At 45.3% G+C, this 84,005-nt stretch carries 68 protein-coding genes and 1 pseudogene; 51 read left to right on the top strand and 18 right to left on the bottom strand.

The annotated features are described in order from the left end of the window. Positions 1–269 (bottom strand): annotated as a pseudogene (locus PY091_RS17865) (HTH domain-containing protein); the annotation flags it as partial. Positions 270–456: 187 nt separating this feature from the next. Between PY091_RS17865 and PY091_RS17860 the strand changes: the two are divergent. The 11 genes from PY091_RS17860 to PY091_RS17810 all read left to right on the top strand — a co-directional run bounded on the left by PY091_RS17860 (position 457) and on the right by PY091_RS17810 (position 12,007). Beyond that, positions 457–1,788: a TolC family protein gene (locus PY091_RS17860; RefSeq protein WP_275650853.1), complete on the top strand. Its 1,332-nt coding sequence runs from the start codon at positions 457–459 to the stop codon at positions 1,786–1,788. A 4-nt stretch (positions 1,789–1,792) separates the two neighbouring features. Continuing rightward, entirely contained in the window at positions 1,793–3,025 is a 1,233-nt protein-coding gene (locus PY091_RS17855) for an efflux RND transporter periplasmic adaptor subunit (protein ID WP_275650852.1), read from the top strand. Between the two features lie 6 nt (positions 3,026–3,031). After that, positions 3,032–3,778, top strand: a complete 747-nt coding sequence (locus tag PY091_RS17850) for an ABC transporter ATP-binding protein (protein ID WP_275650851.1) — start codon at positions 3,032–3,034, stop codon at positions 3,776–3,778. Further along, a complete protein-coding gene (locus PY091_RS17845; protein ID WP_275650850.1) occupies positions 3,775–5,001 on the top strand; it encodes an ABC transporter permease in 1,227 nt (408 codons plus the stop codon). Before PY091_RS17850 ends, PY091_RS17845 begins: the two co-directional genes overlap by 4 nt. A 12-nt stretch (positions 5,002–5,013) precedes the next feature. Then, positions 5,014–6,045: a sensor histidine kinase gene (locus tag PY091_RS17840; RefSeq protein WP_275650849.1), complete on the top strand. Its 1,032-nt coding sequence runs from the start codon at positions 5,014–5,016 to the stop codon at positions 6,043–6,045. Positions 6,046–6,048: 3 nt separating this feature from the next. Further along, positions 6,049–6,780, top strand: a complete 732-nt coding sequence (locus PY091_RS17835) for a LytR/AlgR family response regulator transcription factor (RefSeq protein WP_275650848.1) — start codon at positions 6,049–6,051, stop codon at positions 6,778–6,780. A gap of 181 nt (positions 6,781–6,961) precedes the next feature. After that, on the top strand, positions 6,962–8,017 hold the full coding sequence (locus PY091_RS17830; protein ID WP_275650847.1) for a sensor histidine kinase: 1,056 nt from the start codon (positions 6,962–6,964) through the stop codon (positions 8,015–8,017). Continuing rightward, complete coding sequence (locus PY091_RS17825; RefSeq protein WP_275650846.1) at positions 8,014–8,697, top strand: LytR/AlgR family response regulator transcription factor; 684 nt, start codon at positions 8,014–8,016, stop codon at positions 8,695–8,697. Before PY091_RS17830 ends, PY091_RS17825 begins: the two co-directional genes overlap by 4 nt. Before the next feature lie 103 nt (positions 8,698–8,800). Continuing rightward, entirely contained in the window at positions 8,801–9,583 is a 783-nt protein-coding gene (locus PY091_RS17820) for a dioxygenase family protein (RefSeq protein WP_275650845.1), read from the top strand. A 19-nt stretch (positions 9,584–9,602) separates the two neighbouring features. Next, entirely contained in the window at positions 9,603–10,307 is a 705-nt protein-coding gene (locus PY091_RS17815) for a pirin family protein (RefSeq protein ID WP_275650844.1), read from the top strand. A gap of 614 nt (positions 10,308–10,921) precedes the next feature. After that, complete coding sequence (locus PY091_RS17810) at positions 10,922–12,007, top strand: Fic family protein (RefSeq protein WP_275650843.1); 1,086 nt, start codon at positions 10,922–10,924, stop codon at positions 12,005–12,007. A 215-nt stretch (positions 12,008–12,222) separates the two neighbouring features. Here the strand turns inward: PY091_RS17810 and PY091_RS17805 are convergent, their stop codons facing one another. After that, the gene (locus PY091_RS17805; RefSeq protein ID WP_127138109.1) at positions 12,223–12,981 is read right to left on the bottom strand and encodes a LytR/AlgR family response regulator transcription factor; all 759 of its coding nucleotides are present in this window, start codon (positions 12,979–12,981) and stop codon (positions 12,223–12,225) included. 7 nt (positions 12,982–12,988) lie between these two features. Further along, positions 12,989–14,785 carry a tetratricopeptide repeat-containing sensor histidine kinase gene (locus tag PY091_RS17800; RefSeq protein ID WP_275650842.1) on the bottom strand — a complete coding sequence of 599 codons (1,797 nt, stop codon included), beginning with the start codon at positions 14,783–14,785 and terminating at the stop codon, positions 12,989–12,991. Between the two features lie 188 nt (positions 14,786–14,973). Here PY091_RS17800 and PY091_RS17795 point away from each other — a divergent pair, with 188 nt between their 5' ends. From PY091_RS17795 to PY091_RS17770, 6 genes are all read left to right on the top strand, one after another. Beyond that, positions 14,974–15,513: a hypothetical protein gene (locus PY091_RS17795; RefSeq protein WP_275650841.1), complete on the top strand. Its 540-nt coding sequence runs from the start codon at positions 14,974–14,976 to the stop codon at positions 15,511–15,513. Next, entirely contained in the window at positions 15,510–16,556 is a 1,047-nt protein-coding gene (locus PY091_RS17790) for a hypothetical protein (protein WP_275650840.1), read from the top strand. The genes PY091_RS17795 and PY091_RS17790 overlap by 4 nt, the downstream gene beginning before the upstream one ends. Before the next feature lie 3 nt (positions 16,557–16,559). After that, the gene (locus PY091_RS17785; RefSeq protein WP_275650839.1) at positions 16,560–17,591 is read left to right on the top strand and encodes a hypothetical protein; all 1,032 of its coding nucleotides are present in this window, start codon (positions 16,560–16,562) and stop codon (positions 17,589–17,591) included. A 16-nt stretch (positions 17,592–17,607) separates the two neighbouring features. Then, the gene (locus tag PY091_RS17780) at positions 17,608–18,768 is read left to right on the top strand and encodes a hypothetical protein (protein WP_275650838.1); all 1,161 of its coding nucleotides are present in this window, start codon (positions 17,608–17,610) and stop codon (positions 18,766–18,768) included. Between the two features lie 3 nt (positions 18,769–18,771). Continuing rightward, complete coding sequence (locus PY091_RS17775) at positions 18,772–20,019, top strand: hypothetical protein (RefSeq protein ID WP_275650837.1); 1,248 nt, start codon at positions 18,772–18,774, stop codon at positions 20,017–20,019. A gap of 158 nt (positions 20,020–20,177) precedes the next feature. Further along, positions 20,178–21,300 (top strand): IS3 family transposase gene (locus tag PY091_RS17770; protein ID WP_275650836.1). Its coding sequence is split into 2 segments (ribosomal slippage): positions 20,178–20,431 and positions 20,430–21,300, totalling 1,125 coding nucleotides; the frame shifts between segments, so codons are not numbered across the junction. Between the two features lie 177 nt (positions 21,301–21,477). On the opposite strand, the gene PY091_RS17765 is transcribed toward PY091_RS17770, so the two are convergent. The 3 genes from PY091_RS17765 to PY091_RS17755 are packed head-to-tail and all read right to left on the bottom strand — an operon-like array spanning position 21,478 to position 24,411. Further along, complete coding sequence (locus PY091_RS17765; RefSeq protein ID WP_275650835.1) at positions 21,478–22,569, bottom strand: formylglycine-generating enzyme family protein; 1,092 nt, start codon at positions 22,567–22,569, stop codon at positions 21,478–21,480. 46 nt (positions 22,570–22,615) lie between these two features. Continuing rightward, positions 22,616–24,238 (bottom strand): sulfatase family protein, encoded by a 1,623-nt coding sequence (locus PY091_RS17760; protein ID WP_275650834.1) that lies wholly within the window; start codon positions 24,236–24,238, stop codon positions 22,616–22,618. Further along, complete coding sequence (locus PY091_RS17755; RefSeq protein WP_275650833.1) at positions 24,235–24,411, bottom strand: hypothetical protein; 177 nt, start codon at positions 24,409–24,411, stop codon at positions 24,235–24,237. Before PY091_RS17755 ends, PY091_RS17760 begins: the two co-directional genes overlap by 4 nt. Before the next feature lie 783 nt (positions 24,412–25,194). Here PY091_RS17755 and mobB point away from each other — a divergent pair. Both mobB and PY091_RS17745 read left to right on the top strand, forming a co-directional pair. Further along, positions 25,195–26,214, top strand: coding sequence for a MobB family relaxase (mobB, locus tag PY091_RS17750; RefSeq protein ID WP_275650832.1), 1,020 nt, complete (start codon positions 25,195–25,197; stop codon positions 26,212–26,214). Positions 26,215–26,223: 9 nt separating this feature from the next. Beyond that, complete coding sequence (locus PY091_RS17745) at positions 26,224–27,813, top strand: type IV secretory system conjugative DNA transfer family protein (RefSeq protein WP_275650831.1); 1,590 nt, start codon at positions 26,224–26,226, stop codon at positions 27,811–27,813. Between the two features lie 120 nt (positions 27,814–27,933). On the opposite strand, the gene PY091_RS17740 is transcribed toward PY091_RS17745, so the two are convergent. The 4 genes from PY091_RS17740 to PY091_RS17725 all read right to left on the bottom strand — a co-directional run bounded on the left by PY091_RS17740 (position 27,934) and on the right by PY091_RS17725 (position 31,810). Further along, positions 27,934–28,359, bottom strand: coding sequence for a DoxX family membrane protein (locus tag PY091_RS17740; RefSeq protein WP_275650830.1), 426 nt, complete (start codon positions 28,357–28,359; stop codon positions 27,934–27,936). Positions 28,360–28,554: 195 nt separating this feature from the next. Beyond that, positions 28,555–29,208 carry a hypothetical protein gene (locus PY091_RS17735; RefSeq protein ID WP_275650829.1) on the bottom strand — a complete coding sequence of 218 codons (654 nt, stop codon included), beginning with the start codon at positions 29,206–29,208 and terminating at the stop codon, positions 28,555–28,557. A 116-nt stretch (positions 29,209–29,324) separates the two neighbouring features. Then, positions 29,325–30,392 (bottom strand): ribosome small subunit-dependent GTPase A, encoded by a 1,068-nt coding sequence (rsgA, locus tag PY091_RS17730; RefSeq protein ID WP_275650828.1) that lies wholly within the window; start codon positions 30,390–30,392, stop codon positions 29,325–29,327. A gap of 1,169 nt (positions 30,393–31,561) precedes the next feature. Next, on the bottom strand, positions 31,562–31,810 hold the full coding sequence (locus tag PY091_RS17725) for a hypothetical protein (RefSeq protein ID WP_275650827.1): 249 nt from the start codon (positions 31,808–31,810) through the stop codon (positions 31,562–31,564). A gap of 36 nt (positions 31,811–31,846) precedes the next feature. Here PY091_RS17725 and PY091_RS17720 point away from each other — a divergent pair, with 36 nt between their 5' ends. From PY091_RS17720 to PY091_RS17710, 3 genes are all read left to right on the top strand, one after another. Beyond that, a complete protein-coding gene (locus PY091_RS17720) occupies positions 31,847–34,876 on the top strand; it encodes a SusC/RagA family TonB-linked outer membrane protein (RefSeq protein ID WP_275650826.1) in 3,030 nt (1,009 codons plus the stop codon). A 17-nt stretch (positions 34,877–34,893) separates the two neighbouring features. Next, the gene (locus PY091_RS17715; RefSeq protein ID WP_275650825.1) at positions 34,894–36,300 is read left to right on the top strand and encodes a RagB/SusD family nutrient uptake outer membrane protein; all 1,407 of its coding nucleotides are present in this window, start codon (positions 34,894–34,896) and stop codon (positions 36,298–36,300) included. Positions 36,301–36,378: 78 nt separating this feature from the next. Then, positions 36,379–38,670 carry a zinc-dependent metalloprotease gene (locus PY091_RS17710; RefSeq protein WP_275650824.1) on the top strand — a complete coding sequence of 764 codons (2,292 nt, stop codon included), beginning with the start codon at positions 36,379–36,381 and terminating at the stop codon, positions 38,668–38,670. Between the two features lie 133 nt (positions 38,671–38,803). On the opposite strand, the gene PY091_RS17705 is transcribed toward PY091_RS17710, so the two are convergent. The 4 genes from PY091_RS17705 to PY091_RS17690 all read right to left on the bottom strand — a co-directional run bounded on the left by PY091_RS17705 (position 38,804) and on the right by PY091_RS17690 (position 40,979). Next, complete coding sequence (locus tag PY091_RS17705; protein WP_275650823.1) at positions 38,804–39,040, bottom strand: DUF6520 family protein; 237 nt, start codon at positions 39,038–39,040, stop codon at positions 38,804–38,806. 60 nt (positions 39,041–39,100) lie between these two features. Next, positions 39,101–39,553, bottom strand: coding sequence for a MauE/DoxX family redox-associated membrane protein (locus tag PY091_RS17700; RefSeq protein ID WP_275650822.1), 453 nt, complete (start codon positions 39,551–39,553; stop codon positions 39,101–39,103). A gap of 96 nt (positions 39,554–39,649) precedes the next feature. After that, positions 39,650–40,576 carry a helix-turn-helix domain-containing protein gene (locus PY091_RS17695; protein WP_275650821.1) on the bottom strand — a complete coding sequence of 309 codons (927 nt, stop codon included), beginning with the start codon at positions 40,574–40,576 and terminating at the stop codon, positions 39,650–39,652. 13 nt (positions 40,577–40,589) lie between these two features. After that, positions 40,590–40,979 (bottom strand): DUF7793 family protein, encoded by a 390-nt coding sequence (locus PY091_RS17690; protein ID WP_275650820.1) that lies wholly within the window; start codon positions 40,977–40,979, stop codon positions 40,590–40,592. A 199-nt stretch (positions 40,980–41,178) separates the two neighbouring features. On the opposite strand from PY091_RS17690, the gene PY091_RS17685 reads away from it, so the two are divergent. The 5 genes from PY091_RS17685 to PY091_RS17665 all read left to right on the top strand — a co-directional run bounded on the left by PY091_RS17685 (position 41,179) and on the right by PY091_RS17665 (position 47,569). After that, a complete protein-coding gene (locus PY091_RS17685) occupies positions 41,179–43,584 on the top strand; it encodes an aminotransferase class I/II-fold pyridoxal phosphate-dependent enzyme (protein WP_275650819.1) in 2,406 nt (801 codons plus the stop codon). Positions 43,585–43,596: 12 nt separating this feature from the next. Next, the gene (locus PY091_RS17680) at positions 43,597–44,436 is read left to right on the top strand and encodes an RteC domain-containing protein (RefSeq protein ID WP_275650818.1); all 840 of its coding nucleotides are present in this window, start codon (positions 43,597–43,599) and stop codon (positions 44,434–44,436) included. A 284-nt stretch (positions 44,437–44,720) separates the two neighbouring features. Next, positions 44,721–44,999 (top strand): helix-turn-helix domain-containing protein, encoded by a 279-nt coding sequence (locus tag PY091_RS17675; protein ID WP_275650817.1) that lies wholly within the window; start codon positions 44,721–44,723, stop codon positions 44,997–44,999. Between the two features lie 101 nt (positions 45,000–45,100). Then, positions 45,101–45,859 (top strand): ATPase, encoded by a 759-nt coding sequence (locus tag PY091_RS17670; RefSeq protein ID WP_275650816.1) that lies wholly within the window; start codon positions 45,101–45,103, stop codon positions 45,857–45,859. A 159-nt stretch (positions 45,860–46,018) separates the two neighbouring features. Further along, positions 46,019–47,569: a sensor histidine kinase gene (locus PY091_RS17665; protein WP_275650815.1), complete on the top strand. Its 1,551-nt coding sequence runs from the start codon at positions 46,019–46,021 to the stop codon at positions 47,567–47,569. A gap of 65 nt (positions 47,570–47,634) precedes the next feature. Here PY091_RS17665 and PY091_RS17660 read toward each other — a convergent pair whose 3' ends face one another. Further along, positions 47,635–48,054: a response regulator gene (locus PY091_RS17660; protein WP_275650814.1), complete on the bottom strand. Its 420-nt coding sequence runs from the start codon at positions 48,052–48,054 to the stop codon at positions 47,635–47,637. Between the two features lie 467 nt (positions 48,055–48,521). Here PY091_RS17660 and PY091_RS17655 point away from each other — a divergent pair, with 467 nt between their 5' ends. The 15 genes from PY091_RS17655 to PY091_RS17585 all read left to right on the top strand — a co-directional run bounded on the left by PY091_RS17655 (position 48,522) and on the right by PY091_RS17585 (position 67,242). Continuing rightward, positions 48,522–48,809 carry a hypothetical protein gene (locus PY091_RS17655; RefSeq protein ID WP_275650813.1) on the top strand — a complete coding sequence of 96 codons (288 nt, stop codon included), beginning with the start codon at positions 48,522–48,524 and terminating at the stop codon, positions 48,807–48,809. Next, a complete protein-coding gene (locus PY091_RS17650; protein WP_275650812.1) occupies positions 48,809–49,087 on the top strand; it encodes a hypothetical protein in 279 nt (92 codons plus the stop codon). Before PY091_RS17655 ends, PY091_RS17650 begins: the two co-directional genes overlap by 1 nt. Continuing rightward, positions 49,080–51,491 carry a TraG family conjugative transposon ATPase gene (locus PY091_RS17645; protein ID WP_275650811.1) on the top strand — a complete coding sequence of 804 codons (2,412 nt, stop codon included), beginning with the start codon at positions 49,080–49,082 and terminating at the stop codon, positions 51,489–51,491. Before PY091_RS17650 ends, PY091_RS17645 begins: the two co-directional genes overlap by 8 nt. After that, positions 51,488–52,093 (top strand): conjugal transfer protein, encoded by a 606-nt coding sequence (locus PY091_RS17640; RefSeq protein ID WP_275650810.1) that lies wholly within the window; start codon positions 51,488–51,490, stop codon positions 52,091–52,093. The genes PY091_RS17645 and PY091_RS17640 overlap by 4 nt, the downstream gene beginning before the upstream one ends. Beyond that, the gene (locus tag PY091_RS17635) at positions 52,093–52,932 is read left to right on the top strand and encodes a hypothetical protein (RefSeq protein ID WP_275650809.1); all 840 of its coding nucleotides are present in this window, start codon (positions 52,093–52,095) and stop codon (positions 52,930–52,932) included. The genes PY091_RS17640 and PY091_RS17635 overlap by 1 nt, the downstream gene beginning before the upstream one ends. Positions 52,933–52,943: 11 nt before the next feature. Then, positions 52,944–53,570 carry a conjugal transfer protein TraK gene (locus tag PY091_RS17630; RefSeq protein WP_275650808.1) on the top strand — a complete coding sequence of 209 codons (627 nt, stop codon included), beginning with the start codon at positions 52,944–52,946 and terminating at the stop codon, positions 53,568–53,570. Beyond that, on the top strand, positions 53,551–54,462 hold the full coding sequence (gene traM / locus PY091_RS17625; protein ID WP_275650807.1) for a conjugative transposon protein TraM: 912 nt from the start codon (positions 53,551–53,553) through the stop codon (positions 54,460–54,462). Before PY091_RS17630 ends, traM begins: the two co-directional genes overlap by 20 nt. Further along, the gene (locus tag PY091_RS17620; protein ID WP_275650806.1) at positions 54,459–55,250 is read left to right on the top strand and encodes a DUF4138 domain-containing protein; all 792 of its coding nucleotides are present in this window, start codon (positions 54,459–54,461) and stop codon (positions 55,248–55,250) included. Before traM ends, PY091_RS17620 begins: the two co-directional genes overlap by 4 nt. 205 nt (positions 55,251–55,455) lie before the next feature. After that, the gene (locus tag PY091_RS17615) at positions 55,456–56,442 is read left to right on the top strand and encodes a FecR family protein (protein ID WP_275650805.1); all 987 of its coding nucleotides are present in this window, start codon (positions 55,456–55,458) and stop codon (positions 56,440–56,442) included. Next, positions 56,432–57,019 (top strand): RNA polymerase sigma-70 factor, encoded by a 588-nt coding sequence (locus tag PY091_RS17610; RefSeq protein WP_275650804.1) that lies wholly within the window; start codon positions 56,432–56,434, stop codon positions 57,017–57,019. Before PY091_RS17615 ends, PY091_RS17610 begins: the two co-directional genes overlap by 11 nt. A 98-nt stretch (positions 57,020–57,117) precedes the next feature. Then, positions 57,118–60,486 (top strand): SusC/RagA family TonB-linked outer membrane protein, encoded by a 3,369-nt coding sequence (locus tag PY091_RS17605; RefSeq protein WP_275650803.1) that lies wholly within the window; start codon positions 57,118–57,120, stop codon positions 60,484–60,486. A gap of 7 nt (positions 60,487–60,493) precedes the next feature. Then, on the top strand, positions 60,494–62,170 hold the full coding sequence (locus tag PY091_RS17600) for a RagB/SusD family nutrient uptake outer membrane protein (RefSeq protein WP_417957484.1): 1,677 nt from the start codon (positions 60,494–60,496) through the stop codon (positions 62,168–62,170). Between the two features lie 58 nt (positions 62,171–62,228). Continuing rightward, positions 62,229–63,464: a YdcF family protein gene (locus PY091_RS17595; RefSeq protein ID WP_275650802.1), complete on the top strand. Its 1,236-nt coding sequence runs from the start codon at positions 62,229–62,231 to the stop codon at positions 63,462–63,464. 5 nt (positions 63,465–63,469) lie between these two features. Continuing rightward, positions 63,470–65,557: a glycoside hydrolase domain-containing protein gene (locus tag PY091_RS17590; protein WP_275650801.1), complete on the top strand. Its 2,088-nt coding sequence runs from the start codon at positions 63,470–63,472 to the stop codon at positions 65,555–65,557. Between the two features lie 128 nt (positions 65,558–65,685). Then, positions 65,686–67,242, top strand: coding sequence for a purple acid phosphatase family protein (locus PY091_RS17585; RefSeq protein ID WP_275650800.1), 1,557 nt, complete (start codon positions 65,686–65,688; stop codon positions 67,240–67,242). Positions 67,243–67,366: 124 nt separating this feature from the next. Here PY091_RS17585 and PY091_RS17580 read toward each other — a convergent pair whose 3' ends face one another. Together PY091_RS17580 and PY091_RS17575 are read right to left on the bottom strand one after the other, a co-directional pair. Beyond that, positions 67,367–67,963, bottom strand: a complete 597-nt coding sequence (locus PY091_RS17580) for a hypothetical protein (RefSeq protein ID WP_275650799.1) — start codon at positions 67,961–67,963, stop codon at positions 67,367–67,369. A gap of 292 nt (positions 67,964–68,255) precedes the next feature. Beyond that, a complete protein-coding gene (locus tag PY091_RS17575) occupies positions 68,256–68,507 on the bottom strand; it encodes a hypothetical protein (RefSeq protein WP_275650798.1) in 252 nt (83 codons plus the stop codon). Positions 68,508–68,848: 341 nt separating this feature from the next. Between PY091_RS17575 and PY091_RS17570 the strand changes: the two genes are divergently transcribed. From PY091_RS17570 to PY091_RS17530, 9 genes are all read left to right on the top strand, one after another. Continuing rightward, positions 68,849–69,403 (top strand): RNA polymerase sigma factor, encoded by a 555-nt coding sequence (locus PY091_RS17570; RefSeq protein ID WP_275650797.1) that lies wholly within the window; start codon positions 68,849–68,851, stop codon positions 69,401–69,403. Positions 69,404–69,562: 159 nt separating this feature from the next. Then, positions 69,563–70,741 (top strand): FecR family protein, encoded by a 1,179-nt coding sequence (locus tag PY091_RS17565; RefSeq protein ID WP_275650796.1) that lies wholly within the window; start codon positions 69,563–69,565, stop codon positions 70,739–70,741. Positions 70,742–70,804: 63 nt separating this feature from the next. Next, the gene (locus PY091_RS17560) at positions 70,805–74,332 is read left to right on the top strand and encodes a TonB-dependent receptor (RefSeq protein ID WP_275650795.1); all 3,528 of its coding nucleotides are present in this window, start codon (positions 70,805–70,807) and stop codon (positions 74,330–74,332) included. An 18-nt stretch (positions 74,333–74,350) separates the two neighbouring features. After that, on the top strand, positions 74,351–75,730 hold the full coding sequence (locus PY091_RS17555; RefSeq protein ID WP_275650794.1) for a RagB/SusD family nutrient uptake outer membrane protein: 1,380 nt from the start codon (positions 74,351–74,353) through the stop codon (positions 75,728–75,730). A 205-nt stretch (positions 75,731–75,935) separates the two neighbouring features. After that, positions 75,936–76,823 carry a PIG-L deacetylase family protein gene (locus tag PY091_RS17550; RefSeq protein ID WP_275650793.1) on the top strand — a complete coding sequence of 296 codons (888 nt, stop codon included), beginning with the start codon at positions 75,936–75,938 and terminating at the stop codon, positions 76,821–76,823. A gap of 55 nt (positions 76,824–76,878) precedes the next feature. Further along, entirely contained in the window at positions 76,879–78,132 is a 1,254-nt protein-coding gene (locus PY091_RS17545; RefSeq protein ID WP_275650792.1) for an MFS transporter, read from the top strand. Further along, positions 78,132–78,977: an ROK family protein gene (locus PY091_RS17540; RefSeq protein ID WP_275650791.1), complete on the top strand. Its 846-nt coding sequence runs from the start codon at positions 78,132–78,134 to the stop codon at positions 78,975–78,977. The genes PY091_RS17545 and PY091_RS17540 overlap by 1 nt, the downstream gene beginning before the upstream one ends. 22 nt (positions 78,978–78,999) lie before the next feature. Further along, positions 79,000–81,654 (top strand): exo-rhamnogalacturonan lyase family protein, encoded by a 2,655-nt coding sequence (locus tag PY091_RS17535; RefSeq protein ID WP_275650790.1) that lies wholly within the window; start codon positions 79,000–79,002, stop codon positions 81,652–81,654. Between the two features lie 80 nt (positions 81,655–81,734). After that, the gene (locus PY091_RS17530) at positions 81,735–83,171 is read left to right on the top strand and encodes an SLC13 family permease (RefSeq protein ID WP_275650789.1); all 1,437 of its coding nucleotides are present in this window, start codon (positions 81,735–81,737) and stop codon (positions 83,169–83,171) included. A gap of 56 nt (positions 83,172–83,227) precedes the next feature. On the opposite strand, the gene PY091_RS17525 is transcribed toward PY091_RS17530, so the two are convergent. Then, positions 83,228–83,881 carry a gluconate 2-dehydrogenase subunit 3 family protein gene (locus tag PY091_RS17525; protein WP_275649902.1) on the bottom strand — a complete coding sequence of 218 codons (654 nt, stop codon included), beginning with the start codon at positions 83,879–83,881 and terminating at the stop codon, positions 83,228–83,230. Positions 83,882–84,005: the final 124 nt, after the last annotated feature.

Genomic DNA, 84,005 nt, shown 5'->3' with positions numbered 1-84,005 from the left:
TTGTCAAAATAGGGAAAGTACTGCCTTAAGGTCAGCAACCGTTGGCTCTTGCGCTTTTGCCCGTCCTTAAAAAGGTTGTGGAGTTCCTCCAAGGTCATCTTCTCCACCTCGTAGGCCGTAAAACGGTAGCGCTTGAAGAATTCGATGTACTTCCTGATTGTGACACGGGATATGCCCAATTGCTGGCTTATCCTCCGTTTGCTAGTGCCGGAGGTGTACAGTTTGTAAATCAGTTTTGTTTTTCGCATGTCTATCTGCTTGTTCGCCATGGTGCTTTTTAACAAAAAAAGCACTTAGACTTTTTACAGATAGATCTAATCTAAAGGTGGTCCACTTTGGCCCGGCGCGGGTGGGTCACTTTCGTCCGGCCAGCTATGGTCACTTTAACCCGGCGAGGGTGGTACACTATGTCCGGCGTTTCCACTTTATTCGAATTTTGTTAGAAAATGTATAACAATGAAGATTCAGGCAATAGCGGCTATTTTCTTTTTGAGCTTTCAAATAAATGCTCCGGAAATGGATTCTTCGGCCACCAAAAAAGTGTGGTCGTTGCAAGATTGTATTTCCTATGCACTGGAGAACAGTATAGAGGTAAAACAAGTTGCTTTGGAAAAGGATGGGGCCGAAGTAAACCTCATGCAATCCAAATATGCAAAACTGCCTAACTTGGGCAGTAGCGCATCACAAAACTTTTCTTGGGGGTCTTCGATAGATCCCATTACCAGTGATTTTGTTTCCCAGGAAATCAAATCCACCAATTTGGGATTGAGTACCTCTGTCACTTTGTATAATGGCAGTCAGCTAAATAATGCGGTGAGGCAAAACAGATTGATGGTGGAACAGAACGAACTGTATGTAGAGGAGGCAAAGAACAATATCACCCTAAGTATTCTGGAGGCTTACCTACAGATTCTTTACAATAAAGAAAGTATGGAGGTGGCTCGGAACAATTTAACTGCATCTGAAAAAGAAGTGGAACGGGCGAAGGCTCGTTTAGAGGCTGGAAACATTGCAATGATCGATTATACCGATGCACTCTCCCAAGCGGCTACCAATAAAACAAATTTGATCAGTGCAAAGAACAGTTATGCACAACAGGTCATTGTACTAAAGCAGCTATTGGAGCTGGACCCTATGAAGGAATTGGAAATTGAGCCCTTGGAAAACCCCTTATTGGATGGCCTGTCAGTACCCAATAAATTTACAGTGTATCAAAACGCAATAGGAAGAATGCCTGAAATAAAGGCTTCTGAACTGGGCACTTCCATAAACGAAAAAGACCTGGATATTGCCAAAGGCGGATTTTTGCCCACATTGTCCCTGACAGGGAGTGTTGGGTCGGGTTATACAAGTACCAACGATCTTACTTTTACTGATCAATTGGATGTGAACTTTAACCAACGGGTCGGCTTGTCATTATCAGTACCAATCTTTTCAAGGTATCAGAAAAAAGCACAGGTGGCCAATGCCAAAATAGGAATAGAACAATCCAAACTCCAACTGCAAAGTGCAAAGAAAGAACTGTATCAAAAAATAGAGACCGCATGGCAAAATGCCCAATCGGCCCAAGAACAGATCCAAGCCTCCAAAGCAGCCAGTGATGCGGCAGAGGAATCCTTCAAATTGGCACAAAGGCAATATGAACTCAATGCATTGAGTACAACAGATCTCGTCATTAGCCAAAATACGTACACCAACGCACAATTAAATTATTTACAAGCAAAATACTTGGGCATACTGTACAACGAGCTCCTTGAATTTTATCAGGGAAATGAAATTAAACTTTAATAAAATGAAAAACAGGAAAATAAAAACCTTGGTCATTGTCGCTGGAATTATTTTGATTGCAGTTGTCGGATATAGCATGTTCTCCGGTAAATCACAGTCTGAGGTACAGGCCAAAACACTAAAAGTTATCAAAGGAGAAGTAACTACCATGGTCACCGCCACGGGAACCGTAGAACCATTGAATGAAGTGGAAGTGGGTACCCAAGTGTCCGGTGAAGTAGAAAAGATTTATGTGGATTTCAACAGCGAAGTGAATAAAGGACAATTGTTGGCCGAATTGGATAAGACCAACTTAAAAGCCGCATTGCTTCAAGCAAGGGCTACCTATAACAATGCCGTAAACGAAAGGGATTATTATCAAAAAATCTATAATCGTCAAAAAGTACTTTATGAAAACAAGGTCATCAGTCAAGCAGATTATGACGAAGCGCTTTATAATTTGAAAAAATCCAAAAGTACGGTGGTACAATCCAGCTCCAACTTAACCGAAGCCAAGACCAATTTGGGGTATGCGGATATTTATTCCCCGATAGATGGGGTAGTGTTATCTCGTGAAATTGACGAAGGGCAAACTGTTGCCGCAAGTTTTGAGACACCAACTTTGTTTACCATTGCCAAGGATTTGAAAAAAATGCAGGTCGAAGCAGACGTAGATGAAGCCGATATCGGTGGTGTAGTGGAAGGTCAACGCGTTGTATTTACCGTGGATGCCTACCAAGGAGAAACCTTTACAGGTACTGTAATCCAAGTCCGTTTGGACCCGACGGTGGAATCAAATGTGGTAACATATACAGTAGTAATTGAAGCCGCGAACCCAGAACTGAAATTGAAACCTGGACTTACTGCTACGATTTCCATTTATACCTTAGAGTTGAAGGATATCCTTACCATAGAGGCAAAGGCTGTAAACTTTCAACCTAACATGGATTTGCTGATGCAATATTTTGATCAACAGGGGATTGCTATGGCACCACCTTCAGATAGGCCAACCCCTCCCAGTGAAGATGTAAACATTGTTTGGACCAAATCTTCTAATGGAATTAAACCCCAAGAGGTAAAACTAGGGGCTAGTGATGGCGTTAACTTACAAGTCTTGGAAGGCTTGTCCGAAGGAGATGAATTGGTGTACAGTCTTAAAGCAGTAAGTAATGGTGAAACAGATGATACGGCTAGTTCTGGAAGCCCATTTATGCCAAAACCACCAGGAAGAGACAACGATAAGAAAGAAGACAATTAGAAAAAGATGGCAAAGACAATCATTAAAATAGATGATTTGAAACGGGAATTCCGAATGGGGGATGAGATTGTACATGCCCTTAATGGGGTGTCTTTGGATATTCATGAAGGAGAATTTGTGACCATAATGGGTTCCAGTGGTTCCGGTAAGAGTACCATGCTCAATATTTTGGGATGCTTGGATAGTCCTACTTCAGGGTCTTATGAGATTGATGGTGTTCCTGTCAATAGTCTGGACCGAAATGAACTGGCCACCATTCGAAATGAGAAAATCGGCTTTATTTTTCAATCCTATAATTTGTTGCCAAGAACAACAGCGATAGAAAATGTAGAGCTTCCTTTGATTTATAACAGTAAAATTTCATCCGAAGAAAGACATCGAAGAGCCGTGGAGGCCTTGGAAATGGTTGGTTTGGGAGAGCGTTTGGATCACACTCCCGCACAGCTTTCCGGTGGACAACAGCAAAGAGTGGCCATAGCACGTTCCTTGGTTAACGACCCCGTGATTATCTTGGCGGATGAGGCAACAGGAAACTTGGATACCAGAACATCCTATGAGATTATGTCTCTTTTTCAAGAATTGAACAAAAGAGGAAAGACGATAGCCTTCGTGACCCACGAACCAGATATTGCCGAATTCAGTGGTAGAACCGTGATTTTGAAGGATGGTCACATCATCAAGGATGAAATGAATACCAACATCAACGATGCAGCAAGAGAATTGGCTGCATTACCAAAAGAAGCCCACGAATGAAAACAAGGATTTTAAATCTAATCAAAATCGCGTTGAAGGCCATTGTCCTGAATAAAATGCGAACCCTGCTCACCATGTTGGGTATTATCATCGGTGTGGCATCAGTAATCGCCATGTTGGCCATTGGGGAGGGATCTAAACAGAGCATTCGAGATGAAATTTCGAGTATGGGATCTAACATGATCAATATTAGGCCAGGTGCCGATATGCGTGGCGGGGTACGAATGAATCCCAGTGAAATGCAATCTTTGAAATTAAAAGATTATGAAGCTTTAAAGAAGGAAGCGTCTCTTTTGGCCTACGTAACCCCTCAAGTGAGCGGTAGTGGCCAATCCATCAACGGGGCCAACAACTGGCCAACTTCCATTTATGGGGTGAACCCTGAATATTTGGATATCAAAATTTGGGATTTGCAAGATGGGAGTATGTTCACCAATGCTGAGGTACGTTCCGCTGCAAAAGTGGCTGTGATTGGGCAGACCGTGGCAGAAAACCTATTTACAGATGGAGAAGATCCCGTAGGTAAAATGATACGATTCAACAGCATTCCATTCAAAATTATTGGGGTGCTTTCTGAAAAGGGGGAGAGTAATTTTGGTCAAGATCAAGACGATGTGATTTTGGCACCCTACACCACGGTTCAAAAACGTATTTTGGCCATTGACTACATTCAATCCATTGTAGCCTCAGCCATAAGTGAGGAAGATGCTCAAGGAGCGGTTGACGAAATATCTGCTATATTGCGGGAACAACACGATATATCTGGTAACCAAGAGGATGATTTCAATGTTTTTTCCATGGATGAATTAATAACCACATTTAGTTCCACCAGTGAAATGCTTACCGTATTATTGGTGGCCATTGCCAGTATATCCTTATTGATCGGTGGGATAGGAATTATGAACATTATGTATGTTTCAGTAAAAGAACGTACCCGCGAAATTGGACTCCGTATGTCTGTAGGAGCCAAGGGAGCCGATATATTGTTGCAGTTTTTGATTGAGGCGATTTTAATAAGTGTTTCAGGGGGAATTATAGGAGTAATATTAGGCTTTAGCGCCACCTTATTTATTAAGGGATTCTTGGGCTGGCCAACTATAATAACTTCCTATTCGGTAATTGTATCCTTTGCGGTTTGTGCCGTAACTGGTATTTTTTTTGGATGGTATCCTGCCCGAAAAGCCTCGGCTTTGGACCCGATAACAGCATTGAGATACGAATAAAACTTGCTTGGTATGGGAGTATTGAATAACATATGGCGTAAAATTTTCATCCATCTAATGGTATGGGTGGTCTTGTTCAGTTTCCCATATCTCTTGAGCTACGATACAGATCAGGCCTTTAAACATGTGGTGGCCTTTTCTTGGATACCATTGTTTTTATACATGGTGACCTTTTATTTGAACTATGTTTTTTTTGCAGATAAACTTTTCTTTCAAAAAAGAATAATTGTATTTATCGTCATAAATATACTCTTGGTAATCGTTATGATTGGGTTTCGTGAATGGTTTACCGAACTTTTTTTTCCGAGACCGCAAATGGATGATGGGAACGGTCCTCCGCGAACCATGGTTTATTATGTACAGACGCTGTCATTTTTTGTTCCAATTGTATGGGCCGTATCCCTGAGGACCATGGAACGTTTGAATAAATCGGAGGCCGAGAAAAAAGAGGCGGCCCACCAACAGCTCAAATCCGATCTACAGCATTTGCACTACCAATTGCAGCCCCATTTTTTCTTTAATTCCTTGAATAATATATATGCTCTGGTGGACATTTCACCTGAGGAGGCGAAATCAACTATCCACAGCTTGAGCAAGCTTATGCGCTATCTTTTGTACGATACAAGAACCGAAGAGGTTCCGTTGAAGATGGAATTGGACTTTATGGAAAAGTATATTGAATTGAGTAAACTCAGACTTACGGAGAAGACCAAGGTAACTTATAACTTTCCTAAATTGGATGATAGTATAAAAGTTCCCCCTTTGCTATTTATATCCTTGATCGAAAACGCATTTAAACATGGTGTTTCGGCTCAGGAAGAAAGTTGTATCGCTTTTGATATGGCAATAGAAAGAAATAAAATTGTTTTTAAGGGTTGGAATACCGATTTTCCCAAAACACACACAGATCATAGTGGGTCTGGAATCGGATTACGTAACTTAAAGGAGCGCTTGGAACTCTTATATCCAAACGAACACAGTTTTAATCAGGAAATCAGCTCTGGATATTTTCATGTTAAGGTTGAAATCCCTTTAAAAGGATAATTCATGGAAAAAAGAAAATTAACCTGTATCGCCGTGGATGATGAGCCAATGGCGCTTAGATTAATAAAAGGTTATATCGCTAAAACCCCATTTCTCGAACTACAAAATTCTTTTTCCAATGCTGTGGAAGCATTGGAGTTTTTCAATAGCAATCCTGTAGATCTACTATTCCTTGACATACAAATGCCGGATCTAAGTGGAATGGAACTATCCAAAATTGTCAAGGGAAAAACAAATGTCATTTTTACAACGGCCTTTGACAGGTATGCACTTGAAGGTTTCAAAGTGGATGCAGTGGATTATTTACTTAAACCGTTCAATTATGGTGAATTCCTAGTAGGGGCACAAAAAGCCTATGATCGCATACAACCTTCCAGCATAGAACCCCAAAAGATTCCAGCAAACTCGGATAAAGATTTTCTCTTTGTCAAATCCGGATATAAACATTTAAAGTTGCAGTTGGATAAGATCCTCTATTTTGAAGGTCTGAAGGATTATGTGAAAATCGTTGTCAAGGATAATCCAGGTCCAATTTTAAGTTTAATGACGTTAAAGTCTTTGGAAGCTGATTTGCCTTCCGATAGGTTCATGAGGGTTAATCGCTCATTTATTGTGGCCTTGCCGTTTATAGAAGAAGTGGAGCGTGGACTTATTTTAATCAACAACACACAGATTACGGTTTCAGAACAACACAAGGACAAATTTTTGGCCTATCTGGATGATAACTCGATTTGAGGTCGTTGCAATGGTAGAACAAAAGGCTTATCCATATTGACAATAGGTTATGGCTTCGTTTTAAACATTGTTGCCGGTATTTTACCGAAAATTTGGATTCAGTTCACCTCGGGAATACCTTGTTTGACCTCAAAAATTTAAGTAGATGGTCCATATCAAGTAGGTTTGATACATTTAGTTTATGGCTACTTTTTTTAAAAACAGAATTCTTCTAACAAATTTGGTGATCGGGGTTGCTCTGTTGAGTATTCCTGTTTTGACCTCACCCGACTTCGGAAGTAATGTTTCTCTATTGAAAATTAATCCCTTCAAGCGTAACTTGACGGGATATCTATTGCTGTTGAGCTTCTTTTATGCAAACTATTATTATTTCATTCCCAAATTCTACAATCAAAAAAAAATGTGGTTATATGGCGTGGTAACCTTATTTTGTTTGGTCATCATTGCCAATCTTCCATCCTTGATTTTTGATGGGAATCCTTCAAGTCAGGATTATCCAGGAAGACCCATACTTCCAGATGATATGCCAAATGGTGTAAAACAACCTCCTTTCGATTTATTTGATTTTAGGGATACTTTCATTTTCCAATTTTTGATGGTACTGGCTTTATCACTTCTATTAAGATTGGATAATCAACTAAAGCATATTAAAAGTGAAAAGTTACGCAGCGAGGTTTCTTACCTAAAAGCCCAAATAAATCCTCACTTTCTTTTTAATACCTTAAACAGTATTTATGCACTAACTTTAACAAAATCCGATAAGGCACCCAAGGCATTGCTCAAGCTTTCCGATATGATGCGTTACGTGGTAACCGAGAGTGATACCCAAACCGTTCCCTTAGAAAAGGAAATTGCCTATATAACCGATTATATTGATCTTCAAAAACTTCGTATGGGAGACGAAGTGGATTTCATATATGAAGTCAACGGAAATCCAGAAGGAAAACAAATTGCCCCCATTATTCTTATTAATTATGTGGAAAATGCTTTTAAATATGGCGTGAATCCCGATGAGTCATCCCAAATCCATATATTGATTGCTATTGATGATAAAGGGGTCATGTTGGATGTCAAGAACAAAATAACCGTAGAGAAAAGTGTATTGGTCGATAGTACGGAGGAGGGTGCCAAGAATGCGGGGAAAAGATTGGAATACCGTTACCATGGTAAACATTCTTTGAATGTCAACCAGTCTTCGGAAACATATCACGTTAAATTGTATATACAGCTTGTATGATAAGGGCCATAGCATTGGATGATGAAAAACTTGCCTTGGAAGTAATTCGAGCGTACAGCGACCAAATCGAATACCTGGATTTAATACAAACTTTCACAGAACAAGCGAAAGCGGTCAAGTACCTAAATAAGTTTGAAGTTGATTTATTGTTCCTTGATATTCAAATGCCAAACTTGGATGGCATAAGCCTGTATAAATCATTAAAACAAAATCCAAAGGTCATATTTACCACGGCTTTCAGTCAATATGCAGTGGAAGGATTCAATGTGCAAGCATCGGACTACCTGCTTAAACCAATTTCCTTTGAGCGTTTTATGACCGCCGTGGAGAAAGCTAAAAAAGAGCTTGAACTTCAAAGTGACAGTATAAAAGAAAATACACATATAACTGTTCGTGCTGATTTTAAACTATATCAAATTCCCCTCGATGATATTCTCTTTATTGAAGCTTTGGATGACTATATTCAATTGCATTTGGAAAGTGGTAACAGGATTACGGCGCGCTCCACAATGAAGGGGATTTTGAAAAAACTTCCCGACTCCAGATTTAAAAGGGCCCACCGATCCTATATTGTTCCCATTGAAAAAGTAAAGGCCATATATAAAAATACTGCCAAAATAGGTGAGCATACCATTCCTTTGGGTAATGCATATAAGGAGGGTGTTTTAAAAAGTCTTTAACATTTCAGGCAAGTTTACCTCAAAAATTTCTGTATTCGCCTCAAATATTGGCAGATGCTTTCTTCTCCTTATAGTTTTAGGCAATAATTAAAAAAAAGATACCATGGAACGTAAGGAATTTATAAAGGGATTGGGGTTGGCCGGACTTTCTATAACAGGTCTAACCTTTATCGGAGCTTGCTCAAAAGATGAAACTATTGCCATAGATGATCTGGAAAATACCGACGCCGATTCAAGTACCAATACAGATACTACTACCGATACCACCACGGATACCAATACTTCAGGTGATTGCGAAATTACACCAAGTGAAACAGAGGGGCCATTTCCAACAAAGGATCCGGCAGAGTATGTTCGTGTAGATATTGTAGGTGATCGTACCGGAATTCCTTTGGATTTGGATATCAAAATCAGGAATGTCAATGATGAGTGTAATGCATTGGAAGGGGCGATTGTTGATATTTGGCATTGCGACAAGGATGGAAACTATTCGGAATACGGCGGTTCCGGAATGCAACAGACGAACTATACCAGTAATCATTTTTTGAGAGGAAGGCAAACATCCGACACCGATGGTTTGGTTGAATTTGCAACAATATTTCCCGGTTGGTACAGTGGTCGGTCAACACACATCCATGTGCACATTTATAATGAATCGGGCGAATCGCTTTTGGTAACGCAAATTGCATTTCCAGAAGGAGAGAACAGTGCCGTTGTGCGGGTGAATGCCGCAAACGACGAAGGATATACCAAAGGAATGTCTGGGTATACCTACCATGCGCAGGACAATGTGTTTGGTGATGGAGTAGAAGAAGAACTGGCGAGTGTCTCAGGAAGCAATACTGAAGGCTATGTTCTTACCCATGATATTTATGTGAGTGCTTAATTGAAAAGATATTGAAGTGATGATAGCCCAAAAAACCGCTAGAATTTTTAAATCGCAAAGGAGAAACCGTCAACAGGTTGAAGGATATCAATGTCTTACGACACTAATTAATGATGATTTCAATGGAAAAAAGCAGAATCCATTTGAAATATTTACCTCATTAAATGATGAAACCCTGGCCCCAAACAATAGCAAGTTCTATTATATGGAGGAAGGTGGACACATCATACTAATGCCTTTGGTCGGAATGGTGGAGGTTGAGGTTTCCGTTGATGGAAAAAGAAAAATTTTGATACCTGAAGAGCTACAGGTTCTGAATATGGAAAAAGGACAGTCGCTTCATATTTCAAATCCCTACGATAAGGAATATGTCAATTATCTTCAAATTCATCTAACAAAGAATCAATTTCAGGGAAAGAAGACTTTTGAGGGTTACGGGGCCAATAGTTTACATAGATTGCTAAAAACAGGTACATCCATTTTAAACTTTGGAGTTTTTGAAGGTAGAAATGAATCCCAATACAAATTGGAAAACCCCAATAATGGAATATTTGCCTTTGTTATAAACGGGGTTTTTGAAATTGAGGACCGATTATTGGAAAGCCGGGATGGTTTAGCACTATGGGACACCGATACTGTTGAAATGGAAGCTCTTTCAGAAAACGCGATAATCCTTTTAATGGAGACACCATTACTGGATGATTTGGAAACCAAGAACCTTTAATAAGGTTAATTTGAACCTACTTTTAAATAGAATCAAATTGTTGGTATGGGTTGTTTGACTAAGCTCAATTTTTTATTTCTGAGTTTTAAAGTATTACGGTTTTACAAAGCAAAAACCTTATAATCGAATCGATTGCTTTCAGATTGTTATATTTACTATGTGAAAGTCCAAAAATCACACGAGGATGTCCTATTGGGTGTCCTTTTTTGGATGGTCAAGAAAAAACTCTGGAAACATAAGGGGTTTTAAAGGATTGGTTAAAACTGCCACCCCGACAAAAAACGGTTCATTTGCCTTTAAATGAAACCATAAATATCTGAAAACCAGAAAATTAATATTTTCTGGTTTTTTTGTGCCCAAATTTAACCAAGGATAAAGGTGTACATAGGGGTCCAGTTTTTATCTAATATCTCCAAACCTCCCGTCAATGTTAGTATTCAGGGTTTAGGTTCAAAATGATGAAGAAATATATTTTTTGAATGATAGGGAAGTCGAATTTTGGGAGGTGATTTGAATTTCAAACACGGGTAAAAATTACCTCAATAGTTTGAACGAGTGTAAAAAATGTTTATTTTTGCCCTTGTAATTGATTCAAGAGTAAATTTTACCTGTATATGGTTTCTTTCGATAAAACAAAACCGTTCAACAATTTGCCTCCACTTCCACCTCAAGAAGATTTGGAAACTAAAGTCATACTTTCTAAGACCATAACTGCAAGTAGGGCCTTGGCACAATTGAATGGAGCCATTAGGAATTTGCCAAACCCAAGCTTGTTTTTGGATAGCTTGCATCTTCAAGAAGCCAAAGCAAGTTCTGAAATTGAAAATATCATCACAACAAATGACGATTTGTATAAGGCGGTTGTTGCAGATAAAAAATTTGACAATGCGGCGACAAAAGAGGTCATTAAATATAAAGAAGCTATATGGCTTGGCCTGAAAAGGCTTGAGGATAAACCCTTTATTACGACTAACTTATGTATTGAAATTGTTCAATGTATCAAACAAAATACTTCTGGAATACGAACTTCAATAGGTACGACCCTATCAAATACAAAAGGGGATATTATCTATACACCACCTACTGGCGAGGATATCATACGTGGAAAAATGGCCGATCTAGAAAAGTTTATCAATCAATATGATATGATGGATCCATTGATTAAAATGGCCATATCCCATTATCAATTCGAAGCAATTCATCCATTTTCGGATGGCAATGGGAGAACGGGTAGGATTTTATTGTTACTGCAATTAAAATTGGAGCAACTTTTAGATATACCAGTATTGTTCTTAAGTAACTACATTATCAAGCACAAGGAATTGTACTATCAGCATTTGCGAAATGTAACGGAAAAAAATAATTGGACAGACTATATCTTATATATGCTTGATATGATCGAGCAAACATCTATTCTAGGACTCAGTCGCTTGGAATCCATTGTTGCCCTGATGGAAACCACTGGACTTAAAATAAAGGAACAATTACCCAAAGTCTATTCAAAGGATTTAGTCGAAGTCTTGTTCAAGTTACCTTATACCAAGCGCCAAAACCTTATTGATATAGGTTTGGGCACTCCTAAAACAGTTGGAAACTATTTGATGGAATTGGAAGAGCAAGGTTTTCTGAAATCTATAAAAGTTGGAAAGGAAAAATTGTATTTGAACCATGAATTGATGAAAGTCTTGGAACAAGGATAATTTTATTAAGAATACGATTCGATCTTAAAATGAGGATTTAGAATCACTAGGTTCAAATCGGGTCAGAGATTTGAACCCTTTTTATTTACTTTAAATGAATTTGGATAATGGCATGTTGGTAATTTACCAATGCTATATTTTTTTCGTTTTGGGTGTATACTATGCCCGATTTTTGCAGTAGGGGTAAGGATTTGGGTAGAATGTAAAAAAGAAAATCAGGATTCAAGGCCAGGATTAAGTTTTTTCATAAGCTCTTCTTTACGTCTAACGGCAACCTCAATTTTGGAGCCATCGGTCAATATAATATGACCTCCTTTCCCTTTGATATAGTGCTCTACTAATGATAGATTGACAAGATGGGACTTGTGCACTCTAAAAAAAGTATTGCTTTCCAGAATACCTTCAAAATACTTCAAGGTTTTGGAGGCCGTAATCTTTTTATTGGAAAGTGTGTGGATGTGTGTGTAATTGACATCCGATTGAAATCTAATAATGTCGTTTGTATCTACCATGGCAAATCCGTCCAAGGTAGGAATTGCAATTCTTTTTGATGATTCGTTTCCTTCTTTAAAATTATGGAATAGAATATCAATCTTTTTGGAAGTTTCTTTTAGGTTTCTTTGTTCCCTTAACTTTTGTAACGCACTGGCCAAATCAATTTTGTCAATTGGTTTTAAGAGATAATCCAACGCTGAGAACTTAAATGCCTTTAGGGCGTAATTGTCAAAAGAGGTGGTAAATATCACTTCAAAATCGAAAGTGTCCAGTTGAGATAGCAGGTCAAAACCTGTATTGTTCCCAAGTTGCACATCCAAAAAAACAATATCGGGGGATGAATCAGTGATTTTACGTTGGGCCTCATCAATGGTTTTGCAGCGGGCCATAACTTCAATATCATACCCTTCGTCCTGTAATAATCCGTCCAAACGGTTGATACAGTGTTGCTCATCATCGACGATAATAGCCTTTAACATAGTGTTTTTAAAATTGAAGTTCCAAAGGAAGCCTTATCTCTACACGAAGCCCTTCCGTTTTGTCCAACAAATTAATAGATCCATTGGTATTCTTTAAATGGTTGATGATATCTATTCGATTGCTGGTAATTTTTACACCAAACGAACCTTTCCTTTTGGCCTTTGTATTGGTTGCTGATCTTCCGACTCCATTGTCCTCCACAATGTACTCCAACATGTTATCATCTTTTTTTATCAAGAGGTCGATTTGTCCATCTCCTTGTTTTGGGGCAATCCCGTGCCAAATACTGTTTTCTATAAATGGTTGCAATAAGAGCGGGGGTACCAGTGTGTTTTCCGGTTCAACGCTTTCATCAATCGATATGCGGTAGTTGAGCTTATTCTCCAATCGGAGGGCCTCTATCTGCATGTACAGTTCCATCAACTCCAGATCTTCCTCCAAGGTAATCCATTTTTTTTCGGAGTTTTCAAGGATCGATCGTGTGAGTTTGGAGAACTTGACCAAATAATCATCGGCCTGTTGAATATCCTTCTTTGAGATAAAATCGCTAATGGAATTGAGTGAATTAAAAATAAAATGGGGGTTCATTTGGGAGCGCAGGGCTTTGAGCTCGGTCTCTGCCACCTTTGCGTTGAATTCGGCCACTTTTCTTTTTTCCAGTGCATCCCGTCTGCGCTTGTACAAAAAATATCCTAAAATAGAGATCAATGCCAAGAGTATCGCCCCCAACAAATACCCATTTTTCACTAATTCCTGTCTCTTTATTTCCTCTAGGGCGACCGCTTGTTGGCGCTCCATTTGAAACTGCATTTCCTTTCGGGTCAATTCAGACCTCTTTTCCTCATTCAAAACACTGTCCCTGAGTTGCACATGTTCTTTGTAGGCGTCAAGGGCTTCGGCCATATTTCCGTTGTTCTCGAATACCTGGCTCAACACTTCCCACGAATCGGATTCCCATTCCACAGCACCAATCTCCTTCGAAAGCGAAAGGGCTTGGCGGGCATTTGTTTCTGCCATTCCATAATTGTTGAGCAATACATTGATTTTACCAATACTGTTCAATGCGGAGGCCTCAATATACTTGTTCCCAATCTGTTGAGCGAGGTCTGCTGCTTCTTGATAGTGTGCAAGCGCTTTTTCGTTCTGTCCCAGCTTTTTGTAGGCCAAGGCCAAGTTATTGGTAATCGCTGCTATAAACAGATTGTTCTCTTCCAGTTTGGCCAATGCAAGGGCCTTCTCCAAATAGGCAACACCTTCTTCAAAATTTTCGGTGTCGTTATACACAATGGCAATATTCGAAAGTGCTTTGATTTCATCTGGTCTGTTGTTCAGTGATTGTGCCGTTGATAAATAGGCGCGATAATTTGTCAAGGCTTTGTCATATTCCTTTAAATCAGCGTGGATATTACCAATATTGCCCAATAGACTTGACTCTAGTTGTTTGTTGACCATCTTTTGGCTCAAAACCAAGGCTTTTTGATACGCATCCAATGCATTGAGATTGTCTCCCAAAACATAATAGAGGTTTCCTTTTTGACGGTGGGCCAGAGCTTCGCCCTTGATCCAATTTGTTTTTTCTGAAATAGCAATAGCTTCCTTAACATAAGGAAACGCCTCATTGGGACTGGAATAGGTCATCTCCCCAGCTATTTCAATAAGCAGTCCGGCTCTTATGGTATCTTGTAAAGTATGCCCCTCCAATTCATTTCTCAAGGAGTCAAGCTGTACCCCTTGTGAATTTCCGCATAAGGGTAAAAATATAATGAGAAGGGAAAAACAGGTTTTTTTGATCGGTCGCAGCATGTTCTGAGGTTAGTGAACCCCAAATTTAAGCCATTTGAACCATTAATAGGTTGTTCTGCCATGGTTTACGGATAGAGAAAGATTAGCTACGGTAATGTTGAATAAACATACGTATAATAATTGGCCATGGCACAGGGATAAAGGAATTCATAGTTTAGAGATTGCTATATGGCATAACCATTAACTATATGAAATACACCACCATGCTTTTTCTGTCCTGTTCGATGTTATTTTTCTTTGTTGGTTGTGGCCCCGATGATGGTAACGAACCTGAAAACGGAACATTAAACGAAGTACAGGGAACCATACAATTGTCCGGAGAGGAAACTTCGGAGCTGGGTACTTCATTAACCGTTGGTAATATTGAAGTAGCCAATGTTGCCCTTTCGGGGACAGATAAATCGGTAATTCTGCTATCTGAGAACATTACTGTTGTTGATAATGAATTCATTTATGAAAACGACCAAAATGGATTTGTAATCGTGGCAGCCGATTTTTCCACCGGTGGCTCGCCCGATATTGATAAGACCATATCCATGACCATAGTAAGGAATGGACAGGAGTTCCGCCATGCCTGTTCCTCACCCTACCAAAACTTTTTTACTGCATGCGGCGACGGGTTCGGTGTAAATTTTGAAACCAAACAGGTCATCTTTGAAAACACAACGGTAATCAATACCGATGATGACACCATTTTGACCATGGACGGAACCATAAATTGGGAATGAACATAAAAGAAACAGTGTTAATGGTAAGATTTGGGTTTAGCGTTTTTCTTATGGTAGCAGCAGTGTTCCATAGTTTTGCACAGACAACTGGTACGGATGGACTGGTTACCTATAAGTCACCCTCGGAGAATTATGTTTCAATAAATATTCAGGCGTACAAAGGATTGCACAGGTTTGGTGTTGTGGATTCTTATGACAATCAAAATGGCAGTACAAATGCCAATCCCAGATCCAATGCTGTAAGGCCTGTTCGTGGTGGTGGTCGAAACCCAGAACAGCTTAAAAAGAGTAAAATGGTAAATACAGGGAGAATCAATTTCTCCTTGTTGGTAAGCTTAAAATATCTCAAGCCATTTATGGGAGACTTGGAAAAAGACCGATTGATCATTTTAAGCAATAATCTTACAGAAAAACAATCGAATTCCGCCTACCTCCAGCGATTTTTGCTCAATCAGGTTGCTCCGAATTTGTGTTTGGACGAGGCATGCAAGAATGTCAATCGAGGTAAGAATGAGTTTGAAAGACAGCGGAATTATAAAACCTTTGTAAATACTTGTTTAAATCCGCTTTTGGTATGGAGTCAAGATGTTTTTAAAAATGATGAGCTGAGTGCTTATCATGTTTCTACCCTAAGTATTGGAGGAAATTATGATTTTGATAAAAAAGGCTATTGGGTGCATCATTATTTGAGCCTCAATGATATTTTCCCATTTAAACAGGGTGGGCGGAAGAGAGTGATCTTCGAACCTGTGAAGCCCTATGAAAATCAGCTTCTGAACAAATTGGCCCGAGGAAAAAGCATCAATTTCTTCTTACCGATGGATGAGCAAACTGCTGAGCGCTTTAAAAAAGAGGGCATCAACCGCCTATATCTGGTAAAAAAGATAAAATTACAACATTCGGATAAGGAGATGGATTCTCCCACAGATCCTATTGATTTTAACTATTCCCACGAAAGTAGTGACATGGAAATTTATACGGACGAAGCTCTTGTAAATCATTTTAGGACCCTATCCCTAACTAATCTCTTTTTTAAAAATTAATGCATGAAACAGGTTTTTTTTATAATAACGGTGTTGGTATTCCAAATTATGGGATGGGGACAGTCACAGGAAAAGGTATTTAATCCTCCCACCACTGATTTTATTTCACTTTCCTTGCAAACTCATAAAGGGAAGCTCCGTTTTGGGGTGCAGGACGAATATTTTCTAAAATCAGATGGGACCTATGTGAGTTCAAGGGATGAGGAGTACTTTGAAAAGGACAAACAATTCAGCCATAACAATGCGAGTAGGCACGCTTTTGTGGAGCTTTTGAAAATCAGGTTCAAAGAGGATATGTTCGATGTGATGGACAAGGATTTTTTTACGGAACGAACACAAAACATGTACGAAAAAGACCTTAAATCCCATACGGCCCAACAACATGTGCTGGCCCTTGCCAACGCCTTGTGCAACAAACAGCAGTCCATACGGTTTTTCTGCAACCCAAAAGAAGAAGATTGTGCTTCGGGATTCCAGCAGGATGGGTATTATAACGAACCGCGTAATATTAGGTCGTGGGGAGGAAGAGGAGCTTCAGAGTTCCAAAAATTAAGGGCATACACCAATTTTGTAAAGGAGAAGTTTCCGTTGGTGGGGAAGTGGGCAAAAACGCTTTATTCAGACAATGTCTTGGAGGGATATTATGTTACACGGACCAATTTGGGCACCTACGATTTTAAGAACGGAGGCTATTGGTTGAACACCTATCAGTTTTACAATCAAGGCTTTTTATTAAAGTGGTACGGACTCCAACCCGCCAATTCATCAGAAAGAAAGTTGATGCACCCCAACGGTTCGTCGATACTGTTCAAAATGTTGCCCGAAGAGGCTGAAACCTTCTCTGAAAAGAGCCAACAGATCTTTTTGGTATTTGATGTGTCTGGTTACCTCAATGGCTTGGAAAATTATAGGGCAGATCAACTCAAGACCACTTTTAGCCTCAACAGTCCTGTTATCGAAATCTATTCAGATGACGGACTTACAAAAAAGGTGGGTGCAATCAATATCAATACCATGGTATCCAAGACCAGATAATCCAAAAGTTATGAAAATGAAACCTGTAAAAACCAATGTCATTTTGATCGTGACTGTGTTAGGCTTGTTTATGCCTATTTCTGTCCAGGGTCAGTTTTTTAAAAAATTAAAAAAGAACGTAGAAAACAAGATTGTAAAAAAAGCTAGTGAGAAAACAGACGAGTTTTTGAATGGCAACGGTGAGAAAACGTCAGTTCCCGATGCAAAACCTGGGCCTGCATCGGATAATACAATCTCACAGAGTGAAACAGCGGATAAAAAAGACCCCGTTGCTGTAAACGATCACAATGTGCTAACGTTCAAGGCAACCTCCAAAGATTTCAGGGATGTCGTTATACAAGCGCACAAGGGACTTCCCAGATACGGAGATGTTTATTTTTTAAGAGGAACCACGGCACCGACGATGAACAAAGCATATAAGGCACTTTTAGAGTTGAAATTTCTGGAAAGTACCTTTAAGGATTTGGACCAATCAAAGTTGACCAAACATCAGAACATAGCAGGGGACCTTGCAAAAAAGAATTCTGAATTTGCCCAAAATCACTTGTTGATTCTAGCTAGGGAAACCCTATCCGATGAAAAACTTCAAGATTATTTTTGTGATTCCGAAGCCAAATCCCCCTGCAATTTTTATAATCCTGCTGGGGATAGGGCACATGTTTCCTCTTGGGGAGGTAATCGTAACAATGAGTTTGCCCAGAACCGCAGTTATACAAACTTTATCAAGAACCATTATGGTACTCTTCAGGCATGGAGCAATTCATTTTATGAAGATGGGACCCAAATTGCCTATTTCGTAGCTAGGGGAGCAGTGGCTGAAAAATATGATTTCAAAAACAAAGGCTATTGGATCAGAAGTATATTCTCCATTGGTGGGGACTTTATATTGCACAACTCTAATTTTTTGGCCTATTCAGAAAATGAAAAAACTTTGAAAAACTATTCAAAAAAGGTTTTTCTTCCTGTTGGACCCACTGCAGCCAAAACATTTAATTTAATTGAACGCTCCCCAGTGTTTGTGGTGTTTAAGGTCAAAGTAACCCCTAAGATCACGAGTCCGAACCGCATTTCATGGGAATTTGAACTGGAAGACACTAAGATGGAGTTTTACAAGGATGGCCTGTTAAGTCAAAAAATGGGTGAATCGGATATCAGGACTATTAAATTTAAGGATTGAGAGATGAAATGTAATTGTTCCAAAAAGGTTTTATGGCTGATAATGGGTGTTGTGATGATGGCCATGCCACAGCCTGTGAATGGTCAGTTTTTTAAAAAACTGAAAAAACAGGCAGAGGAAAAAATCATAAAAAAAGCGGATAAAAAAGTAGATGATATTCTTAATGGGAATAAGGATGCCGAACAAGGGCCAAGCACCCAAACAGGTGGTACAACCCAAACCGAGAAAAAAGCCATTAACCAAAATACAGGACAACAAAACGCCAATATATCATTTGATGATTCCAAGTATTTAGTCTACAAATCACCTAACCCGGCATTTAAAGACATTGTGATACAAAAGTTCAAAGAACTTCCAAGATTTGGTGCCATTGATGCTTATATGATGCGGGATAATCCAAAAAAAGTAGATCTTTCCAAGGAAGCTGCCGAGAAAAGAAATTTGACCGGTTTGGGATATACTGGGTTTGCACACTTGGTACGGATAAATATGCTTAAAGAGCATTTTAAGGTAATGGATAGGGACGCTCTTACACAACAGACCAAAGGCAAGGTCATTGAAAAGGAGGCCAAATCCAGTTTGGCGCAAAAAGTATTGAAGGAATTTGCTTTTGATTTGGGAACTGACGCACTAAAAAAAGAATATTTCATGAATGATTGGAGCGGAACAGGTAAAAGTGCAGTGGTAAGGGAATGGGGAGGACACCAAGCAGATGATTTTACGGAAAATGAACGGTATGTGAACTTTGTGGAAAAGTATCTGGATGTTATTTTAAAATGGGCCGAAGTCTTTTTTGCCGATGGTTCTGAAGATTTCCAACTGGTGTATGCCATAGAGTTTCAAGGCCAGTATGACTTTGTTAAGGAAGGTTTTTGGGTGCGGTTGCCTATAAAAAGACCACCCCTTGGGTTTGTCTCATCGATTGAGTACTTTAATGAATTCGCTCCCCAAACACCATACGGGAATGCGTTTTTCAATAAAACGGAACAAGTGGATTATATCAATGGCGATGTACTTTTTAAAATAAGCCCTGATAAGGCCGAAGCTTTGATTAATGATAAGAGTGTACTGCTACAACTTACAATGAAGGTTAGGTCTGTTTTTAAAGATTTTGATACGGGTAACCCTTTTGTTTATGGGGCCAACTATACCTATCATTTTCTAGATCCAATCTTGGAATTGTATTCGGATGCTCAATTGACTAGAAAAATAGGAGAAATCAATTTGGGAAACTTGGTATATAAAGACTAGTCTAGTCCAGCAAGTTTGAGATTTTGGAGATGTGCACAAAAATTAAAAGTTATTTGTACGTCATTGTTTTCATAATTGACCTCCTCCCTCTAAACCGGACAATTTAAAACTAGAGTTTCCGGGCGAATAAATGTTTAACTTTAAACAAGTATTTGCTTATGAGACGATCAAAGTATTCAGAATCGCAGATCGTATTTGCGATCAAACAGGTGGAGACGGGGACCCGTATCCAAGAGGTATGTCGCAAGATGGGCATCAGTGAGGCCACATTTTACAATTGGAAGAAGAAATATGGTGGGCTGGGTGTTTCCGAACTCCGGAGGCTGAAGAACCTGGAGGAGGAGAACGCACAGTTGAAGAAACTGGTCGCCGACCTGAGTCTGGACAAACAGATCCTGCAGGACGTGCTGAAAAAAAGTTCTGAGGCCGTCCCGAAAGCGCGGGATGGTCGATAATATAAGGATGGAGTACAATATTTCCATCCAGCGTTGCTGCAAGCTCGTATTGCTGCACAAGAGTGTTTTCTATTACAGGGCCAAGGGCCGTAGCGATGAACTGTTGCGCATGAGAATGAACGAGATTGCCGCTGTCAGGGTACGCTACGGGTTCTGGCGTATCCATATTCTTTTGAGACGGGAGGGTTTCATGGACAACCACAAACGCATGTACAGGGTCTATTGTGAGGAAGGGCTGAACCTGAGGAGCAAGCGGCCCAAACGGAACCGTTCCGCCGCACACAGACAACCCGCAGAGGGGAACGCCTCCAGTTTGAACGAATGTTGGAGCATGGATTTTGTCTCGGACCAGTTGTACAACGGGAGCCGTTTCAGGGCTTTGACTGTAGTGGATAACTATAGTCGCAGGTGTTTGGCCATCCATGCAGGAAAGTCTCTCAAAGGAAGTGATGTCGTACAGGTAATGGAAGCCATTACTTTTGGGAACGAAGTGCTGCCAACCCGTGTCAAAGTGGATAATGGAAGTGAGTTCATCAGCAAGGTATTGGACAAATGGGCCTATGAAAACAAGGTCGAACTGGACTTCTCGAGGCCAGGAAAGCCCACCGATAACCCGTTCATCGAGAGCTTCAACGGTTCGTTCAGGGACGAGTGCCTGAACGCCAATTGGTTCTTCTCTTTGGAGGATGCCCAGGAAAAGTTCGATATTTGGAAAGAGGACTATAACAACTATAGACCGCACAGCTCGTTGGGAGACATGTCTCCCAACGAGTACATTGAAATGAATGAAAACGGCCCGGATTCTCTAGTTATCACCGGTACCTAATTTTGGGAGGAGGTCATAATGATAATTTTATGAATTTAGCGATGTCCTAAAAGGGGGAAGGCTACACAAGGGTTAAGGATACAGACCATAGCAAAGTGAAAAAGTAACGAGAGAAATCCAAACTGGTATCCCAGGTATTCTAGTGGTACATGGAATGATAATAGAGAACCAACTGAATTATGGCCTCAAAACAGTCCTAAAACCTAAATGCTCCTGACCAGAATCGGGACTTGTTGCCATACGAGCTGAAATCCGATAACTCGCACAATAGGAGGCACTGCACAAAAAGGAGCCTCCTTTGATTACTTTTTCCTCAGCATAGGGGTTGTTGGGATTAAAGGCACTTTCTGCTCCCGGTGGATTTAAGGAAACTTCGTTTCCTGATGCAAGTTGTCGATAATAATTGGTATTGTACCAATCACTTGTCCATTCCCAGACATTCCCTGCCATGTCATAGAGTCCAAAATCATTTTTTGGATAGCTCATGACCGGAGCCCTTCGTTCATATCCATCCATTTTGGTGTTTTCTGCCGGGAACTCCCCTTCCCAAGAGTTGGCATGGTTCTTTAGTTCCGTAATATCATCCCCCCAAAAGAATTTAGCACCCGATTTGCCGGACCTAGCGGCATATTCCCATTCAGCTTCAGTGGGTAGACTACGTCCTGCCCAATCACAATAGGCAATTGCGTCCTCGAAAGCTATATGGACAACAGGATGGTTTTCTTTGCCCTTTATATTGGTGCCTGGTCCATTGGGATGTTTCCAATCCGCACCGATCTTCCATTCCCACCATTGGGAATAATCAAATAGGTTGGGAACACTTGTTTTAGTTTTTTTGAATACCAACGATCCTGGTTTTAGGATAGAATCGTGGGGTTTAGGAGTTCCTTGTGGCAACTGTTTCTTCATTTCCTCCCAATCGATTTCCCGTTCTGCCACCGTTACATAACCGGTCTCCTCCACAAATTTACCGAATTGGGCATTGGTCACCTCATGCACATCCATAAAGAAGCCATCCACCTTAACGGGATGAGGTGGTTTTTCATGAGCCATGGCCATATTATCATTAGGTACAGCTCCTTGTACAAATTCCCCTCCAGGAATCCATACCATATCATACGGTGCCTCAAAAGGGGCTTTTTGACTTATTGGTGTCAATCTCGTCTGTTCCGATTCTCTGTTGTCCTTCCTTGTATTGGATCTGCAACCTAGCATCACCATCACTAATGCAGTGCAATAGATGTATATTGGTTTTAATGTAAAATCCATATCAATGTCAATTGTCCTTCTTTAGTTATCTTTCTTGCTGCAGCTACTACATTTCCTTTGTTGATGGTTTCCAGTATTCAATCAATGGGTTGTTCCTTACTTTTTCGTTATACTCATGGATGAATTTTTGGTTTAGGGAATCATTGTCCTTGTAGTTGGCCCTCAGTACTTCCAAATCATCGTGCAGTTTTGCTTGGATATCGGCATATTCGGGCTTATCATAAATATTGTGCATTTCATTTGGATCGTCCCGTAGATCGTATAGTTCCCATTTATCAAGGTCATAATAGAAATGGATGAGCTTGTATCGGTCCGTGGTAATGCCGTAATGTCTCCTTACATCGTGTTCGGAGGGATGTTCGTAATAATGGTAATAATGGGAGTTTCTCCAATCTTTCGGCGTCCGGCCCTCCAAAAGGGGAACCAAGCTTTTACCTTGCATATCATTGGGGATATCGCTCTGGGCAATATCGAGGAACGTTTCTGCAAAATCGAGATTGGAGACCAGGTCGGTATTGATTGAACCAGGTTTTACCTTGCCCGGCCATTTGACCAATAGTGGGGTCCTCAAGGACTCTTTGTACATCCATCGCTTATCGAACCAACCATGTTCCCCCAGGTAGAATCCTTGATCGGAGGTATAGATCACTATGGTGTTCTTGTCCAGTCCGGCCTCCTGTAGGAAATCCAAAACTTTACCCACTCCTTTGTCCACACCAGCAACACTGGCCAAATAATCCCTCATGTAGCGTTGGTATTTGTATCGGGTGAGGTCATCTCCTGTCGGTTTTTCCTTATTGAACTTTTCGTTTATTGGGCGATATATGGAGTCCCACATCCGTTGTTGTCGATCGGTAAACCCATTCTGTGGTCTATCTGTGACCTTAAGGTCTTGGGCCATTCTCATGGCATCGGAAATGGACATATAGTTCATGCCCGCGATTTCGCGCCCACCTGAATAATCGTCGAAAAGTGATTCTGGCTCGGGAATCTCCAGGTTCTCGTACATACCCAGTTCATTTGGACCGGGCTGCCAAGGTCTATGGGGGGATTTATGGCCCAAGAACAGCATAAAGGGTTGCACTTTGGATCGTACGGAACCCATCCATTGAATCGCTTTATCGGTAATGATGTCCGTGGTATAACCTTCCATTCGGTACTCGCCTTCTTCATTTATAAAAGTCGGATTGTAATAGGAACCTTGACCCGGCAGGATATCTATATAATCAAAACCTTTTGTAGGCTTATCACCCAAATGCAGTTTCCCCAATACTCCTGTCCTGTATCCTGCTTGTTGCAGCAATTCGCCGAAGGTCTGTTGGTCAAAATTGAATTTGGAACCTATGGTATTATCTATAAAACCATTTAAGTGGCTGTACTTGCCCGTTAGTATGGCCGCCCTTGATGGCCCACATATGGAATTGGTCACCAGACAACGCTCGAAGAGCATTCCGTCCTTGGCTATCCTGTCGATGTTGGGGGTCGGTGCAACTTCTGCCAACCTCCCACCGTAAGCACTGATGGCCTGGTAGGCATGGTCATCACTGATGATAAAAACAATGTTGGGCCTTTGGGTCTCTTGATCGGTAATTCCTTCTGTTGCTTCGTTACTACGTTTACAAGAGATCAATGCGCAGCACAGTAGAAGGTTAAAAAAAAGCTTATTCATTTTTTTTCTGAATCTATATGTTGTTTCGGATGGTCTGTGTCCGATCCGATGGGGTTCACTTGAATGGTCTTCCCTTTTTTTAGGGTAACAGTTCCTCCCGTATCGACCTGCTTAGCCTCGGGAACCTTTATGGTCGCATCCACACTGCATCCAATCGCAGCATGGAAGGCCATGTCATAACCGGTCTGATCACCATGGGTGACTTTAACGGGTCATTCAAAAATACGATATCCAATGGGATCCCTTCCGTATTGGCCGATAGGAAAAACTATTTTTGTTCTTGGTCAGCTTTCCCTTCCTCCAAATGGATCTAGCCAGTTCTTTTTCCGAGCTTCACTTTGGTCACCTTTCCCAAACAATCGATCCATGCGCTTTTAAGTTTTTCGAAGGGTTTTGGAGTGGTAAACCTATCCAGTGAATAGGGGTGGTAAGTCCCGAATGTTCCTTCGACCGGATTTTAGCTTTTGGGATCAAAAGCATGCCCGACGCAAAGTCTAAGGAACTTATCAGGTCATTGATAACGATTCCGTTGTGTTGTGCCCTAGGATGTTTACCGCTAAAGGGTTATGAATCTAATCTAATACGAACCAATCATTATGATGTTTTTTTTAGGTGCAATGCACTATAATTCATATCTTTAAGTTCTTGAACATTGTCAAGAAAAGTACGGTAAGATTTGATTTGACTTTCCTTAATGCCGTGCTATCCGATTTGATTTTTTGACGAAATACGACATTCTTTGAATGTCTGTGGTTCGATTCCTTTTTGTTCTTGATCGACGAAAGGAAAGAGCAATTGATGGTCTGCCCCTGCAGTACAACCGATAAGGATTGCCCTGCATGAACCGGGTTTTCCCGGTGTATTGGGTTGCCAAGAATCATGTCATCTATGTGTTAAGCGCTAAAATGCGCGTGGGCCCTTTAACCAAGCCGACCCGAACTTTAAAACCTTTGGCCATGTACATCTCCATTACCCCTCAAAAGTTAGGAAGCACTTATAAGGGCAGTGCCCGTGACTTTGTCAATTATCTGGAAAAGGAAAATGAAGGCAGTGCAACACAGGAACAGGAGCTGTTTTTTAGCCAAACAGAAAATGATATCGATGCACAACGGGTCATTACCGAGATCGATGCCAATACTTCCAAACTCTCCAAACGGGACCCCAAGTTCTATTCCATCGTGGTCAGTCCCTCCCAAGCAGAGCTCAAACATATTGGGAACGACCCGGAAAAAATGAAGAGGTATGTACGCGAACTGATGAAAACCTATGCAGCTTCTTTCTATCGAGATAAAGAAATCACGGTAAGGGATGTACTATATTTTGCTAAACTGGAAAGGGAACGAACCTATTCGGATAAGGATAGTGCGGTAAAGGAAAACCAACCCTTTGCCAGTAGGATTTTGGAACTGCAACATCGGATAAGGGCGGTCCGGCAAGGAAGGTCAGAAGGGAATATCGGAAAGCTTAAAGAAAGGATAGATGCTTTGGAAAGGGAGGCCCCCCACAAACAGAACGGCAAACGTATCGTTCCCGGAATGAAAAAGGACGGCCACCAGAACCATATACATATCATTGTGAGTCGCAAGGACGTGACCAACTCCCATAGTCTGTCCCCAGGTTCCAAGTTCCGCACTTCGGAAACCATCCTCAATGGTGAAAGGGTGAAGCAGGGTTTTGACAGGGACAAATTCTATAGGGCCGCGGAAAAGACCTTCGATGGGCAGTTCGGCTACCGCAGGAACTTTGTGGAGACCTATCACGCCCGCAACCTGTTGGACAAGAACCCCAAGCTATTCTTTGCAACACTGTTGGGGTTGCCCGCCAACGAAAAACAAGCTGCCAAACAACTCTTGTTCAGGGCGGGAGTGAAGGTGCCGAGCATCCCTACCAACAAGGCACAATTGGCCTATAAAGCTATGATGAAGCTGAAAAAGGGCATTGGAAAAGCAATGGAATCAAGTACTATCGGAATATAAGCGAAGGATATGGAACAATTCGGTTGGATGGAGATCGTGGTTGGCCTGTTGTTATGGTCAGTGATGTCTTTTATAGTGAACAGGTATCATAGACATGGGCTTATGATCGGGGTAATGGGCATTGTCATATGGGCTGCGATTACGGTATGGACAGGGCAATGGAATGATCTTTTGCCGACATCTTTGCACTATTGGTTGCCCATGGTCTTTGTACATGCGATAATCTATGGACTAGTGGATTTTTATAAAGAGGACCGGAAACCCTCCAAGGTCTTCGAAGTTACCATGAAAGTCCGGGGAAGGCCATTGGTATTGGGGAACATTCGAAGGGGAGTCTCCGTGATGGCCTCTGCCGGAAGCGGAAAGACCGAAAGTATCATCTATAATTTCCTGAAGCATTTTGAAAAGGAGCGTTTCACCGGTGTCATACATGATTACAAGGATTTTGAAATTACGGAAATGGCCTATCCCTTATGGAAAGATAAAAGCGTACCCTTTAAGATCGTGTCCTTCGGCCCGATACACAATCGGGTAAATCCCATAGCACCGCGCTATTTGCCTGATGAGGAAAGTGTACATGAGATATCAAGGGTACTATTGGAGAACCTCATGGAACAACGGGACTCTGATCAAAACAGTACTTCACGGTTCTTCAAGGATGCCGCCGAGGGCCTGATCAGTGGATTGATATGGAGATTGAAAAAGGATTACCCTGATTACTGTACCCTACCGCACTTGATGGCGCTTTACCAGCAATTGACCACCAAGAGCCTGGTCAAGTTCTTGCGGGGAAATGTGACCTCCCGTGCCATGGCCGATGCCTTCATAAGTGGGATGGGTTCGGATCGACAGACGGCCGGGGTACTCAGTACCTTGGCCAACGGTTTTAAAAAGATCAGTACCCGGAAGATATTCATGGTCCTTTCCAGAGATGAGATTCCTTTGGATCTCAATAATGAAAACAAACCATCCGTCATTGCCTTGGTGAACAACCCCCAAAAGGATGCTTCGTTGTCTCCCGTGATTGCCACCATCATTCATACGATTTCCAAACAGATGAGCCAACGCAACAGGAAACCCTCTTTCATGCTGTTGGAGGAGGCCTCTACCTTGCGCCTGTTGAACATGCACCGGATACCGGCAACACTCAGAAGTTATGATATCGTTAGTGTATATGTGCTTCAGGACAAGATACAGAATGATATGATGTACGGGGAAAAGGCCAGTAGGGCTATACTTTCCAATCTATCCTATCAGTTTTTCGGAAAGGTGAACGACCCCGATACCGCTAAATACTATGAACGATTTTTTGAGTTGGTCAAGATCCCTACACGCAGTGTGAGCAAGAGTTCCGGACTCAATATGGAGCGAAGGATCACGGAAGGGGAGAAGGAGGTGTCCAAGCGCAGGGCCGAGGTGTTCTTTCGGTTGAAGCAGGGGGAGTTTGTGGTGTTCGCGGATGGTAAGGACCGTAAGGTACGCTTTGCGAGACCCGATATCCCGAAAGGGTTGCCCGGGGCGTTGCAGATTTCAGAATCGGAGTTGGAGCAGCATTACTTGAAAATACACCATGATATTGGGAGCATTTTTAGGACATAGTCCATTATAAATGTGGGCTTTTCCTTGAATTTTAACCAACCTGTACCAGGTGTTGGGAGATTGACCCGAATAGAAACCGATTCTAAAGGACTCCATGATATGGTTTTGTCTTGAAAATTTTTATTGAACCGGTTTTAGAAAAATTGTCCTATAATTTTTAAAGTGCCATAAGAGCAACAGTAAGTTGCCCAAGACCATAGCGGAAGTGATCATGGGTGTTCCTCTCATATTCAAGGAAACGGATATCAAAAAGATATTTATGACAATAGGCATCATGAGTAAACTTGAGAGGACCACAAATCGATTGAAGAAAATCAGAACTCCTAATAAGATTTGAAAGTATCCGATGAAATTCCAATAAAAGCCTGTGGAATACATAGCTTCAAAATAAAATCCGACAGGGTTCTCGATGGGAAGATTGGTGAATTTAATACCTGGTAATTTTCTTGCGCCGGATGCTATGAAGGCCAATCCCATTCCTATACGTGCACACCAGTACAATAGTGTCAGAAGTCTATAATTTTTAAGTTTTTCAATTTTTTCCATACTTCCCATTTGTTCTACGACGAATGGGGCCATCGTTCGTTACTGCCTATTTTTATACAACATATAAGTTTTTAGCGGGAAATTTGTTGACGACCAATCAAATACCATCAATGTAGATGGAGCAGTATAAGATTGTGGGAACATGGAATCCAAACAGGTATCCAAGCTGTGGTATTTGATTCAGTTGATTATTGGTTATCGTGTTTTTTCAATCAGGACCATATCTTTGGGTATTTCAAATTCATTATCCCCTACTTTTAGTCTTTCAACGGTAACTGCTTCTTGAACGATTTTCATTCCCCCGCTCAAGGACACATATCGTAAAATAACAGCTTTTGTAAGCTCCATGATCTTGTTCATATTGTCCTGTCTGTAGTCTTTATAATTATTTGGGTCCTGTTTCAAATCCGGTGCGAAATAACAAAGTAATACCGAACCATTTATTTTATCGGTAACTGTCAATTTATCGCATACATAACCTAAGATGGTGTCCGATTCACTTTCTATCTCATATTCAAAATCAAAGTCATTGAATTTTCGATAGTCTATAAAATAAAGGGTGTCGGATGCCAATCTCTCCTTATAATAACAGATGGGACTTGAAGAGTTGTATAGTTCATATGGTTTAAAATTACCGTTCGTGATTTTTTTGTAGGACCCTCCTTTGGTGATGACATTGGTGGTGTCACCCATAAATGCCAAGAAATTTTGAAGATCGAATGAGTTCCTTACATCCGTTTTTTCAATGGAGTTCCGGTAGGTTATCCTCCCCTCAAATTCTTGCGAGAAGATGTGATTGGTAAGAAGGAATAAAATTGGGATTAAGGTCTTTTTCATCATGGGAGCCATAAGGTCGGTAGTGGATTTTGGAGACTGTTCTTTCTTTTCCCAAGATACTTAAAATGAATTGAAATAGCGGCTTGGATTGATACCCAAACCGCTTTATATTATTCTCTCTTTTGGGTTTAGTATTTATCCGAGTTTTTCAAGTTTTTAAATTGCTTGACCATTTTCCCGAAATCTTTGTCCTTTTTGCGTTTTTCCGCCACAGTTGATTCAAAATGTTCTTTTTCTCGTTTCATTTTTATATAATTTTCATAGAACAGTTTATCCATCTTTTTATGTTGAACGGCAGCGATAACGGCACAATCTACTTCGATTGTATGGGTACAATCCTTAAATCTACAGTTTTTGGCCAGCTCAATTAATTTTTCAAATGTTTTGTCCAAGCCGCCAACGGAATCCGCGATACCGACTTCTCGTGTTCCTGGATTGTCAATGATGATACCTCCATTTTCAAGAACTATCAATTCTCGGTGGCTCGTAACGTGCCTTCCTTTATTTGTGCTTGCACTGATCGTATTTGTTTTCATAAGCTGTTTGCCGGAAAGATTGTTTAGAAGGCTTGATTTTCCTACTCCAGACGAACCAAGTAAACAGTACGTTTTTCCCATAACTATATATTCGTTTAGTCCTTCGATCCCTTTTTTGGATTTATTGCTTATGGAGATTATGGGTACTTGCTTTACTCTTTTTTGAATTTCCTTCATCAATGCGGTCAATGCGGTATCATTTATCAAATCTATCTTATTTAGAACGATGATCGGTTTTACATGGGAGGCATTGCAAATGGTTAGATATCTTTCCAATCGATTGATATTAAAGTTATTGTCGACCGCTTGCACGATAAAAGCAAAGTCAATGTTTGTTGCTATAATCTGTTTCTCTCCTTGTTTGCCGACTGCCTGTCTTGCAATGATGGTTTTTCTGGGAACAATGGAATGTATGAGAACTTTATTCTCATCATACTCGGAAATGGCGACCCAATCCCCAACTGCGGGAAAATCTTCACGTGTACGTGCAGTATATCTCAAGTTTCCTGTAATCTCTGCATCAAATTCCCCTTTTTCAGTTTTAACAATATATCTTTCCTTGTGCTCTGAAATGACTCTTCCAATTTCAAAGTTCGATAGGTCATGTTGAATTCTGAGTTTGTCTATTTTGTCGTTATATCCGAAACGTTCTAATTTCATATTCTAGGTGTATTAAGCGATTGGAGACATTACTGTATTGATAATTGAATTAAATACAACAGCCTTCACAATCGTTGTGTTTATGTATAAATTGTAAATAAGTAGAGGTGCTTCAGGTTATTATCTGAAGTAAAGGATGGCGATAGTCATAGAAAACGGACTATCTATTTAACAATATCCGAATATGATATTACAGATGTAGTGGACATCAAATTGATTAGGCTACAAAATTAAAAATTTATCATTTAAGCCATATATAAATGAGTGTGTTTTGATTTAAAAACAATTGGATCATTTACTTGTAGTTTTCGGAATGGATATTTAAAATTGATCGGCTATACTTAAGTTTTTTATGCTGGTACCAAATAAACAATTGTAAGTCTATTTATAAGTATAAATAATGGTAATTTAAAAAGAGATAATTTTTAGAACTCAATTTGAATTCTTCCAATCTTCAACTTCCACTAAGAACTTGGAAAGTGTGGTATTACGTGACTCACATATCTTGTATAAAGTAGGAAGCGATATTTGGTAATCATAACCTTCTTCGAAAGCTTTAATAATATCCCGCATTGTTCTTTCCTCAAAAGTATGATGAGCTGCAAAACCACGTATCGAAAGCCCTGAAGATTTCCAAAGGGTATAAATATATCCGTATATGGCTTTGTTATAATCCAATTTAATCAAAAAAATGAAATGCCCTGTAAAAACATGCGGAGAGTGTTCCGCATTTGAATAATTTTATTATATTTGATGTTGAATACATAATTTTGCGATTCTTCGTATAGAACATATTTGAAGCTGTCGCTTAGAGTCTCACGTTAGAAAACTGGTAATTTTTGCAACGAGATGATAAGCAGATTGGCTCACGACCCGGGCGTGAGCTCTCTTATCGTTGCATGGTATACCAGTACCTCTGACGTGGTAAGTTGAGTTTTTCACGCCCAACTTGTTTCTTGGCGTTTGGTTTTCTTTTTGGTTCTCTTTTCGATGTGTCGCTGACCTTTTGGTTATGGGAAACATTTGGCAACTTTTTTATGTTGGGTTCACACCTTGTTTTTGTCCTGTTTTTGGGACATCGCACTCGGTGTTCGATATCCTATTTCGTAAGAAGCCCAAGAACCCCATTTAATCTCAATGACTATAGTTGTGGGATATCCGTTTTATAATTAGCTCTGGATTTTCTTTTTCAATTTGTCCCATAACTGACCAATACACTTTGGGGTATCCGGCCCTACTACATTTTCATAGTCTTTTCTTTTTTGGAATCCTATTTCCAAGTGCTTTGGCTGCTTGGACAGGATTTCCTTTGTCCGAACCTTAATGCCCTTATAAGTTACGGTTTTATGGTGACTTGTGGGTAGTGCAAATAAAAAACCTCCAGACAGGGTAGTAGTTGGCTGGAGGGGTGAATTCAATTAATACATGCTGTTTAATCAAACTATCTCAAAATTATGAAGAAATTATCATTTTTTGTACGCAGGATATGTGTGTTCCTGCTGTTTTATTTATTGTTGTCCCCTTTGTTTTCCAGACCTGTGATGGCCCTATCATCGTCGGTTGCTTTCCAGGAGGTGGTCTCGGGAATGGTGACCGATGTTGATGGCGAGCCCCTTGCTGGGGTGACTGTTGTGGTGGACGGGTCCGATCTTGGGACCGTTAGCGGTCTGGACGGTGCCTTTTCCGTTATGGCAGGTCCCGATGATCTGTTGGTGTTTTCCATGTTAGGGTTTCAAACCGTTTCCATCCCGGTCAATGGGAGGGATGCAGTGGATGTCGTCCTTGAGGAAGAGCTGACCCAGTTGGGGGAAGTGGTACTCAATGCCGGCTATTATACCGTTTCTGAAAAGGAGCGTACCGGAAATATCGCCACCGTCAAGGCAGAGGTTATCGACAAGCAACCCGTTGATAATCCCTTGGCCGCTATGCAGGGACAGATGTCCGGGGTGAACATTGTACAAAATACCGGTGTGCCCGGTGGAGGTTTCGAAATCGAGGTTCGAGGTCGGAACTTTATCAATGGGGGCACGGACCCCCTATACATTGTGGACGGCGTTCCATTTGGTTCCCAATCCTTGGGATCCAATGATGTGTCCAGGGATATCGTGAATGCCGATATTAGTCCATTGAACGCCATCAATCCCAATGATATCGAGAGTATCGAAGTACTGAAGGATGCCGATGCCACAGCAATTTATGGTTCCCGTGGGGCCAATGGGGTGGTGTTGATCACCACGAAGCGGGGGAAGTCTGGTAAGACCCGTTTCGATGCCCGATTTAGCAGTTCACTGGGTAGGATCACCCATTTTTTGGACCTGATGGATACTGGGCAGTACTTGGAGGTTCGCCGGGAAGGTATTGTCAATGATGGATTTGGTGACTTTCTTGAAAACCCCGGTTTTGCTAGCTTTTGGCCAGATGTTGCCCTATGGGGAGATGACCGTTATACGGATTGGCAGAAGGTGTTGATCGGGGGCACGGCCTATCGGAACAATGCCCAGCTTTCCGTTTCCGGGGGGAGTGAAGGCACACAGTTTTTGGTCAGTGGTGGTTTCCAGGACCAGACCACGGTCTTTCCCGGGGATGCCAAATATCAAAAGGCCAGTGTTCGCAGCAATGTCAACCACCGATCGGGTAACGATCGGTTTCAGATCAACCTTTCCACCAGTTATACCCACGAGGACAATCTGTTGCCAAGGTCAGATCTTACGTTTAAGGCATATACCTTAGAGCCCAATGCCCCGGAACTCTATGATGAGAACGGAAACTTGAATTGGGAGGACAATACTTGGGACAATCCATTGGCCACCCTGGAACAAAAGTACCAGTCGCGATCGAGGACCTTATTGGCCAATGCACTTTTATCCTATTCGATTTTCAAAGATCTGGAAGTGAGGGCCAGTATGGGGTATACGGACTATCGGATGGATTCAGATAAGATCTTGCCAAGTTCCTCCAGAAATCCAAGCTTGAACCTTACCCCACAGAGTTATTCGAACCTGACCACCAATGCTTCGCGAAGGAGCTCTTGGATCGTAGAGCCCCAAGTGCAATGGAAGCACCATTGGGACGGGTTTGGGTTGGATGTGCTCTTGGGTTCGACCTTCCAACAACAGACCACTTCGCAATTGGTTATGCGCGGACGTGGTTTTCCCAATAATAAGTTGATCTATAATATGGCCGCCGCGGAAGAGGTGGAGGCCTTGAACAGTTTGGATACGGACTATAGGTACAATGCAGTGTTCGGAAGGGTCAACCTCAATATATTGGACAGGTATATCCTGAACCTCACCGGACGGAGGGACGGCTCCTCAAGGTTCGGGCCGGGCCGTCAGTTCGGAAACTTCGGTGCGGTGGGCCTGGCCTGGATATTTTCGAAAGAGGGATTGTTTTCCGAAAGTTCCTTGTTGAGCTTTGGAAAGCTCCGCGGCAGCTATGGTACCACAGGGAGCGATAATATCGGGGATTACCGGTATTTGGATACCTATACCGTTACAGGTGAAGACTATGATGGGGTCACCGTCCTGAGCCCAACGGGAATCTTCAACCCACTGTTCGGTTGGGAAGCGAACAATAAGTTGGAGACAGGTCTTGAACTGGGCTTTTTCAGGGACCGGTTATTTATCAACGCCTCTTGGTACAGGAACCGTTCCTCCAACCAACTTGTCGGAATACCCTTGGCCGCCACAACGGGTTTCCCGGAGCTCACGGGGAACTTTGATGCTACTGTGGAGAATTCGGGGGTGGAGTTGGATATGCGTGCCGTGCTTTTGCGAACAGATCGTTTTCAGTGGTCCACAACCTTCAATCTTTCGGTGCCCAAGAGCAAATTGGTCCGTTTCGATGGGCTGGAGAACTCCATCTTTTCCGATCGCTATGTGGTCGGCAAACCCTTGTCCATCACAAAGCTCTATAATTCCTTGGGAGTGGACCCCGAAACAGGGCAGTATGAGTTCGAGGACTATAACGGGGACGGGCAGATCACCTTTACCGAGGACCGTCAATGGATAGAGGACCTTGCCCCTGAGTATTATGGGGGGCTGGGCAATTCCATCCGTTGGGGCAACTTGACCTTTGACCTTTTGCTGCAGTTCAAAAAACAGTTGGGCTACAATACCATAAGGTACAAAGCCGTGCCAGGGTACCGGGGGAATTCCAGTGTCAAACTGTATGACAGATGGCGGGAACCGGGCGATATGGAATCGGTACAGGTCGCAGCCAGCGGTTTTGTCATTGGCGCCGGCCAAGGTGATATCCAGCGAAGGAGCAGTGCCGCAGTATCGGATGCCTCATTTGTCCGTGTGAGAAACATTACCCTGAACTATAGCGTACCAGGCTTGGATGGACTGGATGTCGATGTCTACCTACAGGGGCAGAACCTGCTGACCTTTACCCATTATGATGGTCCCGATCCCGAGCAGACCATCAATAACCAATTGCCACCGCTCAGACAATTCACCTTGGGGCTTAAAATAGGATTTTAACCAATAAAGAAAACAGTATGAAACGAATAAAGAAGTTTGAAAACATTAGATGGGAATTTTTAGGCTATAGGTTGGTGGTTATGGTCTTTATATTGGCCTTGGCCAATTGTACGGATTTTGTGGAGGTGGACCCACCAAAGAACATTATGGTCTCACAGACGGTGTTCGAGGATGCCTCTACGGTGGAATCGGCCATGGCCGACCTGTATTTTTCGATGCGGGAATCGGGCATGGTGTCCGGGAACTATGGCTTTACCACCCGTATGGGCATCTATAGTGATGAACTGGACTATTATGGATTCGATGTCCAATTGGTGGAACTGTACCAAAACCAAGTACTGCCGGCCAATACAGAGGTGCAGACATGGTGGAGCGAGGCCTATACCGTCATTTACGGTGCCAATGCCATTATCGAAGGGGTGGAATCAAGTTCTGTCTTGGAGGAGGCGGACCGGAACCGGTTCAAGGGACAGGCATTGTTCGTCCGAGGCCTGATGCACTATGACCTGGTGTCCGTATTCGGAGATGTGCCCTATGTCACCACGACCGATTATAGGGTCAATAGTGCTGTGTCAAGGCTACCTGAGGTTCAGGTCCTGGAGCGGATTGAAAGCGATCTGCTAATGGCAGTTGAACTAATGGGAAACTCGGACATTGACAATATGGAGCGGACGGTACCGGACCATTTTGTGGCAAAGGCCCTTTTGGCCCGGTTGTACGGCTATATGGGAAAGTGGGACAAGGCCGAGGACATGGCCACTGACCTGATGTCTGTCTTTGACCTGGAAGAGGAATTGGGGAATGTGTTCTTGAAGGGTTCTGGGGAGACGATATGGCAATTGAGCCATGGGGAACTTCCAGGCAATACCCAAGAGGCGGTCCAATTGATCATTCCGTTAATTCCCGGTCAGTCCTTCGCCATGACCGATGGGCTGTTGGCCGCTTTTGAGGATGGGGACTTGCGGCGAACGGAATGGGTCGATAGCATATCGGATGCAGAAAACACCCTTACCCTTTATTATCCCTATAAATACAAGGCAAGGTTCAATGCCACGGAATCCCTTGAGTATTCCATTCAGTTTCGGTTGGCAGAACAATTCCTGATAAGGTCCGAGGCCCGTGCGCATCAAGGAAATCTGGTCGGTGCCTTGGCTGATCTCAATGAAGTGCGCAATAGGGCCGGGCTTGTCGATGTGGTGGTACATACAGAAGGTGAATTGCTGGAGGCCATCCTTGGGGAACGGAGGATAGAACTGTTCACCGAACAGGGGCACCGTTGGTTCGACCTCAAACGTACCGGAAGAGCGGCTGTGGCACTTGGGGCCCTAAAGCCCAGTTGGGAGGACACGGATTTGCTGCTACCGGTCCCTGAGGGCGAACTGCAGGCCAACCCCAATCTGTTGCCCCAAAACCAAGGATATTAATGGACAAGTGGTTTCCTGTACTGGTTTTCTTGCAATACGCAGGAGGCGGGTACGGGGCCGCTCACAAAAACTAAAAAAATGAAATACTTCTTTTGGATATGGGTGATGTGCACCTTGCCTTATTGCGGTGTTTGCCAAAGCAATGACGGTCGGTCAGGTATTGGGAAAGGGGATACAACCGCCCCTTTTTTAAATGCGGACATGGAGGAGGATAGGCTATATATAGAACTTCCCGAATCAAGTTTGGGAAAGCCCATATTGTTGACCAGGATAGGACGTTTGACCCGATATGAAACCAAACAGGTGGTGTTCCGGAAGTCCGGTGGGCTGATGTATCTAGAGGAGCCCAGGATTTGGTCGGAGACCGGTATATGGCTTCCGGTACAGGATGATCCCAAGTTGGAAAGGAACGTATTGGGGGTCTTTCCCATTGTAGAGGCCGATGTCAATGGATATCGTTTCGATATTACCGATATGTTGTTCGATAGATCTCTGGGATGGGAGGTCTTAAACGATGAACCGCCTGTACCCAGTTTGGCCAAAGTAATCGGGACGAAACAGTTGGGCGACGAAGTGATGGTCAAGATACAGATGGGAAGGCAAATGGACAGGGCCAAGATCTTACAGCCCGTACATTATAGTTTTATGAAACTGACAAAGCCTATGGAACCCAGAAGGTTCGATTATCGAATGAGTTATTGGATCGAGAGCAGGAGTCCCGGACGCAACCATACCAAAGATGAAGTGGGGAGCATTGCCCGGAGACGATTGGAAAAAAAATACAAGGACCGGAAAATGAGTGTACCCATCAGACCGATTACCCTTACGCTTTCCCCGGACATTCCAAAGAAATGGAGGCCCTATGTCAAGGCGGGTATAGAGGAATGGCTGCCGGCCTTTGAGTCGGCCGGGTTCAAGGATGCGATTGTGGTCAAAGAGGTCGATAGCTTGGATAGCTGGTCGAAATACAGTCTGGGGAATTCCATGGTCCGGTGGATGGGCAATGGGAATATCCGACGGTTCGGTGAAAAGCCGAGTGGCTCGACGGTGAACTACGTGGTGGACCAGAGGTCGGGTGAGATCATCAAATCGGATGTGCTGTTGCGGACTTCCTATGAACATTTGATGGATGAATATTTTGTCCGATGTGCGGCTTTGGACGAGAGAGCTAGGTCCTATCCCTTTACCGATGAGCTATTGGGGGAGCTGTTACAATCCTTGGTGGCCCATGAGACTGGTCATTCCCTGGGTATCACGGACAATAACTTCGGGGAGTACAGATATCCAGTGGAGCGTATGGGCGATGCAAATTGGCTCGAATCCATGGGGCACACCCCGAGTATCATGAACTATGCCCGGCACAACAATCTAGCACAACCGGAGGACAGGGTGCCCCCTTCACTATTAATACAGAAGACAGGACCGACAGATGCCTATTATATCCGATGGGCGTATCAGGAGTTCGCGGCGGATATGCCTTCCGAGGAACGTGCCGATAGTCTGGAGGCGATTATCCGTTTGCAGGATACGGTCCCATGGTACCGATTTACCTACAATCGGTGGGATTATATGGGGCCAGTGTCGACGGATGAGGTGGTCGAGTCCGATAACCCGATCCAAGGAGCGCGTTTGGCCCTAAGGAATTTGGAGCAGGCCATTGCGTTGTTGCCCATGATCAATCGGGGTAAAAAGGATAACGTACTTATGGAACGGCTTCATCGGAAAGGTATAAAACTATGGTACCATATCATGAAGAACGTGAATTCTTTGATCGGGGGCTATGAGATTTTTTATAAGGCCATGGACCAGCCCGGTAAGATGTACGAGCCCATACCTTTAGCGATTCAACAGGAGGCCATGGAATTCTTGTTGGACCAAATTTTTGATCCCCCAGCGTGGTTGGCCCATCCATCCTTCCTTACCAACTCCAAGCTAACGGTCTATCCCGATCATCTGCTGCTCAATCAGGAGTCCCTGATCAAAGAGATGTTTGGTCCCAGATTCCTGAAACGTTTGCAATATATGGGGACACTCCAAGGGTTCGAGGGGGTGATGAAGAACTATTTTGGACAATTTCAGGCCGAACTTTTTACTGAGTTGAACGATGAAGTGGCTGTTGGGCCGAGGAAGCAGGGATTGCAATCCACCTATATCGATTGGTTGATCGGTGCCATTGAGAGGGAACCATCGGATATAAGCAATAGCTCGAGGTCGTTTGTCCATACCGATTACACCAAAGGTATCATGGTGGGACAGTTGATGGAGTTGAAAAACCAATTGGGAGAAAAGTTGTCGAAGGATAAGGATTTAAGGGATAAGGGGCATTGGAAACGGTGTTTGTCCAAATTGGACAGGGCATTTGGTCCATAAAATATTTAGGTGCCCGGATGCTGTCGGGCATCCTATTGTAAGGTACTTCGAAGCTTGTTTTCGTTGTTTATTTGAGTTAGTAATAAAGGTGTCCCTCGGGACACCTTTATGTTTTGCAATGTTCGATCGGGTATTATTCCCAATCACGTATTTGGTTCTCAAGAGCCATGGTCCTATACACTGGATTGGATTCCTTAAAGCAATAGCCTTGTCCAGTATCGGGACAGTCCGTCTGCACTGGGAGCGGTCCGGATGGTGTACTGATGTACCCTGTGACAGGTAGGTTATTTTCCTCAGTGGCAAATGCCAAGCCTACTGCCATCACTATGGCAAAGGCAGGTAGAACGATTTTTAAAACAGTTGTTTTCATGATATTACAAATTATGTGTGATGCCTACTCTTTTCTACAGCTTTTCGGCTTCCCCTGGCACTACGTAGTATTTTGATTTTGTGGTTTGTCCTTGTTCCCTTTTCTGCTGAGCCGGATGGCCGTGAGGGCCAGAAGCATGAACGCCCCGTTGAACAGGATGTGGTCGCGCCATGAGAGGGCGGACAATACGCCCCCACAGGAGCAGGGCACATGTTCGTTGAACCGGAGTACAGCCATGATGTACATTGTGAAGAGTCCCAATAGTATGAAGCTGGCATACATGCCCAAGGCTCGGTATTTACCGATAAGGAGCAAGCCAACAATCACGAGTTCGGCAAATGGGACAAGCCACTTCAGCGAAGATGCTAGTGGTGAGATATAGGGCATTTGTTCCAAGCGCATTTGAAAAATATCCAGATGCATCAATTTACCGGTTGCCGTATAGATGAACAGCATGCCCAATAATAGCTTGATGGCTGATATGATATAGTTATTAAAGTTTTTACTTGACATATCTTTTGGATTGATATGACAAAGTTCAGGGGTTGAATTTATTTCTTAGGGATGAACTGTTGCTTGATAGGGATTTAAGGAATTGGGGCAATGGTTTTATTTCCTTAGGCTACTTGGTGGTTGTCCGTATTTTTCCTTGAAGGCCCTGGAAAAATGGGGTATACTCTTAAATCCAGTCATATGGGCAATGGTCTTGAGGGAAAGACTGGTGTGCATGGTCAGGGTCTTGGCCTTGCGAAGGCGTTCTTGTGTCAGAAACTTGAAAATAGTGGTGCCGTACAATTGCTTGAAACCATATTTGAGTTTGAACTCATTGGTGCCCATTTGTAGTGCGAGTTCCCTTAGTCTAGGAAGATCCCTGTCCAAGTTGTTGATGATCATATCGTGGACATCCCTGATCATGCGGATGTCCTTTTGGCTGAGGCGCACCTTGGGGGACTCGGTACCCTTACTCACCTTAAGGGCGTGTTTCCATAGGCCCTTTCCAAAAGGCTCCCCTTTGGAGAATAGCACTGTGTCCATCAATATTTTTTTGGTGGACCCTTGAAGGGTCCGAAATGTAGTGAGGTTAAATTCCTTACGGACGATCAGGCCATCGCCAGTGGTCAGTTCCAAAGGCACCACTGCGTCCGATTGCTCCTTTTTGAGCAATCGTCTCCATTGCTTGGCCCATAACTTACGGGAGCTTTTGGACAGCAGCTCGGTAATAGGCTTCCCGATCAGGTCCTTGGGCAATCTCGATAATAGCGAACAGGTCTTTTGATTGGCCATTTCTATAGTGCCGTCAGCGTCGAGCAGGAGCGATAGTTGCACCAAGTATTGCGGGGTATCCCCCGACTGGGCAAAACCCTGATGGACAAAGGAGGCCCTGATTTCCTCGTTGACCATGTTGAGCATGACGATCAGTGAGGCCACATTGTCGTTCTTAGCGCTAGGCTCGAGACTAAAGAAAAAGTTGCCGCGTGCCATTTCCAACAACATCTGTTGTATACGCTTTACGTTGTAATCATCATTGTTTGGCATGTTCGTTTATTGGTTATGGGTCAGGTGATTCGATGGATTCCCGTAAAAAGGATATCGCCTCGTCCTTGTCCGTAAAGGAAGCTGTAGGAAAGGACAGTAGATGGGTGCCCAAGTAAAACGAGCTAATCACATCGGTAACGGGCGGGTCGATAAAAAAGGCGAGGGCCTTGACCAAAAGGGAACCTTCCACGGCCAAGTAATCCCTTGCGGGCTTGGTGACCATTCGAACCTCCCTTATGTCACAGAGTACCGGCATGGTTAGGCCTTCTTGAACCATCATCCGGTCCCTTACGATAATCTGTGCCGCCTCAAGATCGATCAAATGGTCTCTTTTATAGATGATATGTATCAGCTCATCGGTCAACAGGTACAGTGCGTAGCTGTTCTCATGGGATTTGTTCATAATGTAAAAACTGGTAATCCATATGAATTTACAAAAATATTGGTTGTAGTATGTTGTAAATGATTCAAACAGCCTGTAATCAGTGGTTGTTGATTATCTGAAAGGGAATAAAGCTTATCTAAAAAGGAGTGATTATATAGTTGATGATTCAAAATCCTACAAATGCCATTACTTTTTATGACAAATAATATCAAACCAAATGGCAAAAATCAAACACCACAATTTTTTGAACACCGTACACGAGGTATTTACGGATGCTAAAGCGGCAGGGGTACTGCACCTATATGCTGGGGGGGAATCATTTTCAGGAAGGACCATAACGGTTGATGGGAGGGAACTGTACCATTTTGGTACCACCGGCTATTTGGGACTTGAACAGGACAACCGTTTAAAAAAGGCAGCCATGGAAGCCATTCAAAAGTACGGCACCCAGTTTCCATTGTCCAAGTCCTATATCTCCAACCCCCTGTACGAGGAATTGGAAGAACATATTCAGAAAATGTATGACAATCCTATTGTGATTACCAAGAACAGTACACTTGGACACATAGGGGTCATCCCAAGTGCCGTAAATGATGATGACGTGATCGTTCTGGACCATCAGGTCCATTGGAGCGTTCAAAATGCGGCCAAAATGCTTAAGACCCGGAGCGTTCCCATCGAGATGATCAGGCACAACAACTTGGACATGCTAGAGGAAAAGATCAAAAAATATCGCGATTCGAAGCGGTATATCTGGTATATGGCCGATGGTATTTATTCAATGTACGGGGACTATGCCCCCATACAAAATCTAATGGACCTTGGAAAGCAGTATCCGCAATTACGGCTATATTTTGACGATGTGCATGGAATGAGCTGGACGGGAAAACATGGTACGGGATATGTATTGGACCAATTGGGGGAATTACTGGAAAACGTACTCTTGTTCGGGACCTTGAGCAAGACCTTTGGTGCAAGTGGGGCCGTTTTGGCCTGCTCTAATCCAGGTCTTTATGAAAAGATCAAGACCTTTGGGGGGCCACTTACATTTTCTGCCCAACTCGAACCGGCCTCCGTAGCAGCGGCAATGGCCTCGGCGAAGATCCACCTGTCACCGGAAATCTACGATCTGCAATCGGACTTGGGCGAGCGGATTAACTATTTTAATTCATGTCTGGGTCAGACCACTCTTCCCTTGATCGATAAAAATGCTTCTCCAGTGTTCTATATCGGTACGGGCATGCCCAAAACAGGGTACAATTTTGTCAACCGCTTGATGCGGGAAGGCTATTATGTCAACTTGGGCATATTCCCCGCAGTACCGGTAAAAAATACCGGGGTGCGCATCACGATATCCAGACACAACCAAAAGCCGGAGATCAAAGGTTTGGTCGAGGCCATGGCACATCATTTCCCCAAGGCCCTCGAGGAGACCCGGACCAATAAGGAAAGGGTATTTCACGCCTTTAAGCTTGACTATAGATTAAACGATGGAGAAAGTAGATCCAGTAAACTCAATATTTCCATCGAGGATTCCATCGATCAAGTGGACCAGAAGGAATGGGACTGTTATATGGGAGGTCAGGGGGTCTACGATTGGAAGGGCCTCAAATTACTTGAAACGGTGTTCAAAGGCCAAAAAGGGCAGGAACATAACTGGTCATTTCGCTATGTTATCATAAGAGACAAGCAAGGAGCTCCAATTTTAATGACCTTTCTGAACTTGGCCTTATGGAAGGACGATATGTTGGCAGATGCCCAAGTGTCCGCTAATATCGAAGAGGAAAGGAAGATCGATCCCTATCATTTGTGTTCTAAAGTATTGTCCATGGGGTGTCTGTTCACCGAAGGGGACCATTGCTATTGGGATGGGGACCATATCTTGGCACAAGAATCCTTGGACTGCCTTTTGGAGCTGATGGAAGGGATGGAGCATCCATTGGGGAGCAAAATGACGGTCCTCCGTGATTTTCCAAAGGATACTCCATGGAACACTACACTCTACGGCCATGGGTTTTTAAGGGTCCGTATGCCAAATTCCTGTACCGTGAACCTGGAAGGGGTGCCCTCAATGACGGATTATATAGGTCAGCTATCCTCGAGAAACAGACGACATTATCGGAAGGATATCCAATTGTTTTTAAACAGGTCCTTTTGCAAGGTGCTTTCCCAAGTGGATGGTGTCCTGTTGTCACAATTTAAGGTTCTCCTCGGAGCGGTGCAGTCCAGGAACATGGGGCTCAATACCTTTTCTTTTCCTGAATCCCTATTCGATTGTATGAACGAAAGCCCGTTATGGGAATTTATCGTTCTGACACCAGAAGTAGATTCGGAAAAGGTTCTTGGTGTAATGTTCTGCTATACCAATCTGGATCAAGTCTATGTCCCTGCCTTTGTGGGCATGGACTATGAAAACTTAGAGGACTATGCGACCTATCGGCAATTGTTGTACCGAACCATTGAACGTGCTATCGAAAGGGGTATCCCCAAGATAGACTTTGGAATGACCGCAACCTTTGAGAAGAGAAAGCTTGGCGCCCTTGTCCATAAAAAATATGCTTATCTACAGACAGGTGATAATTATATCTTGGAATTGTTAGGTGTCATGGAAGGTCAGCATTAAAGGATCTATGGTATGAAGTACCAAAAGCTGCTATCGGAGTTTGAAGGCCAGTTGGATGCCCTGGAAGGTGGGAACGGTGATGTACTGTTCAAGGCCGAGAAGGGTATCGTGCTTGTGGAAAAATGTATTCGAAGACTCCAAAAACAGGTTGCGGAAAAGGATTTTGAGACGCAGGCGGACGAGATCTATTTTTTCAAGCATGTAAAGCCCCAGATATTCAGTAAGCTCATTTATTATGTCAGGCTCTTCAATATCGAAAGCAAACGTCCCCGTGGCAACCACACCGCACAGATTAAATACCTACAGCACCAGATCGATAGGTTCCAGGCCTTTTTCAATGACAACCTGGAGTTTTATAACTATTACAGACGGGGTGCCATGTCGTTGGACGAACAGTATTTCGTCCGAGGCAATCGGGACCTGCGATTGCCCTTGGAATCCTTTTACTTTTTGATCGATGATCGCTTCTCCACATGTCAGGATGGTACCGTTGCCACCATCATGGCCTACGATATGCTCATTGTCTACCTCAGAAAAGAGGTGGACGACCTACATAATTCCATTGAACCCCAAAAGAATACACCTATGGAAAAACCCTCAAAATTATTTTGGACCGGCAGCAAGACCGATCTTGTGGAACTCTTGTATGCCCTTCACGCCAGCAATTCCGTCAACAGTGGCACGATCGATATCAAGGAGATGGCCTCGCACTTTGAGCATTTTTACAATGTGGACCTGGGCAACTACTATCATACCTTTATCGATATCCGTTCCCGAAAGACCAGTAAGACCAGATTTTTGGACAAGCTCATAGCTATGCTCCATCAGCGGATGGATACCTTGGATGAATGAGGACTGGGACATTTCCCTACTTGTTACCAAGACCGGAATTCTGTTTTCCCGGGTTTTTGGGCCCATCATGTGAAGGTGTTCCGGCTTTTTGGGGTCTGCCCTTGTGCCAAATGGCCTCAAATCGAATCAAAGGTGATGTGAAAAAAATCGTTCCCAAGTAGGTACATACTTGGGATGTTTATCCAAAATGCTTTCTAAGATTTGCATTGAAAGTCAAATCAAGGGAAGGGCCATCCAATTGGATCAAGCCATGGCGGTGGCCCTTTTTAAAAAAACCAGAACCTATGGGAGCGACCATTATTACCACAGAGGACCTTATCGATTTCAAACTGGAACTATTGGAGGACATCAAAGCATTGTTGCAGGATGGGCATGGTCATTTTGCCAAAAGATGGCTCAAATCCAATGAGGTCATGGAACTGTTGCGCATTTCCCCGGGAACCCTTCAAAACCTTCGCATTAACGGGACCTTGCCCTATACCAGGATAGGGGGAGTGCTCTACTATGACCATAGTGAGATCATGGAGGTTTTGGAGCGCAATAAAGTGAATCCCAGGTTTTAGTTCTCGAAGGGGATGTCATTAGAAAGATTCATCAAAACGACCTTGAAAAATAGTAATTCGGGAACTTCCAATAGATCATTAAGGGCATATCGGTAAGCATCATGAAATTGAATCATCCACATATCATCACCGAAGGTGCGCGCACCTATCACATTGGGAAACTGGAAGGTACTAAGGTCACCTATGATTTCGAAAGGATACTGGAGTATCTTCAGGTCAAGGGCAAAATGATGTTCGGGGAGCGGTTCAATATCCATGAAGAAGATATGGATACCCTGCTGGTTTTATGCGCTTACCTTACCAGGGATTACGATCGCTGTAAAAAGTATGGCATCGAACCCCTCCGTGGGTTGTTGTTGACCGGACCTGTAGGCTGTGGAAAGATCGGTTTGATTCGGCTTTTAAGGTTTTTGGTTCCCTGTCAGCGTCCCTATATCGTCATTCCCACCCGCAATGTGGTATTTGGTTTCAACCATTTGGGGCATAAGACTATCGAGGATTTTGGCAATGGGCAGTTTTTCTGTTTTGACGATCTTGGCGCGGAACCCAACGGATGGCATAATGGAAAGGAGTGCAATGTATTGGGCAAGGTCTTGTTGTCCCGCTATGCTTTATTTGTCAAACATCATGTGCGAACCCATTGTACCACCGATCTCAATGTCGGTGAACTGGAAGAGCGTTACGGCAAGCGGGTCCTGGGCCGAATGCGACGAATGTTCAATTTGGTGGCCTTTGACAAAAAGAACAGGGCTGAAAGCCGCTTTTACCGTAATCTCCAGGGCAAGATGGGAATGGGCCACCGTGGCTCGGAACGTCAAGTTATCGGTCGACCTAACCATACATCCGTTGGGATCCTTTGATGGTCCTGCCCATCGGATGGAATTCCGGATCCAAAAAGTTCTTATGGGGTGCTAAGGTATCATTGGGCGGATTGTTTTTTGTTCACCGTTTCCCTTGATTTGTTCATCACATCCAATTTGAAAGGATTGGACTTGCGCTTTTTTTATAAAAGGTTTACATTGAAAAAAGGAATCGGCGTGGAACCGGTTCCCAAAGCATTATTTTTAACAGCCTACCCTTTAATTAATATTATGGAGAATCTGGATTTCAGGTTTTTGACAACATTGGTATTTACGGCGATTTTTGGAGTTTTTGGGGTGTATCACCTCTTCTCGTACCTCATTTTGAGACATAAGATCTTGCTCCATTACTGTATCTTGATATTTGGGCTGACCATGCATTGGAGCCTATCGTTTTTTATCGACGGTTCCTTTGGGGAATCCTTGGCCCTGTTTGCCGATAAGGCCTCGTTGACCACCGCAATGATCACCACCTATGGATTGTTGATTTTCACGAAGGACTATCTCAATATTGAAGGGAGCAGGTATCCCAGATTGTCCAAGGGGTACCGTTTTTTGATAATTGCCACGGTCGGTCTTCCATTGTTACATCTGGCCAATAATTTGCTTACGGGCTCGGATGTGTTCAATGATATGGTTGTGATGATCGCTGCGATCATTGCCATGGCGGCTATTTTTCTCAACATCTTTTCCGGTTTTTGGCTTTTTACAGCTCAAAGGTTCAATAGGTACTATCTTTATTCCTATGCCCCAATTTTACTGGCGGCCCTATTTTATATTGGTACGTGGTTTTTGATGAGGTTCTATACGTTCAATGCGATTCCGGTAGTGTTGACCACTTCGGTCTTGATCACTTTTCAATTGATCCTTTTCTCTCTTCTTCTCGGATTTAAGTACAAATTGATCGAAGATGAGAACATGAGGATCCAAATTGAGGCGAACCGGAATCTTATATCGGAGGTGGACCGGCAAACCAAAGAACTGCAAATCACGAACAGCGCACTGGAAATGCAAAATGAGGAGCTGGCAAGGGTGAACGAGCTCAAGAATAAATTGTTCTCCCTTTTATCCCATGATGTACGTGCCCCCCTCAACAATCTAAGTGTGATCATTTCAATGATAGAGGAACATCTGGAGGATGATGAACTGAAGGGGATATTGGAAAAGCTGAATATTGAAATTTCGGATAAAATAGATATGGTGAACGGACTGTTGCAATGGTCCTACAGTCAGCTTGAAGGGATTAGGCTGGAGACAAGACGATGTGATATCCAAGAGATGTTCGCGACCCTCAGCAATGAATTTGAAAGAATTGCAGAGAACAAAAATATTGCCATTGTCCATGAAGTATCGGCCCCTGAAATCCTTACGGACGATAATATTTTAAAGGTCGTTTTAAGAAATCTGATATCCAATGCGCTAAAGTTCAGTCATAAGGACCAAAAAATAGTCCTATGGTCACGCCAAGGGGAAGGATATATTGAAATTGGGGTCGAGGACTTTGGAACGGGCATGGACGCTTCCTGGTTCAACAAATTGGCCCAAGGGGACAAACCCCAATCGACAAGGGGCACATCGGGTGAAAAAGGTACCGGTTTTGGTCTGTTGATCGCCAAGGATTTTGTGGAGATTTTGGGAGGCGAACTCATCTGTGAAAGTCAAAAGAACGAGGGCACCAACTTTATGGTACGTTTTTCATCCGAACATTAGACTGCCGGTACCCCGTCCAAAGTTTTTCGCTCTATGGATAGGGGTATATCGTGAATATTGGGGACCTATACTGTTGTGGCACCATCGTTCGGGAACAATGCCGTATCCATTTCAAGATAGTTTTGGATATCTTCCTTTCTCAATGGCTTCTTCACGAACCCACGTACATATTCAGTATATTTTTTTGCCGTTTCCAGGTCATCCTCCCTGTCGGACGAGGTGACGATTACCACATCTATCTGCGAGGGAAGCCTTTCAAGTTGCATGAACTCCAAAAACTCAAATCCGGTCATCTCGGGCATATTGATGTCCAAAAAAACGATCAGCCTCTCTGAATGATCTTCTCGAAATCTTAGGCCATCCAAGGCCAATTCTGGATTTGTGAAACTTCTGATCTTGTCCTCAAGTCCCAATTTCCTAAACTGAATTGCATTTATGGTATTGATCAGTTCCTCATCATCTACCAAATATATTTCCTTGTACATGTGGCTATTTTTAAATCTTATGAAAATGTATAGGCTTTGGCATATTCATTAAAAAAAATGTTGTCACGAATTAAATTCTGTATGTGAAAAAATGAGTTTAGGCCATATGTCCGTGCTTTTCCACACAACTTTCCAGATCAAGGGGTACTGCTTCTTTGAGGTGGCCGAGGACCCACAGCGTTTACATCTGATGTTTTCACCTAATTGGTATCCCCAAAATATATGGTCCATAACGGGCCGATCACGTGCTATTTGACGTTTTGGGCCTATTTTCTGATTTGGACATTTGGGGATATCAACGATCATCGTGGCCTCTTTCCTATATTTTGATAGTGGATGAATGCAAATGAAGCTATTTGGTAACAAAATTAATGTTGTTCGCAAAACACTGAAAGACAGATTTTTGAGGTGTTATTTCAAGTACTTTTCACCTATCGATAATTGTCAAATAATTAAACGTTCACGATATGCGAAAATCATTCTTCCTTACCTTGTTACTACTCTTTACCTCCAGTGCCCTATTGGCCCAGATCGGGGGTATCGAGGATTCCGTCAATGACATCTCGGATACCATTCGGGCCATATTCCCCATTATCCTCGGGGTCATTTTTTTAGTGGGATTCCTGTTTAATGCAGGTCACTTCTTTGGAGAGAATTCCGATCTGAAAAAAGGGATCACCCGAGTACTTGTATTCGTACTGATCGCAGGGGCCGTAGTGGGTATATTTACCTATCTCATAGGAATCGTGGTGTGATGAAAAAGTTTGAAGTCTATGGGAACATAAGAAAGCAGGCGATGATCATGGGCCTTTCCATTTCCCTGTTCGGCCTTATGATGGTATCGGTCATCGGTTCGCTCCTGGTCATCATTTTTTCTTTCAGTTTTGGTGTCATCGTAGGCCTGTTGTTGTTCAATGTCCTGTTGTACGGGGCATTGCTACGATGGGTCGGGCATCCGTATCATATCGGCACGGGCCAAAATTTCCCTTCCGTGATCAGCAATAAATCCATTAGCCCCTTGCACGATGTCTAAGATCGATCTCAGTACCAACCATCCCATACTTGATATCCAGAACCATGTGGTCTTTGGCAACAATGGCAATGTGGTCCTTTACTATCGGTTGGAACTGCCGGAAGTATATTCCTTATCGGAAACCGATTTTGAGGAATTGCACGCTATGTGGTTCCAGGCCTTTAAATCCCTGCCCGTGGGGACGGTCGTCCATAAACAGGACGTATATCAAAAGAAAGGCTATGATGCAGCTGGGCTTCCCACGGATACTTTTTTGTCCAAGGCGACCCACGATCATTTCAAGGGGCGGGAATATCTGCTGCATCAAGGGTACCTGTGCTTTGTACTTCCATTGGACAATGAGCTGAACGCTGCCAAGTATGTCAATCCCTTTCGAAAACTGGAAAAAGGGCTGCACCGCAAGTTGGACAGGCAAGTTGCGGAGTTCATGACCGCAGTCGACGATGTGGTATCCTATATCAACAATTACAAAGGCTTGGTAGCGGTCCCCATGGGATCAGATGAGATCCTGGCACATACCCGGGCGTACTTCAACGGCTTCAATCCTGATTTTGATACGGATATCCTGTTCGGGAACCATCCCATTGAGATAGGTGACCATTATTTCGACCTGATGGCCATCAACAGTGAAGGGTGTTTTGGTGAAAGCGTGCAGAGCAGTATTCCCAATGGGAAGTTCAGTTCGGAGGGCTTCAGTTTTCATATGGGGTTTTTGGATGGTCTGGGACTGGAACTGGGTGAGAACCATATCGTCAACCAGATACTGTATATGGACGATACCCAAAAGTGGCGCAAGGTATTGGACAAGAAGATCGAGGGACTTGCAAAGAGTTCCAATTTTGGATCACAAAACCAAGTGGTCCTTGAAAAGGTCCGTCATATCCTGGACAAGATCAATGCGGACGATACTTCGCGAATCGTTCGAGGTCATGTGAACATCATCTATTGGCACCAGGAACTGGGGGCGTTGAAGGGAATCGCCTCCAAGATCAAAGCGCCGTTGAAAGGGTTGGACATACGGCCTTACCATCCCAATGGCGGGGAGCGTACACACTATTTTTTGAATTCCTATCCCTGTCATGCCCCCAACTTTTCCAATGGGGATCTTTTTGTGATGGACCTTAAAGCGGCCCTTTGTCTTTATATCAACAATACCAACTATCGCTCGGACCATAGCGGTATCCTCTTCAATGACAGGCAGTACAATGTTCCCGTGCTCAAGGATGTCTGGGATGAGGGGAAAACGCGTATCAAGGCCCGTAATTTTGCCATATTCGCACCCACCGGGGAAGGTAAGTCCTTCTTGGGCAATAACATTCTGCGTCAATTCTTCGAAGCCGGTGTTCGGTTGGTCATTATAGATTTGGGAGGGTCCTATGCCAAGTTCGCCAAGCTATACCCGGATGACCACGTGGTACTGCGCTATGAGCAGGGAAGGAATTTGGGGATCAATCCGTTTTACATGGTCGACGAAGCTGACTTGACCCCGGAGCGCTTAGAGGACCTGGCCCTATTTCTCTTGGAGCTCCTGGCAGAGGAACAGGTGGCCAAATCCAGGCATGTGGCCCTGAAAAAAGTATTGCTGCACTACTATGACCGGGTCAGGGAAGGGCATTCCCTCGCTTCACTCTACAGTTTTGTGGACCGCCACAAGGACACCTTGATTAGGGATATCCGCGTACAGGAATCCGATTTTAATGTCTATGGTTTTTTACACATCCTTTCCGAATATGTGGATGGGGGGATGTACAGTACCCTGTTCCATGCCGAGGAGGACCAGACCTATAAAATAGAGGATAAGCGTTTGATCGTTTTTGAACTGGACGAGGTCAGGGACAATAAGGAGATCCTATCCGTGATGCTCAAATTGATCAAGTCCGCCATCCAACGGACCATTTGGCAGAACCGGTCCGAACGGGGCATGGTGCTCTTCGATGAATTCGCCAAGCAATTGAAGTTCCCCAAGGTCCTTGAGAGTGTGGAATTCTACTACCAGGCCATAAGAAAACAGAACGGGGCCGTTGGTATCGTATTGCAATCCATCAATCAATTACCTGAAAATCCGGCGGCGGCGAGCATACTGGAAAACACCCAGGTCATCTACAGCCTTAGAAATGAAAAGGGGTATGCGGATCTGCGGCGCAGGCTGAACCTCTCCGATCATGACATCGTCCAACTGAGGTCCATACGCAACCAACTCACCGGGAAGAGAAGGTATACCGAGATCTTTATCAAGATCGGGAATGAAAGCAATGTCTTCCGACTGGAAGTGCCCCCTGAGGCCCATGCCGCTTATCTCACCGATGGGGCGGAACATGCCCTGATCATGGAACACTATCGGCAGTGCGGCAATATGGAACGGGCCATTAAGGAATTTATAAATCAACAAAAGAGAACCATATGAAAATAGATGTAAGACATGCCCTATGGAAGAGGGTCGGCACAGGGATATCGATCCTTTTATTGATGCTTTGTCCCTCTGGCAGGCTTGTGGCCCAGGGGATGCCGGTTTATGACAATACCAACTTTATCAGTATGACCAAATCTTTATTGGAATCCGCCAAGCAGACCTCTGAACTGTTGAGGACCGTGGAATTTTTGAAGGAACAGAAGGACAATATTGTCAAGGTGAACAATGCCATCAAACAATTGAAGGCCATCCAGGAAATGGTCAGGAACAATGAGGCACTGTTCCGTAAAGTGCAACAAAATCTGCGTGCTATCCTGAACTCCCCATATATCAAAACGGATGAGGTGGAACAGGTGTCGCGTTCCTTTGAGCAGATCATGGATATGGCCATTGATGACCTGGACTTTGTCAATCAGATCTTGTCCGATGATCTATTGAAGATGACGGATGCCGAGCGTACGGCCATATTGATGGAGAAAAAGGTCCGGTCGCAGGAAATGGTGGCCGAGCTGGAGACCAAGCTAAGACGCTACGGAGAGATCATCTCATTTCGTCGGATGCAGGCTATGATCAATGATAGAGAAACGGGATACTGATGGGAGGGTTCTTTTTGGGCATAGGATTGGAATATGTGGATGCGGTCTTCCAGACCATCAAGGACAGTGATTTTTCCCAGTACGCCCTAGTGGGGATGAAGGCTTTGGCCGTCCTGTTCTTTTTGATTAACATATTGAAAAAGTACAGTGAGGGCATGGCCAGTACCGATGGGCATACCTGGGGATTGACCCCAACGGAATTGGCCAAGAATTTTTTGGTGGTGCTCCTGGTCATTTTTTCAACCGAAGTACTGGGGGTGTTCGATGGGATATTGGTCGCCATAGAGACCCGGTACCGTGATACCGCTCCGGCCCTCCTGCCGTTGCAGTTGCAGGAGGTAGATCTGGAGCGGGACGTGGGGGCCCTGGATGCCGCCAAAAAAGCCATGGCACTGTTGTATGAGGCCCTGGTAACACCACTATATGGCCTGAAGGTCCTGGCCTTTGTGGTCGGGGTGGTACTATGGCTACTGGACCTGTTCATTTATCCGCTCTTTTTATCGGAACGGTATTTTCTGTTGGGGATCTTACAGGCCTTTTTTCCCCTGGTGATCAGTATGGCCGTCTTTGAGAAGTTCCGTCCCCTGGCCTATAACTATTTCAAACTCTATGCAGGGGTCTATATGATAGTACCGGCCTTCTTTTTGGTCAATGTGTTCGTGAACCATCTCTACACGGAGATCAGTACCAACTTCTGGGGCAACCTCTTTGGTTTTGACTGGGGCAGTGAATTCTTTGCTTCCATCATTGAACTTGGTACCATTGGTTTTATCGTCCTGCTCAAATTTAAACTGTACCGGAAAGCGACCAGTTTTACACTGCGCCTGTTCACCGGATAATCATTACGATCATGAAGACACCATTTAAAAATATAGTACATGTGCTGCGGTGGAACCGATGGGTAGTACTCTCGGTGGTCATCGTCTCCGGATTGGTCAGTTTATTGTCCGTTTTGGTCGTGGCCGGTATATACCGCGAAAGCTTGGACCATGCCTTTATGGTCAGCGGGGAAGGGGAGGTGTTTCCCTTGGAAAGGGGAGATCAACGACAAAACCTGGAAGTGGAGGCCTTGGCGCATTTGGAACGCTTCCATAACTGGTTCTATGGGATGGATGCCGGTAGTTATGAAAAGCATATGGAGAGGGCGCTTTGGCTTGGGGATGCCTCGGTGGCCGAGGTATATCGGCAAAGGAGGGCGGATGGATTCTATAATCGGTTGCTACAGTATTCCCTGGTACAAAGGGTAGTGGCCATAGATTCCAAGATGGTGATGGGGGAGGACTATCTGGAATTCCGGACCCGAACGCAACTTCAGATCCTTAGGGGGTCGGTTACCGATACCTATGAACTGGTCACTTCTGGCCATTTGATCCTAGTGGAACGGAATTTTCCGCATAATCCACATGGATTGTTGATCATTGATTTTTTTGAAAATTCACTTCGAAACATTGAAATACATGAAAGCACGGAAAAATAAAATTGTCTTTGTCCTGGTGATGGCCTGCGTGGTCATTTTCCTTGTCCTTTATGGTATCATGACCTTTGGCAGGGAAAAGGAACCTGATTTGGTCCCGGCGGACATACCCCTGCCCGATCTCGGGGAGGACCAGCCCGAGTTCGATTCCAAGTTGGGGGCACTCGAGGCGGTCAAGGAAGAGCGGGAGACCAAGGTGCCGTCCTTGTACCCCGACCATATGGTGGACGATAAGGGGTATTTCAACCCGGATTATATGGAATATGAGAAGCAAAGGATCATTGACAGTATCTATCGGTCCAGTACTGGGCATGCCACCGGATCTCCCACGGCGAACCGGAAGGAACCCTCCGGGCCGGAGGAATCTCGCCCCGTTGGACATGATACCATTGAGGTCCGGGTATCCGATGCCGTAACGACCCAAGAATTGGTCCTAGCGCATCAACTGTTCTTTGCCTCGAACCCCAAAGCCGACGTGAAACCGGTCGGTTTGGCCCATGTGGACGGAAACCAGATCGTTAGGGAAGGCCATCGTTTGGTCCTTCGATTGGACAGCGACCTGTCACTGGAAGGCCATTTTCTCCCCCGGGGATCCCGCATCTATGGTTTTGTTCGTATAGGAACGAACCGGGTGATGTTGGACATTGTCAAGATCGGGGAACATCAGGTCAGCTTAAAGGCTTTTGACCTTCAGGATGGGGAGGAAGGTATCTATGTGGAAAATAGACTGCGGGGAGAGGTGCTCGAAAGTGGGGTGGATGCCTCCCTTGGAGACCTCAATATTGCCGGGGTCCCCCAGTTCCGGGGCATCAAACGCATTTTTCAAGGTCGGAATCGAGCCATCAAGGTGGCCGTTCAACATCAGTATCAGATCAAATTAGTACAAAAGCCATGAAAATTTTGAACATCTTTTTTATAGTATGGACGGGTTTGGGCTTACAGTTGATGTCCGGGCAACATAGCTTGGATACCATTTATGTCAACGAGCACCAGACCGTGGCCCTTTTTTTTCCCAGTCCCATCCACCGGGCGGTAACCGGTGATGAACGTTTTGTTTTTTCCTATGACCGGGAATCGGCAGGTCATCTTGGTTTGTTGCAAGGTGTTGCCGGAACGGAGAGCAATCTTTTGGTGGTCACCGGCGATGGGAAGGTGTATGCCTATATCCTGGCCTATGGAAGGTCGCTCCCACGGTTGAATATCTTCATCGACCAAGGGACAAGTATAGGTCAAGAGCGCCCGGAGGTATCAAAGGATGGCAAGGATCCCCTGAAGGTGGGACCCGGACCGGACGATGGGCGGTGTAAATTTCTTTTGGATAACGGAACAGGTAATTTGGGAACGGTACGAAGCAGTGGGATCAGGCTTCGATTGGAGAAAGTGGTCTACGATCGGGACAGGGTGTACTTGCGTGTCGGGATAAGGAACCGTTCCGAGATTGATTTTGAAATGGACCGTTTGGATTTCTTTTATGTCAATGGAAACAAGAGGCGCAGAACCTCTTATCAGGAAGTTCGATTGCTTCCTTTATCATCATGTACCGGGTCCACCTTGATCAAAGGCGGTAAGCAGGTCCGATGGGATTTTGTATTGCCCAAGTTTGTTTTGGGGAAGGGGGAGTCCCTTAAGTTGATCCTGGAGGAGCACCATGGGAACAGACGTCTGGTTCTCATGACCCGCTGATCCCATGCTTTTTCCACTGGGCAAAACTGGAGCTGCGTAAAAGGTGTTTGTGGCATTGACCGCTTATGGGGTGCTGCTGCCCAATTGAATTTGATGGCCGGAGCCGGGTATTAACCTTTAGTTAATTTACTCTTTTCGTTTTGATGACATACCGATCTAGGGGTAATTCTACCTTTCGACCCTCCTATTGGTAAAAGACCTAAGAATGGAAGTATCCAAGGAGGATGTCAAATGTGTTCGAAAACTTTCAGGGGAACTCGGTACAGATCAGGACCGGTCCATGTTCGAAGTGAACCTGTTGCTCGATGACAGTTTACGGGAACGCTATCAAGAATATAAACGGATATGGGAGTGCTATCCAAGGCCGTCACTTGCCCTGCGAAAGGAACACTTTGCAAAGCGGGTCCTGGAGGGAATCTCGCACACGCCCAAACCAAAGATCATTTTCCATGGCAACAAGATCAAAACACTGGTGGCGGCCGTGGCCGCCGTATTGATCGGTTTTGGTGTGTTCTTGTTCACACGGGACAATGCCTCCAGGTACACCAACCATATTACGGCCAAGGAAGGGGAACGCAGGCAGCTTGTGCTTCCCGATGGTTCACAGATCACGGTGAACGCGAATTCCGAGCTTAGGTACCCTGAAGTTTTTACCGATGATGCCCGCGAGGTATGGATGACAGGCGAGGTGTATTTCCAGGTCGTCAAGGACACAGAACGGCCCTTTGTGGTCCATACGGAAGGATTGGAGGTTCAAGTGCTGGGGACCAAGTTCAACGTGAACACCAAGGGAACATCAAAGACCGTGTCCCTGGAAAGCGGCAAGGTCGCAGTGACCCTTGAGGATTCCGGCGACCGGATTCAATTACGTCCCCATGAAGAACTTTCACTGAACGTGAAGAACGGGGAAGTGGTCAAACGGAACTTTGATGTCTCTAAGACCACGGCCTGGAAGGATAATATCCTATTGCTGCACGACCTTACCCTGGAACGGGCACTGACACCCATCAATGAATTTTACGGTGCCGAATTTATCGTTTCGGACAGTGCTCTCGCCCATAAAAGGATCAATGCCGCCTTTGAAGATCAAGATTTGGACCAGTTCATAAGAACGTTGGAGTTCATAGCCGATGTGAAGATCGTAAAAATAGCACCCAAGAGTTTCTCCATAGCCCCAAGCGATGAAAAGTAAACCTACATACCAAGCATTGAACCATAAAACTGACCTGGAACTGTTCCAGTTGATCAAAGAGAGGGACAAAGGGGCGTTGGAGACGGTATTCAACCGCTATTATGAGAGTCTATGCCGTTTTGGTACCACCTATGAAAACGACATGGACGTGATCGAGGAAAAGGTCTCGGATGTGTTCATCCATTTGTGGAATGCCCACGAGCGCCTCGATCAGATCAAAAAGCCAAAGCCGTACCTCTTTGTAGTAGTCAAACATAAACTTATGGAACCCGTGTCGTACCAAAAGCTGAAACATACATTGGATCGGGGATTGGAGGACGAAAGATCCAGTAGTCCATGTATCGAACAAGAGATCATAGAGCAGGAACAACGGGAAATGTATGTCCGGAGGATCCAGGAAGTCCTGGACAAGATCCCTAAAAAGTCCCGACAGATTTTTGAGATGAGCCGACTGGACGAACTCAAGTACAAGGAGATCTCCGAGATACTCGGGGTATCCATCAAGACCGTGGAGAACCATATGGCCATCGCACTTAAGACCATCAGGAACATGGTGGTGAAGAACAAACAATTTTAACCCCGCAAACAACGCGTATGACAAAACTGAATGACTAGACCTTGATCCAAAAACTAAAAAAGATTAATGAGAACCAATATTAAACTACTCTTTCAAAAATGAAAAAAATAAACCTTTTAGCATTGCTATTGTGTTTGCCATTGTTAGGTAGGGCGGCCGTTGTCCCTATTTCGACCAACAATGAGATCAATACACAGAATTATGAGATCATCAACCTTAACCTGAAAAGTGTCGCCTTGGAAAAGGTATTCGACCTTATCGAAAAACAGACAGGTAAAAAATTCATTTATGCCGCAGATACCAGGAACCTGCAACAACGTGTCAGTATAGATGCCAATAAGATGGACCTGGAATCCGTATTGGAAGACCTTAAGAACAAGGCCAATGTGGATTTCAAAGTGACCGATCAAGGTGTTCTGGTGAAATTTATCCAAGAACAGCGCAGTATCTCGGGAAAGGTGATCGATGAGGCCGGAGTACCCATTCCCGGTGCCAACGTTTTTGTGGACGGTACGGATTATGGCACGGTATCGGACTTCGATGGGAACTTTAACCTGGATGTCCCTTCCAATTTTAAGGTGCTGTCGGTGACCTACATCGGTTATCAAAGACAGGATGTCAATATCGAACAGCTCAATACCCTTACCATTACCTTGATCGAAAGTGCTTCCCAATTGGACGAAATAGTCGTGGTGGGATATGGTACGGAGGCCAGGAGAAATATTACCGGTGCCATCGCTTCGGTCTCGCCGGAGGAAATTGTGACCCAACCAAAGGCCAACGTTGTCGAAATGTTGGACGGACGCCTTCCCGGTGTCCAGGTCATGAGTGATAACTCACCGGGGGGCGGGACTTCCATTCGGGTAAGGGGTTTCAGTACCATCAACAGCAACGATCCATTGGTGATCATCGATGGTATTCCCGCTTCCAATGGACTCAATGGGATCAACCCTTCCGATATCGAGACCATCCAAGTTCTCAAAGATGCCGCCTCGGCCTCCATTTATGGTTCTAGGGCCGCCAACGGGGTGGTGATCATCACCACTAAAAAAGGATCGGATACCAGTGGGAAATACGTTGTATCCTTTGATGGTTATGCCGGTCTGCAATCATCCTTCAACTTACCAAGGATGTTGAACGCCCAACAATATGGAGATCTGTTATGGCAGGCGACCCTTAATGATGGCGGGACCCCTTCCAACGATATATACGGCAACGACCCGAACCAAGCGGTCGTCCCACAATGGCTGGATGCCGAACAGACCATTCCAAGTGCCGATGTGGATTGGGTGAACGAGATCATGCAGACCGCACAGATTCAATCGTACAATATCTCCCTGGCCAAAGGGGACGCCAAGAGCCAGAACCTGTTCTCCTTGGGGTACTATAATCAAGAGGGCCTGATCAAGTACACTGGATTTGAAAGATACTCCGCACGATTCAATTCCTCCTATAATATCGGTGACTTCCTTACCGTGGGTGAAAACTTCACCGCGAACTATAAAGAGCAGGTATCCGTAGGGACCAACTCGGCCCTGGGAAGTATTATCCTTACGGCCATGCAGTTCCCGTCCATTGTACCGGTGAAGGACATCAACGGGGAATATGCCGGAAACCCGATCAATGACAGTAACAACCCCATGGGCCAACTGTACAGGAACAAGGACAACAAACAAAAAAGGGTACAGGCATTGGGCAATGTATATGCCAATCTTTATATCAACGACTTTACCTTCAAGACTTCTTTCGGCCTGGATTACCAGAACTATAACATTAGAAGTTTCTCCCCGACCTATGACGAGATATTGTCGACCAACAATACCAACTCATTGTCCACATCGAACAACTTCAATTATCAGTTCTCCTTTACCAATACCTTGAACTACAAGAAACAATTGGGCAAGCATTATGTGGATGCATTGATCGGTCAAGAGGCCATCGAATACAATTACGAGGGATTCAGTGCTTCTGTGAGCGAGTTCCTTTACGAGGATGAGAACTTCAGGTACCTGAGCTTTGGTACGGAAAATATGTTGAACTCCGGAAGCGCCAATGGATGGTCCCTGAATTCCTATTTCGGAAGGGTGAACTACAACTATGATGAGAAATACCTCTTCACGGCCACCGTTAGACGTGATGGAAGTTCCAGGTTCAACGAAGATAACCGTTGGGGAACCTTCCCTGCCTTCTCCCTGGGATGGAGATTGGACCGTGAGGACTTCTTCAACCCCGACGGGGCCATTTCTTCCTTGATGGTACGTGGTAGCTGGGGGCAGACAGGAAACCAGGAAATATCCAATTATGCCACCGTGGACAGTTACCGGAACAACAACGCCAATTCCAATTACGCCTTGGATGGTGCACAGGAATCGGTTTATATCGGATTGACACAATCCCGAATCCCCAACGGCGATTTGAAATGGGAGACGACCACCCAGACCTCTTTGGGGGTTGACCTGGGCCTTTTGGAAGATCGTTTGAACATCACCGCGGATTACTACGTGAAGAACACGGACGATATCTTGGTCTACAATACCGTTCCATTGACCTATGGGGGTACCAATGATGGTCAGTGGGTCAATGATGGTAAAATGAAGAACACCGGTTTTGAGCTGGACATCAACTATAGCGATATGGTCGGGGAACTGGGCTATAGTATCGGATTGAACCTCACTGGATCCAAGAATGAGCTTACGGAATTGAACACCTCCGACTATCTGGGCATTCCAAGCTCTTCCCTGCACAGTGTGAACTTTGACCAGGAGATTTCCAGAAGTGCCGTAGGGGAGCCCATCGCTTCTTTCTATGGGTATGTTGCCGATGGTCTTTTCCAGAGCCAGGCAGAAGTGGACAGCTATGGCCTGCAGCCCAATGCGCAACCTGGGGATATCAGGTTCAAGGATGTCGACGGTGACGGTGACGTGGATGCCGATGATAGGACCTTTATCGGATCTCCGCATCCCGATGTGATGTTGGGCCTTAACCTACAGTTCAATTATAAAGCGTTCGACCTGGGCATTTTGTTCAATGGTAGCTTTGGCAACGATACCTACAACTTTACCAAGTACAAGAACCATTTCTTTAACCAGGCCGCCTATAACAAGGAGAACGTACTGTTGGACGCTTGGTCGGAGACCAATACGAATACCAGCATTCCAAGATTGTCCTTGGACGATCCCAACAATAACATCCGGCCTTCCACCTATTACGTGGAAAATGGCTCCTATGTCCGATTGACCAATCTTCAATTGGGCTATTCCATCGACCCTGAGATCTTAGGGGGCATGAGCCTTAGGATCTATGCCCAGGCGAGCAATCTTTTCACCATTACCGACTATAGTGGGATGAACCCACAGGTAGGGCTCCAGAACTATGGGGGGAGCAACCGTAACCTTGATATCGGTATCGATCGGGGATTGTATCCCCCGAGCAGGACTTTTGTAATCGGATGTAACTTAAAACTTTAAACAAGCCATGAAAAACATATTGAAAATAAATTCAAAATATCTAATGGTAGGTGCGACATTGGCACTTACGGTCTTGGGTTCCTGTTCCAAGGATTTTCTAGAGGAAGTGACCTATGGGGAAGTTTCCCCTTCGGAAATGACCAAGGCCGAAAATGTGGAAAAGGCCATTGTTTCCGCCTATAGCGTATTGAACGGTCAGATAGACGGGGCCAGTAATGCCTACAATTCCCCTGCATCCAACTGGAGTTTCGGGGATGTGGTTTCCGATGACTGCTACAAAGGTGGCGGTGGTACCGGTGACCAGAACCAGATCCATCAAATGGAACTCTACAACACCACGCCGACCACCTATGATGTGGAACGTAAATGGATGGCGTTGTACGAAGGTGTAAAGCGAACCAATGAGGCCATGAAATTATTGAACGCTTCCGAGGATTTCGAATCGGGCCTTAAAACCCAAAGGACCGCCGAGCTCCGTTTTTTAAGGGGCCACTACTATTTTGAGCTGAAGAAGATCTATGACCAAATCCCTTATATCGATGAAACCGCCGAGACGGTGTCCGATTACGCCCGTTCCAATACGGAACTGACCTCCACCGAGGTATGGGGCAGGATAGAAGCGGATTTTCAAGCGGCCTATGAGGCATTGCCCGCCGATCAGGAGGAAGCGGGCAGGCCAACGAGCCTTGCCGCCATGGCCTACTTGGCAAAAACCTACCTGTTTCAAGAAAAATGGCAGGATGCCTTCGATGCGACCACGATCGTCATGGGGGGCAACTATGGTTTGATGGATGATTTCCAGTCCGTTTTCCTACCGGAAAACGACAATGGGCCAGAGGTGCTCTTTGCCGTGCAGTACTCCGTGAACGATGGCCAAAGTGACAACTACAATGGCAGTATCGGTGATCGTTTGACCGCACCGGGAGGGCCCTATTATTCACAATATGGATTTCACCGTCCATCGCAAAACTTGGTGAATGCCTTTAAAACGGATGTGAACGGGTTGCCCATCAACGATAATATCGATGTGACCGAAACGGATTTTGTCGATCCCCGATTGGATATCACCATCGGTAGGCCCGGTATTCCTTACAAGGACTTGGATATATTGTACGAGGCCAGCTGGGCAAGGGACCTGGCCACCTATGGACCTTACGGGCCCAAAAAGAGAATCCTCTCGGCCAACTCCCCTTACCATGTGACCATTTGGCCCTATGTGGATGCGCTCAATTATTATATCATCCGCTACGCCGAGGTATTGTTGTGGAGGGCAGAGGCCGCAGTTGAATTGGGCAATTTGGAAGAGGCCAGGACTTTGGTGAACCAGATTCGCCAGCGTGCCGCCAATTCCCAATATGTAAGGACCTTGGACGGTTCCTCGGATGCCGCGAACTACAACATCGGTACCTACGATACCGTTTGGACCGATGCCACGGATGCCATGGAAAAGGTACGTATGGAATCCCGTCTTGAACTGGCCATGGAAGGACACCGTTTCTTCAATTTGGTACGATGGGGGATAGCCAAGGAGGTGATCGATGATTACCTTGCGATCGAAAGGACAAGGCGGTCACATTTGACCAACGCGGCCTTTACCCAGGGCAAGAACGAATACTGGCCCATACCACAGGAGTATATCGACAGTGTTGACGATGGCCTGGTCACACAGAACAACGGATACTAATACAAGTTTCAATTCAAAGGGCGGTTTGTGAAAGCCGCCCTTTTTTAAATCCAGTTACATGAAAAAACTACTATTCTTTTCATTGATCTTGGGTGGTGTCCTTATGTCGACCGCCCAGACCAAGAAGCTATCACATCCCAATGGGACCCAAGAACGGTTACAGGAAAAAATTTTCTATCTGTTTACGGCGATCGAAAATGATGCGAAGGTCATGGAACTGCTAAAAGCGGATGCTCCATTGAGGGCATACTGGGATAAAATGACCCGGCCGTCGGCTTCCTTGCCCAAAGATGGAAAGGAAATCATCGCACCGTTTTTATGGTCCCAGAGCGATATCAAGACCGTTGGCAAACGATTGGTGGAACTGTCCAGGGACAATGCCGAGTTTAATGACCTTCTCAAATCACTCAGGGCCTCAAGGCGATACGCCAATTTTGAAACGGCCCCCGATGACCAATACCTTTACAAAATCTGGGAACAGTGCGCCAAGGGCCTGGATACGGTACTGGAGGTATATGGAGCGGGCAAGACGCCATTTTATGGACGTATCGATTCGGTTTCCTTCGATGTAAGATCGAAACGATATATCTATGCCGTCAATACCTTGCGGTCACAGGCCCAAGAAGCCGCGAAGGAGGGGCAGCTCTTTTTTCGACCAAGTCTAGAGTTTGCCTTGAACCTTTTGTACGCCAACCATAGGGACGAGGCGGTGCGCTATGATCCCCTGGACAAAAAAGAGAATGCCAAGGCCATAGCGGCGATAGGGACCACGGATTTTTCCGCCTATCCCTATGCCTCCATTGTGGTTTTGGGGGGTGGCCCGGAAAATTACCGGGACAGACTCTCCATTGCAGGGAAGATAAACCTACAATTGGCCATGAAGGAGTACCGGGCCAAAAAGGCACCTTTTATCATTGTCTCCGGAGGTCATGTGCATCCCTATATGACACCTTATTGCGAAGCGTTGGAAATGAAGAACGAGCTGATCGAGGAGTATGGTGTTCCCGAAGCGCATATCATCATAGAGCCCTATGCCAGGCACACCACCACCAATATGCGAAATGCTACCCGATTGATGGTGGACTATGGCATACCATTGGAACAAAAAAGCCTGGTGGTCACCAATCCCTCACATAGTGAGTATACGGGAAGTGGGACCTTTACCGAGCGTTGCCGGGAGGAACTGGGCTATCAGCCCGTGAACATCCATGCCAGACTGTCACCAACGACACTGGAGTTTACGGGGAACATGGTTTCGTTCCACCAAAATCCAAACCAACCTTTAGACCCTTGATCTGCATGAAGGAACATATCGGGATTTTGCTTGTGGTATTGCTGTTTATGGGGTGTCGGGAAGATCAAGTCAACCAGGACCTCCCCTTGGCCAAGTCTGCCAGCGGGCAGGTGAACGTTTTTTTGGGGACCTCGGGCGACCATGGACAAATGTCCCCTTCGGCCTCCTCCCCATTCAATATGATCTCCATTGGACCCGTGACCCGTCCCGGGACGCATACGGGATATGATCATTATGCCAAAGAGTTTTTGGGTTTTGTCCATACCCATATCGAAGGTGTCGGTTGCAGGGGCGGAGGAGGGAATATTCTGGTGAGGCCCATGGGATCGGGTGGACCTGAAGAAAAATTATGGAAGGCCAGGGAGTCCGCCCAACCGGGGTATTACCAGGTAGCCTTTGTAAATGGCATCAGGGCGGAAATGGCGGTGGGCCATAATTATGGAGTGCACCAATATCAGTTTCCCGGATCGGAAAAATACCTAACCGTCGATGTGGCTCATGCGTTCTTGAACCGCTTCGTCGATGCACGTCACCGATTGGCAGGAAATGCCGTCCGAGGATGGGTGGATACAAGAACGGTCTGTGACCGTGGTATGTACAGGCTATACTTTTATATGGAGTTCGATCATGCAACTTCCGTAACAAAGACCGAAGGGAACACCTATTTGATCAAGGGCTCGGAGCATCCGACCATGGGGCTGCGAATCGGTTTTTCCTCCGTAAGTGAGGAGTTTGCCAAAGCAAGGCTTACGGATGGGGGCAGTTTGGAAAGGACCATGGAAAAAACCACCGCTGCATGGGACACTCTTTTGGACCAGGTAAAAGTGAACGGGGAAGAGGATAGGACGGCCCTTTTTTATTCCCTGTTGTACCGAAGCCTACAATCGCCCTATGTCGTTTCGGAGCCCGACGGTAGTTACAGGGCCATTGATGGAAGCCTTCAAAGATCAAAGGGCCCCATCTATCACGGATGGGCCATTTGGGACAATTATAGGGAGCAAATGCCCTTGCTGTCGCTACTTTTTCCCAAAAAATATGGTGATATGGCACGATCCATTGCCAACCTTTATCCCTATGGCAAAAATGATTGGTCGACCATGCACGCACCTTCCAACTCTGTGCGGACCGAACATGCCCAAGTGGTACTTCTCGATGCCTTGGAGAAGGGACATCACCTACCTTTGGAGGATATCAGGGACTCCTTGGTCCAAGAGATGGACAGCTTGGATTTTGGCTCTCCCGACAAAGCCCTGGAATCCTCCTATGACCTTTGGGCCGGTTCCAAATTGATGAGGTCCATCGGGGATACCCTTTTGGCCGATACGTACCTGAAAAGGGCATTGGGGTACAGGACCTATTGGGAAAGGGACTTTGCCGACATGGATTGGCCCGATGTGGACCGTATGGGGGCCAGGGGGCTCTATCAAGGGACACTTTGGCAATACCGTTGGTTTGTCCCCTTCGATATAGAGGGGCTGCAAGATATAGCTGGCGGCGAACAGGTTTTCCGGGAACAATTGGATCGGTTTTTTGAAGGGAACAACTACAACCACGCCAATCAGCCCGACCTTCAGGTCCCTGGACTTTACAATACCACCAAAGAGCCGTGGAAGACACAAAAATTGTACCGTGCGCTCATGCTTGATACCGTGGTCCAAACATATTTCAATAACAATAGCAAAGGTATAGACCCCTATATTGGACGTATCTACAACAATCGGCCGAGAGCGTATTTGAAAACCATGGATGATGATATGGGGACCATGTCATCCTGGTTCGTACTCAGGTCCATGGGCCTTTCGGCGGTCAATGTCGGTGAACCGCGCTATTATCTGACCGCTCCCATTTTTAAGGAAGTGGAACTGCACGGGTCCTCAAAAAAATCGTTGAAGATCAAGGTGTCCAACTACCATAAAGACCATTATTATATCAGATCGGTGCGGTTCAATGGAAAACCGTTGCTCAGGAACTGGTTGACCCATAGCGAGTTGATCCATGGAGGTGAACTGATCATGGAGACCGATAGTGTACCCAACTTAGCGTGGGGAACTCAAAACCAATATCTGGCACATCCCGACATGAAAAAAGATTGACCATTACTTAACTTTAAGAAAATGGTCGGTTCAATTGAGTTTGTTTATTTGTTTAATTATCGGAGGTGCAGCCCGTTCAGGGCTGCATCTTGTTTACAAGGACATATTTTGTCACTAACCCATACATTATGAAAACACCCTGTAAAATACTCGTTTTGATCAGCGTTTTGTCATCTTTGGGCAGGGCCCATGGACAACAATTGCCCCGGACATATACGGCGCCGGAATTCGATAAGGAGTGGCGCATGCCCACGAACCACCCTGATAGAATTGTCCTTTCCTATGGCGAGGACCCTGCCACGACCGCCAGTGTCACCTGGCGGACCTCATCCCAGATCGATACCGCCTACGCGGAAATTGCCGTTGCGACGGCAGCTCCCAAATTTTGGCGAAATGCAAGAACGATCAAGGCGGTCACTACAACATTCGATGCGTTGGAGATCAATGAAGCTGAAGTACTGGCCAACTACCACTCGGTGTGGTTTACCGGTTTGCACAGTGATACCACCTATGCGTACCGTGTAGGGGATGGAAAACGATGGAGCGAGTGGATCCAATTTAAAACGGCACCCAGGGAGGGTAGGGAGAAGTTCTCGTTCTTATACGTGGGGGATACCCAAAACTTTATCCTGGAATTATGGTCACGTCTGATCAGGGAGGGGTATAAAAAGGCCCCGGATGCCAAATTCATCGTTCATGCCGGGGATCTGGTGAACAGTGCCCACAACGAGCAGCAATGGCAAGAATGGTTCGAAGCCGGGGGGCATATCCATGGATCCATGGGAGCTTTCCCCATACCGGGCAACCATGAATATAGAAGTTTGGGACCTGAAGCTTCCGAAAGGAGCTTGTCCGTACAGTGGCCACATCAATTTACCTTGCCTGCAAACGGTCCGGAAGGCTTAAAGGAAACCGCCTATTATATGGACTATCAAAATATGCGGATCATTGGGTTGAACAGTAATGTCGATCATAAGGAGCAAGCTGTTTGGCTAGCGAAGGTCCTTGCTGAGACGGATCGGGACTGGGTCGTCGTAACCTTTCACCATCCACTGTTCTCCGCTTCCGATGGCAGGGACAATAAGGAGTGGCGGGAGTTGATGAAGCCCATTTTTGACAAATATGAAGTTGATCTTGTACTCCAGGGCCATGACCATAGTTATGCACGTGGAAGGGTATCCCCGAACGAGAACGTATTGGACGGCATCAATATGAGGGACCGAACGGGGACTGTATACGTCGTATCGGTAAGTGGCGGGAAAATGTACGGTCTACGGAAGAATGCCTGGGAGGGCTATGACGCCCAAAGGGATAGAGCGGCTGAAAACACACAGTTGTTCCAAGTGATTACCATCGAGGACAATAAACTATCGTTTGAATCCTATACGGCAATAGGGGAGCTGTACGATGCATTCGACCTGATCAAAAAAGAGGGCCTGCCCAACGAATTTGTGGAGCGGGATAACGAGGCCATCACGGAACGCAGGTTTACCAATACCATTGCTTATCAAGATCCATTACCGGTAGGAGTGGAGGAATACCTTAAAACTCAATACCCGGGATTCGAAGTGGACAGGGTAAGTTTTGTTAACGACACCGATTTTACAGGATATAAGGTCCGGTTGGATAAGGGAGGTGAACGAAAGGAGCTCACTTTGGACGTGAACGGTAATATTCTGGATTGATTTCAGCAGTTCCGGCCCTGTCTGTCCAAGTGAAATACTTCTGATCCTTTAATGGGAGTACAGCAATGCCAAATGATGTTTTCATTGGCACTTACTTTCGGGCCTTAGGGGTATTTAATGCGGCCTATGGTTTTGTGCTGTTGCATTCCACAACGATCTCCTCCATACTGTCCATCACCTTGTTTTCGATCTTTTCGACCACAAGTGGAAAACGGTGGAGAAACTTTTTGATTTTTCTTCGACTTGACATGGTGGCGTTGATGACCTGCCCTGTGGAAAGTTTTAAATACTTATGTTGTCTGACAGTGGGCATTTTTTTCCCCAAAGCCTCGTTCAATAGGCGCTGGTTCAAGGGTTCTTTGTATTCCACGACGTATAATTCGATATTGGGCCCATGGATAAGTTTTTTAGCCAAGACATATACCCCATGGGCCAGTATCAGGGTCTCATATTCTTCATTGCCCCTTTTGTACATTCTGATGTCTTCGATCGGAATTTTGTTTTCAGTTCCTTCCTCCGTCAAATAATAAAGTTTTCTAAAGCTTTGAAACCTATCCAATACCCTTATCCTCCCATAAATGGAATCTCCGGCCCTGGTCACTATCTGTCCCTTCAAATACTCCTGTCCCTGACAAAACCCGACAAGGGAAAGGAATAGAACGATCGTATGGTACAAGCGGTTTTTGATTTTCATTTCCTTGGTAACTCCTTGATCCTCCATTCGTAATAGGTTATGATATTTTTATTCTCTATAAACTTACCTTCCACGCATTGTTCGGTAGCACTGGCTTTGGGGCCAATCGACAAAAAAAAGCGATTCGCTTCGATTTTGACATTCCGATAATAAACCCTTCCGATGGATTTACCTTCTTATGCCTGTGGATCGGCCCTGGTTTTGAAGCACCGTGGGCCAACGTCCAGTTGTACATATCGTTGTTCCATTACATGTACCTCATCAACTTCATCACGGAATGTGCAGGACATCAATCCATGTGGCGATTAAATTTATACAATTAAGATCGTTCGGGATAAATTTCATAAAAGAATACGGTTGGGGTCGACCCAGGGCACCATTTTTGAACTGTTATGGGGCCGTGAAGGTATTCCTTTGATATGGGGCAGAAAACGGAGTGGACCATGTCGTACGATTTGGCAACGGACCAGGCTTTCGTTCCAAGTGGCCCCTTTACAGGTATGTTCCACCGGCCATAGAGCAACTCTTTTTCAATAGCTATTTCAATGGTGCCCATACGATGGGTCTCCACTTTTTCACATTTCTGCTGTTGATTGGTTTTAACGTTTTGTTGAGAAAAAAATCAAAAAAAGGGAAGGTTTAAAGATTTTTTTATAATTTGTTAACGTTTTTTGGAAATATTTCTATTGGTTTTCACCGATACAGGAATTAAAATTTCTTTCCCCCCGAGAAATGGTCGATTGGCCACGGTGGATCGATTTTTTGACATAAGGCACTTTTTTCGTTTATGACAGGCCCCGTTCAATGGTTTGAACGGTGTTAAGTTGAGAACAAAAGTATACGGTACATAACAACATGGACAAACTCGGTTTGGCAGGATGTATGGGCCCGTACTAAAAGAAAGGCGAAAAAATGGATCAAAATAGCTTTGATAACGAACCTTACCTTATTGAACAGTTAAGAAAGGGCGGCCAAGATGCTTTTGCCCATCTCTTCCAATTGTACCACAGGGAGCTATGTAATTATATGACGGCAATTTCCGGAGATCCAAAGATCTCGGAGGATATTGCCCAGCAGACCTTCATCAAGATTTGGGACAATAGGACCAAACTCCAGGTCGAGGACAGTAAATTGAAAAGGTATGTGTTCAAGATCGCCTATAACCTGTTCATCGACACGCAACGAAAACGAAAAAAAGAATCCCAACTACTCGATAATTTAAAGCAGCAAGCTTACCTGGAAATGGTCGAGGCCGATAGTTCACTGTTCGAGGAGCGCCTTAAAAAAGTGGAGAGGGAAATCGACAATCTGCCAGAGCAATGCAAAAAGGTCTTTATCATGAGCAAACGCGAAGGGCTCAAATATCGGGAGATCTCCGAACAGCTCCATATTTCCATCAAGACCGTCGAAGTGCACATGGCCCGTGCCATGAAGCGGCTCCGCGCACAACTCACCAGTTTTCTCTGAACCCTGTTTTTACCGTTGACTTCATATTTTTCTGGTACCCCCAATCAACTTCAGGGGTGTAAAACAACGGAATCCATAATTTAAATGTTAAAAAAATAAATTTCTGTAAGGGTTTTTTGAAAATCCCGCGTCCCTTAATAAAGTGACAAACAGAATCAGATGACCAAACTTGATATAAGAAGGATAATAACAAGGTATATCAACCAAGAGGCTTCCCAGGAAGAATTGGCCATTTTGTACGAATGGGTGAAAAAAGGGAACAATAAGGAGGTCTTCAAAAAATTGGTACAGGCGGACTACCTGGTCAATTATGAGGACAGATCTTGGCAGAGCGAGGCCGCTTTTGAGAATTTTCTACATACCATAAAGGAAAGGGAGGATAAAAAGGTCAGGAGCCTGAACACCCGTCCCTACCTGTGGAAGTATGCAGCGATCATTACCATTATGGTCGGGTCGTCTTTGTTCTTTCTGCTCAATCAACAACCTCCGGTGGATATCCCAATGGAGATAGACCCGAACCTGATCACCCTGCAATTGGACAATGGGGAGGTGCTGACCCTAGATCCCGATTCCGATGCCACCCTCCAAAGTAAAAAAGGGGGTACGGTGGTCTCACTTGTCAAAGGGATGTTGACCCAGAGAGAGGAAACGGAAGTGAAAGGAAGGGCCAAGCACAATACCATAAAGGTTCCCTACGGAAAGAAAATCTCGGTCACGCTCCAGGACGGTTCCACCGTCCTTCTGAACTCCGGTTCCAGTATGACCTATCCTTCAAGCTTCGAGGCCATGGACAACCGTGAGGTGACCCTAGTGGGGGAAGCCTTTTTCGAGGTGGCCAAGAATCCGGATAAACCCTTTTTTGTTAGGACGGACAAAATGTACACCCGTGTATTCGGTACGGTCTTCAACGTATCGGCCTATGGGGAGGACCTGTCCACAGCGGTGGTACTGGTCGAGGGCTCCGTAGGGGTGGGAAGCTCCTTGGATGCCGGTTCCGATGGGCTTCAAATGCTGCTTCCTTCACAAAAAGCCTCCAATACCTACGGGGAAGGCGGGGCCTTTACCGTTGAAGATGTCGATGTGTCCCCGTATATATCGTGGACCAAAGGTGTGCTGGCCTTCGAGAACGAGCCCATGGGCGAAATAATCAAACGTTTGCAGCGCCAATACAATATAAGGATAGAGAACAGGTACGGGGAACTCGACCAAAGACGTTTTACCGGAATGTTCGATGAGGAAGATATCGATAGGGTGCTGAGGACCATTCAGGCCCATACCCATTTCAGTTACGAAAAACAGGATAACCAGATAATAATTAATAAACCTAATAAACAATAGTGCCTATGACGTGAAAACCAATAGTCCAAAAAACAAGTACTAACTAACTACACTAATTCAATTATGAAAAAAACCAAAACCAAAACCATAGGTGCATTGGTGCCCAAACTTGGCAAGAAGATGATGTACGGCTTTTTCCTGCTGTTCATGTTCGGTCAGGTAAGTGCGGCCTCCTGTGCCCAGTACGACAAGGTCGCCAACAGTTTTAACAATACCAGATTGGGAGATGTCTTCGAGACCATCACCGAGACCACCGGCTATAAATTCTTTTATGAGGCCTCTGAGGTCAATATAGACCGCAGGGTATCCGTGAACGGTGAAAACCTCTGCGTGGAAGATTTTTTCAAGGAAGTCTTCAAGGACACGGATCTTACCTTCGAGATCATCGCAAGACAGATTGTGATCAAAAAAAGAAACAAGACCCTTCCGAGCTTGATGCCACAAAAGAAGATCGATACGGAAAACCCACAGAGCACTCTGACCGGGGTCGTATTGGACGAAGCGGGCATTCCTTTGGCCGGTGCAACGGTCATCGCCAGAGGGACTAGCGTAGGGGCAACGACCGATTTTGACGGGAACTTCGAGATTACAATGCCTTCCGGGGTAACCGTTATCCAAGTGTCGTATATCGGATATAAGCCCAAAGAGGTGAACGTGTCCGGTCTTACCACCGTTACCGTCAATATGGAGCAGGATGCTGCAGCATTGGACGAGGTGGTGGTCGTGGGATATGGTACCTTGGCCAAAAAGAAAGTGACCGGTTCCGTAGTCTCCGTATCGACCGAGACCATTACCGAGGTTCCGGCCCTTACTCCCGAAGCTGCCCTTATCGGACAGGTTTCCGGGGTACAGGTACAGGAAGTATCCGGTGAGCCCGGTGCTGCACCCAATATTAGGGTGAGGGGCTCAGGGTCTATTTCCGCGGGAAACGATCCCCTGTTCGTTGTGGACGGGATCCCGATCTCACGTAACCTTACCTCCTCAAGCCAATTGGGAGGAGTGGCCAATAGACGTGCCACCTTTCAGCCGCCGACCATCAACCCGTTGGCCACGCTGAACCCCAATGACATCGAATCCATACAGGTTTTGAAAGATGCCAGTGCCGCGGCCATTTATGGGTCCCGTGGAGGAAACGGTGTGCTGTTGATCACGACCAAAAAGGGGTCTAATGGGGATGAAGGGGTCTTTTCCTTTGATTCCTATGTGAGCATGCAGTCCGTGGCCAATAAACTGGACCTGATGAACGCCGAGGAATTGATCGACTTTACCAGGGATGCCAGGAACAACAACTACCTGCAATCGGTGGACGGGGCTTCCATTGACGATCCCATCGGACCGGGCGAAAGGGGCAATGGCAACTATGAAATGCCAGAATCCTTTGTGAACTGGGACGGTACCGATACCGATTGGCAAGACCTTCTCTTCAAAACGGGCATAGTACAGAGCTATAACTTCTCCTATGCATCACCGATAAGGAACAATACCAGTTTTTATGCCTCAACGGGCTACTTTTCCCAGACAGGTATCATAGAAAAGGCAAAATTTGAAAGATACTCCGTATTGCTCAATCTAAACTCCCAATTGTCCGAAAAGCTCAATTTGGATTTGAGATTGGCCCCTACGGTTACCGAGAACCAAAGGGTCCCGGCTTCATCACCTTACTTTGCGACACCTCCCGGAATCGTATACTCCGGAATCGTACACTCGCCAACGGTGAGCCCGTACAATCCTGACGGGACCATTAACCAGTTGAACAACCAATCCTACTTGGGCAGTGGTACCACCACGGCAAGTAACCCTTTGGCCATCATCGAGGCAGTGGACGATCAGATATTTCAGTTCCAGACCAGGGGAACCCTTGGGTTGACCTATGATATACTTCCCGAACTGAGCTTCAAGACCTTTGGGGGTGTTTATATCAATTTGTTCAACCAGGATTTTTATAGGGCCAACACCTTATTGTACAGAAACTCGGCGGATGGAAATCCCTATGGACAGGCTTCTTCTTCCACGGAGACCAATTGGCTATGGGAGAACACCCTGAACTATACCAAGGAATTTGGCGATCATTATATCGATGCGGTATTGGGCTACACGGCCCAAAAGGACAACCTTACCCTTAAGCAGGTATTGGCCAATAACTACCCGGACGACCTTGTTCCTACCGTGAGCGGTGGTCAGGTGTTCGGTGGTACTTCCGTAAAGGAACAATGGTCCCTGTTGTCCTCGTTATTTAGGGTCAACTATAGCTATAAGGACAAGTACCTTTTCACGGGAACCTTCCGTTCGGACAAATCCTCAAGATTTGGTAAGAACAACCAAACCGGTTACTTCCCTTCGTTTTCCGTGGGATGGCGTTTGAACGAGGAATCCTTTTTGTCTGATTCGGAAACCATTTCAGAGTTGAAACTTAGATTGAGCTGGGGACAGACCGGTAACTTCGAGATCCCGAACTATGGGGCCGTAGGACTGCTTTCGCCACAAAACTACAACTTGGGGGGCAACGAGATCAACGGTCTGGTACAAAGTACCATACCCAATCCAAACCTGACCTGGGAAAAATCAGAGCAGATCGACGCCGGTATCGAACTGGGCCTGTTCAATAATAGGGTCTTTCTTTTGGCCGATTACTATGATACCAAAACAAGGGACCTATTGCTCAACGTGGCCATTTCATCTGTATCCGGATTCGAGACCACTTTAAGAAACCTTGGGGAAGTGAAAAACTCAGGTTTTGAGATTGCCCTGAGCACCAAGAACTTTGTGGGGGATTTTACCTGGAACACCGATATCAATTTCGCGACCAATAAAAATGAGGTGCTTTCCCTGAACGAGGGCAACGAGCCCATCTACTCTTCGGGTAGTGCCGGTGTAAGGCACGTGACCCGTGTGGGGGATCCGATCGGTAGCTATTATGGTTACGTGGTCGATGGGATCTATCAGTCCCAGGACGAGATCGATAATGCACCTTTTGATACCCAAGCGCCAGATCCGGCACCAGGGGACTTCAGGTTCAAGGATATTGATGGGGACGGGGAGATCACCCCGGACGATAGGACCGTTACCGGTAGCTATTTTCCAGATTTCACCTGGGGTATCAACAACAGGTTGACCTTCAAGAATATCGATTTCAGCTTCTTGATCCAAGGTGTGGAAGGGAACGAGATCCTCAACCTTACCTCCAGACACATGAAGAACGGTGAAGCGAACTTCAATTCCTATGCCGTGTTCAATGATCGATGGAGATCTCCTTCCGATCCAGGAAATGGATCTATTCCAAGAGCGGACAGGGAATCCGGTAACCACGGGAACAACAACAGGCCCTCATCCTTTCAGGTGGAGGACGGTTCATACGTGCGTTTGAGAAATGTGACCTTGGGCTACACCCTGCCCACTGACAAGTTTTTTGGAAGCAAAATACAGAGACTTAGGTTCTATGTTACGGCCACCAACCTCTTTACCATTACCGATTATCTCGGTTATAACCCGGAGGTGAGCAGTATTACGACGAATAGTTTGACACCCGGGGAGGATTATGGGGCATTTCCCTTGACCAAATCCTTTACCATGGGATTAAACCTAAAGTTCTAACCTAAAAAACCGGAAAAAATGAAACGAATTATATATATAATGCTATGCACGGCCCTAGCTGTCGGGTGTAGTGAAGACTTTACCGATCTGGCTCCGATTTCCAACAGGAACGAAGCTGATTTTTACAATACCCCGGAAGATTTCGAAGTGGCCATCAACGCCAGTTATGCCGGACTTCAGAGTACCGGTGTCTATGGTCGAGGCTATTGGACCATGTTCGAGATGCGAAGCGACAATACGGATCAAGGACCCGATGCAACGGGATTGGCCCGCCAGTATACCGAGATCAATTCCTTTACCGAGGATGCCCTCAATGAGCAGATCACTTCTGCTTGGAGCGAGTCCTATAGGGTAATTGCCAACTGCAATGTGATCTTGGACCGTATTCCTTCCATTGAGATGGATGCCACATTACAGAACCAGATCACCGGGGAGGCACTGTTCATCCGTTCCTTGGTCTATTATCATATGGCCATCGGTTTTGGGAACATTCCCCTACAGCTAACGCCCTATGTGAGCGGTGACGAACTGGTACAGGTGGACGAGACCACCGTATTGCAACAATTGGTGACCGACCTAACGGAGGCAGAGGCCAATTTGCCGGTTTCCTATTCGGGAAGCGAAGTGGGCAAAGCTACCAAAGGTGCCGCTGCCACCTTATTGGCCAAGGTATTATTGACCTTGGGCAACGATGGACAGGCCGAGACCGTATTGCGAAGGATCATTGCCGATTACGGTTATGAACTACTTCCCGATTATGCCGATCTATGGGGCGTTGCCAACGAGAACAATGCGGAATCCATTTTTGAGGTACAGTATATCAGTGGTGGAATCGGTCAGGGAAGCCTGTTTACCAATGATTTTTCACCGAGTACCGATCTTCAGACCGGTTCGGGCTTCGGTCGGAACCGTCCAACGGTCTCCATGCAGGAGGCCTATGAGGATGGCGACCTTAGATATGATGTGTCCATGGGTGCTTCCTATGTGAACTTGGAAGGTGAGGTCGTTGAGGCCCGCCATGTTAGAAAATACCAATCCGACCTGGCCGTTGAGAACGACTCCGATACGAACTTTGTGGTGTTCCGATACGCCGATGTGCTGTTGATGCTGGCCGAAGCTTTGGGAGAGACCCCTGAAAGCTATGACCTGATCAACGAAGTAAGGAACAGGGCCGGACTGCCCGATATCGATGCATCCACGCCAGGCTCGTTCGCAGATAAATTGCTGCAAGAGCGTAGAGTGGAACTGGCCTTCGAGAACCATAGATGGCCCGACTTGAAACGCTTTGGTGCCGTGGATATGATCTTGGATGCGGAGTCCTTTATCACCGGGACCAGGGAGTATTTCTTTATCCCGCAAAGGGAAATGGACATCAATCCGAATTTTGTACAGAACTAAACCGAGAGATTTAAAAGAAGAAGCAAGTTTTCATTCATTAAGTTAGTTTGATTGATCGGGTCCCCGAGCCATGGATTGCCTACTTATACCTATGTGCCGATCAAAAAGACAGATAGTCTGAAAATAATATGGTCAGTTTGCCCCCTTAGGGAGGGCCCGGGCCACAATTGAAAAATTTTAACCAAACATTTATACCTATATACACATGAGAAAATTGATAATGGCCCTTTGTCTGTGCTTTGCATTTACGACACTTCAGGCCCAACAAAAGAAAGTATTGAACATTTTGGCCATCGGGGCGCATCCCGATGACTGTGATTCCAAGTTCGGGGGCACGGCCGCCCTTTTTGCCAAAATGGGCCATAATGTAAAATTTTTGGCATTGACCAATGGCGATGCCGGTCACTATGCCATGGGAGGTGGTGTGTTGGCTAAAAAACGCCGACAAGAGGCCAAAGATGCGGCCAAAGCCTTGGGCATAGCCGAGTACGAGGTATTGGACAACCATGATGGTGAACTTTTCCCAACACTTAACGTAAGGTTGGAGGTAATCCGCCGTATCAGGGATTGGGATGCCGATATCGTGTTGGGACTAAGGCCCAATGATTACCATCCCGATCACAGGAACGCCGGTTCGGTCGTCCAGGATGCGGCCTATATGAACATTGTGCCCAATGTGGCACCGGATACACCACCACTGAAAAAGAACCCGGTTTTTCTTTATATGAGCGACCATTTCCAAAAGCCCTATCCCTTCCAAAAGGATATCGCGGTGATCATCGATGATGTGATCGATACCAAAGTAAAGGGACTGGCTGCCCATGATTCGCAAATGTTCGAATGGCTGCCATGGACCAACGGGGTGGATGTGTCCACGATTCCTACAGGAGAACAGGAAAGATTGGTTTGGCTCAAGGAAAAATGGATGAACAGGACAGCCGACGCCAGTACTTTGGAAGCCGTTAAAAAATGGTATCCCAAGGCCGACCTTTCCAAAGTAAAGCATGTTGAGTATTTCGAAATATGCGAGTACGGAAAGCAGCCGACCGAAGAAGAGATCAAAGCCATGTTCCCTATGTTGGGAGCCAATTAAAAATAAACAGCACTGACCACCCGGGAAGCATCCAATTGTAAATAACCGACCAACTATGCAAACCAAGCCCACGACCAAAAGATACATCCACCTGATAGCATTGGTCATGATCGTATTCTTTGTGATATCGTTCATTACCAATATCCTTAATTCCATCATTGTGGATGTAAAGGATAGTTTTGACCTTAGCCTTACTTTAACGGGCCTGTTGCCGTTCACGTTCTTTATCGCGTACGGTATCATGTCCATTCCGGCAGGATTTCTATCTGAAAAGTACAGTGAAAGGACACTGCTGTCCGTTTCTTTTTTGGTCATGGCGCTTGCTTCCCTGGGTTTTGCATTGCTGCCTCAGTACGGTGTTTTCAGTATAACCCTGTTTGTTCTGGGTTGCTGTATGGCCGTTCTGCAAGTGATCATCAACCCCATGTTAAGAGTGGCAGGGGGAGAGGAACATTTTGCGTTCAATTCGGTATTGGCCCAGTTGGTGTTCGGTGCCGCTTCGTTCCTTAGCCCATACCTGTACAAATACTTGGTGAGCCAGGACAATTCGGACGACGCCATTGCGGAGACCCTCAGGGGCTGGGTGCCCGAGGACCTGCCATGGGCCTCGCTTTATATCGTATTCGCGGTAATCGCCGTTTGGTTGCTGGTCTATGTATTTTTTACCCGTTACCCGAAGTTCGAAAAGACCGAGGAGGAACGGGCAGGGGACAGAAGCTCCTATTGGGATCTGTTGCGAAACAAATGGACCATCCTATATTTTTTGGGGATTTTTTGCTATGTGGGAACCGAACAGGGGGTCGGAAACTGGATATCACAGTTTTTGAGCCAGTACCACGGTCTGGATCCTAAGACCGTTGGGGCCGACACGGTCTCCTATTTTTGGGCCATGTTGACCGTAGGCTGCCTTTTGGGACTTTTGTTGCTCAAGATCATGGATAGCCGAAAACTGTTGATATGGGCCACATCCATTTCAGTGATATGCCTGATCCTTGCCTTGACGGGGTCTGCCCGGATGGCCTTGATAGGATTTCCGGCCGTAGGTTTCTTTATCTCCGTGATGTACTCCATCATATTTTCCCTTGCCCTCAACTCCGTTAAGGAACACCATGGTTCCCTTTCCGGGATTCTTTGTACCGGGATCGCGGGTGGGGCGGTCATTCCCTTTATCGTTGGGGGACTTGGGGAATTGATGTCCCTAAGAGGCGGCATGTTCTTTCTCTTGGTACCCTTGGCCTTTATATTCAGTATCGGCTTTTGGGCCAAACCCCTGGTGAACAACAAGACCATAAGTTTAAAAAAAGACTAGTGGAACAGGAAAAGCGTACAGTTTTAGGGGTGGATATCGGAGGGACCAAAATAAAGGTTGGTCGTGTGTGGAGATCCCAAGTGGAACACACTGCAATGGCCCATGTGGATAGGGAAGCTTCCCAGCAAGCCGTACTTGACCTATTGTTCACCACTATGGAGTCGGTCATCGACCCATCCGTGGAAGCCATCGGCATCGGGGTTCCGGCTGTGGTGGATCTGGACAAGGGCACGGTCCATGATGTGCAGAATATCCCTTCTTGGAAGAAGGTGGCACTCAGGGAACTGACCCAACAACGGTTCGGGATCCCCGTATACCTGAACAACGATGCAAATTGTTTTGCCCTAGGGGAAAGGCATTTTGGAAAGGCCAAGCAGTATACCAATTGTGTGGCACTTTCTTTAGGTACGGGACTTGGAATGGGTATCCTGATCGAAGGAAAACTGTATAACGGGGTACTTTGTGGTGCCGGGGAGATCGGGATGTTGCCCTATAAAAATGGAATTCTCGAGCAATATGCAGGGAGCTTCTTTTTTGAGGATGAATACGGTACATCGGCCAAGGAGCTCTATAAAAGGGCCCTGGACAACGATCCTGTTGCCCACTCGGCCTTTAGGCAGTACGGTGTGCACCTGGGCGAAGCGATCAGGGCCATTTTGTACCTGTTCGCCCCGGAATCCATTGTATTGGGCGGCTCCATAAGCAATGCCTATCCCTTCTTCAAGGAACCGGTACAGGAGGCGTTGGACTCCTTTGCCTATCAAGACCAATTGGAAAATTTTAAAATCGAAACTTCGGACCTAGTGGATTCGCCCATTCTCGGCGCAGCGGCACTATGTCTGTAAAATGAATAACCTTTCTATACCTATGAGAATATTGATTACAGTACTGTTGGCATGTTTTCTCCTTGAATCCTGTACGGATCCGGAGACATTGGGAAAACAGCTAGAGATAACGGTCGAGAACAACAAAGAGGGTGCTCCCATCACCTTGGGGATCCCCTTTCCCAAAGGGGAACTGAATTCCGTGGACCATATGCGGCTATTGACCGCCGATGGCAAGGAAATCCCATGTCAGACCACGGAGGTCAGTAACTGGGGGCCAGCCGACGATAGTGTGAAATGGGCCTGGGTGTTCTTTTTTTCCGAGGAGACCACCGACTATGTTCTGGAATATGGGGATGGGGTCGTTCCCATGCAGCCCACGGAAAAGATCATTTCCACCAACAACATGAGGCCACAGGGAGGTATCGATGTCAATACGGGACCGATTTCATTCTCCATCCACAAAAAGGGCAACGGCTTTTTGGATGAGGTGTTCCTGGATAGCAACAAGGATGGAAAGTTCGATCCGGAAGAACTGATCGCCTCCTCCCCGGAAAAGCACAGGGGTTCCTTCCTGGATCTTTTGGACGATGCCGGTCTGGATGCCTCCAAGGCAGTGATCAACGAAGTCTTCAGGGAAAAAGGATCGGGCCCCATGCATACCATCTTCAGGGTAGAAGGGACCTATACCTATAGTAGAGCTGACAACAATCTCTCTCCCTTTACCATGTGGTTGCATGCCTATGCGGGCAAGAGCTACATCAAGGTGCTCCACACCATGACCTATACCGGAATTCCTGACAAACATACCCCTCAAGAGGGAGAGCACGCCAATATCGCCACGCAGAACGCCAAGATCCTTACCGAACAAACGGAAGATGATATGGGATGGACACAGCCCAATGATCAAATAGCGGCAAGTGGTCTACAGTTGAAATACCATTTGGACGATGATGTGAGCGTATCGATGCCCCTGTACAACGGTAGTTGGCAAAACGATGGGGCGGATACCCAATTGGAGGAAATAGCTGTTGGTGACCAAGGGCCCTTGCAATTACTGCAAAAGGGACCGGGCTATAGGAAAAGTACCAGTCTGAGAAGCCTGTACCTTAATAATTTCGATGATAATGAGAAGTCAGGTGATACTGGGGAAAGCTTGGATTTCGAGGCGACCGTCTCCCAAGGTGGAAAGGAATTGGCCAAAACCGAAAGGGCCAAAGGCTGGATGAACATAACCGATGGAAAAAGAGGCGTCGGGGTCGGGATCAAAAACTTCATGAAGGAATACCCCAAGGGAATCGAAGTAGATCCCTCTACGGGAATCCTTTTGGGAAGTGTTTGGCCCAAGGAGAACGGTCCGATGAGCTTTGCACGCCACAATACCGAGCCAGATGGCGGTATGCTGGACAATTTTGCACAAGGGATTACCAAGACCACCGAGTTCATCTATTATTTCCATGAAAATGAAGCGACCGATCAAGTCGGGCAAAAAATGGACTACGTGGTGGATGCCCCTGTGGCACATGCAACACCGGATTGGTACACCGCATCCAAGGTGTACGGTAACATGGCACCTGCCTCTGCCGAGCGTCCGGAGTTCGAGAACGCCCTACAATATCGTTACCAATGGTGGGCCTACAGCCAAAAGCACGAACCCTGGTACGGTATCTTCAACTATGGGGACGGCAAAAGCTATTTCTTCAATGGAAGATGGGTACAGTGGACCAATAATGAGCCGACCGTTGATTTTATGCTGTGGACCAATTTTATGAGGACCGGAGACCCCGAGTACTTTAAACTGGCCCAGGCCATGAGCAGGCATACCATGGATGTGGACAATATCCACTGGCCAAAGAAAAGAACATATTATGGTGAAGTGAACGACGCCATAGACTTTTGGAACTATGAAGATGAGCCGGAATCCACCCCTTATCTGGGAATAGGGCGCAGGCATGCAAATGAACACTGGTACGCATTGCTCAGTGCCCATGTATGGATCCAAGGTTGGATCGCCGATTACTACCTGGCTGCCGATCACAGGGCTCTCGAAGTGGCCAAGATGACAGGGGATACCTATATCAAGAGAATTTGGGGCGAACACGATCTAAGGGGCAGGAGACTGTACCTCTCGGTACTGAACTTGGTGGAGCTTTATGATGCGACCAAGCTGAACAAATACAGGAAAGAACTTGATGAGCGTGTGGATCTGATGTTGGAGTTGCAGGAGCGCCAAGGGGGCAACCTCTTGTTGGATAGATATGGGTACAGCCAGACCTATGTGGCCCAAGGATTGTACAAATACCAGCAGATCACAGGGAACGAAGAAGTTAGAAAGGCACTTTTGAAGCATGCCAGATGGGTCAGGGACGTGCCCCCATTGAACCATGAGATGGAATCCTATCTCGCAACGATCTATCCCTTGCTATTGGGATATGAGATCAGTGGGGAAAAGGTGTACCTGGACGAAGCATTGGCACGTGCCGAAAAGCTGAAAATAGGTGAGCTTCCCAAATCACCCGAGGATTACCCGAACGCTTCCGAATATAGCGAGGACCTATTGGAGATATCCAATCTGCCCATGAGCAAGGGTCGCTTTACCAATTGGCAGACCAACCAGGGACTCAGGGTATTTGGATGGACCCATGCCTATAATATACCTTATCTCCTGTATTGGATGGATAGGGAGAACATCGACTAAATCAGGCAATTTATACGTAAGGGATGGTATGGCCTTTGGCCTCCATCCCTTTTTATATGCACAAATCTAAACTACAACATATGTCATATAGGAAACTTGGCGCGATCTTGGGACCGGTTCTTTTTTTGTTGGTACATTTCCTGTTTCAAGGGGAAGGGCTTTCCAGTGAGGGCAGGGATGTACTTGCGGCAACGGTCTGGATCGGTACTTGGTGGGTGTTCGAGGTCCTTCCCATTGCGGTGACCGCATTGCTCCCCATGTTGTTGTTCCCATTGATGGGAACCGTTGCCTTAGGTGAGGTGACCGCCAGTTATGGACATAAATACGTGTTTCTTTACATGGGCGGTTTCATGTTGGCCATGGCCATAGAGCGATGGGGACTCCATAAGAGGATCGCCCTGCACATCATCAAGGCCATAGGAACAAATATGTATACCATAGTCCTGGGCTTTATGGCCGCCACCGCCTTTTTGTCCATGTGGATATCCAATACGGCCACTACCGTGATGGTATTGCCCATGGCCATTTCCATTGTCAAACAATTGAAGGACAATCCCGAAACCCCTGGGGACGAGAACAGGGTCTTTGGCAAATTGTTGATGCTGGCCATTGCGTATGCCGCATCCATAGGGGGAATAGCCACGCTCATCGGGACACCGCCCAACCTGGTCTTTGCCGGTTTTGTCCAAAAGACCTATGGCATTGATATCAGCTTTTGGCAATGGATGATGTTCGGACTGCCCGTCTCCTGCATTTTATTGATCTTGGCCTGGCTTTACCTGACGCGAATCGCCTATCCATTGGAGCAAAAACAATTTCCGGGGGGGAGACAGGAAATCGATAGGTTGTTGGCCGAGCTAGGGCCCATGTGCCGGGAAGAAAGCTTGGTCCTTTTCGTCTTTGTACTGACCGCTGTCTGCTGGATCACAAGATCGTTCCTGTTACAGCGATTCATACCCGAGATCGATGATACGATAATAGCCATTGGTTCGGCCGTACTCCTGTTCATGGTACCGGCAAATGGGAAGCGGTCCCTGCTCCAATGGAACGAGGCCGTGAAAATCCCTTGGGGCATCATTCTGTTGTTCGGTGGGGGAATGGCCATTGCCAAGGGCTTTCAGGATACTGGTTTGGCCGTATATCTGGGAGGGCAAATGGCATTTTTTGATACCTTTTCCCTTTTTGGTCTTCTGGTACTTGTCATCGCCTGCGTGAATTTTTTGACGGAGGTCACCTCGAACCTGGCCACCACCGCCATGATGCTGCCCGTATTGGCCCCTTTGGCCCTTAGCTTGGAAGTGGATCCTTTCCTTTTGATGGTGGCCTGTACCACTGCCGCATCCTGTGCCTTTATGCTCCCGGTGGCCACTCCGCCCAATGCCGTGGTATTCGGTTCCGGGTTTTTAAGGATTCCGGACATGGTCCGTACAGGGTTCCTGATGAACATCCTTTCCATTATATTAATGGCCATGGCCGTATACTTTTTATTGCCGTTGATCTGGGATCTATCACTATAGGAGCAAAAAAAGCCTCCCGTAGAGGAGGCTTTTTTTTGTTGATGTATGCTTTGGGCCTATAGGGACCATGCCTTTCCACCGGTGAGGGTCTGTAGGTCGCCACAGGCGACGTACTCCCCTGGTATGGGCAGATAGGCCAGTACCTCTTCGCCCACATATTCTGAGGACTTGTAGGCCCAAGTGGCCAGGTCCCTCAGGTCGTTGGCAAAGGAGAAGCGTGCGATATCGTCGTCAAGACTGGCCTCGCCTCCCTGCATAATGGCCTGCATATAGCTCATGATGGCCTCGGAATGTGCCTCTTCCTCCTCATCGGAACGTTTCCTCAGATAGGCCTGCAGCGCAGGTTCTATGTCCGCGGGCTCTATGTCCATCAAGCTTTCCTTTCCGGAATCGGCCAGGACCTTGTCGTAGAACTTGTTCATTTTCATGACCACGAACTCCCTTTGCTCCAAGGGCATGACCTCGTCGAGGTATGCATCGATGAAGGTGTGCACGTTCACTTCCGTAGCGGAAGGGGTATCTGTCTTGGGAAGGATCACATCGAGGGTCTGTGCCATGGCATAGCCCTGTTCCTTGTCGAGGAAGCTGGGGGTCCACTCGGCATAGGCCGGTTTGTCCTTGCAACTTTGCAAGAGGGATAGCAATGTCGGAGTGGCCACGGCATAACCGAAGGCCAATCCCATATTCTTGAGTGCTGATCTTCTTTCCATTATATATTTCCTTTTTTAAGTTCTTGGGCGGCATGGTTGGCGGCCCTTGCCGTAAAGGCCATATAGGTCAACGAAGGGTTCACACAACTGGCGGATGCCATAAAGGCCCCATCGGTCACGTAAA

This window comes from Flagellimonas okinawensis (assembly GCF_029194005.1).
GTDB classification, from domain to species: Bacteria; Bacteroidota; Bacteroidia; order Flavobacteriales; family Flavobacteriaceae; genus Flagellimonas; species Flagellimonas okinawensis.
Note: the sequence above shows the minus strand (reverse complement) of the source record. Positions and strands in the feature narration are given on the sequence as shown.

Coding starts and splice junctions, on each gene's coding strand:
- PY091_RS17860 (WP_275650853.1), top strand. CDS start 457: ATGAAGATTCAGGCAATAGCGGCTATTTTCTTTTTGAGCTTTCAAATA.
- PY091_RS17855 (WP_275650852.1), top strand. CDS start 1,793: ATGAAAAACAGGAAAATAAAAACCTTGGTCATTGTCGCTGGAATTATT.
- PY091_RS17850 (WP_275650851.1), top strand. CDS start 3,032: ATGGCAAAGACAATCATTAAAATAGATGATTTGAAACGGGAATTCCGA.
- PY091_RS17845 (WP_275650850.1), top strand. CDS start 3,775: ATGAAAACAAGGATTTTAAATCTAATCAAAATCGCGTTGAAGGCCATT.
- PY091_RS17840 (WP_275650849.1), top strand. CDS start 5,014: ATGGGAGTATTGAATAACATATGGCGTAAAATTTTCATCCATCTAATG.
- PY091_RS17835 (WP_275650848.1), top strand. CDS start 6,049: ATGGAAAAAAGAAAATTAACCTGTATCGCCGTGGATGATGAGCCAATG.
- PY091_RS17830 (WP_275650847.1), top strand. CDS start 6,962: ATGGCTACTTTTTTTAAAAACAGAATTCTTCTAACAAATTTGGTGATC.
- PY091_RS17825 (WP_275650846.1), top strand. CDS start 8,014: ATGATAAGGGCCATAGCATTGGATGATGAAAAACTTGCCTTGGAAGTA.
- PY091_RS17820 (WP_275650845.1), top strand. CDS start 8,801: ATGGAACGTAAGGAATTTATAAAGGGATTGGGGTTGGCCGGACTTTCT.
- PY091_RS17815 (WP_275650844.1), top strand. CDS start 9,603: ATGATAGCCCAAAAAACCGCTAGAATTTTTAAATCGCAAAGGAGAAAC.
- PY091_RS17810 (WP_275650843.1), top strand. CDS start 10,922: ATGGTTTCTTTCGATAAAACAAAACCGTTCAACAATTTGCCTCCACTT.
- PY091_RS17805 (WP_127138109.1), bottom strand. CDS start 12,981: ATGTTAAAGGCTATTATCGTCGATGATGAGCAACACTGTATCAACCGT.
- PY091_RS17800 (WP_275650842.1), bottom strand. CDS start 14,785: ATGCTGCGACCGATCAAAAAAACCTGTTTTTCCCTTCTCATTATATTT.
- PY091_RS17795 (WP_275650841.1), top strand. CDS start 14,974: ATGAAATACACCACCATGCTTTTTCTGTCCTGTTCGATGTTATTTTTC.
- PY091_RS17790 (WP_275650840.1), top strand. CDS start 15,510: ATGAACATAAAAGAAACAGTGTTAATGGTAAGATTTGGGTTTAGCGTT.
- PY091_RS17785 (WP_275650839.1), top strand. CDS start 16,560: ATGAAACAGGTTTTTTTTATAATAACGGTGTTGGTATTCCAAATTATG.
- PY091_RS17780 (WP_275650838.1), top strand. CDS start 17,608: ATGAAACCTGTAAAAACCAATGTCATTTTGATCGTGACTGTGTTAGGC.
- PY091_RS17775 (WP_275650837.1), top strand. CDS start 18,772: ATGAAATGTAATTGTTCCAAAAAGGTTTTATGGCTGATAATGGGTGTT.
- PY091_RS17765 (WP_275650835.1), bottom strand. CDS start 22,569: ATGGATTTTACATTAAAACCAATATACATCTATTGCACTGCATTAGTG.
- PY091_RS17760 (WP_275650834.1), bottom strand. CDS start 24,238: ATGAATAAGCTTTTTTTTAACCTTCTACTGTGCTGCGCATTGATCTCT.
- PY091_RS17755 (WP_275650833.1), bottom strand. CDS start 24,411: ATGGCCTTCCATGCTGCGATTGGATGCAGTGTGGATGCGACCATAAAG.
- mobB (WP_275650832.1), top strand. CDS start 25,195: ATGTACATCTCCATTACCCCTCAAAAGTTAGGAAGCACTTATAAGGGC.
- PY091_RS17745 (WP_275650831.1), top strand. CDS start 26,224: ATGGAACAATTCGGTTGGATGGAGATCGTGGTTGGCCTGTTGTTATGG.
- PY091_RS17740 (WP_275650830.1), bottom strand. CDS start 28,359: ATGGAAAAAATTGAAAAACTTAAAAATTATAGACTTCTGACACTATTG.
- PY091_RS17735 (WP_275650829.1), bottom strand. CDS start 29,208: ATGGCTCCCATGATGAAAAAGACCTTAATCCCAATTTTATTCCTTCTT.
- rsgA (WP_275650828.1), bottom strand. CDS start 30,392: ATGAAATTAGAACGTTTCGGATATAACGACAAAATAGACAAACTCAGA.
- PY091_RS17720 (WP_275650826.1), top strand. CDS start 31,847: ATGAAGAAATTATCATTTTTTGTACGCAGGATATGTGTGTTCCTGCTG.
- PY091_RS17715 (WP_275650825.1), top strand. CDS start 34,894: ATGAAACGAATAAAGAAGTTTGAAAACATTAGATGGGAATTTTTAGGC.
- PY091_RS17710 (WP_275650824.1), top strand. CDS start 36,379: ATGAAATACTTCTTTTGGATATGGGTGATGTGCACCTTGCCTTATTGC.
- PY091_RS17705 (WP_275650823.1), bottom strand. CDS start 39,040: ATGAAAACAACTGTTTTAAAAATCGTTCTACCTGCCTTTGCCATAGTG.
- PY091_RS17700 (WP_275650822.1), bottom strand. CDS start 39,553: ATGTCAAGTAAAAACTTTAATAACTATATCATATCAGCCATCAAGCTA.
- PY091_RS17695 (WP_275650821.1), bottom strand. CDS start 40,576: ATGCCAAACAATGATGATTACAACGTAAAGCGTATACAACAGATGTTG.
- PY091_RS17690 (WP_275650820.1), bottom strand. CDS start 40,979: ATGAACAAATCCCATGAGAACAGCTACGCACTGTACCTGTTGACCGAT.
- PY091_RS17685 (WP_275650819.1), top strand. CDS start 41,179: ATGGCAAAAATCAAACACCACAATTTTTTGAACACCGTACACGAGGTA.
- PY091_RS17680 (WP_275650818.1), top strand. CDS start 43,597: ATGAAGTACCAAAAGCTGCTATCGGAGTTTGAAGGCCAGTTGGATGCC.
- PY091_RS17675 (WP_275650817.1), top strand. CDS start 44,721: ATGGGAGCGACCATTATTACCACAGAGGACCTTATCGATTTCAAACTG.
- PY091_RS17670 (WP_275650816.1), top strand. CDS start 45,101: ATGAAATTGAATCATCCACATATCATCACCGAAGGTGCGCGCACCTAT.
- PY091_RS17660 (WP_275650814.1), bottom strand. CDS start 48,054: ATGTACAAGGAAATATATTTGGTAGATGATGAGGAACTGATCAATACC.
- PY091_RS17655 (WP_275650813.1), top strand. CDS start 48,522: ATGCGAAAATCATTCTTCCTTACCTTGTTACTACTCTTTACCTCCAGT.
- PY091_RS17650 (WP_275650812.1), top strand. CDS start 48,809: ATGAAAAAGTTTGAAGTCTATGGGAACATAAGAAAGCAGGCGATGATC.
- PY091_RS17645 (WP_275650811.1), top strand. CDS start 49,080: ATGTCTAAGATCGATCTCAGTACCAACCATCCCATACTTGATATCCAG.
- PY091_RS17640 (WP_275650810.1), top strand. CDS start 51,488: ATGAAAATAGATGTAAGACATGCCCTATGGAAGAGGGTCGGCACAGGG.
- PY091_RS17635 (WP_275650809.1), top strand. CDS start 52,093: ATGGGAGGGTTCTTTTTGGGCATAGGATTGGAATATGTGGATGCGGTC.
- PY091_RS17630 (WP_275650808.1), top strand. CDS start 52,944: ATGAAGACACCATTTAAAAATATAGTACATGTGCTGCGGTGGAACCGA.
- traM (WP_275650807.1), top strand. CDS start 53,551: ATGAAAGCACGGAAAAATAAAATTGTCTTTGTCCTGGTGATGGCCTGC.
- PY091_RS17620 (WP_275650806.1), top strand. CDS start 54,459: ATGAAAATTTTGAACATCTTTTTTATAGTATGGACGGGTTTGGGCTTA.
- PY091_RS17615 (WP_275650805.1), top strand. CDS start 55,456: ATGGAAGTATCCAAGGAGGATGTCAAATGTGTTCGAAAACTTTCAGGG.
- PY091_RS17610 (WP_275650804.1), top strand. CDS start 56,432: ATGAAAAGTAAACCTACATACCAAGCATTGAACCATAAAACTGACCTG.
- PY091_RS17605 (WP_275650803.1), top strand. CDS start 57,118: ATGAAAAAAATAAACCTTTTAGCATTGCTATTGTGTTTGCCATTGTTA.
- PY091_RS17600 (WP_417957484.1), top strand. CDS start 60,494: ATGAAAAACATATTGAAAATAAATTCAAAATATCTAATGGTAGGTGCG.
- PY091_RS17595 (WP_275650802.1), top strand. CDS start 62,229: ATGAAAAAACTACTATTCTTTTCATTGATCTTGGGTGGTGTCCTTATG.
- PY091_RS17590 (WP_275650801.1), top strand. CDS start 63,470: ATGAAGGAACATATCGGGATTTTGCTTGTGGTATTGCTGTTTATGGGG.
- PY091_RS17585 (WP_275650800.1), top strand. CDS start 65,686: ATGAAAACACCCTGTAAAATACTCGTTTTGATCAGCGTTTTGTCATCT.
- PY091_RS17580 (WP_275650799.1), bottom strand. CDS start 67,963: ATGGAGGATCAAGGAGTTACCAAGGAAATGAAAATCAAAAACCGCTTG.
- PY091_RS17570 (WP_275650797.1), top strand. CDS start 68,849: ATGGATCAAAATAGCTTTGATAACGAACCTTACCTTATTGAACAGTTA.
- PY091_RS17565 (WP_275650796.1), top strand. CDS start 69,563: ATGACCAAACTTGATATAAGAAGGATAATAACAAGGTATATCAACCAA.
- PY091_RS17560 (WP_275650795.1), top strand. CDS start 70,805: ATGAAAAAAACCAAAACCAAAACCATAGGTGCATTGGTGCCCAAACTT.
- PY091_RS17555 (WP_275650794.1), top strand. CDS start 74,351: ATGAAACGAATTATATATATAATGCTATGCACGGCCCTAGCTGTCGGG.
- PY091_RS17550 (WP_275650793.1), top strand. CDS start 75,936: ATGAGAAAATTGATAATGGCCCTTTGTCTGTGCTTTGCATTTACGACA.
- PY091_RS17545 (WP_275650792.1), top strand. CDS start 76,879: ATGCAAACCAAGCCCACGACCAAAAGATACATCCACCTGATAGCATTG.
- PY091_RS17535 (WP_275650790.1), top strand. CDS start 79,000: ATGAGAATATTGATTACAGTACTGTTGGCATGTTTTCTCCTTGAATCC.
- PY091_RS17530 (WP_275650789.1), top strand. CDS start 81,735: ATGTCATATAGGAAACTTGGCGCGATCTTGGGACCGGTTCTTTTTTTG.
- PY091_RS17525 (WP_275649902.1), bottom strand. CDS start 83,881: ATGGAAAGAAGATCAGCACTCAAGAATATGGGATTGGCCTTCGGTTAT.